Genomic DNA, 115343 nt, shown 5'->3' with positions numbered 1-115343 from the left:
GATCGCGCGCTCCAGCGCGCGATCTGTATAGCGGAAATGGTTCAGCGCACGTCAGGTGACGTCAGTGACCCTCCACCGGCATGGGATAGACGTCAGCGATCGCCTCGTCGACCTGCTCCGGCGACTTGCGGGTCGCCAGTGCCAGGAAGTAGATGGCGAGGCTGAAGACGGCAACCACCAGGATGTCCCAGTAGAGCCCGATGTGGGCGTGGCCACCGACCAGCACGTTGTTGAAGATGCCGATGTTGTCGACGATGCCGCTCGGCTGGCCGCTCTGGTTCCCGAACCCGCCGAGGTAGGAGATGATGCCCATCCCGATCAGGTAGGGAATGATCCAGATCGCCGCGCTCCAGTCCATTTTGTGCAGGTTGCTGTTCAGGTGGAAGACCCCGGAGATCAGCATGATGAGCGCGCCGATGATCATGACCAGCATCAACGTGGAGTAGACCGTCCAGCTGGACCAGTAGACGATCAGGTTGGCGCAGATGAACGACACCGGCGCCAGGATGTTCCCGGCCGGCAGCCGGTAGGGCCGGGGCAGGTCTGGCTTCTGTATCCGCAGCGCGCCCATGGCGAGAGGTGCACCGGCATACATCATCACCGAGGCGCTCGTGACGACGCCGACCAGCTTTCCCCAGCTGGGGAAGGGGAGCAGGAAGATCAGGCCGATGATTGCGGCCACGATGATGCCGACCCACGGGACCTTGGTGCGTTTGGAGTTCAGTGCCATTGCCTCGGGGATGAAGCCGTTCTTGGACAGGCCGAAGCTCAGCCGCGAGGAGGACGTCAGGTAGATCAGCCCGGTGCCGGCGGGTGACACGATGGCGTCGATCCGCAGGATGAAGGCCAGCCACCCGAGCCCGGCCAGGGTGGCGAGCTCGTAGAACGGAGCCGAGTTCAAGGCGGCGACGTCGGCGTGATGCGCTTGCGTGGCTGCCGTGCTCAGGTTGGTCCACGTTCCTGCGTCGGTGAGTACGTGCGGGTCCATGGCGCCGATGAAGGCGACCTGCACCAGGATGTAGATGGCCGCACCGATCAGGATGGACCAAATGACCGCGCGGGGCATGTCCCGGCCCGGGTTCTTCGACTCGCCGCCGAGTTGCACCGCCTGCTCGAAACCGAGCAGCGCGAAGACGATGCCACCGGCGGGCAGAGCCAGCATGATCGACTTCAGCTCGGAGCCGTGGACGAAGAAACCGCCGCCGGCCGAGAAGTTTCCGCTGTGGAAGTGCGTCGCCAGCAGGACCACGATGGCCAAGACCGGAATGATCACCTTCCAGCTGGTGAGCACGCTGTTGACCCGGTTCATCCATTGAACGCCGACCAGGTTGATGCACGTGAAGACGAACATCAGGATGACCGCGACGAGGATGCCCGACCCGCTGAGCTGGCCGCCGTTCTTGGTCGACCAGAAGTCCTTGGCCCAGTGCATCGACGATGCGTACTGCACCGCGGCGAGTACCTCGATGGGTGCCACGGTCGCCGCCTGGATGTAGGAGAACCAGCCGAAGGTCGCCCCGGCGAATCCGCCGAAGGCGTAGTGCGGGTATCGGCTGGTGCCGCCGGAGACTGGGAACATTCCGCCGAGCTCCGCGTGCACCAGCGCGAGGACGGTGACGATGATCGACGCGACGATCCAGCCGATGATGGCCGACGGTCCGGCGATGGTGGCCGCGGTCAGCGCGCCGAACAGCCAGCCGGAGCCGATGAGCGATCCCTCGGACGCCCAGAGCAGACCGAAGAAGCCGACGTCGCGCTTCATGCCGTCAGCGTCGAGCTGCGGATCTTGTGAGGGCGCTGGCGCCTCGTTGGTTAGGGACATGTGGATGCCTCACGATCTATGAGGGGAACTGAAGGGGAGGTGGATCTCACCGAATCCAGATGACTGCGATTCTGCTGACGCTAGCTGCGAAAACGTGTGACGCCGACCACGTTCCTTGTGAATTGCCAGCACTTTCCGAGCACTTCTCCCGTGAATTTGCAGGCGTTCCATCGGCTGAAAATCTTGACAAGTCGTGCTCTGCGGAGGACGCAAGTGGCCGCCCCGTCGGCACGGCGGCCGGCCAGTCCCTTGGTGACCGGATGCGCCTGGCCGGCTTGCCCGTGGACACAAAAAGCCAGCAGCGCGCGCTGCTGGCTTCTTGGTGCCCCCGGCAGGATTCGAACCTGCGCTCCCGCCTCCGGAGGGCGGTGCTCTATCCCCTGAGCTACGGGGGCGTGCGGCGCAACGTTACCAGCCGAAATGCGTGGGGTCCCAATCGGTGCAGCGCCCCGCCGGGCAGTTACATCCGCTGCACGATCAGGGAGCATGGCAACCCGTCGCCGGCCGCCTGCTCACCGGCCGGACGCCGACGTATGGCGGTGCGCCGCCCCCGTATCGTTGTCGCCCGTGACATCCACTAAAGCGACCAGCCGCGTCGCGACCCGCGTGTGGCCGACCGGTCTGCAGGAGACGCCGGCCGGCGAGCTCTCGTTGCGCGGTCATGCACTGGGGGAGCTGGCGGCGGCATACGGCACCCCGGCATACCTGCTGGACATCCCCGATCTGGTGACGCGCGCGCGGTCGTTCCGCGACGAGTTCGCCGCCGCATTCGAGGGGATCGGCACGACATGTGACGTCTTCTATGCCGGCAAGGCGTTCCTCGCGACCCCGCTGGTGCGGCTGCTCGACGCCGAAGGGCTGAGCCTGGACGTGTGCTCCCGCGGCGAGCTCGCCGTCGCCGAGCGCGCTGGCTTCCCGGCGGGGCGCATCGGGGTGCATGGCAACAACAAGTCGGCGGCCGAGATCGACGCCGCCATCGACTACGGGGTGGGCCGGATCGTCGTCGACTCGCTCGAAGAGATCGAGCGCGTTGTCGCTGCCGCCCGTGCGCACGGTGTCCGGGTGCCGGTGATGCTGCGGGTGAAGACCGGGGTGGAGGCGCACACCCACGAGTTCATCGCGACCGCGCACGAGGACCAGAAGTTCGGCTTCAGCCTTGCCGGCGGGCAGGCCGCGGAGGCCGCCGCCGAGGTGCTCGCGCACCCGGACCAGTTGCAGTTGCTTGGTTTTCACTCCCATATCGGTTCACAGATTTTCGACTCCGACGGATTCCGGGTGGCTGCGCAGCGGCTGATCGCCAGCCAGTTGCAGATCGCGCAGGAGCACGGCGTCGTGCTGCCCGAGCTGGACCTCGGCGGCGGCTTCGGCATCGCCTACCTGCCGAGCGACGAACCGCTCACGCCACGCGACATGGCAGCCCAGCTCGCCGCGATCGTGCTGGCCGCCTGCGACGAGGCGGGGACCCCGTTGCCGCACGTGTCGGTCGAGCCGGGTCGCGCGATCATCGGTCCGGCGGGCATCACGCTCTACGAGGTCGGCACGGTGAAACCCGTGCAGGCGACCGACGACCTGGTCCGTCACTACATCTCGGTCGACGGCGGCATGAGCGACAACCCGCGGCCGGCCCTCTATCAGGCCGACTACACCGCCACGCTCGCCAACCGGCCCGGTTCGGCGCAGACCGCGCAGTCGCGCGTCGTCGGCAAGCACTGCGAGTCCGGAGACATCGTGGTGCGCAACCAGCAACTGCCGGACGACGTGCGTCCCGGCGACCTGCTGGCCGTCGCGGCGACGGGCGCCTACTGCCGTTCGCTGGCCAGCCAGTACAACCACGTCCCGCGGCCACCCGTGCTGGCGGTCAGTGAGGACGGCGTGCGCACCTGGTTGCGGCGCGAGACCATTGACGACCTGTTGTCCCTCGAAGGCGAGTAGTGCATCCCGTGACACAGCCACTGAAGGTCGCGCTGCTCGGCTGCGGCGTGGTCGGCAGCGCGGTCGCGCGCCAGCTCACCGATGACGCCGAGGACCTGGCCGCGCGAGTCGGCGCACCCCTGGAACTGATCGGCGTCGCGGTGCGGGACGCCAGCCAGCCGCGGCCCGAATCAGGTGTAACCCCAGACCTTTTCACGACCGATGCCGACTCGCTGGTCACGCGTGCAGACCTGGTCGTCGAGTTGATGGGCGGCGAGGAACCGGCGCGATCGCTGCTGCTGCGCGCGATCGAGCACGGCGCTGGAGTCGTCACCGCGAACAAGGCGCTGCTCGGTACCGACGGCCCGACACTGTATGCCGCGGCTGACGAGCGCGGCGTGGACCTGTCCTTCGAGGCGTCGGTGGCCGGCGCCATACCGCTGCTGCGGCCGCTGCGCGAGTCGCTCGCCGGCGACGACGTGCAGCGCGTGATGGGCATCGTCAACGGCACCACGAACTTCATCCTCGACAAGATGGACCGCACCGGCGCCGCCTTGGCCGACGTGCTCGCCGAGGCACAACAGCTCGGGTATGCCGAGGCCGACCCGACCGCCGACGTCGAGGGGTATGACGCGCAGGCCAAGGCCGCGATCCTGGCGTCGCTCGCCTTCCACACCCGCGTCGCGACCGGCGACGTCCACTGCGAAGGCATCATGGGCGTCACCGCGGAGGACATCAAGGACGCCCGCAAGATCGGCATGGTGATCAAGCTGCTGGCGATCTGCGACCGCACGCCCGACGGCGTCAGCGCCCGCGTCCACCCGACGCTCGTGCCGCGCTCGCACCCGCTGGCGTCGGTGCACGACGCGTTCAACGCCGTCTTCCTCGACACCGCGCTCGCGGGCGAGCTGATGTTCTACGGCCGCGGCGCCGGCGCCCGGCCTACCGCGTCCGCGGTGCTCGGCGACCTCGTGCAGGCGGCCCGCCACCGCATCGACGGCGGGCATGGGCCGCGCGAGTCGGCGTATGCCGAACTGCCGATCCTGCCGATCGCCCGCACGCACACCAGCTACTTCATCCGGCTCGAGGTGCGCGACGAGCCGGGCGTGCTGGCACGGGTCGCGAATTCCTTTGGAGCACAAGGAATTTCGATCGAGAGCATGCGTCAGGGAGTGCGCCGATCGGCTGACGGTCTCGCGACGTTGCAGCTCGTGACGCATCCTGCGGCCGACGCCGCGCTCGCTGCGACGGTGGAAGGGTTGCGTGAAGTGGACGATGTGCACGACGTAAGGTCGGTGCTCCGGGTGGAGGGACTGTGATGGGTCACCAATGGCGAGGCGTCATTCGCGAGTATGCCGACCGGCTGCCGACGCTGCAGGGCGCGCCGGTGGTCACGCTCGGTGAGGGCGGCACCCCGCTCATCCACGCCGAGTGGCTCAGCGACTACGTCGGTGCCGACGTCCACGTGAAGTTCGAGGGACTCAACCCGACCGGTTCGTTCAAGGACCGCGGGATGACGACCGCGATCTCGATGGCCGCGAAAACCGGTGCGAAAGCTGTGATTTGCGCATCGACCGGCAACACGTCGGCATCCGCGGCGGCATACGCCACCAAGGCCGGTATGACGTGCGGGGTGCTCGTCCCGGAAGGCAAGATCGCGATGGGCAAGCTCGCCCAGGCGATCGCGCACGGAGCCCAATTGCTCCAGGTGGACGGCAACTTCGACGATTGCCTGACGCTCGCGCGCAAGCTGGCAGAGGCCTATCCGATCGAGCTGGTCAACTCGGTGAACCCGGCACGCATCGAGGGGCAGAAGACCGCCGCATTCGAGGTGATCGACGTGCTGGGCGACGCTCCCGACATACATTGCCTGCCGGTCGGTAACGCCGGGAACATCACGGCATATTGGAAGGGATATCGCGAATCCGCGGCATTGCCAACCGAATCCGACGGTCGCGCGAGCAAGACACCGCGGATGTGGGGCTTCCAGGCGGCGGGTGCGGCACCCATCGTGCTGGGCCATCCGGTCGACGAGCCGGACACCATCGCCACGGCGATCCGCATCGGCAACCCGGCGTCCTGGACACAGGCGCTCGCCGCGCGCGATGAGTCGTCCGGCCTGATCGACGCGGTCACCGACGAGCAGATCCTGCGGGCGCACCACCTCATCTCCAGCAAGGAGGGCATCTTCGTCGAGCCCGGCTCCGCAGCGAGCATAGCCGGCCTGCTGATGATGCACGAGCGCGGCGAAATCCCTTCGGGCGCAACCGTTGTGTGCACTGTCACCGGGCACGGTCTGAAAGATCCCGACTGGGCGCTGCGGGACAGCAGCGGCCGGCCGGTGCAGCCGACCAAGGTCCCGGTCGACGCGGTCACTGCCGCTCGCGCGTTGGGCCTGGAGGGGTGACCGGCGTCGCGGAGACCGGATTCACGCCGGGCGAGTCGGTCACGATCGAGGTGCCGGCCAGCAGTGCCAACCTCGGGCCAGGCTTCGACTCGATCGGCCTCGCGCTCGACATCACCGACACCGTGCAGGCGACGGTCGGCGGTGACGGCTTGGTGGTGTCGGTCGCCGGTCACGGCGCGGGGACGGTGCCGACGGATGAGGAACATCTGATCTGGCGGTCCGCTCTCGCCATGTGGCGGCGGCTCGGGATCGACCCGCCCAGCGGCCTGAAACTCCACTGCCACAACGAGATTCCGCATTCACGCGGACTCGGCTCGTCAGCTGCGGCAATTGTCGCCGGCCTCGCGACCGCACTCGCGCTGGTGCGCGATCCGATCGACGACGCAGCGTTCCTCGCGCTGATGTCCGACCTCGCCGGCGAGATCGAGGGACACCCCGACAATGCCTCCGCGAGTGTGTATGGCGGGCTGACCGTCTCCTGGGCCGACGATTTCGGCGCCGGCTGGCGCACGGTGCGGCCGCGACTGCACCCCGATGTGCGCGCGGTGGTGCTGCTGCCCGAGGCGACGCTCGCGACGGAGCAGGCCCGGGCGGCGCTGGGCGAGGCCGTCTCGTTGTCGGCTGCAGCGTCAACGGCGGGCCGCGCCGCGCTGCTCGTGCACGCGCTCACCGCGGACCCCGGGTTGCTGCTGGCGGCCACGCGGGACTGGCTGCACCAGGAGCCCCGCAGGGCGTCATACCCGCAGAGTATGGCGGTGGTCGACCGGCTGCGGGCTGCCGGTCTGGCCGCGACGATTTCGGGCGCCGGGCCCGCGGTGCTGGTGCTCGTCACCGGTGACGCAGCGGTCGACGACGGCGACGTGCCGGTCGGCTGGCAGGTGCTGCGGCCGGGGATCGCTCAGACCGGTGTGCGGGTCGTTTCGCATTCCACGCCGTCGACGGTGTAGGTTGGATCTTGCATCGACGGCCACAGCCGACCGCGTGACAGTTTTGTCCCGGATCTCGATGCCTCACCGCAGTGCTCCACACCTCGCCGGATGCGGCAACGTGTTGGGCTCGTGTGATGAGCAGTTACTTCGACTGAAGAAGCAACCATTTTTGATACCCCACACCGGCACACCGGCCGGACTAACGAGGGGGAAGGAACCTTCGTGACCGATACCACCGAACTCACCGCGTCGACCTCGGCGTCCGCTTCGAGTTCCCGGGGCAACCTGAGCACCATGAAGCTCGACGAGCTCAAGCAGCTCGCCGTGACCATGGGCATCAGTGGCACCTCCAAGATGCGCAAGAGCGACGTGCTTGCCGCCATCCGGGAGCGAGGCGGCGAGAAGCCCGTCGCGACCGACTCCGCGCCGCCGCGGCGATCCCGCCGGGCGACCTCGGCCCCGGTGACGCCGGTCGAGAGCGCGCCGGCCGTCGTGGCGCCCGCCGAGCAGGCGAGCGCGCCGTCGACCGAGGCGCAGCAGGCGCAGTCCGCGCCGAAGGAGCAGGCGAGTGCGGCGGCACCGCAGCAGGAGCAGTCCGCGCCCGCTGCCGAGCAGCAGGACGCACCGCGCGAGAAGTCCGCCGAAGGCGACAAGCAGCAGCGTCAGGGCGGCGACGACCGTCGTGGGCGCCAGGGCGGCAATGACCGGGGCAACCGGCAGCAGGACGGCAACCGGGAAGGCGGCCGTCAGCAGGGCGAGCGTCAGCAGGGTGACCGTCAGCAGGGCGGGAACCAGCAGGGCGACCGCCAGCAGGGCGGGAACAACCGCGACGGCAACCGCCAGGGCGGCAACAACAACGACCGGTGGAACGACGACGGCAACGGCCGCAGCCGGCGCCGGCAGCGTGGCCGCGACCGCAAGCGTGGCCGCGGTGGCCGGGAAGACTTCGGCGACGTCGACACCCAGGTGCGCGAGGACGACGTGCTGGTGCCCGTCGCCGGCATCGTGGACGTGCTGGACAGCTACGCGTTCGTGCGGACCAGCGGTTACCTGCCGGGCCCGAACGACGTCTACGTGCCGCTCGGCATGGTCAAGAAGAACGGCATGCGCAAGGGTGACGCCGTGACCGGCGCGATCCGCGCGCTGCGCGAGGGCGAGCAGCTGCCGAGCCGGCAGAAGTTCAACGCGCTGGTCCGGGTCGACACCGTCAACGGGATGACGCCCGAGCAGGCCAAGGAGCGCGTCGAATTCGGCAAGCTCACGCCGCTCTACCCGCAGGAGCGACTGCGTCTCGAGGACGACCCGAAGCACCTCACCAACCGCGTCATCGACCTGGTCGCGCCGATCGGCAAGGGCCAGCGTGGCCTGATCGTCGCACCGTCGAAGTCGGGCAAGACGATGGTGATGCAGGCGATCGCCAACGCGATCACCACCAACAACCCCGAGTGCCACCTGATGGTCGTGCTGGTCGACGAGCGTCCGGAGGAGGTCACCGACTTCGAGCGGTCGGTCAAGGGTGAGGTCATCTCCTCGACCTTCGACCGCCCCGCCTCTGACCACACCGAGGTTGCCGAGCTCGCCATCGAGCGGGCCAAGCGCCTGGTGGAACTCGGCCAGGATGTCGTGGTGCTGCTCGACGGCATCACTCGCCTGGGCCGCGCGTACAACCTGGCCGCACCGGCCAGCGGACGCATCATGTCCGGTGGTGTCGACTCGGCGGCTCTCTACCCGCCGAAGAAGTTCTTCGGTGCCGCCCGCAACATCGAGAACGGTGGCTCGCTGACCATCCTGGCGACCGCGCTGATCGAGTCCGGCTCGCGCATGGACGAGGTCATCTTCGAAGAGTTCAAGGGCACCGGCAACTGGGAGCTGCGCCTGTCGCGTCAGCTCGCCGAGCGCCGCATCTATCCGGCGGTGGACGTCAACCAGTCCAGCACCCGTCGCGAGGAGATCCTGCTCGGCCACGACGAGCTGAAGATTATGTGGCAGCTGCGTCGCGTGCTTGCCGCGCTCGACTCGCAGCAGGGCATCGAGTTGCTGCTCTCCCGGCTGAAGAAGACCGCCTCCAACACCGAGTTCCTGATGCAGGTGCAGCACAGCTCGCTCAAGATGGACGACGACTGAGGTTTCGCTCCAGTCTCGCAATAACAGGCGGGCTCACCGGACCCGTCCGGTGAGCCCGCCTGCTTGGGTATGGCGGCTGCGGCGAAGCGGCGGCGTCATACCGTCGCCTCCACCGCCGAATGACGGCTTCTTCACCGAGCGACGGCGCAATTGCACCGTCGCTCGCCGAGGAAGCCGTCATTCGCGAGGAGTCGAAGCAGAAGCTCAGCTCAGCTGCACGTCGGCAGCCTTGACGTACATGACCCGGTGCCCGAAGTAGACCAGGTAGTACTTCATCGTGCCGATGATGTCGATGTGGTCGTCCGGGGTGCTGATGTCGTAGGTCTTGGCCTTGTAGTAGTCCGTCGGGACGTCCGCGTCGCCCACGACATACTGCTGACCGGCGCCCCACACGTAGGTGAACGGCGCGTTCGCCTGCACGTCGGCGGGGTTGCTGTATGCCGACGGCTCCGGGTACGCGCACCCGTAGACCTGGGTGTCTGCGGTCGCGGTCGCCGTGATCGCGTTCTTGACCAGCCGGGCGGTGGGGGACTTGACCGGGTTGTGGAACCACGCCTTCTGGCCGAGATACCAGATGGCGGTCCAGTCGCCGTACACGCTCGCGACGACGTAGTCCTCGCCCGCGGCGGCGCGCGCGCCGACATCGGATGGGCCGGTGCCGGACGGCGATCCGTCCGGGTGCAGGCCGATGTCCTGGACCAGCGGCGCGCCTTCGTCGGGTTGCACGTGGAGGGTGACGAAATTGGTGGCCGGCTGCGGACCGTCGACGACGCACAGCGGCGGCTTGTTGGAGTCGCACCCGGTGACGATCTGCTCGTTGCCGTCGAATCCGGGCAGGATGCGGACGACATCGCCGACCGCGAGCTTCTTCTTGATCCGGGTGCCCTTGTGCAACGGTGCGCCGAGCAATTCGAAGTAGTGCTCCCAATCCCAGAAGGGGCCCGGATCCCAGTGCATCGACGGGATGCCTGCCGTCGAGGTCGCCGGCACTTGGTCGTGACCGATGATGTGCGCGCGGTCCAGCGGGATCTTGTATTCCTTGGCCAGGTAGGAGACCAGCCGGGCCGATTTGCGGTACATCACCTCCGTGTACCAGGTGGGGCCGGCCACGGCATACCCCTCATGCTCGACGCCGAGGGCGTGCGTGTTGATGTACCAGTTGCCGGCGTGCCAGCCGATGTCGGCGGCCTCCAGATGCTGGGCGATCAGGCCGTCACTGGAGCGGATCGAGTAGTTCCACGCCAGGTAGGTTGCCTCCTGCACCAGCGTGAGCGCCTCGGTGTAGGTGCACTCCATGTCGTGGATGACGATCGTGTTGAGGGTGGGCGACTTCGGCCGGTTGGCGAGGTCGTGGTTGCCGTAGTCGCCCGGGTCCGGCCCGGTCTGCTGGTATGGCGCAGGCACCCAGTCGACGGTGAGGTTCTTCGGGGCGTCGATCGGGTATGGCGCAGGCTTGCGCTGTTTGGCAGCAATGTCGGCCCGCTTGGTCAGGACAGCACGCTGAGCCGTGACACTGCCGACTTTGGTGGCCTTGAGCTGCAGCTGAACCCCGGACGCCGTGCGGGATACCCCGGCGCGCAGGTCGCTGACCACGTCGTCGGCGAAGCTGCGCTGGCTCTCGGCCGAGGTGAAGCCGCTGGTGGTGGCGACCGCGGCATACCAGGTGGCGGGGTCGGTGTGCGCGCCGACCGCGTAACCGAGGCGGCGTTGCGCCGCGGCGAGGACCGCGGCCGCGCCCATGATGTTGGCGGCGGTGTCGGTGCGCAACGTCTTCGTGGACAGGCCGGTCAGCTTCGCGGCTTCGCCCAGGGTGTCGATGACCTGCCCGGCGTCCTTGCCGGCTGCGGCGTCGCGGTGCCGCTGAGCGGCGGCGCCGTCGATCAGGTGCATCGGCCCGTAGCCGAGGCTGGTGCTCGGACGTCCTTCGTGGTCCTCCCAGCGGGTCTGTCCGTAGGACACGGCGGCGAGCACCGAGGAGGGCACGCCATACTTCGTCGAGGCGGCGGTGAACTGGTCGTGCTCGTCGACGGCCAGCGCCGGGGCAGCAGTGGCAGTGGCCGCTACCGGCACTGCAAGAGCCGCAACGAGGAAGTTGCGGCGCGAAAGCGGATGACTCATCGTTACTCCGTCACTTGTCGGGGTGTGTCGGCCCCAGGGGAGAGCCGACTGTTTCACCTTGCCACGGTCGAAGATGTAAATGGTTTTCCGGGAGTGGTCAATTTGCCCCGGCTGGCGGGGCGGAGCTTGGCTGGCCGAGTGGCTCGCCCGACTCGGCCTCCCAGGCGGGACTCGCCGCGGAATAACTCGGGAACCGTTCTCGTTTGGACGGAAGCTCTGCCACCTGGCAGAATCATCGGTTGGTCCACCGGTTCACGCGTCGCATTCGGCAACGCGACCCGGAGGGCGTGAAATCGCGAGGAGAACCCCATGAAGAAGGACATTCACCCGTCCTACGGTGAGACCCAGGTGACCTGCACCTGCGGCGCCACCTTCACGACCCGCAGCACTGCACCGTCCGGCTCGATCAGCGCCGACGTGTGCTCGCAGTGCCACCCCTTCTACACCGGCAAGCAGAAGATCCTGGACACCGGCGGTCGCGTTGCCCGCTTCCAGGAGCGCTACGGCAAGAAGGCTGCGGCCAAGTAGCTCACCGGCGCCGGTCCCGACCCTCGTGGTCAGGGCCGGCGTTTGCGTTGTCCCCGCACTTCTCCCGAAAGGTCCCCGATGATCGAGTCAGCGTCAGCCGTCGCCGACGAATATGCCGACCTGGAAAGGCAATTGGCCGATCCGGCGGTGCATTCGGACCCGAAGACCCTGCGCCGGCTCAATAAGAGGTATGCCGCGCTCGCGCCCACTGTCGCGGCATACCGCGCCTGGACCGCAGCCCGCGACGACCTGGCCGCCGCGCAGGAGCTCGCCGCCGAGGACGCCTCCTTTGCCGACGAGATCCCGAGCCTGGAGAATGCCGTCAGTGAGACGGAGGGCGCGCTGCGCAAGCTGTTGCTGCCGCGCGACGAGGACGACGACCGGGACGTCATACTCGAGGTCAAGGCGGGCGCCGGTGGTGCCGAATCCGCTTTGTTCGCAGCGGATCTGGTGCGCATGTACCTCCGCTACGCCGAGCACTCCGGCTGGCGCGCGGAGATCACCGACGGCACCGAGTCCGACCTCGGCGGCTATACCGACGTCCGCCTCGCGGTTCGTGCCAAGGGTCAGCCAGAGCCGGGGCAGGCGCCGTGGGCGAAGCTGAAATACGAGGGCGGGGTGCACCGCGTGCAGCGGGTCCCAGTCACCGAGAGCCAGGGCCGCATCCATACCTCCGCGGTCGGCGTGCTCGTCATGCCCGACCTGGACGACGGCGACGACGAGGAGATCGAGTTCGGGCCGAACGACCTGAAGATCGACGTATATCGCTCGTCCGGGCCCGGTGGCCAGTCGGTCAACACGACGGACTCGGCGGTCCGAATCACGCATCTGCCAACGGGATTGGTCGTCTCGTGCCAGAACGAGAAGTCCCAGCTGCAGAACAAGGAGGCCGCGCTCCGGGTGCTCAAGGCCCGGTTGCGCCAGCTCGCGCAGGAGGAACGCGACGCCGAGGCATCTGCCGCGCGGCGCTCGCAGGTGCGGTCGATGGACCGCAGCGAACGCATCCGCACCTACAACTTCCCGGAGAACCGCATCGCCGACCACCGCACGGGATACAAGGCATACAACCTCGGCGCGGTCCTCGACGGTGAACTTGACCCGGTCGTGCAGTCGGCGATCGAGATGGACGAGGCGGCACGTATGGCGGCCGTGGCCGAAGGCCCCGCCGGCGTATGACGGCAGTTCGCACACTGCTCGCGGTTGCCGCCGAAAGCCTTGCCGCATCAGGCATTTCGAGCGCTTCGGTCGATGCTCGGCTGTTGCTCGCACACGCATGGGGCGTGAATGTCGCCGAACTGCAACGGCTTCAACTGCTCGGCCGCGAACCTGCCGCGGAAGTGCAAGTGCGTTTCGATGCGCTCGTGGAGGAGCGCATGACGCGGGTGCCGCTGCAGCACCTGACGGGCGTCGCACCGTTCCGTGGCCTCGAATTGCGTGTTGGGCCAGGAGTTTTCGTCCCCCGACCGGAGACGGAGATGATCGTCGACGCCGTGCTGGCGGAGGTTGCGGGCACGGCCGCGCAGGTCGTGGATCTGTGCACCGGGTCCGGCGCGATCGCGCTCGCGATCAAGCAGGAAGCGCCGGCCGCGTGCGTCGCTGCGGTCGAGCTCGATCCGCTCGCGCACGCGTGGGCGGTCCGGAACGCCGAGGTGCTCGGGCTCGACGTCGCGATCGAGCTTGGTCCTGCGCAGGCCGCGCTGCCCGGCTCGGAGGGGACGCTCGACGTTGTGGTGAGCAATCCGCCATACATCCCGGTGGGCATGGTGCCGATCGACCCGGAGGTCCGCGACCACGACCCGGAGGTCTCCTTGTATGGCGGCAGCGCCGACGGGTTGCGCATTCCGCTGGAGGTTGCGGCGCGCGCGGCTGAGTTGCTGCGACCCGGTGGCCTGCTCGTGATGGAACATGCTGACAGTCAAGGAGATTCGCTCCCGCGCGCGCTGGCTCGAGCCGGCTGGTCCGACGTCGCCGACCACCGCGACCTGGCCGGTCGTCCGCGAGCGGTGACCGCTCGCGCCGACTGACGCAATGCGCACCGAGTGATGCAGTTGCACCTGCGTCACTCGGTGCGAAATGAGTCACCCGGTGGAATTGTCGATCACGGTGACGCCGGACAGCTCGATGACGATGTCGCGTGCCTGCAGCGTCGTGATGATGGCGCCCTTCATCGCCCGGAGCCGGTCCAGGTCGCACGGCCCGAGCGCGGCACCGCGCAGGTCGGCCCCGTCGAGCTTGGCGGCGTAGAGATCGGCGCCCAGCAGTTCGCAACCGTCGAAGACCGACGAGCGCAGGTCGGCCCCGCGCAGCACCGCCTCGGTGAATCGGCATCCGGTCAGGTCGGTGTTGGCCAGCACTGCGCCAACGAGGTTGGCAGCGAACAGGTTTGAGCGCTGCATGGTGAATCCGAGGCCACGAGTGTGCGGCATCGAGGCGCCCATCAGCCGGCAGCCGACGAACGATGCACCGCCCACCGACGCCCCGTCCAGCCGGATCCCGTCGAGCACGCAATCGGTGAACGTCACCTCGGTCAGATCCGCGTCGCGCAGATCGGCACCGCGCAGGTCACACCGCACGAGCGACACCGCGTCGGTCGCTGCAGCCAGCACCTCGCGAAAGGCCGGCCCGTCATACATCTCCTCGATCAGCTCCACGGGCGAGAGTCTGGCAGGGCCTGCCGCGAACTCGATTGCCGCACGCCCGCGGTTCGGTTTGTATGGCGGCATGACCAACATCCGCATGGTCGCGCCCGCTGAGCCGGCTTTCCGTGACTGGCACGACAGCATTCGCGTTGCTCACCTCGCCGGTCGCGAGCCGTCATGGTGGCCGGCCGTGGAGAGCGCCCGTGCATATCATGCGCGGGAGCCGATTCGCTTGCGCTACTTCGCAATCGGCGCATTCGAGGGCGACACGTGCGTGGGTGGCGCGCAGGTCGGACTGCCGATGCAGCGCGACACCGAGACGATGGCCGTGGAACTGGGCGTCCTGCCGACATTTCGCGGTCGTGGTGTTGGCACGACGCTCGCGGCATACGTGAAAGACCTTGCGCGACAGCATGATCGGACGATCATCCAGACCGAGATCACCGTCCCGGCGGGGCGGCAGCTGGCGGAGACAAACGGCGGGAGGTTCGCACGTGCCGCCGGGATGCGGTCGGTGAGTGCCGAGGATCGCTTCGTGCTCGACCTTCCGTGGGACGAGCGGAGGCCGGCCGGTATGGCGCAGGCCGACGGCTACCGGATCGTGTTGTTCGTCGACCGCGTCCCGGACGACTACGTCGCGCAGTGGGCCCGGCTGCGTACGCACATGGACCAGGACGTGCCGACCGGCGAGCTCACCCGCACGCCCGAGTCGATCGGGATCGACCGGATCCGGGAGGCCGAGCGCAATTTCGCCGAGCAGGGCTGGACGCGGCTACGCACCATGGCATTCACCGCAGCGAGCGTCGGCGCCGGGTATACCGAGCTGTATGTGTCGCGGTATGACGACGACTTCGTCGTCCAGGACGACACGTTCGTGGACCGAGCGCACCGCGGACACCGGCTCGGGGCGCGGATGAAGCGGGCCAACCTGCGGCAGCTGGCCTGCCTCGACGGCCCATGGAAGTGGGTGCAGACCCACACCGAGCTGAACAACGTCGCGATGCAGCGTACGAATGAGGCACTCGGCTTCCGCAGGGTCGACGTGCTTCATGAGGTGGAGGGGCGCCTGCGCTGAGCTCGTCCCGCGTCGCCGAGCGTGCGCGTGGCCGGGTCCGAGCCTGTGTCAAGTGTCCCGAGTGGGCAGTTACTGACGGGTAACCCCGGGCGTGCTCGCTAGGAAGTGCCCACTCGGGCGTGAAACTCGCGAGCGCGCCGATTCGCGGGCAAACCACGTGCGGACGGTGTCCCGGAGGCGCGACGGTCGAGGGTTTGGGACGGGGGACCGGGCTGGGGGTGTCCCGAAGTCGCGACGGTCGAGCTTTCGGGACGGGGGACCGGGCTGGGGGTGTCCCGGAGGCGCGACGGTCGAGGGTTGGGGACGGGGGACCGGGCTGGGGGTGTCCCGGAGGCGCGACGGTCGAGGGTTGGGGACGGGAAACCGGGCTGGGGGTGTCCCAAAGTCGCGACGGTCGAGCTTTCGGGACGGGAAACCGGGCTGGGGGTGTCCCGGAGGCGCGACGGTCGAGCCTTCGGGACGCGGAATTGCGCTGGGGGTGTCCCGGAGGCGCGACGGTCGAGGGTTCGGGACGGGGATCCGGGGTGGGGGTGTCCCAAAGTCGCGACGGTCGAGCTTTCGGGACAGGATCTGCCGCATTCCGCGGACTCGACCGCCCGCCCACGTGACCGTCCGCTGATCCGCGCGGCCTGCCGCCGATCCATCTGACAGACTTGCCCCTCGTGAGTCCCGTCTTCGATTGCAATGTCCCGGAGTCTCGCGACGAAGGCGTCCGCGCGGCAGCGGACGCGATCTTCCGCGGCGAGTGCGTGGTCATCCCGACCGACACCGTCTACGGCATCGCGGCCGACGCGTTCAGCCCGACCGCGGTCGCGCAGTTGCTGGAGGCCAAGGGCCGGGGACGCGAGATGCCCCCTCCCGTGCTGATCCCGGCGCGGCAGACGGTCGACGGACTGGCGATGGACGTGCCGTCATACGCGACCCGCCTGATGGACGCGTTCTGGCCGGGCGGCCTGACGTTGGTCTTCCGCGCGCAGCACTCGCTCGCCTGGGACCTCGGCGACACCAACGGGACGGTCGGCCTGCGCATCCCGGACGACGAGATCGCGGTCGAAGTGCTCCAGAGCACTGGCCCGCTCGCGGTCAGCTCGGCCAACCGCACCGGCAAGCCGTCCGCGACCACGGTCACCGAGGCGGGGTTCATGCTCGGCCATTACGTCGACACCTACCTCGACGGTGGTGAGCGGGCCGGCGGCGTCTCCTCGACCATCCTCGACTGCACCAAGGCCGACCCGGTCGTGCTGCGCGAGGGGGCCGTCAGCAACGAGGACCTGCAGCGGGTGCTCGGCGACGTCCAGCTCGTCACCGGCCGCGCGATCAACTCCGTCGCTGACGAGCCGTCGTATGAGGAGCCAACACCCGACGAACCTTCGCCCGACGAGCCGACGTATGACGCAGCGGCTCCCGGCGATTCACCCGTCGACCTCGACAAGCACGACACCGCCGCAGATCACGCTGGCGACACTCCCGACCACTCCGACGACGAATAGGCTGACCGTCATGACCACTCCCTTCTACGGCCCGGACTTCGACGCGCTGGAGCAATTCGACCCCGAGATCGCCGGCGTGCTGGTCTCCGAACTCGCCCGCATCCGCAGCGGCCTGCAGCTGATCGCCAGCGAGAACATGTCCAGCCCCGCGGTCATCGCCGCGCTCGGGTCCACGCTGACCAACAAGTATGCCGAGGGCTATCCGGGTCGCCGCTACTACGGTGGCTGCAGTGAGGTCGACAAGGCCGAGACGCTCGCGATCGAACGTTGCAAGGCGCTCTTCGACGCCGACCACGCCAACGTCCAGCCGCATTCCGGTGCGAGCGCGAACCAGGCGGTCTACGGCGCGTTCATGCAGCCCGGCGACACCATCTTGTCGATGGCGCTGCCGATGGGCGGCCACCTCACGCACGGCACCAAGGTGAGTTTCTCGGGCAAGTGGTTCAACGCGGTCAGTTACGGCGTCGAGCGCGAGTCGGAGAACATCGACTACGCCGAGGTCGAGCGCCTGGCCAAGGAGCACCGGCCGAAGGTCATCCTCGCCGGCGGCTCGGCGATCCCGCGGCTGATCGACTTCGAGTTCTTCCGCAACCTCGCCGACGAGGTCGGGGCGATCTTCTGGGTGGACGCCGCACACTTCATCGGCCTGGTCGCCGGCAAGGCCATCCCGAGCCCGGTGCCGTATGCCGACGTGGTCAGCTTCACGACCCACAAGGTGCTGCGCGGTCCGCGCGCCGGTGCGATCGTCTGCAAGGAGGAGCACGCCAAGACGATCGACAAGGCGGTCTTCCCGATGATGCAGGGTGGCCCGCAGATGCACTCGATCGCCGCCAAGGCGGTCAACTTCAAGGAGTGCGCGACCCCGGAGTATGCCGACTACGCGAAGCAGGTCATCGCGAACGCCCGGCAACTGGCGACCTCGCTCGGTGAGCACGGCATCCGCCCGACCACCGGCGGCACCGACACGCACCTGTCACTGCACGACCTGCAGGGCATCGGCGTCACCGGCGCCGAGGCCGAGCAGCGCGCCGACGCGGCCGGGATCGTGCTGAACAAGAACGCCATCCCGTTCGACCCGGCCAAGCCCAACATCGCCTCGGGCATCCGCGTGGGTTCGCCGAGCGTCACGACCCAGGGGATGGGCACCGACGAGATGAAGGTCATCGCCGACCTCATCCACACCGCGATCACCCAGGGCGACGGCGACCCGGAGCACCCGGTCGCCAAGCAGGTGCGTGCCGGAGTTTCGGAGCTCGTCGAGCGGTTCCCGGCGTACCCTCGCTGAGTGGGCCGTGTTCCGCGGCGGGCTGTGCGTCGCGCAGGTGGGTCTCGATACGGGCTCGCCTAGCGGCTCGCCCTACTCGACCAGCGAGTGTGGGAGGGTCTCGACCCGCGGCTGCGGGAGGCTCGCCCTACTCGACCTGCCGTTGCGGGAGCCCGCCGACCCGCAGCTGTGAGCCAGCTAGTTGCCGATCACGAACCGAAGGACCTCGCCCCGCCGTGAAGGTTATGCAGTTGATTCAGCACAGGGACGATGTCCTGTCGTTGATTCAGCACAGGCACGGGTCGTGTGGGGTCCGGCGGCGTGGCGACGAGCTTGCGAGTCGTCGCGTTAGGCGGAGCCTGAGCGTCCGTGCGTGAATATCTGCTGATCGCCATCGTCGCGGCGGCGATCACCTTCGTCACCACCCCGGCGATCCGGTGGGCGGCGATCCGGTGGAACGCCGTCACGCCGGTGCGGGGCCGCGACGTGCACACGGTGCCGATCCCGCGGCTGGGTGGCGTGGCGCTGCTGGTGGGGTTTGCTGCCGCCATACTCGTCGCTCGGCAACTGCCCTATCTGGGTCACCGGATCGACTATCACAGCCTGCTCTGGGTGCTGGTGGCCGCCGCCATCGTCACGGCGCTCGGCGCGATCGACGACCTGCGCGAACTCGATCCGATCACCAAGATCGCCGGCACGATCATCGCTGCGCTGGTGATGTCGGTGCTCGGCAGAGTGCAGCTGCTCTTCCTGCCGATCCTCGGGACGGCGACCTACTTCCCGCAGTCGGTGCTGTTCGCGCTGACGGTGCTGGTCGTCATCGCGACGACCCAGGCCGTCAACTTCGCCGACGGCCTGGACGGCCTGGCCGCGGGCACGACGGCGATCGCCGGGACGGCGTTCTTCATCTGGAGTTATTCGACCCGGCAGGACTTCGGGGAGGACGTCTTCAACCTGGCGACCTTCATCTCCGCGGCAGTGGTCGGCTGCTGTCTGGGCTTCCTGCCGCACAACTTCCACCCGGCGAAGCTCTTCATGGGCGATGCCGGGTCGCTGCTGCTCGGGCTGTTGCTGTCGGCGGCGCTCATCTCGTTCACCGGGAACTTCGACCCGTCCGCAGATTCCGCGCAGACCTCCAAGGTCGCGATCCTGTTGCCGATCGCGCTGCCGGTGCTGGTGCTCGCGCTGCCGGTGCTCGATGTGCTGCTCGCGTTCGTCAGACGCGGGGGCAAGTTCTGGCACCCCGACAAGAAGCATCTGCACCACCGGCTGATGCGGATGGGACACCCGCACCGCCGCGCGGTGCTGCTGCTCTACCTGTGGTCGGCCTCCGTCTCCGGTGGCGTGCTGAGCTTCAACTTCCTGTCCACCAAGCTCGCCTCGATGCTGCTGGTGGCGCTCATCCTGGTCTGTCTGGGGCTGACGCTCGGCCTGCCGCGGGTGACCCGCAACCGCACCTGACGGGCCGGCTGCCGGAGCTGCTGGAAACCCCGATTTCCTTCCAATCAGGCGCTTGTGATAGCTTTCACAAGGAAGTTGAGGGACTGCTCGAAGAGTATCTGAGCAGCGTCGAGAAACCCGCCCAGCCGTCACTGCGGCGCGGAAGACGATGTCCCCGCCTTTGCCCCGCTCCACAGTTCGATGGGACAGATGATCATGGCCGACACGCCTGCGACCACCCCTGGTCGGTCCGTCGTGTGCCCGGGGCGTGCTCCCGCGCGGACACGATCTGCAGTGAGCTGCGATGAATCCGGCGACAAGGGCCCAGGTGCCGCCTATTTGGCGGCTCTCGGGACTGCCTCGGCCGCTAGTATCTTCCTCGGCACGCTGGCCGGTCTCTGGCTCGACAGTCAGGTCGGCACGCGGCCGATTCTCACGCTGTGCGGACTCGTGCTCGGCATCCTGTGCGGCGGCTTGCTCTTCTGGTCGCGGATCCGTCCGTTCCTGGGTGAACCGGACACCCCAGCACATTGGGGGCCTGACACGTATGACGACGACAACTAGGCTGACCAGGCCGCATGCGAGGCAACACGGCGACCTTGCACCGGCGGCACAGATCGAAAGGGCGAGCGCGGCATGAAGGACAACCACGTGCTCCAGGTGGTGCGCAGTCAGCGCAAGACCATTCTGGTTGCCCTGGCCCTTGCCGTGGCCGCGATCTGGATTCTCGGCGTCTACGGACAACTGCGCGTCGGCGTCTGCGCCGCCATCGGCGTCGGACTCGGCCTGGGCAATCACCTGGCGACCGAATACTGGCTGCTGCGCGTGATCAGCTCCGGCGAGGAGCCCACGCGGTCGCGGATGACCGGCTCCACCCTCGTTCGCCTGGTGATCCTGTCTGTCATCGCCATCGGTCTTGCCATATGGTTCTGGCCGGATGGGATCGGCGTTCTTTTCGGTTTGGCGATCTTCCGCCTGATCGCTTTGGTCATGACAACCTTGCCACTCCTGAAGGAGCTGAAGAACCAATGAGTGCCGTCGCCTACGGGGTCACGCAGCTGGCCTCCGATGACATCAAGATCGGTGAGCACGTTCAGCGCAGCTTCCTCGGTATGACGTTCAACCTCGACACGATCTGGACGACCCTGGTCGCCGCGCTGATCGTCATCATCCTCGGCCTCTGGGCACGTCGCCAGCTCACCAAGCGCACCGAGGACCGCGTACCGACCAAGCTGCAGCTGATCTGGGAAGGCGTCCTGAAGGAGACGCAGGCGCAGGTCGACGACAACCTCGGCAGAGTCAACCCAGGAGTTGTCGCACTCGCAGCCGCGCTCTTCTTCTTCATCCTCATTGCCAACTGGCTGGAGATGATCCCGAGCGAGCCCAACTCACACCTGCACCTGTTGCCTGCTCCCACCGCAGACACCAACCTCACCTACGCCATGGCGGTCCTGGTGATGATCGGCGCCTGGGTTTACGGCATTCGCGAGCGCGGGGTGAAGAAATACTTCAGTCACTTCCTGCAGCCGTTTCCATTCCTGTTGCCGCTGAACATCCTGGAGGAGATCACCAAGCCGATCTCCCTCGCGCTGCGACTCTTCGGCAACATCTTCGCCGGCGGCATCCTGCTCTCGCTGATCGCGTCGATGACCGGCTGGTTCGCCGGCGCATTTCCGATCGGTGGCATCCTGTCGGTGATCTTCGCGGTGCTGTGGAAGATCTTCGACATGGCGATCGGCGGAATCCAGGCGTTCATCTTCGCGCTGCTGACCGTCCTGTACTTCGGTATGGCGGCCGGGCACGACGATGACGAGGAACACACGGTCGTCGACGGCAACGCCGGCACCACAGACCTGGCGACGTCTCGGGTCGCCGCCCAAGTAGCCGAACCCGGTTCAGCTGCCTGAGCGACGCTCGGACAGCGCAAAGTAAATCCCACAAGCGTCGCCATCGGCGCTAAATCAAGGAGAAACAGTGGCAGACAACAGCTCCATCGACTCGGCCATCAAGACCGCGGGCGCGTTTGTCGGCGGTGGCCTTGCCCTCGCAGGCGGTGCGATCGGCGCGGGCATCGGTGATGGTCTCGCCGGCTCGTCATACATCCAGGGTGTGGCACGGCAGCCCGAAGCCCAGGGCCGTCTTCAGACGATCTTCTTCCTGACGGTCGCGCTCGTCGAAGGTATGTACTTCATCAACCTCGCATTCATGGCGCTGTTCGTCTTCGTGCTCGGTAAGTGACGCGTAAGCGTCGGAGAAGACAACGCCAAGACAGGATTGACTGATGGAAACAATTGCCAGCGGTGCGCTCGCGGCCGTGCCGGCCGGGGGCGGGAGCAACTTCCTGGTCCCCAACGGGACGTTCTTCGTGGAGTTGCTCGCGTTCGTGATCCTGCTCTTCATCTTCGCCCGGTATCTCATCCCGCCGATCAATAAGGCGATGACCGAGCGGCAGCAGCAGATTCGCGACCAGTTCGAGGACCTCGACAAGTCGAAGGCTGCGGCGGACGACGAGCGTGACAAGTACCGCGCTGCGCTCACCGATGCTCAGGCGGAGGCAGGTCGGATCCGGCAGCAGGCGCAGGAGGACGGCGCGCAGATCGTGGCCGAGAGCCGCGGCACCGCGCAGGCCGAGGCGCAGCGGATCGTGGACAGTGCCAGCGCGCGGACCGAGCAGTCCAAGCAGCAGGCAGAGGTTCAGCTGCGGCAGCACCTCGGTGCGCTGTCGACGGATCTCGCGAGCAAGATCGTCGGGGAGTCCTTGCACGACGATGCGCGCCAGCACGCGATCATCGAGCGGTTCCTCGCCGACCTCGACTCCGGTGCGATCGCGCCGGAGAAGCTTGCGACGACGTCGTCCGAGGACGCCTGATGCAGGGTGCATCTCGTCGTGCGCTGGCCACAGCCAGGCAGGCGCTGGGCGCGCAGATCGGCTCGGGTTCCGACGCCGACGCGCTCGGCGACGAGTTGCTCGCGATCGCCAAGGTGCTGGGTTCGAGTGCATCCTTGCGCCGGGCGCTGACCGACCCGTCGACCGAGGCAGCGGGCCGGATCAACCTGGCCGGCCGGGTCTTCGGCGGCAAGGTCAGCGACGCGGCCGAGCACGTGTTGCGCGCTTGCGTCGGGCACCGGTGGAGCGATGAGCGCGATCTCGGACTCGGACTCGAGCGACTCGGCGTCGAAGCGATCCTGACCGGTGCCGAGCGCGCCGGACGCATCGACGACGTCGAGGACGAGCTCTTCCGGTTCGAGCGCATCATCGCCGGCGACCGCGATCTCGAGGACGCGCTGACCGACCGTCGCCGGGACAGCGCGGACAAGGCCGACTTGGTCGGGAAACTGCTCAAGGGCAAGGCTGCGCCGGAGACCATCCGGCTCGCCCGGCTGGCAGCCGGCGGCACCCGGGAGCGTTCGGTGGAGCGCGAACTGCAGTCGTACGTCGCGATCGCGGCCGCACTGCGGGACCGGCTCGTGGCGACCGTCACCTCCGCGGTGGAGCTGACCGAGTCCGAGCGAAACCGGCTCGGCGAGTCGCTGTCGCGGATCTACGAGCGGCCGGTGCACCTCAACACCGTCGTCGACCGGAGCATCGTCGGTGGCCTGCGGGTGCAGGTCGGCGACGAAGTCATCGACGGCACCATCGCAACCCGACTGGAGGATGCCCGCCGCGTCATGGCGGGCTGAGCCCGACAGACCTTCCGGCATACCCACGCCGGGCACGACCTAACGGGCCGACAGCGGTCCGCCACAAGAGGAGACAACAATGACGGAGCTTTCGATCCGTCCGGACGAGATCCGGGAAGCACTGGACGGTTACGTTCGGTCGTACGAGCCGGGTGCCGCCAGCCGTGAAGAGGTCGGCACCGTCGTGGATGCCGCCGACGGCATCGCCCACGTCGAGGGTCTGCCCTCGGCGATGACAAACGAGTTGCTGCAGTTCGAGGACGGCACGCTCGGCATCGCCCTCAATCTGGACGTGCACGACATCGGTGTCGTCGTCCTGGGCGAGTTCGGTGGCATCGAAGAAGGCCAGCAGGTCAAGCGCACCGGCGAAGTGCTCTCCGTGCCGGTCGGCGACGCCTTCCTCGGCCGTGTGGTGGACCCGCTGGGTCACCCGGTCGACGGCCTCGGCGACATCGAGGCCGAGACCCGCCGCGAGCTGGAGCTGCAGGCCCCGAACGTCGTCTCCCGTAAGTCGGTGCACGAGCCGCTGATGACCGGCATCAAGGCCATCGACTCGATGACCCCGATCGGCCGTGGCCAGCGTCAGCTGATCATCGGTGACCGCAAGACCGGCAAGACCACGATCGCCACCGACACGATCATCAACCAGAAGGCCAACTGGGAGTCCGGCGACCCGCAGAAGCAGGTCCGCTGCATCTACGTCGCGATCGGCCAGAAGAACTCCACCGTCGCCGAGGTCCGCGGGACGCTCGAGGCAGCGGGCGCGATGGAGTACACCACCATCGTCAACGCCCCGGCGGGCGACGCAGCGGGCTTCAAGTACCTCGCACCGTTCACCGGCTCGGCCATCGGCCAGCACTGGATGTACCAGAGCAAGCACGTCCTGATCGTCTTCGACGACCTGTCCAAGCAGGCCGAGGCCTACCGCGCCATGTCGCTGCTGCTGCGCCGTCCGCCGGGTCGCGAGGCCTACCCGGGCGACGTCTTCTACCTGCACAGCCGGCTGCTGGAGCGTTGCGCGAAGCTGTCCGACGAGCTGGGTGCCGGCTCGATGACCGGTCTGCCGATCATTGAGACCAAAGCCGGCGACGTGTCGGCATACATCCCGACCAACGTCATCTCGATCACCGACGGCCAGATCTACCTGCAGGCCGACCTGTTCAACGCCAACCAGCGCCCTGCCGTCGACGTCGGTGTGTCGGTGTCGCGTGTCGGTGGTGCCGCCATGACCAAGGCCATGAAGGGCGTCACCGGTTCGATCAAGGTCGACCTGGCCCAGTACCGCGAGATGCAGGCGTTCGCGATGTTCGCCTCCGACCTGGACGCTGCCTCCCGTCACCAGCTCGCGCGTGGCGACCGGCTGATGGCGCTGTTCAAGCAGCCGCAGAACAGCCCCTACGCACTGTCGGCGCAGGTCGCGTCGATCTGGGCGGGAACCACGGGCCAGCTCGACGACGTCGCCATCGAGGACGTCCCGCGCTTCGAGGCCGAGTTTCTGGACATCCTGCGTCGCGAGCACAAGGAAGCGCTCGACGCGATCGAGGAGAGCACCAAGCTCGAGGACGGCGGCGTCGAGGTCTTCGAGGCCGCGATCAACAAGCTGAAGGCGCAGTTCCAGGCCGGATCGTCGCACGGTGGCGAGGGCGCAGTGTCGCACGACGAGATTGCCCAAGACCAGATCGACCAGGCCAAGATCGTCAAGCAGCAGAAGAGCTGACCTCGCTCGCCGAGCAACGACACTCCGACTAGGAAGGGGACACCATGGGCGCGCAGATGCGGATCTACCGCCAGCGCATCCGGTCTGTCCAGGCCACCAAGAAGATCACGCGCGCGATGGAGCTCATCGCGGCGTCGCGGGTGGTCAAGGCGCGCCGGCGGGTCGAGGAGTCGACGCCATACGCGTTGGCCCTGACCCGGGCGTGCTCGGCCGTTGCGACGCACAGCAACACCGACCACCCGCTGACGACGGAGCGGGAGAACCCCAAGCGCGCCGCGGTGCTCATCTGCACCAGCGACCGCGGACTGGCGGGTGCCTACTCCGTCAACGCGATCAAGAAGTCGGCGGAGCTGATCGAGCGGCTGACCAACGAGGGCAAGGACGTCGTGCCCTACCTGGTCGGGCGCAAGGCGGTGAGTTACTACAAGTTCCGGCGGCGCGAATACGAGCAGGAGTGGACCGGCTTCACCGACAGCCCCGAGTTCGACGTCGCGGCGCAGATCGGGGAGGAGCTGGGTCACCAGTTCATCCTCGGCAGCGACGAGGGCGGCGTCGACGAGGTCCACATCGTCTACACCCGCTTCGTGACCATGGTCGCGCAGGAGCCGCAGGTCGTGCGGCTGCTGCCGCTGGAGGTCGTCGAGGGCGACATCGACACCGACGGTGACGGCGTGGCCGACAAGGGCCCGCTGCCGCTGTACGAGTTCGAGCCCGAGGCCGACAAGGTGCTGGACGCGTTGCTGCCCAAGTACGTCACCTCACGCATCTACAACTCCCTGCTGCAGTCCGCGGCGTCCGAACTCGCCGCACGGCAGCGTGCGATGAAGTCGGCGACGGACAACGCGGAGGAACTCATCAAGACCTACACCCGCCTCGCCAACCAGGCGCGGCAGGCCGAGATCACCCAAGAGATCAGCGAGATCGTTGGCGGCGCCAGCGCTCTGGCCGATGCCTCCTGACGCATTTCGATACGAGAAAGAGACAACCAATGAGTGAGACCAACGTTCTCGACGAGAAGGCGGAAGGGACCAAGCCGGGTGCCGTGGGGCGCGTGGCGCGGGTCATCGGTCCGGTCATCGACGTCGAGTTTCCCACCGACGGGATGCCCGGCCTCTTCAACCTGCTGACGCTCGACGTCGACCTGTCGGGCGAGGGCGGCGAGACCGAGGGCAAGAAGCTGATCAACCTCGAGGTCGAGCAGCACATCGGCGACAACATGGTGCGCGCGATCTCGCTGCAGCCCACCGACGGTGTCGTCCGTGGCCAGGCGGTGCAGGACACCGGCGGCCCGATCATGGTGCCGGTCGGTGACGGCACGCTCGGCAAGGTCTTCAACGCGACCGGTGAATGCCTGAACCTCGAAGAGGGGCAGCGCCTGGAGGTCAACGAGCGCTGGGGCATCCACCGCCGCCCGCCGGCCTTCGACCAGCTGGAGTCCAAGACCCAGATGTTCGAGACGGGCATCAAGGTCATCGACCTGCTGACGCCCTACGTGCAGGGTGGCAAGATCGGCCTGTTCGGTGGTGCCGGTGTCGGCAAGACCGTGCTCATCCAGGAAATGATCGCCCGTGTGGCACGCGACCACGGTGGTGTGTCGGTGTTCGCCGGTGTCGGCGAGCGCACCCGTGAGGGCAACGACCTGATGGTCGAGATGGACGAGGCGGGCGTGCTCGGTCAGACCGCGCTGGTCTTCGGCCAGATGGACGAGCCGCCGGGCACGCGGCTGCGCGTCGCCCTGTCGGCGCTGACCATGGCGGAGTACTTCCGCGATGTGCAGAACCAGGACGTGCTGCTGTTCATCGACAACATCTTCCGGTTCACCCAGGCAGGTTCGGAGGTGTCCACCCTCCTGGGCCGGATGCCGAGCGCGGTGGGTTACCAGCCGACGCTGGCCGACGAGATGGGCGAGTTGCAGGAGCGGATCACCTCGACGCGTGGTCACTCGATCACCTCGATGCAGGCGATCTACGTGCCGGCCGACGACTACACCGACCCGGCACCGGCGACCACCTTCGCGCACCTGGACGCCACCACCGAGCTCTCGCGTGACATCGCGTCGATGGGCATCTACCCGGCGGTGGACCCGCTGACCTCGACGTCGCGCATCCTGGACCCGCGCTACATCACCCAGGACCACTATGACACCGCGGTCCGTGTGAAGCAGATCCTGCAGCGCAACAAGGAACTGCAGGACATCATCGCGATCCTCGGCATCGACGAGCTCTCCGAAGAGGACAAGATCCTCGTCAACCGGGCTCGCCGCATCCAGCGCTTCCTGTCGCAGAACACCTACGTGGCCAAGCAGTTCACCGGCATCGACGGCTCGACCGTGCCACTGTCGGAGACCATCGAGGCGTTCAACAAGATCGCCGACGGTGACTACGACTCCACGCCGGAGCAGGCGTTCTTCCTCTGTGGTGGCCTCGACGACGTCGAGAAGAAGGCTGCCCAGCTGGCCAAGGAGGACTGAGACCCCGGTTTCGCCGTCCTCGCGAATCCCCCTGGAATGCTTCGGCGTTCCGGGGGGATTTTCGTGTCGGCGCTCTGAGGTCGGCGCCTCAGTGTCGGCAGCTCAGCACCGCAGACCCGTGAGGAATCCTTTCGCATATGCGTCGAGCAGCGAGGGCGCCAAGAGGTTGCTGCGCATATCCCGCGTGAGGAGTGCTCGAAGGGTCGTGTCGTGGAGGACGTCGACCACCGCCATGCCGTCATGCACGGTAAAAGGCTCGGCGGCGATTCGCGCGTAGTGGAACGCAGCCGCGGTGATGATGTCGGCATCGGTTGCATCGAGCGCCACGTCATCCCCCCAAACCTCGTTGACGAATGGGTCCGCTGACAACGAAAGCAGGATGACCCGCAGGTCGATGCCGTCCTTCGTATTCGCCTCGTGCCGGTCGCGCCACGCGAGGATCTTGAGCGCGGTCTGGGCTGGTGCGCCGGCCGCGCGTATCTCGGTACCGTTCGGCATACGCACGCTGACGGCAGTGGCGTGGGCTTCCTGGAGCCCGTTGACGTCAAGACGGTGATCGTCCGGAAAGAGAATTGTTCGAGCCTGTTCTATGTCTCCGAATGGGACGACATCGACCTCCACGTCGTGCACCGTGATCTTGTTCTGGTGACCCCTCACGAGAGGGAAACGTCGGATGAGGTCTGAGAACTGGCCCTCGGCACGGACAGCGACCGCGATATCCACGTCGTCTGTCTCTCGCTCGGGGTTGCTCTGCTGACGCGCGTGGATGATGAGATCTCGTGCCGCCGCACCTACGACGAGGAACTCAAGCCCAAGCTCGCGGCACGCGCTCGACAGCTCGGAGAGGACCTCCTCCGGCACGAGGACATCTGTGCGTCCGGTCAAGTCGATCATCGGCGCTCGTCAAAGAATTTCCGACGGATCTCGTCGATGCGCGGGTCGTCTTCGAGCAGTAGATCGGCACGGAGCAGGAGCCGCGGGACCGTCTGCTTTTCTGGAGGCGACGGGGTGAGGCGCCAGAACGCGGGGCGGATGCTAATCGTGCCCTCCTCATCTCGGCGGAGGCGCCCTTGCGTGATCAGATCCCGCCGCCCCGTTCCCCCGTCATCGACGTAGAACAGGGCGGTCGTGGGTCGGATCGGTGCTCCCAGCCGTGCAGCAGCAGCCTCCGAGCTGAGCAGCGCCCCCGGAGGGAGTGCAGTTGCCCGGACGACGTCCAGGGCGGTCCGCCAGGTGCTGCTGCTGTATCGCTCGTCTGGCCAGGTGGTCGGCTGGAGGGCCGTGTATGCCGAGAGCCATTCGGCCTCAAGGCGATGGGTATCTAGCAGCTCGTAGCCATCGGGTGCCAGCAACGGTGGCGTTCGCTCTCGCAGGGCTCGCACGACCCTGTTGACGGTGCCGATCGACGCACCGCTGAGACGCACCAGCTTCCGCTGGTTTGCGCTGGCGCCGACGTCGTTGCAGAGGATAAGGGCGAAAGTAACTGGCAGGCCGGCCCGGGTGAACGCGGCTGACAGCGTGGGTCGGGCAACAGGGGCTCGACGGCCCTGAATGTCGATGACCAGACCCTCTGCGCGCAGAAAGGCGTTCCCGGCCGTGTCGACGTAGCCGCCCCAACCGCGTTCGTGGACCTGCGCCGCGTGTGCGGGTGAGACGGTGGTTGTCAGCAGGACCGTGCGGTCGTCGTGAGGCAGCAACGTCAGATCCGCAGTGGCGGCGCGAGGTGCCGCCACTGCGGGGATCGCACGCTGTAGCGCGCCGTCGGCGAGGTGGAGAGTCCCCGTTGTCACGTTCGCGAGGACGCGGTCACCCGGCTCCCACTGTGCAGCGAGACCCAGGTGTTCAAGTTGGCGGAGCACCGTGGTGACGAGCGGTGACTCGTCCCCTCGCGCGCGTTCAATTGTTGCCATGTGTTCAACATACGTGAAAATCGAGAAAACTTGAACGGGCGGGCCACTGCACTGTATTCGGCGCTCTGCAGATCGCGCGCTGGAGCGCGCGTTCTGTATGGCGGGGGCGCCGCGGAGCGCCGGTGGACCCTGGCAGGCTGGTGGGTATGCCGAAGGTCCCCGGCCGTCTCGGCGGCTCGCCGGAGCGTCCCGCGCGGTTCTTCGCCGACGCGGCGGAGTTCGGCGCCTGGCTGGCTGCGCACCACGACCGGGAGACCGAGCTGTGGATGGGACTGGCCAAGAAGCACGTGCCCGACCGGGGTCTGACCTGGGCGCAGGCCGTGCGGGAGGCGCTGTGCTGGGGCTGGATCGACTCGGTGGTGCAGCGCATCGACGACGACTTCGTCCGGCAGCGCTGGACGCCGCGCAAGCGCACCGGTCACTGGAGCAAGGTCAACCTCGAGCTGGTCGAGCAGTTGCGGGCGGAGGGACGGATGCAGCCGGCCGGCCTCGCCGTGTGGGAGGCGCGGCGGCGCGAGCCTGCGCCATACGCGCACGAGCGGGCGGGTGTGTTGGAGCTGCCCGACGACTATGCCGCGCAACTCGCGGATTCGCCTGCGGCTACAGCCTTTTGGGTAACCGCGACCGCGACCTACCGCCGTGTGTGCGTCAACTGGGTGACCAGCGCCAAACAGCAGGCGACGCGTGACCGGCGGATGGCGCAACTGGTCGAGGACAGCGCGGCCGGACGGCTGATCCCCTCCCAGCGGTATGGCGACGCGCCCGCCTGGCTCGCCCGGGCGGCGGACGCCGCACAGTCCGCACGGCGCTAGCCGCCGGCTCTGACGCGCCCCGGGCATTGAGCCTGACGGCAGGCTTTTCCCAGCGTCCACTCATCAACCCCCTCTTAACTAAGCAAAGCCTCGCCTAATAAAGCGAAGGCTTACCTAAATTTTGCTGAGGAGTAGTCGTGGTCATGAGTGTCGTGCGGACCTCGGGACGCCGGGTCGGACTCGCTGCTGCGGTGATGGCACTGGCCGTGACTGCCGCCGGATGCAGCAGTTCGGGATCGAAGACGTCCACGCCCCAGGGGCTGACCGGGCATCAAGCCAAGGCATTCGCGGACAAACAGATCTCCGCACTCGACGCGAGCGCCGCCACGGTGCTGCGGCCGAAGCCGGGCTCCTACCTCGCCGGCAAGAAGACGGTGACGGTGCTCGGTTCGACGACCCCGGCCAACGGCGACGAGAACCCGTACGCGATCTTGCCCGTGACCCGCACGATCGGCTCGGAGCGGGCCGGCGACGTCCTGGTCGACAACTTCAACAACCGCTCGAACTTCCAGGGCACCGGCACGACGATCGTCGACATGCATCCGAAGGGCAGCGTCAGTGTGTTTGCCAATCTCGCGGGCGCCAAGCGCAGCTGCCCGGGCGGCGTCGGCCTCACCACAGCCATGGTCCAGCTCAAGACCGGCTGGATCATCGTGGGCAGCCTGCCCAGCACCGACGGCGTGACGACCACCGCAGGCCGGGGGTGCCTGCTCGTGGTTTCTCCGAAGGGCAAGCTCGTCAAGACCATCAGTGCGCCATATCTGAACGGTCCGTGGGACGCCACGGTCAAGGACGACGGTGACACCGCCACCCTGTTCGTCGACAACACCCTGGTGGGCCTGAAGCATTCGCCGACGGCGACAGCTCACGGCGGCAATGTCGTACGCCTCACGCTGAAGCAGACCGCCAGCAGCCCACCGACGGTGACCGCACACACCGTGATCGCCAGCGGGTATGGCGAGGCCGGCGACCCGACCGTCTTCGTCAAGGGTCCGACCGGTCTGCTGCTCGGCTCGAATGGCACCCTGTACGTTGCGGACAACGTCGGCAATCGTGTCCAGAAGGTGCCGAACGCTCTCACCCGCACTACCTCGGCAGGGGTCGGTACGACGCTGACGAGCGGCGGTCAGCTGAGCGATCCGCTCGGTATGACGTTCGCGCCCGGTGGCGATCTGCTGGTCGCGAACGCGCGGAACGGCAAGATCGTCGAAGTCACCCCGTCCGGGGAGCAGGTCGGCGAGGACTACGCGATCGAGAACACCGGCCAGGACCCGGCCGGCAGCGGGGACCTGTTCGACCTCGCGATCGATCCGTACCGGCACGGCGTCCTGTTCGTCAAGGACGACGAAAACACCCTGGCGTTGCTGCACTGATGGCGGACATGCGACCTGGGGACGCACCGGACCAGGACACTGTGGAGAACGGACCGAGCCGGCGCTCGCTGCTGCGCGGCGGTGCACTCGTGGGTGCCGGTGTCGTCGGAGGCGGGGTGATCGGGAGTTTCGTAGGTCGTGCCGTCGCGGCGCCGCCTTCGGCAAAGGGAAGCCGGGAGCCGTTCTACGGCCTGCATCAGACGGGCATCACCACCGACACCCAGCGCAACACCGTGCTCGCCGCGTTCGACCTCAAGAGCGATCGCGTCGCAGACCTCGCAGCGTTGCTGCGCGACTGGACCAAACTGGCCGCCGAGCTGACGACCGGCTCATCGAACACCGTGCCGATGTACTCCAGCAACGATGCCGCCGACCGCAACGCCTACGCAGATGCCACCCAGCCGTCGACGACCGACGATTCGCTGGAGGCGTACTTACTCGGCCCGCAGCGGCTGACGCTGACGGTCGGTTTCGGCCGGTCGCTGTTCGTCGACCCGGACGGGCAGGACCGGATGGGGCTGAAGGCCAAGCTGCCGCCGGCGCTGGCTGTCCTGCCGCACTTCCCCGGCGACCAGCTGACTGCTGCCGACAGTGAGGGCGATCTCTACCTGCAGGCGTGCGCGGACGATCCGCAGGTCGCCTTCCACGCCATCCGCAGCATCGCGCGCATCGCTCCGGACGTCGCCGCGCTGCGCTGGACCCAGCTGGGCTTCACGCCGACCAACGATGCTGGCACACCCCGCAACCTGATGGGTTTCAAGGACGGCACCGTCAACTCCAACGTCCATCCGCCGGCCGACCTGGACGCCACGGTCTGGGCCGGTTCGGAAGGCCCGGCCTGGATGCGCGGCGGCAGCTACCTGGTCTATCGCCGCATCCGGATGGCGCTGGAGCACTGGGATCGGCTGGCGCCCTCGTCTCAGGAACAGGTCATCGGCCGGCATAAGCTGAGCGGCGCGCCCCTCGGCGGTCACGGCGAGTTCTCCGCACTGGACCTGTCGGCGAAAACCAGTGCTGGGGACCCCGTCATACCGCAGACCGCGCACGTGCGGCTGGCGTCCCCGCAGGCGAACAACGGCGCCGTGATCATGCGGCGGGCGTTCGCCTACAACAACGGCACGACCCCGTTCACCGAACGCTGGCCCCCGTGGCGGCAATCGCTGGAGTATGACGCGGGCCTGCTCTTCCTTGCCTACCAGAAGGATCCGCGCACGGCGTTCGTGCCGATCAACGCCAGGCTTGCGGAGAACGACGCCATGAACGAGTTCATCACCCATACCGCGAGTGCGGTCTTCGCCGTGCCGCCGGGCGCGACGCAGTCGGGGGACTGGATCGGTCGCACCCTGCTGACCTGACGCACCTGACCTGACGGACCCCACGACCCGACCCGACCGATCACCGCCACCGATCACCCCGCCGCTGCGCGCGGCACGACCTACGAGGAACACGCAGTCATGACACGTCGCACCGCAGTCACTCACCGCCGGGTCACCACCCTCGGCATGTCCGTGCTCGCCGCCGTCCTGGTCGGCTCGCTGGCGGCGTGCGGCGGCTCCGCGAAGGGTTCGACGGCCACCGGCAGCGGGAGCTCGCTGCGCGGCCAGACGATCGTGCTCTACAGCGCGCAGCACCCGCAGACCACGGACGCGATGGTCGCGGCCTTCGAACAGCAGACCGGCATCCACGTCCGGATCGACGCCAACGACGAGGACGTGCTGACCGCGCAGCTGGAGAAGGAGGGCTCGCGGTCCCCGGCCGACGTCTTCTACACGGAGAACTCCAACTGGTTGCAGCAGCTCGCCGACCGCGGGATGCTCGCGAAGGTCGACTCCGGCACGCTCGCCCAGGTGCCGAAGGCCGACAGCGCCGCGGACGGCGACTGGGTGGGAGTGTCGGCCCGCATCAGCGCGATGATCTACAACCCCAAGAAGATCAGCGAGGCGCAGCTGCCGAAGTCGATCATGGACATGGCCGACCCCCGCTACAAGGGCAAGATCGAGATCGCGCCGGCCGAGACCGACTTCTGGCCGATCGTGGCTTCGGTGGACCGCGCCAAGGGCAGCGCCGCAACGCTCGCCTGGCTCAAGGGTCTGCGGGCCAACGCGGGCTCCAACGACAACGTGCCCGACAACGAGACGCTGACCAGTGACGTCTCGCAGGGCATCACCGACTTCGCGGTGATCAACCACTATTACTACTACCGCCTCAAGGCGGTCGTGTCCGGCGGCACGGGTAACGCCAAGCTTGCCTACTTCGCGCCGCACGACCCCGGGTTCGTCAAGGCGATCTCCGGTGCTGCCGTGCTCAAGTCGAGTAAGCACCAGGCTGCTGCGCAGGAGCTGCTGAACTTCATGACCAGCAAGTCCGGCCAGGAGGTGCTGGAGGCCGGCGAGAGCTTCGAATACCCGGTGAAGCCGGGCATTCCCGCGAACCCCGCACTGCCGCCGATATCGAGCTACGAACCGAATGCGTTCAGCCCGGCTGACCTCGGCACCGGACTGCAAGCCAAGGACCTGCTGCAGCGCGCCGGCCTGATCTGAACGGCGGGTCGATGCGTTTCCTGCGGCGGCACGCCGCCGTCTACGTCGGCGCGGTGATCGCGCTGGTCACGCTGTCGCCGCTGATCCTGCTGGCGACCGACGCCCAAGCGGCCGGGTGGGGCGAGATCCACCGGGTGCTGTTCCGGTCCAGGTCGGCGATGCTGCTGCGCCATACCGTCGTGCTCGCCGTTCTCGTGGCCGTGCTGTCGGCTGCCGTGGGCGTCGCCGCCGCGTGGGCGACCGAGCGGACCCGGCTGCCGCTGCGGTGGCTCTGGACGGTGCTGCTCGTGCTGCCGCTGGCGATGCCGGACTTCGTGGTCGGTTGGGCGTGGCACCTGATCGACCCGCGGATCAACCCGCTCGGCGGTGCGACGCTGGTGATGGTGCTGGGCACCTACCCGCTGGTGTACCTCCCGGTCGCCGCAGCGCTACGGCGATCCGACCCGGTGCTGGAGGACACCGCCCACGGACTGGGTGTGGGCCGGCTGGCGACGTTCTGGCGGGTCAGCCTGCCGCAGCTCACCCCGGCGCTGTTCGGCGGAACGGTGCTCGTCGTGCTAACCGTGATCTCGGAGTACGGCGCCTTCGAAATCCTGCGCTATCCCACGTTCACCACCGAGGTGTTCACCGAGTTCCAATTCGAGCCCGAGGCGGCCGGTGCGCTGTCGATGCCACTGGTGCTGCTCGGCCTGCTCGTCCTCGGCGCCGACGGACTCCTCTCCCGCCGCGACGGAGGTATGGCGACAGGGGTGCGGCGGCCACCGGAGCCGCCCCGGTGGCGACCGGCGGCCGTTCCGGCGATGCTGGCGCTGCTCGGTCTCGCCGGCCTGGGCGTCGGGGTCCCGGTCGGCACTCTCGTCTACTGGATCCGGCAGAGCCGGGCGACGACCTTGCCGCCGGTCGCGACGCTGGGACAGGCGACCTGGTCCACGCTTGAATACAGCGCGGGCGGAGCACTGCTCGCCGTCGTGCTCGCGACGCCCGTGGCACTGATGACGCTGCGGCGTCATACCCGGACCCGGGACGTGCTGGAGCGGTCCACGTTCGTCACCCAGGCGGTTCCCGGGGTGGTGATCGCGCTGAGCCTGGTCTACTTCGCGACCCGATTCGCCTACAGCGTCTACCAGACGAGCACGCTGCTGGTCGTCGCCTACGCGCTGCTGTTCTTTCCCCTCGCGCTGGTCTGTGTGCGGGCCTCCTGCGCGCAGGCGCCGCCCGAACTCGCCGACGTCGGAGTGTCGCTCGGTCGTCATCCGGTCACCGTCTTCTTCCGGGTGACGGTGCCGCTCATCGCGCCCGGGCTGGTGGCGGGCTTCTGCCTGGTCTTCCTCACCGCCATCACCGAGCTCACCGCCACTCTGGTGCTCGCGCCGATCGGGGTGGAGACGCTGGCCACCCAGTTCTGGGCCTATCAGAGCGAGGTCGCCAATGGGGCTGCCGCGCCCTACGCGCTGGTGATCGTGGCCATGGCCGTGCTGCCGGGGACCCTGCTCGGGCTGTGGTTCGATCGCGAGTCGCGCACGCCGCGCCGGCCGAAGCCGGTGAGTGCGTGATGACCGGGCGCGAGACTGCGGCCATCGCGATCCGCGACGTCGCCAAATCGTATGGCGCCACCGGCGTGCTGCGGCACATCGACCTGGACGTGGGCGCCGGGGACGTCACGGCGATCCTCGGTGCCTCCGGCAGCGGGAAGACCACGTTGCTGCGGCTGATCGCCGGCTTCGACACCGTCGACCGCGGACGCATCACCATCGGCGGGCGCGTCGTCGACGACGCCGGCCGCGCGATCGGCCCCCAGCACCGGGGCATCGGCTACGTCCCGCAGGACGCCGCGCTCTTCCCGCATCTGAACGTCGCGGCCAATGTCGGCTTCGGGGTGCCCCGCGCGCAACGCCGTGCCCGGGTCGGCGAACTGCTGGAACTGGTCGGGCTCGCCGGACTCGGGCGGCGGATGCCCCATCAGCTGTCCGGAGGCCAGCAGCAGCGCGTGGCGCTCGCTCGCGCGCTCGCGATCCGGCCGCAGGTGGTGCTGCTCGACGAGCCGTTCAGTTCCCTGGACGCTGCACTGCGCGAGGTGGTCCGCGGCGAGGTGATCTCGATCCTGCAGCGCACGGACACGACGACCGTGCTCGTCACGCACGACCAGGACGAGGCACTGTCGCTCGCCGACCGGGTAGTCCTGTTGCGGGACGGGGGCATCGACGCGGACGGCAGCCCGCAGGACGTCTACCAGCACCCGGCCTCGCCGCAGATCGCCGCCGCCATCGGCACGGCCAACGTGCTCCCCGGGCGGCGGGCGGGTCAGCGGGTGCACACGGCCTTCGGCGTCCTGGTGTGTGCGGACGCGGGCGGCGACCCACAGGTCGGTCCATGCCGGGTCCTGGTGCGGCCCGAGCAACTCCGGCTCTCGGTGCCGCCGGGCTCCGGCGACACCGTCGCGCTCGTGCACGCCGTCCGCTACCACGGGCACGACACGATCGTGGAACTCGAAGGCGTGAGCGGTATGCCGGAACTGATCGCCCGCAGCGCCGGTCCGACGCCGCCCTGGGCGGGTGCGCAGGTCGGCGTCGCCGTCATCGGCGAGGTGCACACCTGGCCGGATCCGGGTGGCGCCCGGCCGTCACTCGATCTCGGCGCGGCCGGCGAGCGCCAGGCATCCCGCGAGCGTGACCACGAATCCGAGCGGCGCGACGAGCAGGAAGCCGTGGCGGATGTCGTCGCCGAGGAACATCAGCCCGACCGCAGCGGGCACGATGGTCTCCACCGCGAACGTGATGGCGGCGACGCTCGTCGTCCGGCCACGGTCGAGCGCGAAGCCGTAGGCGACCAGCGCGATCGCGCCACCGACCAGCAGCGCCCATAGCTCGGGCTGAAACAGTGTGTGCCACAAGGGATCTGACACCTGCAGTACACGTGCGACGATGCCGCTGAGGCCGAACCCGAGACCGCTGGCCACGGCGAGGATGACCGACGAACGCGTCGCGTTGCGGTCCGCCATACCGGCGCCGAAGATCAGAGCCACCACCGCGCTGCCACCGAGCAGCACCCACCCGCCGGCGCCGTGCAGCGCCTTCCCGGCGCCTTCGTGTGCGCTGATTGCCAGCAATATCAGCCCGATTCCGGTCACGACGAGTGCGGCGACCTCCAGCCGGGAGAGCCGCACGTGCAACATCACGACCGCCAGGACGGCCGTGACACCGACCGACGACGCGAGCATGGACTCCACCAGGAAGAGCGGCAGCGACCGTAGTGCGGCGAAGCTGAGCACGAAGCCGAGGCCGTCGAGGGCGAGGCCCACGGCATACAGCCAGCCGGCCGCGGCCCGGGCGACGAGCCCGGCGCCCTCCGGCGCGGCCGCCATCCGCTGCACGCCGATGGCCTGCAGAATGGTCGCCGCGCCATACGCGATCGCGGCGAGGACGGCACCGATGATCGCGAGCATGTGCCGATCGTGTCACGTCCGGGTGGCGGGCGACGCTCGGGTGAGGGTGGCGAAGTCGATCTTCTGGGCGAGCACCGGCTGTAGCCGCTCGGCGTAGGTCGTGGTGAGGTGGTGGTCGTCGCGGTAGACGATCGTGCCGTCCACGACGATCGGACACACGTTGTCGTCGCACTCCCACGGCATCATGTCGAGGTAGCCGGCTCCGGTTTCGGCGGCGCTCTTCTGCCACGCGGCGTCGCGAGCGGTGGTGACCTTGTCGGGCGCCTTGGCGCAGGTGCTGAGCGTCGCGGTGCGCGAGCCGAGGCAGGTCCCCGCGGGCTCCGTCAGCCGGGACTGGTCGGAGATGACGTCGACGTGGCCGGTGAGCTTGTTCAGTTCCTTCAGGGTCCGCGCGGATCCCTCGGCGAACAGCTTGGTCCCCGCGCTGTCGGAGACCTTCGTGCCGGTGCTCGGGTCGAGGATCGGGGTGCTCAGCAAGCCGCTGATGATCACCATGCTCGGCTTCAGCTGCTTGATCTGCTGTAGGGCCCAGTCGCGGTAGGTGTTGCACTGCTGGTAGGCGCCCCCGCCCTGGTAGGTCTGCACGACGTCGGCAGGCATGCAGTTGGCCTTGACCAGCGGGATCAGCTTGAGGTGGTTCTTCGTGGCCAGTGCGCTGAGCGGCTTCAGCCACTGCGCCGCGTGCGAATCTCCCCAGACCACGACGGTTTTCGTGGCGGCGGTGTCACCCTCAGGGCAGATCTTGTGCGATGTCTTCGCCTTCGTGTCGGCCCAGCAGCCGTCGGGCGGCTCGGTCCGGTCGTCCGCCAGATGCACCAGACTGGGGACCAGCGTCGTCGGCAGGGAGGCTCCGCTCTGGGACTTCTCGGCTGCGCTCGCGACCTCGTCACGGAGCGACGACACGGCCGACTTCGCGGCGGCCTTCTTGGCAGCGAGCTGCTGGGCCGCTGCCGCGGTCATCGTGGACCGGGTCGTGAACTGGTAGACGACCATCGTCGGCACCAGCACCAGGGTGAGGGCGACCGGCCAGAGTGCGAGCGCGCGCAGCGTGGCGTGGCGGGCCCGGCGCTTGCTACGGAACGGCTTCTCGACGAAGCGGTAGCTCAGCCACGACAACCCGATGGTCACAGCGATCAGCGCCAGCTTCTCGCGGATCCGCAGATGGCCGCCGGCATACGCCGTCGTGAGGACGAGAACCGGCCAGTGGATCAGGTAGATCGAGTAGGAGATGTCGCCGAGGAAACGCATCGGACGCAGCCCGAGCAGTACGGTGGCGCCGTACCGAGGGCCCTCGATGCCGCCGGCCAGGATGAGCACCGCGCCGAGCACCGGCAGCAGCGCCGCCGAGCCGGGGAAGGGCGTCGACGATGTATAGACGACCGCCGCGAGCAGGACCGCTGCCAGGCCTAGCCAGGACATTGCGGCCTTGACCGGGTCGGACAGCCGGGAGACGCGCTGCGCGGTGAGCGCGAGCAGCGAGCCGAGGCCGAGTTCCCAGCCACGGGTGAAGGTCGAGAAGTATGCCGAGTGCGGCGACGCGATCGTGTCGTGGATCGACCAGATCAGTGAAGCCACGCTGAGCAGCCCGATCAGCACGCCCGCCCGCCGCAGTGCCTGCACCCGCCCCAGCATGATGCGGCTGCGCGTGGCTCGTGGGCCATGTGCCCTGTGCCGTTCGCGGCGACGCCAGGGGATGAGCAGCATGAGTGCGATGAGCACGGGCCAGACCAGATAGAACTGCTCCTCGACGGCCAGCGACCAGAAGTGCTGCACCGGCGTCTGGAGGCTGGTGATGGCGAAGTAGTCGTTGCCGGCCTGTGCGAAGTGCAGGTTGGCCGCGAAGAACGCCGCCCACGTGACGTCGGTGCTGACCTGGCTGAGATCTCCGTCGGTGTAGACGATCGTCGAGATCAGCAACGTCATGACCAGGGTGACCGATGCGGCCGGCAGGATCCGGCGCGCACGCCGGGCGTAGAAGTCCGCGAACGACACCCGCCCGGAGGAGCGCACCTCGCGGGCCAGCAGACCGGTGATCAGGAAGCCGGAGATGACGAAGAAGACGTCGACGCCGATGTATCCGCCGTCCAGCAGGCCGGCCAGCTGCGCATGACTGACGACGACCAGCAGGACCGCGACGGCGCGCATTCCCTGGATGTCGGGTCGTTGTACGTGCACCCCCTTGGTCTGCGCGGATCGGACTGCGCGCCGGGAGCCGCGCGACGGTGGTCCGTCGTCGCCCTCCGGTGAGCTCGGACGGGTTGGGAGCTTCATGGCCACCCAGGAGTCACCCTTTGCATCACGTCGACGACATGGTCTGTTCCTCTGGTCAGCAGACGATCCATAACGATTCCATGAAGAACCTGTGGAAGGCTAGCAAGCGGCATGTGTCCCGTGCGTCCGGTCAGCCGTCCGGAACTGCGGACCTGCTCCTCTCGGCCAGGGTCGGGCTGATCCGTTTCGCATCGCACTGTGCGCGCCAAATAGGCTGGCCCCCATGTGTGGAATCGTCGGGTACCTCGGCCCCAGCGGCAATGCAGCCGTGCTGCAGCGGATGAACGACTGCCAGGCGCACCGCGGGCCGGACGGGCAGGGCTCCTTCACCGACGGCGCGGCCGGCCTGGGCCACCGGCGCCTGTCGATCATCGACGTGGCGCACGGCCAGCAGCCGATGACCACCGCCGACGGCCGCTACACGCTGGTCTACAACGGAGAGGTCTACAACTACCTGCCGCTGCGCGAGCAGCTGCAGGAGCTCGGGCACACCTTCACCACCGAGTCCGACACCGAAGTCGTGCTGGAGGCGTTCGCGGAGTGGGGCACCGACGCGTTCGACCGCTTCAACGGCATGTGGGGCCTGGCGATCTGGGACTCGGCCGACCAGCGGCTGACGCTCAGCCGCGACCACTTCGGCATCAAGCCCGTGTATGTCGCCCAGGTGGGCGACACCTTCCTGTTCGCCTCGGAGATCAAGTCGATCCTGGCGTCCGGCCTGTATGACGCCAAGCCCAACGACCGCACGATCTACCGCTACCTGCGCTTCCGCATCCACGAGGACGGCCGCGAGACGTTCTTCGACGGCATCGAGCGCCTCGAGCCCGGTGAGGCCCTCACCGTCGACGCGAGCGGGACGGCGCGGGCGCCATACACCCGCCTGCGTGAGGAGCTTGCCGAACTGGCCACGGAGCAGCGGCCGTATGACGAGGCGGCTGCCGCCGACTACAAGGCCCGGCTGATCGAGGCCGTTCGCCTGCGGCTGCAGTCCGAGGTGCCGGTCGGCACGTCGCTCTCCGGCGGTCTCGACTCCAGCGCGGTCGCCGTCATCATCAACCAGCTGCTGAACTCCGGCGACGAGACGACCACCGAATCCGTTGGCACCAAACAGAATACGTTCTCCGCGGTCTTCCCCGGGTCGGCGAACGACGAGGAGAAGTATGTCGATGCCGTCCTCGACAGCTGCCGGGGCCACGTCGCGGCGCACAAGATCAAGCCGACCGCGGACGAGTTCAAGGCCGACCTGCGTGACTTCATTCGCACGCAGGAAGAGCCGCTGATCTCCTCCGGCCCCTACGCGCAGTTCCAGGTGATGCGCGAGGCAACGCAGCACGTCACCGTGCTGCTCGACGGCCAGGGAGCCGACGAGATGATGGCCGGCTACATCCCCTACTACTTCGTCTACCTGCGCCAGCTGCGTGCGCAGGGCGCCAAGCAGGCGGCGGCGGAGCTGTCCAAGAGCCTCGACGTGCTCTACCGCTTGGGCCGCTTCAAGCTCAAGGACAAGCTGACCGGCAAGAAGAGCATCCCCGCGACGGCCTTCCTGGCGCCGGACTTCCGGCAGAAGTATGCCGGGGAGACCTACCGGGTCGAGGGCAGCAACCTGAAGTTGCGGCTGATCGAGGACCTGTTCGTCGGGTCGCTGCCGTCGCTGCTGCGCTACGAGGACAAAAACACTATGCGCTTCTCCCTGGAGGGCCGCGTGCCGTTCCTGGACAAGGAAGTCGTGAAGTTCATCTTCTCCCTGTCCGACGAGGCGATCATCAAGGGCGGCTGGAACAAGCGCATCCTGCGCGACGCGACCCGCGGGCTGCTGCCCGACCTGATCAACCGGCGGCGTAACAAGATCGGCTTCACCACGCCGCAGGGCGAGTGGTTCATGCGGCTGAAGAATTACTTCTACAACATCTTCTTGTCCGAATCCTTCGCGAACAGACCGTATTTCGACCAGAACGAAGTGCTGCACGCGTTCGAGGGGTGGATCAAGGGCAGCAACGGCGTGGACTCCATGCAGTTTTGGCGGCTGCTCAACGTCGAGCTGTGGCTGCAGGAGTTCTTCGACGACAAGGACTCTGAGGCCGACCAGCCGGTCCGCGTCAAGACCGACTTGGAGCCCAATGCGGACAAGGAGCTCGACCTGGTCACTGCGTCCGGCGTGACGGTGCGCCGCTACCCGCTGCGCACCGAGCTGTTCAGCCGCGACGACGATCTCGACGCTCGCGTGCTGGCACAGATCGACCGCTTCTTCGAGACGCTGCAGGGCGACCCGGAGCAGGCCGCCGAGATGGCCGGAAAGCGTTGGTATTACTTCATTTCCGAGAAGATCGTGGCGATCACGCAGGGCCGGTCCTACTTCATCTGGGACATCAACGTCGGCCGCCCGGCGCGGGTGCTGTCGAAGTACGTCACGCGCACGCCCGCCGGCATAGGGCTCGGCTCCCCGTTCACCATGCAGCTGGCGATCCAGGAGGCCGGTCTGCCGCGCGTTCTCTACGCGAGCGCCGGGGGAGCGGTCGGCAAGCTGATCGGCAAGCGCGGGATGTTCTACGAACTCGTCGGCGGCGACATCCGCGCGATCGACGGCCCGACCGAGTATTCGGCATACCCCTCGAACGTCTCGGCGAAGCTGGCGCCCAAGGACCCGGACGATGTCGCCGCCCGGCTTACTGCCGCGATCCGTGAGCGGGTGCCGGCGCCATACCGCGACACGTTCGGGGGGACGATCGTGATGGATGCCAACGACATCGGGCGCAACGTCCTCGGCACCGACGTGCCGGGTGACACGACGCGCTTCGAGGAGATGTTCGCGGACAACCCGCTCGGCCAGGGTGGCGAGCAGACCCCGATGGCGATCGTCGTCGAGCGCTGAGTCAGTCGCCCTGCTGAGTCGTGGCTCGCGCCGCCTGCCGCTTGCGGTAGGTCAGGTTCAGCGCCTCCACGGCCATCGCGAATGCGATCGGCCCGTAGATCACCGGCTTGTCGATGTGTATGTCGAAACCCTCGGCGATCAGGGTCGACCCGATGAGCACCAGGAAACTGAGCGCGAGCATCTTCACCGTCGGATGCCGGTTGACGAAGGAGCTGATCCGGCCGGCGAAGATCATCATCAGGCCGATCGACAGGGTGACCGCGGCGATCATGATCGACAGCTGGTCGACCATCCCGACGGCGGTGATCACCGAGTCGAGCGAGAAGACGGCGTCGAGCAGGAGGATCTGCACGATCACGCCGGCGAACGTCGCGCTCGTGCTCGCGCGGCCGGTGGACTCGGCGTCCTCGCCCTCCAGCTTGTCGTGGATCTCGGTGACCGCCTTGTAGACCAGGAAGAGGCCGCCCAGCAGCAGGATCAGGTCACGACCGGAGAACTGCAATGCGGCGGCATCGCCGATCGAGAAGATCGTGGCGGTGAGTCCGATGATCCACGAGGCGATGGCCAGCAGCAGGATCCGCATCAGCAGCGCGAGTCCGAGCCCGATGGTCCTGGCCCGGGCGCGCTGGCGTTCCGGCAGGCGAGTTGTCAGGATCGAGATGAAGACGACATTGTCGATGCCGAGCACCAGCTCGAGGGCGAACAACGTCAGGAAGGCGACCCCCAGGTCGGGACTGGTCAGTATGGCCATTTCGCTGCTCAACGCCGGCGTCCGTGCACAGGTTCCGGGACTTGTCTGCGCAATCCCTGGGAACCTGGACAGAGCACCCCTCGCCGCCCGGTAAGCTTGAGGTGGTCCCCCGTCCGTTCGGCAGCATATCGCCGTACATCCCAAGGAGCTGACTCTTCGTGAGCCTGCAGGTCGAAATCGTTGCCCCGGACCGCGTCGTCTGGTCCGGCGAGGCCCGCCAGCTGTCCGCGCGCACCATCGAGGGTGAGATCGGAATCCTGCCGCAGCACGAGCCGCTGCTGGCGGTGCTCGGCGACGGGGACGTGCTGATCGACCCGGTCGGTGGGGAGCGCCAGACAGTCACCATCAACGGCGGCTTCATCTCGGTCGACAACGACAAGGTCACGCTGGTTGCCGAGCGCGTCGACGCGGCGAGCCTCGGCGCCTGAGAGCTACACCGTGATTGCGACCATCGACTGGGCTGCAGTCGGGGTCGTGTGCGTCGTCCTGGTCATCGTGCTCGGGCTGGCGTCGCTCGTGGCGCGCCGCCGGATCATCGCGCGCGGCGAGCCCCTCGCCATGGTCGCGGTGCAACGCGGCGACGACGGCTGGAAGCTCGGGATGACACGACTGTCGACGGACTGCGTCCAGTGGTTCTCGGTGATCGGGGTGGGCGTCCGTCCACAACTCGTCTGGTCGCGTGGCGAGCTCGACCTCGGCGCACCCATGCCGGTGCAGCGCGCCAAGCCGATCGGCATGCTCGATCCCGTGCAGGTCGAGTGCACCGTCGGTGACGATCGGTTCACCATCGCCATTGCGCCCGGTGATTACACCGCGCTGCGGTCCTGGTCGGAGTCGGCGCCCCCTGGCCTCAACGCCAACGTCGCCTAGCGTCACTGACGCATTGCGCACCCGAGTGACGCAGTCGCAATTGCGTCAGTGAGTGTTTGCGGCGTCAGTCGGCGGCGCGGCGGGGTGCTCCTCCCGCCCACCGCCGGGCTGCCAGAGCACGTCGCCGCCCGCGGGCAGATTCGCAACGCGGGCAGCGAGAAAGAGCAGGTCGGACAGGCGGTTGAGGTATTGCGCAGTCAGCGGGTTGACGCCGCCGGTGCCCTTGGGACTTCCGGCGGGAGCGGGCTGATCGCCATACGTCTCCAGGGCCAGCCAGGCGGCACGTTCCGCCCGTCGCGCGACCGTGCGGGCGAGGTGCAGGTGGGCGGCGCCGACGGATCCGCCGGGCAGGATGAACGACCGCAGCGTCTCGACCTGCTCGCCGAGCCGGTCGCAATCGGCCTCCAGATCGTCGATCCAGGGTTGTTTCACGCGTAGTGGTGGGTATGCCGGGTCCTCGACCAATGGGTTGCACAGATCGGCGCCGACGTCGAAGAGCTCGTTCTGCACCCGATGCAGCACCGCATCGAGTTCGCCGCCCAGGCCGCCTGCCGCGACGGCGACTCCGATCACCGAGTTGGTCTCGTCGGTGTCGGCATACGCGATCAGGCGGGGATCGTTCTTGCCGGTGCGGCTGAAGTCTCCGAGGGCGGTGGTGCCGGCGTCGCCGGTGCGCGTGTAGATGCGGCTCAGGATGACCATGGGGACATCGTCGCAGACACGTAAATCGTGCGAGGCAGCCGATCGTTACGCCGATTTACCAAAACGTGACCCTGACCTGCCCAACAATCCCACGTTGCCGTGCGTCAATGACTACAGAAGGCGCGGCTGCGCGCCCTCCGGACGTTCGACACCCAGCCGGGGAAGGTGGCGGAACGATGGCTCGAGTCAACGACCACGACGTGGTGCGGATCGATGTGGTGCGCTGCGGAAGCGAACTCGCAGTGCGGGGCGAACTCAACGTGCACACGGTTGCCGATGTGCGGATCGCGCTGAGCGCCGCGGTCGACGACGGTGTGGGCGATCTGGTGCTCCACCTGGGCGACGCGGAGATCGGCGACGCCACCGGTCTGGGTGTCATCGTTGGAGCGCATCACCGGGCCGTGCGCGCCGGCCGCCGGCTGGTCCTGGCCGACGCGTCGTTGCGCCTCGAGCGGCTGATGCGGGCGACCGGGCTGCATCGCGTCATACCGCTGTCGCGGCAGCTGATCCCGCAACCGGCGATCCTCGCACCCGGACTCAGCTGACAGCCGTCGCGGCAGCCCGTCGTGGGTCGGCCGCAGCGACGAGTTCACCGCCCTCCGTGGCGTATGCCGCGCCCACCCCTCCGAAATACATGTCCAACGCCTCGTGCGGCACGTCCGTCACCCCGGCGGCGAGTGCTGCTGCGGTGGCCGCTTCGTCCGGCTCGTGGTGCAGTCGCACGCCATCGGGCGCGAGTTCGACGTGCATGCGGGGCGCGTCGATCGCGGCTTGCAGTTCTTCCCCTCCCACGCAGTGCCGGGCGATCACCTGGGCCAGCGCCGTGGTGATGCGGTCCGCACCGGGAGTGCCGACGGCGAGCGTGACACCCTCGGCCGCGGACCGCGCCGTCGTCGGCGCCATGTTGGACGCCAGTCGCGTGCCGGGCGGCAGCGCGTGCAGGCCGAGCCGGTTGAGCTCCGGTTCGCCGAGGCAGTTGTTGAGCACCAGCCCGGTCCCGGGCACTGTCACCCCCGACGAGTAGCCCGCGGATGTCGTGATGGCGCAGGCATTTCCGGCGCTGTCCACCACCGAGACGTGTGCGGTGTCCTGACTGGTGGGCAGCGACTCCAGGCCGGTGGTCTCGAGGGCGAGCAGCAGCTCCGCACCCGCTTCGCGCAGGTCGGAGGCCCGGTCCAGGTGCGTCGCGCGGTAGCCGAGCACGGTGGCCTGGATCTGCAGCAGGGCCTCCGGGCTCATGCCGCGTTCGGCGATCAGCCGCAGCATCGCGGTGAGGACCGGCCCGCCGATGGACGGTGGCGGGTTCAGCGCGACGTCCCAGTCGCCGAGCCGGGCGCGAGATGCCGGCCGGCACACGGGCCGGTATGCCGCCAAGTCCGCGCGACCGAGCAGGCCGCCGGTCGACGTCACGTGGTCGGCGACGGAGTGACCGAGCGATCCGGTGTAGATCTCCGAAATGCCCTGATGTGCAATGGTTTCGAAGGAATTCGCCAGGTCAGTGTTGACCATCCGGGTGCCCGGCCCGGCCGGGTCGTCGCCGGCGAAGTGCTGCGCTTTGGTCTGCTCGTCGAACGACCACAGCAGGCGGCCGGTCAGCTGCAGGTAGTGCCCGGCCGCCTGGCCCAGGACGAACCCCTCGCGCGCCACCGAGATCGCCGGACCCAGGATGTCGGACCACGGTGCTCGGCCGAATCGCTCGTGCGCCATCCCGTATGCCGCGAAAGACCCTGGCGTTGCGACGGATCCGGCCCCTGCGTTGATCGTGATGCCACCCCCGTATTCGAGATGTATGGCGCGCAGCCCGCCTCCGAGACGGTCCGGCGCCGCGCTGCGGCCCGGCATCTCGCAGTTGCCGTCGATCACCTGCGGGTCCGCGCCCGCCGGCCAGACGTTGACGAACGCTCCGCCGAGCGCGCTGACGATGCCTGGCTCGGTCACGTAGGTGACTGCCTGCGCCGCGATCGCGGCGTCGACCACAGTCCCGCCGAGGGCAATGACGTCCATGCCTGCCTGCGCCGCAAGCGCATTCGGCGCGGCGATGGCGGCGCGCGTCATACCTGGTCCATCGCTCTCGATCACGGTGGCCTCCTACCCTTCAGAACAGTCGAGCTTCGGTGTCATCCATGCCTTTGAGCGCTTCGTAATCCAGCGTCACGCAACGGATCCCGCGGTCCTCGGCGAGCACACGCGCTTGCGGCTTGATCAGCTGGGCCGCAAACACGCCGCTGACCGGCGCGAGGTGAGGATCACGGTTGAGCAGCTCCAGATAGCGGGTCAGCTGTTCGACGCCGTCGATGTCGCCACGGCGCTTGAGCTCGACGGCCACGGTGGCGCCGTCGGCGTCGCGGCACATGATGTCCACCGGTCCGATCGCGGTCATGTATTCGCGCCGGATCAGCGTGTAACCCTCGCCGAGGGTCGTGATGTGCTCGGCGAGCAGTTGCTGCAATTGCGCCTCGACCCCGTCCTTGATCAGCCCGGGGTCGATTCCGAGGTCGTGACTGGAGTCGTGCAGCACCTCGTGGATCCGCACATGCAGGCGGTCCTCGGACTTGGCGTGCTGCACCGACCAGACGCTCTGCACGCCTTCCTCGGCTTCGTCCGCGGTGGGTTCGAGTTGCGCCATCGAGCACGGCGGCGACATCCAGTTGAGCGGCTTGTAGGACCCGCCGTCGCTGTGGATCAGCACCGACCCGTCGGCCTTGACCATCAGCAACCGGGTGGCCAGGGGCAGGTGGGCGGTCAGGCGGCCGACGTAGTCGACGCTGCACCGGGCAATCACAACGCGCACGCCAGCAGAGCCTAGTGGGCTGAGCCGGTCACCCGGAAGTTGCGGCTGCCGGTGAGACGGCAGCCTGAGACACTGCCCTCATGGTTTCCCACATCAACAAGGTCGCGGTGATCGGGCTCGGCACGATGGGTGCCGGCATCGTGGAAGTGTTCGCGAAAGCGGGCCACGAGGTCTACGCCGTCGACGGCAGCACGGAACTCGCCGAGCGAGGCAAGGGTTTCGTCACCAAGTCGCTGGATCGGGCGGTCGCCAAGGGCAAGCTCGCCGAAGCCGACCGCGACGCGACCCTGGCGCGGATCACCTTCACCGCCGAGCTGGCCGACCTGGCGGACGCCGACCTCGTGGTCGAGGCGGTTCCGGAGCGGATGGAGATCAAGCACCTGATCTTCACCGCGCTGGACGACATCGTCCGCCCGGACGCGGTGCTCGCGTCCAACACCTCCAGCCTGTTGCTGACCGAGATCGCTGCAGGCACAGCGCATCCCGAGCGGGTAGTCGGAATGCACTTCTTCAACCCGGCGCCGGTGCTGGCGCTCGTCGAGGTCATCGAGACGGTGCTGGCCGACCCGCAGGTCGTGACTGCGGTCCGTGAGCTGGCGCTGAACCTCGGCAAGCGCCCTGTCGTGGTCGGAGACCGAGCGGGTTTCGTCGCGAACGCGCTGCTGATCCCCTACCTGGCACGCGCGATCGCGCTCTACCAGACCGGCAAAGTCTCGCGGGAAGACCTGGACAATGCCGCCCGGGTCGGCATCGGACTGCCCATGGGGCCCCTGACACTGAGCGACCTCGTCGGCCTCGACGTCGTCCGGGAGGTCTGCGAGGTCATGTATGACGCAACCAAGCGCCCTTCCGACGCGTCACCGGCGCTGCTGAAGCAACTCGTGCTCGCCGGCCGGCTCGGGCGCAAGACCGGGCGGGGCTTCTACGACTACGCGGCCGACGCCGGAGCCGGAGCGGCCGACGGCACGGGCGAGATGACCGCTGCGGCGGCCGTCGTCGGGCAGGGCGAGCTGGCCGGGCAACTGGCTGACCTGCTGGCGAAGGCCGGCGTGTCGGTCACCTCGATCGACGACCCCGCAGCCGACGTCACGGCCCTCGCGGGCAGCCCACTGGTAATCCTGGCCGGTGGCCCGGATGCCGGCTGCGACGCGTGTGGTGGTGGAGAGTGTGCGACGGCGGACGACGACGCGGACGCCACCGATTGTGCCTGCTGCGGGGATGACGCGGCGAGCACCTGGTTCGCGCAGGTCGCTGCGGTGCTCGACGAACGCAGTGTGGTGCTCACGACCGACGAGGAGAGCGAATTCGCGCTGACTGGAACGCTTTCGGCGCAGGTGACGGTGCTGCCGTTGCGGGTGCACCTGCCCACCAAGGGCGGCCAGGTCGCCGAGTTCGGCATACCGCTCGGAGCGGCCTCGCAGCAGCTCGCCATGGTGCGCGCCACACTCGCCGGCGCGGGCTTCGTGCCCGTCGCGGGCCCGGCCCGCCCAGGTGTCGTGGTCGACGCGCTGCTCTTCCAGCACCTGAACGACGCGGTCGCGATGGTCGACTCCGGCTATGCAACACCGCAGGACATCGACACCGCCATGACCGCCGGATGCGGTTATCCGGCAGGGCTTTTCGCCATACTCGACGAGCTGGGCGCAAGCGCGGTGGCCGACGGGCTCCTCGAACAGGCGGCGATCGACCCGTCGATCGTGCCGAGCCCGCTGCTGCTGGAACACGCCGCGACCGGCGAGCCGTTCCTGGCCTGACCGGTGGCCCGTCGCGGACGTCGAACGAGCCGCCGCCCGGGTGATCCCGGCCGGCGGCCGGACATCTCCCGGCTGCTCGAGACCGGCATCCGCCGGGAGGCGTATGCCGGCAGCACGTATGTCGTGCGGCCGGTCCGCGGCAACTCCACCGGTCGCGAATACACCTGTCCCGGCTGCCAGCAGCAGCTGGCTGCCGCGGTCGCGCACGTCGTGGTGTGGCCCGACGACGGGCTCGGCGACGTGTCCGACCGGCGGCACTGGCACACCACCTGCTGGGACGCGCGCAACCGGCGACCGCCGCGCGGGTCGTGGCGGTAGGCAACGCCCGGCACCGCCGGTTCCGGCGAATCGGCCCGCCGTACAGTGAGAAGCACACTGAGGAACCAACTGGATCGGGATCGAGGGTTCTACGCCATGCCCACTACTGACAACACTGCCGTCATCGTCGCCGGTGCCCGGACGCCGATGGGGCGCTTCCAGGGCTCGCTGTCCGGTTTCTCCGGCACCGACCTGGGCGGCTTCGCCATCAAGGGCGCGCTGGAGAAGGCCGGAGTGTCGGGCGACCAGGTCGACTACGTGATCATGGGCCAGGTGCTCACCGCCGGCGCCGGCCAGATGCCGGCGCGGCAGGCCGCCGTCAAGGGCGGCATCCCGATGGATGTCCCGTCGCTGACCATCAACAAGGTCTGCCTGTCCGGCCTGGACGCCATCGCGCTTGCCGCGCAACTGATCCGCGCGGGCGAGTTCGAGGTCGTCGTCGCCGGCGGCCAGGAGTCGATGAGCCAGGCACCGCACCTGCTGCCGGGCAGCCGCACCGGGTTCAAGTACGGCGACGTGACGATGCGCGACCACATGGCGTATGACGGCCTGTGGGACGCCTTCACGGACCAGGCGATGGGGCTACTCACCGAGCAGGAGAACACCGGCGACCGTGCGGTCAGCCGGGAGGAGCAGGACGCGTTCGGTGCGCGCAGTCACCAGCTCGCCGCGCGCGCCTGGAAGGGCGGCATCTTCGACGACGAGGTCATCAGCGTGCAGGTCCCGCAGCGCAAGGGTGACCCGCTGGAGTTCGCGGCCGACGAGGGCATCCGGCCCGACACGACCGCGGAGAGCCTGGCGAGACTGCGCCCGGCGTTCGCCACAGACGGCACGGTCACCGCAGGCAGCAGCTCGCCGATCTCCGACGGTGCCGCCGCGGTCGTGGTGATGAGCAAGGCCAAGGCGACCGAACTCGGTCTGGAATGGCTCGCCGAGATCGGTGCGCACGGCGTCGTCGCCGGGCCGGACTCCAGTCTGCAGTCGCAGCCGTCCCGCGCGATCGTCGCGGCCTGCGAGAAGGAAGGCATCACCCCCGCCGACCTGGCCGTGGTGGAGATCAACGAGGCATTCGCCGCGGTCGGCATCGTCTCGACACGCGAGCTCGGCATCGACCCGGAGATCGTCAACGTCAACGGCGGCGCGATCGCGATGGGCCACCCGATCGGTATGTCGGGAGCCCGTCTCGTGCTGCACCTCGCGCTGGAGTTGCGGCGCCGCGGCGGCGGGCTCGGCGCGGCCGGCCTGTGTGGCGGCGGCGGCCAGGGTGACGCCCTGATCCTGCGTGTGCCGCAACACGTGGAACTCGACTCGCAGGCCGGGGTCTGAGCGCCGCGCGCCATACGATGACCGGGTGACACTGCCGCAGCCCTCCTCGTCGGGGACGCGAACGCCGACCAGATGCAGCGCGAGTTCGGGCGATACGCGCATGACTACCGCGTGGAGTTCGCGCACGGTCTCGGCCCGGCGATGGGGCTGGTCCAGTCGCTGCAGGCGCAGCACGTGGACGTCGCGCTGCTGGTTGTGGAGCTGCACCAGCCCGACGCCCCAGGGCTGGTCACCATCGACTGTCTGCACGCCGTCAGCCCGCAGTCGAAGCGGGTGCTGCTCTTCGGCTACGGCGAGTTCCGGGGCTGCCGGGAGACGATGCGGGAGGCGCAGGTCGACGGCCGCATCGAGGCAGGCCTGCTGGTGCCGCGCGGCGAACGGGACGAGGAGTTCCACACGGCTATCACCGAGCTGCTGTCCGACTGGGGCTGGAACTCGCGGCGCCCGGTCGTCGAGGCGGCCCGGATCATCGCACCGGCCGGCAACAGCGCCGCGGCGCGGCTGCGCGACTTCTTCGAGCGCCTCGGGGTGCCGGTGCTCACGGTGCCGCCCGAGTCACCCGCCGCGGAGGACGGTCTGGCCGGCATCGACTGGCCGGACGGTGTGCCGGCATACCCGGTCGTCTACTCGCCGCTCACCGGCGGCTTGGTGCAGCCGACGATCGAGGACCTCGGGCGGGTCTTCTACGCGATGGAGGAGTTCGACCGGGACGAGGTCTTCGACCTGGCGATCGTCGGAGCCGGTCCCGGTGGCCTGGCCGCGGCCGTGTATGGCGCCTCCGAGGGCCTCTCGACGGTCGTGTTCGACGCGGACGCGATCGGCGGGCAGGCGGGGACCAGCTCGATGATCCGCAACTACCTCGGTTTTCCGCGGGGCATTTCCGGCATGCGGCTGGCGCAGCGGGCGCGGGCGCAGGCGGCGCGGTTCGGTGCGAAGCTGTATTCGGCTCGCGCAATACGAGGTCTGCGCCTGCCGGACGCGCCCGGCGGCACCTTCGTGCTGCAGCTGAACGATGGTGCGGTGCAAGCCCGTTCGGTCGTCATCGCCGCCGGGGTGCAATACCGGAGGCTGGGTGTGGAGAGCATCGAGCAGCTCGTCGGACTGGGCGTGCACTACGGCGCGGCAACGAGCGCGGCTCGCGAATGCGAGGGCAAGGACGTCATCGTGGTCGGCGGCGGCAACTCCGCCGGGCAGGCCGCGGTGCACCTGTCGCGCTTCGCGCGATCGGTGAAGCTGGTCGTACGCAGGCCGGACCTGACCGAGACCATGTCGGAATATCTGATCCGCGAGATCGAGGCCAACCCGCGGATCAGTGTGAGGGGGTGCGCGGAGGTCATCGACGCAGGCGGCACCACCAAGCTGGAGTGGATCACGTTGCGCGACAACGAGACCGGCGCGCAATTCCAGAAGCCGTGCGCCGGGCTCTTCCTGCTGCTCGGCGCAAAGCCCGGATGTGATTGGCTGCCCGCCGAAATCGCCCGCGACGACAGGGGATTCGTGCTCACCGGGCGTGAGGTGCCGATGGACACCTGGGTCGGCAACTGCCCGCCGGAGCCGCTCGGCACCACGGTGCCCGGTGTCTTCGCGGTCGGTGACGTGCGCTCCGGGTCGATGAAACGTGTCGCGGCGGCAAGCGGCGAGGGGGCGGCCGCCATTCCGTCGGTGCACTCCTACCTCGCGTCGATCACGCCCGGCCTCGAACCGGCCGGGCAGGCACCCGCGTAGGCTGCGAGACATGCTCTTCGCGTTCTCCATCGCACCTGGCACCACCGATGACCCGAACGGCTCGGTCAGCGCCGCCGTCGCAGAGGCGGTGCGCGTCGTGCGCGCTTCCGGCCTGCCCCATGAGACGACCTCGATGTTCACCACCATCGAGGGGGACTGGGACGAGTGCATGGCGGTCGTGAAAGCCGCGTGCGAAGCCGTCGCCGCCAGGAGTCCGCGGGTCTCGCTGGTGCTCAAGGCCGACATGCGCGCCGGCTTCACCGGCCAGCTCACCGAGAAGGTCGAGCGGGTCGAGGAGCGCCTGCGCGAGTCGTGAGCGACTTCTCGATCGAGCCGTATGCACTCGAGGACGCCGCCGAGCTGGCCGCGCTGCACATGCAGGTATGGCGCGACGCGTATGCCGGGATGTTGTCTCAGGCGTATCTGGACGGCATGCAGCTGGAGCCGAGAATCGAGCACTGGCGCAAGCGGATTCAGTTCGTGCTCGACCGCGAGAGCCAGCCGGACGCCGAAGGGGCCGTATGGTGCGGCCGGCTCGCGCGGCACCTGCCCTCCGGCCGGATCGCGGGGTTCATCTCGGTGGGCGGGGCGCGCGACGACGACGCGCCGGTGCCGCAGGAGTTGAGTTCGCTCAACGTTCTCGCGCAGTTTCACGGCTCCGGCGTCGCGCGACAGCTGGTCGAGGCGACGCTGGGGGAGCGGGCGGCATACCTCTGGGTCGTGGAGCAGAATGCGCGCGCCATCGCGTTCTACCGCAAGGTCGGCTTCGCGCCCGACGGCGATACCAAGCATGACGACGACCTGGAGTGCGACGAGCTCCGGATGGTGCGCGGCGCCCGGCCTCTCACCCATTGACGGTCGAAACCGCCGGTGACGGCGCAGCTGCGCCGTCACCGGCTGTTTCGGGCGTCAATGGCGGAATGAACCGTCACCGGGCGACTCCGGCGCCGGGGCAGAGGCGGACGGCCGGGCGAAGAGGCGACGGGTGACAATGGTCGTATGACTGACCACCCCATCACTCCTGCCTCGCTGCGCGGTGCCGTCGACCTGTCCGCTCTGGCCCGCCCGGCGGCGACCAGCGCGCCGGCCGGCGCCGCTCCGGGCGGAGGATCCGCCGACAACCTCGTGATCGCCGTCGACGACGCCACCTTCGCCGACGCGATGCAGACCTCGACGCGCGTCCCGGTGATCGTCGCGTTGTGGTCGGCCAGCCGTCCAGCGAGCAAGGATCACGTGAACTCCCTTGCCACTGAGGTGCGTTCGTATGGCGGGCGCCTCCAACTGGCCACCGTCGACATCGACACCGCGCTGCAGATCCGGCAGGCGTTGCAGGTGCAGCAGGTGCCGATGGTGCTGGCGATCCTCGCCGGCCAGCCCGTGCCGCTGTATGTCGGGGACCAGCCCGCGCAGGCCATCCACCAGGTGCTCGACCAGGTGCTCGAGGCCGCCGTTGCCAACGGGGTCACCGGCCGGCTGGAGACTTCTGCCGACGATGACGCCGCGGAGCAGCCGGAGACGGAGCCGGAGCTGCCCGAGACCCACCAGCGGGCGTACGACGCCATCGAGAGCGGTGACTTGGACGCGGCCGTGGCGGCATACGAGCAGGCGCTCAAGGAGAACCCGGGGGACGACGAAGCACGGCTCGGCCTCGGTCAGGTGCGCTTGCTCAAGCGAACCGCGGGAGTGGACCTGGACACCGCACGTGCGGAGGCCGCTGCTGCCCCGACCGATGTCGACAAGCAGATCCTCGTCGCCGACCTCGACGTGCTCGGCGGGCACATCGAGGATGCGTTTGCGCGGCTGATCGACCTGGTGCGGGCGACCACCGGCGACGAGCGCAACGCGGCCCGCGAGCACCTGGTGCAGCTCTTCGACGTCGTCGGCCCGACCGATGAGCGGGTGAAGAAGGCACGCACCGCGCTCATGTCCGCGCTCTACTGAATGGTCTCGCGCGTCAGCTTCGTGCTGCCCGACGCTGAAAAACATTGGGACAGCGTCACTCTCGATAGTCCACACCTCGGCGGTCCGTGCGTATGGCGGGCGGGATCCTGGCGCCGGCAGGTGGCGGTGCGGCAGTGGCGAGTGGAATACCAGTTCGTAGCCCGGCGGGGCAGGCGTCGCGTGCCGCTGCTCGACCCGGCCTGCTCGCGCACCGTGTCCACCGACTTCGGCGATCGCAGCGAGTGGCGTGCGCCTGACTACACGCCGCCGCGGTGGCTGGACGCCCCGGCTGTCCCGGGGCGGCTGAACCGGATTGAGGTGCCCAGTGCGCTGACCCATCCGCTGCCTGCTCAGGTGTGGGCTCCGCGCGGGCTGCGAGCGCGCGACGCCGCGCCGTTGCTGGTGGTGTTCGACGGGTCGTCATACGCCGGTCCGGGGCAGTTGCTGCAGTGGGCGGGTGCCGCGATCGAATCCGGTATGCCGCCACTGCGACTGCTGCTCGTCGACGCGGTGCAACGGATGCAGTGGTTCTCCGGGTCCGAACGCTTCCTGCGCACAGTCGATTTCGCGATCGAGGACGTCAACCGCCGGTATGCCGTGCGCGGTCCCGTCGGTCTGCTCGGCGCCAGCCTCGGCGGCCTGACCGCACTGCTGGTCTCCGCGCGCCGGGACGACGTCGGGGTCGTGGTCAGCCAGTCGGGTTCGTTCTTCACCGAGCTGTCGGACGAGGGTGACTGGCCGTGGCTGTCCCGCGTTCGCCGGCTGGTCGCGTCGTTGCGCGCGGGTGAGCCGGTCTGGGGACGCCGCAGGGCGAGCTTCGACGACCTGCGGGTCGGGCTGACGTGCGGCCGGGGCGAGGACAACTTCGGCAACAACCGGGACATGGCCACGGCGCTGCGCCGGCGGGGTGCGCAGGTCACCTTCGCGCCGGGTCGCGACCTGCACAACGTGATCGCCTGGCGGGACCAGTGGGATCCGTTGCTGGCGGACCTCCTGACGCAGGTATGGCGGGGCTGATTTCACTTATCCCGGGTATACCGATCGCGCGGTATGGCGCGCGATGTGTCTACTGCTGACGGCTTGACCGCTCAGTCGGCCGCGGTGATCTCGTCCAGCTCCGCCAGGTCCGCAGCCGAGGGTTCCCAGCGCACGGCAGCAGCGTTGGCGCGCACCTGATCGGCCGAGGTCGCCCCGGAGATCACCGACGCCACGGCGGGCTGGGCGGCGAGTCCGGCGATCGCGACGTCGAGCATCGTGAGGTCGCGTGCGGCGGCATAGCTCTCCAGCGCTTCGATGCGATCCCAGTCGGCGTTCTCCAGCCATGGCGACGGGGCCGAGGTCGCGCGGGATCCGGCCGGCGCCGGCGCCCCGCGACGGTATTTGCCTGTCAGCAGGCCGTATTCGAGCGGGAAGAACGGCAGCACGCCGAGCCCGAAGGTCTCCGCAGCCGGCACCACCTCGGCCTCGATCGACCGGTCGAGCAGCGAGTAGCGGTTCTGCACGGACACGAAACGTTCGAGTCCCGCCGTGCGCGCCGTCCAGTCCGCGTCGGCGATCTGCCATCCGGCGAAGTTGGAGCAGCCCAGGTAGCCGATCTTCCCTTCGCGCACCAGGTCGGTGAGCGTGCTGAGCGTCTCCTCGATCGGGGTGATGTCGTCCGGCCGGTGCAATTGGTAGAGGTCGAGGTGATCGGTCTGCAGCCGCCGCAGCGAGCCCTCGACCGTACGCCGGATGTAGCGCCGCGCACCGCGGACGCCGAAATCGGCGCCGTTGAGACCTCCGGTGTCCATGCCGAACTTCGTGGCGAGCACGAACTCGTCGCGACGGCCGGCAAGTGCGCGTCCGAGCAGTTCTTCGCTGGCGCCGCCACCGCCATACGTGTCCGAAGTGTCCAGCAGCGTCACCCCGGTCTCCTGCGCCGCGTCGAGGATGGCGCGCACGCCGTCCGCATCGACACGCCGTCCGAACGCATTGCAGCCGATGCCGACTGCGCTGACCATCAGGCCCGAGTCGCCCAGTGGGCGGTAAGTCATCGTCACGGTCCCGACCCTACGACGCGCGTTCGTGCGCGTGCTGGGCGGCCGGATCGACCACAGGTCGAACTCGATTGGCCGAAACCCCTTGCGCACCGCCGTGTCTGCGAAAGGATGAGCGGGTGAGCGAACGCGTCGAGTTGCAGGTGCCCGGGACGGACGTCTCGCTGGGCGTGATCCGGCACGGGCACTGGGGCCGTCCGGTCCTGGTCTTCCCCAGTGAAGCGGGCCGGGCGGACGATTTCGCCAATAACGGCATGGTCAGTGCCGTCCAGGACCTGGTGGACTCCGGGCGCGTGTCGTTTTTCTGCGTCGACTCCGCCGACCGCTGGACCTGGTCGGACAACGCCGCCACGACCGAGGAGCGCGCGATCCGGCAGCGCGCGTACACGGGCTGGCTCGAGCAGGCGGTGCTGCCGTGGATCGCCGGCCAGCTCGGCGGTGAGCGCCCGCTGATCACTCTCGGCGTGTCGATGGGCGCCTACCACGCGGTGCACTTCACCCTGACGCATGCGCACCAGGCGCCACTGGCCATCGGCATGTCCGGCAGCTACGACGTCACGTCCTGGCACGGGCACGGCGAACAGGGCGACGCCACTTACTTCGCCAACCCGATGAGCTATGTCGGAGGACTGCACGGCGAGCACCTCGACTGGCTGCGCCGCGCCGCCAGCGTGCTGCTGATCGTCGGGGAGGGACCCTTCGAGGTGTCGCCGACCCGGGCACTGCCGTCCACGATCGCCTTCGCGGAGTTGTTGTCCGAAAAGGGAATTCCGCACGAGCTCGATGTGTGGGGCCACGACAGTGCACACGACTGGCCGTGGTGGCGCAAGCAATTGGCACACCATCTGCCGCGGTTCTGCTGATGGATCGGCGTAAACCAGCTCACGAAGGGAGCGCACGGTGACTGAACACTTGATCGGCCTGCTGCTGGGAGCGGAGGAGGACTGGCCCCGCGCGTTCGAGGAGCTGGCTCGCCGGGTCGGCCCGATCACAGCGCCGGACGGGACACGTCACGACATACGCACCGAGCGGCTGACCATCGAGCCGTTCAACCTGCGGGACCGGCCGCGCACCGACCTGGTGATCGACCGGCTGGCGCACTGGTATTACCACCCGCGGGAGTGGCTGAAGAAGGCCGCGCTGATCGACGACGTCTACCTGCTCAACAGCCCGTTCACCTTCCAGTCGATGGAGAAGCACTCGGCATACTGCGCGTTGATGCGGATGGGCATGAACGTTCCGGAGACGGTGCTGGTGCCGTACAAGCACCCGGTCGACAACTCGCGCTGGGCCTACACGTCCTCGAAGTACAACCGGTCGTTCGACCTGCCCGCGGTCGCGGCCGAGCTGGGCTACCCGATGTTCATGAAGCCCTTCGACGGCGGTGCCTGGCGCGGGGTCTCGATGATCCGCAACGAAGCCGAACTCCAGCGCAGTTACGACGAATCCGGCGAAATGCTGATGCATCTGCAGCGCGCGGTCGACGGCTACGAAGTGTTCGCGCGCGCCCTGACCATCGGCCCGGAGACGATGGTGATGAAGTTCCGTCCGGATGAGCCGATGCACGACCGCTACGAGGTCGCCTACGACTTCCTCACTCCTGGCATCGGCGCCGAGACGCGCACCATCGCCCAGACGGTCAATGCCTTCTTCCGCTGGGAGTTCAACAGCTGCGAGATGCTGGTCAAGGACGGCGTCGTCTATCCGATCGACTATGCCAACGCCTGCCCCGACGTCGCGATCACGTCACTGCACTACTACTTCCCGTGGGCGATCAAGTCGCTGCTGAAGTGGTCGATCTACTGCGTCGTCACCCAGCGTGAATGCCACACCCAGGTGGACACCAAGCCGTGGTTCGAGATTGCCGACCGTAGTGACGATTACCAGGCGAAACTCGATGCCTACCAGCGACTTTCGGATGACTACTTCGAGGTCGACCGCTACCGGGAGTTCGTCGAGACCTCACTTCCGGACGTCGACGAGATGGTGCTCGACTGGGTGCTGTCCGACGACTTCGACCGGTTGCTGGTCGAGACGGTGCGCTCGACCTACCCTGCCCATGAGCAGGAGCGCTTCCTCGGGCACTTTCGCGGCCTGACCGGCCTGTGGGCCAAGGACGAGGAGAAGCTGCTCGGTTGACCGCTTTCGCGGCTCTGAGGTGTACGCAACCTTCGACGGTCGAGGGTTAGGGACGCGAAACCGCCGCCCGGGCGTCCGCAACCCTCAACGGTCGAGGTCTGCGGCAATCCGGGCCAGAGTCTGTGCCGCGGGCAGGCTTGCGTCGAGCACGACTTCCTCCGGTATGCCGAGGCGGTCGTCCCCGCTCCACCAGCCGCGCATGGCGTCGGCTGTCCATTCGGCCGCTTGCGAGCTGGCCGTATGCCGGGCAACCGTCTCGTCGAAGTCGACCTGCAGGTAGTAGACGAGGTTGCGCCCGCGATGGTCCGCCACCAGCCGGCGGACCATCTCGCCATACTTCTGCGACCACAGGATCCCTTCCAGCACAACGTCTTTGCCGTGATCGAGACAAAAGCGGACAGTCATGTCGATGAGCTCGACCGCGGCGGTGAGTTCGAGCTTGTCGCGCTCCTTCAGGATGATCCGGCGCAGGTGATCCTGGCCGACGACCGACATCGGCCGGTCCCGCAGGGCCATCGCGAGGCTCGACTTGCCGGCGCGCGACGGACCGCGCAGCACGACCAGTGTGGTGTCCGTCGCGCCGACTGACGCAGTTGCCGCCGGCTGACGCGGTTGCACCTGCGTCACTCGGCGTCACCTGCGTCAGCCGGTGGGTTCGCGAACTCGCGGGTGTCGACCAGTGCGTCGTCGGTATGACGCAGGATCTGCGCCACGGTCTGCCCGGCCGTCAGCACCGTGTTGTCGATCCACAGCCCGACTCGCAGGGTGTCGTGTTCGATCGAGGACACCAGTCCCTCGACGGTGAAGCCGTCCCGGTAGGCGTTTCCGCCGCGGGCGATCTCGCGAGCCCGGATGATGTCGGCCGACGCATTCAGCATCACGAAGTGCACCGGCTCGGGCGCGGCGATCATCAGGTAGTCGTTCAGGAACGAGCCGAAGATGTTGTCCGCGATCACCGCGTCGAATCCGGCGGAGCGGTAGACGTCGGCGACGGTGAGTGCCCCGGCATACCGCAGGAAGAGCTGCTCGATCGCCGGGGTTCGCGGCGGCTCGGTCATCAGCTCCTTGCCGGACAGCACGAAGTTGCCGATCGTGTCGCCGTCGACGAAGACCGACCGCGGCAGCGCCTCGGCCAGCGCGCGGCCGACGGTCGACTTGCCGGCGGCCTGGGCGCCGGAGATCACGAAGAGCCGGCCGGTGCCGGACTGCGTCATCGGTCAGCCACCGAGGGCCGCCGACACGATCTCCTTCGCCTCCGCCTGCACCTGCGCGAGATGCGTTGCGCCCTGGAAGGATTCGGCGTAGATCTTGTAGACGTCCTCGGTTCCCGACGGGCGGGCAGCGAACCACGCGTCGGCCGTGGTGACCTTCAGGCCGCCGATCGCCGCGTCATTGCCGGGCGCACGGGTCAGCTTCGCCGTGATCGGCTGCCCGGCCAGTGTCGTCGAGGCGACGTCGTCGGGGGAGAGCGCCGCGAGCTTGGCCTTCTGCTCGCGGTTGGCCGGCGCATCGATGCGTGCGTATGCCGGATCGCCATGCTCGGCAACGAGTTTCGCGTAGTGCTGACTCGGCGTCTCGCCGGTGCGGGCCAGAATCTCGGAGGCGAGCAGCGCCAGTGCGATGCCGTCCTTGTCGGTGGTCCAGGCCGTTCCGTCCGTGCGCAGGAACGACGCTCCCGCCGACTCCTCACCGCCGAAACCCACACTGCCATCGAGCAATCCGGGCACGAACCACTTGAAGCCGACCGGCACCTCCCACAGGTCAGCGCCGATTGAGGCGACCACCCGGTCGATCATCGAGGAGGAGACCAGCGTCTTGCCGACACGACGCGACGACCAGCCCGGGCGAGCGCCGGCGTAGAGATACTGGATCGCCACTGCCAGATAGTGATTGGGGTTCATCAGGCCAGCATCCGGGGTCACGATGCCGTGCCGGTCGGAGTCGGCGTCGTTGCCGGTGGCCAGGTCGTAGGAGTCGCGCTTGCCGATCAGCGACGCCATGGCGTACGGCGACGAGCAGTCCATCCGGATCTTCTCGTCCCAGTCGAGGGTCATGAAGCGCCACGTCGGGTCCACGAGCGGGTTGACGACGGTCAGATCGATGCCGAAACGCTCGGCGATCGCGCCCCAGTAAGCGACCGATGCGCCACCCAGCGGGTCCGCACCGATGTGTATGCCGGCTGCCCGGATCGCTTCGAGATCAACCAGATTCGGCAGATCATCGACATACGTGCCCTGGAAGTCGTAGGAGCCGGCAGCGGCACGGGCTCGCGCGAACGGCACTCGCTGCACACCGCGCAGCCCGGCCCGCAGATAGTCGTTCGCGGTCTGCGCGATGACCTTGGTCGCGTCACTGTCGGCAGGTCCGCCGTGCGGCGGGTTGTACTTGAAGCCGCCGTCCGTGGGCGGGTTGTGCGACGGGGTGACGACGATGCCGTCGGCGAGACCGGCGCCGGTGGTCCGTCCGCCATTGGCGCGCAGGATCGCGTGCGAGACGGCCGGCGTCGGCGTGTACCCGTCGGCGCTGTCGACCAGCACCTGCACGCCGTTCGCCGCCAGCACCTCCAGAGCGGAGGCCCAGGCCGGCTCGGACAGCCCGTGGGTGTCCCGGCCGATGAAGAGCGGCCCGTCATACCCCTGCGACCGGCGGTAGTCGACGATCGCCTGGGTGGTCGCGAGGATGTGTGCCTGGTTGAAGGCGCCTTTCAGGGACGAGCCGCGATGTCCCGACGTGCCGAAAACGACCTGCTGGTCGAGGTTTTCGGCATCGGGCTCGATTTCGTAATAGCTGGTGACCAGGTGCGGTATGTCGACCAGGTCGCTCGCGGCGGCAAGTTGCCCGGCTCGGCTCGTGGTGCTCGTCATGTGCACAGCCTGCCACTAACCGGCGCCGCACGAGCGGGTGTCCGCACACCTGTCCCAGGTGCCGGGCTCTTAGCACAACTATCTGGTGAACTCACGACAACTTCCTGATATTCGGCGGTCCAGTTAGCCCCATCGGCCGATCAGCGCGGATAGCTTGTGGTGGTCCCCGTCATACCCAGGAAGGCTTGTTATGCGCACACACCTGGCCCTGCTCGGCGCCGTCACGCTCGCCGCAGGGGCAATCGGCAGCCCCGCGCTCGCCGCAGGCAACAGCAACTCCGACCGGAAGGTCGTCGCTCACGCGGCCCAATCCCCGGGGCATTCCCTCGGTGTCGCCTCGGGCGCCAAGCAGACCAGCTTCATCGTCACGTTCAGGCTGCGCGATGCCGCCGGCGCGGAGGCGTTCGTCAAGTCCGTGTCCGACCCGAAGAGCGCACAGCATGGCAAGTACCTCACGCCCGCGCAGTTCACCAAGCGGTATGCCGCCTCGCAGGCCGACGTCGACACGGCACTGAAGTGGCTGCGCGCACAAGGACTCAAGCCCGGCAAGGTCGCTTCCAGCCGCAGCTATGTCCGGGTGACCGGCACGGTCGCCGCGGTGAACAAGGCGTTCGGCACGACGATCAGCTCCTACAGTTCGGGCGGGCGCACCTTCACCGCACCGGCGAAGGCGGCGACCGTCCCTGCCAGCATGGGGGTCATCGCGGGAGTGGTCGGTCTGGACCAGTCGCACGAGCTGCACACGACCAACGTGCGGAGCGACGAGCAGACGGTCACCGCGCACAAGGACGCTAAGTCTCTGACCGCGCTGGGCGCGCAGCCGAACGCGCGATCAGGGACGAGCACGGCGTGCTCGTCCTATTACGGGCAGTACAAGCTGCCCTACATCGGCAAGGCCGCTGCGCCGCTCAAGGGCATCCAGGCTGGGTCGATGTGCGGTTACTCCCCGCAGCAGATGCGTGCCGCCCGCGGCATCGACAAGGTCGCGAACACCGGCAAAGGAATGAAGGTCGGCATCACCCTCTGGTGCAACGACCCGCGCATCACCGCCGACACCAACACCTGGGCAAAGGATCTCGGCTTCAAGAAGCTGAAGGCCGGGCAGTTGCAGATCCTGCTGCCGTCGGGTGGTTTCGACTCCCACTACTGCGACGACGAGGCATCCGGCGGTGTCAACGGCGAGCAGGCACTGGACGTGCAGTCCATTCACGGTGCCGCGCCCGACGCGGGCATCGTCTACTCGGCTGCCAGCCGCCCCTTCGACGACGCGCTGCTGGCCTCGTTGCACGCGCTCGTCGACGACAACCGCGTCGACGCCATCACGAACTCCTGGGGCGGCAGCGAGGAGAACGACCCGGCGACCAACGACGCCTACAGCGCCGTGTTCATGCAGGCCGCGGCTCAGGGCATCTCGGTCCTCTACTCCTCCGGGGACGCCGGTGACAACACCGGCGGCAACCAGAAGAAGACGCCGCCGTCGGCGGACTATCCGGCCGCCAACCCGTGGATCACGGCGGTCGGCGGCACGTCGCTGGCGACCGGCAACGCCAAGGGCTCGTCGGTCCTGTGGGAGCAGGCGTGGAACACCTCGCGCAGCGTGATGGGGAACGACACGTGGGGCGCGTGGGCCTACCGGTATGGCGGGGGCGGCGGCGTCAGCAGCTATCACGCCGAGCCCTACTACCAGAAGGGCGTCGTGCCCACTCGATTCACCGGCGTCGACCCGCACCGTGCCTACCCCGACCTGGCCGGCGCGGGTGACCCCTACACGGGTTACCTGATCGGCTACCACGACGAGACGTCCGGCAACTTCGGCCTCGGCAAGATCGGTGGCACGAGCTGGTCGTCGCCGTGGACAGCGGGCACGGTCGTGCTCGCCGGAAAGCGGGTCGGCTTCCTCAACCCGGCGATCTACTCCAAGGGCCACGCAGGGCTCACCGATGTGAAGGGCAACGGGTTCACGCACGGCTTCGAGGTCTACGCCACGGTGGGCGGTGCGAGTGTGCTCACCACCGTCGGCATCAACTCGCAGAACGTGCAGGACCAGACCCTGACCTCGGACAAGGGTTACGACAACCTCACCGGGTTCGGTGTGCCGAGCTCGACCAAGGCGTTCCTCGCCGGCATCACGCAGTAGGCATCGCCAGCACGCACGAGGGCGCCGCCCGGGTTCTCCCCGGGCGGCGCCCTTCGTCGCGCGTGGCCGCCCGCAGCACTACTCGGACGGCATGCCCTCCGACTCTTCCGGCACGAACCACACCGCCGACAGCGGCGGTACGGTCATCACTGCCGAGAACTCCTGCCCGTGCGCCGGTATGGCGTCAGCGGTCACACCGCCCAGGTTGCCGCGATTGGCACCGCCATACCGCTCGGCGTCGGTGTTGAGCGCCTCCAGCCAGCGTCCGGCGCGCGGCAGGCCGATGCGCACGTCGCGCGCCTCGGACCCGCTGAAGTTCACAATCGCGGCGACCACGTCGCCGGAGTGCTCGGAGTCCTCGAAACGCAAGTAGGAGAAGAGGTTTGCGTCCTTGTTGTTCGCGTCGATCCACTGGAAGCCGGCCGGCTGGTGGTCGAGCTTCCACAGTGCCGGGTGCTCGGTGTAGACCCGGTTGAGGTCGACGACCAGCTCGGCGACGCCGCGGTGGGCCGGCTGGTCGAGCAGCCACCAGTCCAGGCTGCGCCCGTCGGCCCACTCCGACTCCTGCGCGAACTCACACCCCATGAAGATCAATTGCTTGCCCGGGTGGCCCCACATGTTGGCCAGGAAGGCACGCACCCCGGCCAGTTGCGTCCAGCGGTCGCCCGGCATCTTGCGCAGCAGCGAACCCTTGCCGTGCACGACCTCGTCGTGGCTGACCGGGAGGACGAACTGCTCACTCCACGCATAGACGAGCGAGAAAGTCAGCTTGTCGTGGTGGTAGCGCCGGTAAATCGGTTGCTGCGCAACATAATCCAGCGTGTCGTGCATCCAGCCCATGTTCCACTTGAAGCCGAAGCCGAGCCCGTTCTGGTCGGTCGGCTTGGTGACGCCCGGCCATGAGGTCGACTCCTCCGCAACCATGAAGGTCCCGGGCAGCCGCCGGTATGCCGTGGCGTTCGTTTCCTGCAGCAACTGCACGGCCTCGAGGTTCTCCCGGCCACCGTGCTTGTTGGGCAGCCACTCCCCGTCGGCCCGCGAATAGTCGAGGTAGAGCATTGACGCGACCCCGTCGACGCGTAGCCCGTCCGCGTGGAACTCCTGCATCCAGTAGATGGCGTTCGCGACGAGGAAGTTGCGCACCTGGGGGCGGCCGAAATTGAAGATGTACGAACCCCATTCGGGGTGCCAGCCGCGCCGGGGGTCCGGGTGCTCATAGAGCGCCGTGCCGTCGAATCGGGCCAGTGCCCACTCGTCGGTCGCGAAGTGTCCGGGCACCCAGTCGAGGATCACGCCGATGCCGGCCTGATGCAGCGCATCGACCAGGAAGCGGAAGTCGTCGGGGTCGCCGAGCCGCGAGTTGGGCGCGTAGTAGCCGGTGACGTGGTATCCCCACGACGGCGGATAGGGGTGCTCCATCACCGGCATGAACTCAACGTGGCTGAAGCCGAGTTCCGTGACGTAGGAGACGAGTTCGGACGCGAGATCGCGCCACGACTTACCCTGCCGCCAGGACATCGGGTGCACCTCGTAGATGCTCATCGGCCGCTCGTGCGCCTGGGTCTGCGACCGCTGCAGCAGCCAGTCGTCGTCGCCCCAGTCGTATGACGAGTCCGTCACGACCGACGCGGTGGCAGGCGCCACCTCCGCCTGACGGGCGAGCGGGTCGGCCTTCTCACGCCATACGCCGTCGGGGCCCAGGACGTCGAACTTGTAACGCGTTCCCGCGCCGACCCCCGGCACGAACAGCTCCCATACGCCACCGGACAGCCGCCGCATCGGATGGCCCTGCGCGCTCCACGTGTTGAAGTCGCCGACCAGCCGCACACCGCGTGCGTTCGGCGCCCACACCGCGAAAGACGTCCCGTCGACGGAGCCCTGCGGGCCGTCGTAGTGCCGCACATGGGCACCGAGCACCGTCCACAGCTGCTCGTGGCGCCCCTCGGCGATCAGGTGTAGATCCACCTCGCCCAGGGTGGGCAGGAAGCGGTAGGGGTCGTCGGCCACATGCTCGACGCCGTCGTCGTAGGTGGTCACGACGCGGTAGTCCGGCACTTCGGCGCTCGGCAGCCGGCCGCTCCAGATGCCCTCGTAGTCGTGCTGCAGCGGTGCGTGCGAACCGTCCGGCAGCTGGATCTCGACAGTCTCTGCGAGCGGCCGGAAAACCCGCACCAATGCTGAAGATTCGTCGACGTGCGGGCCGAGCAGGCGATGCGGGTCGCCATACCGGCCGGCGAGCAGCTCGTCGGCGGTCTCCCGGCTCAAGCTGGTGGGAGCGGCTCCGCTCGTGTGCTCGTCTCGGTCGTCACCATCGTCACTCATGCTTCTACTCCTCGTCGCCGGCAACAGCCTGTCGATCGCGCTGCGGGGGATGTCCAGCCAGTCCGGCCGGTTGCGTGCTTCGTAGACCACCTCATAGGCAGCCTTGTCGATCTCGAACAGCGCCAGCAGATCCCGGTATGCCGACAGGTCCGTCCCGCTCTGCGCGGCATACCCGGCGAGGAACGCCTCCCGCGCGTGACCTGCCCAATCGCGCCGGGATGCGGCGGGGTCACCCTGCTCGACCGACCCGGCCGCATAGTCGAAGGATCGCAGCATGCCGGCGAGGTCGCGCAACGGCACGTCGAGCTCGTTGCGCTCGGCGAGGGTGCGCAGCGGCTCACCTTCGAAGTCGACCAGCACCCAGCCCCGGCCGGCGATGTCGAGCGCCTGGCCGAGGTGATAGTCACCGTGGATCCGTTGCAGCGCAGGCCAGTCCGCGCTATGCGCCTCCGACACCAGGGTCTCGAACGCCGCTTGGTGCTCCGCCAGCTCGGGGGCCTCCTGCACCGCCGAGGCAAAGCGCCGGCGCATCCCGTCCAGGTGGGCCGCGATCGATGTCGTCGTGCTCGTGGCGGTCGGCATCGCCGCGGCGAGTTGCGCGTGGACCTCGGCGGTCGCGGCGCCCAAGGCGTGCGCAGGAGCTACGAAGGAGCGGTCCTCGATGGCCGCTTGCAACGCCTCCCGCCAGGCGTCGCGCACCCCGGGGAAGAACTCCTGCGCGAACGCCAGGTCGCCCGATCCGGTGCTCCCGCCGGCCACCGGCCAGCTGCCGCGCAGTGACGCGACCATGCGGGGAACCCGTTCGCTGCCTGCTGCGCTGAGCGCGGTCTGCAGCGTGACGTCCGGGTTGTCTCCGGCGTGCACCACGCGAAAGACCTTGATGATCAACGGATTGTCATCGTCGGTGTCGACGATGACCGAGGTGTTGGACTGCTCGCCGGACAGCACACGACTTGCGGTGACCACGGGAACGGCGGCGTGCCGGTAGCCGCTGCCGTGCACGGTCACGGGCGAGTCACGCCGGCCGATCGTGCCCGACGCGTCGTGGGTCTCCAACTCGGCCTGCCGCCCGCCGGTCACCATGGCGCGCAGCAGAGCGCGCACGAAGACCGGGTCATGGCAGGCGTCGTAGACGAACCGCCGGCCCAGCACCGAGTGCTGCAGCTCGCCGACCAGTGCGCTCTCGGCGCCCGCGAGCGGAGCTGCCCGGTAGGTCAGCGGCACCTGGTAGGTCACCGGCGCGGCACCGGACCCGTCGACCAGGAAGAGGACCTCGAGACCGACCTCGCCGTCGGGGTCGTCGAAGCGGTAGCTGCCGAGTGGCCGCAGCTTGGGTGCGCTGCCTTTGCCGGCATACCAACGCTGTTCGGCGATCCAGGCCTCGACGAGCTCCGGCTTGGAGGGCGTCAGGCTGGCGCCGGAGTGGATGATCGCCATGACTCAGACCGCCATTCCGGGCAGCACCGACAGCCAGAAGAAGTCGCGCGACCCCAACGTCAACGTTGCGGTCCCGTCGTCGCCGACGGGCGGGAAGTGCGCGCCGCCGAAGAGGTCGCGAAGCCTCGCGCCCGCCAGCGCTGCGGGCAGCGTGACGGTGACCGACTGCGGGCGGCTGGACAGATTGTTCAGGCACAACACGGTGCGCACCTCGATCTCGTCGTCCGGGTCGTCGGCGGGGTCGACCGTGCGGGTGAACGCGAGCACGGTGTCGTTGTCAGCAGCCACCGCCGCATAGTCGCCCAGGCCGAAGACGGGATAGCGCTTGCGGATCGCGAGCATCTCGCGCACCCAGTGCAGCAGCGATGCGCTCGAGTCCATCTGCGCTTCCACGTTCACGCTGTTGTAGTGGTAGACGAGGCTGGAAACGACTGGTAGATAAAGCTTTCCGGGGTCTGCGGTGGAGAATCCCGCGTTGCGGTCCGGCGTCCACTGCATCGGGGTGCGCACTGCGTCGCGGTCGGCCAGCCAGATGTTGTCGCCCATGCCGATCTCGTCGCCGTAGTAGAGACACGGCGACCCGGGCAACGAGAGCAGCAGCGCGTGAATGAGCTCGGTCTCCGCGCGGGAGTTGTCCAGCAGCGACGCGAGGCGCCGCCGGATGCCGACGTTGGCGCGCATGCGCGGGTCTGGGGCATACCAGCCGTACATCGCGGCGCGCTCGTCGGGCGTCACCATTTCGAGGGTCAGCTCGTCGTGGTTGCGCAGGAAGGTGCCCCACTGGCCGCCGCGCGGGATCTGCGGCGTCTCGGCCATCACCTCGGTGATGCGGGTGGCCTTCTCGTCGCGCAGCGCGTAGTAGAGCCGCGGCATGATCGGGAAGTGGAAGCACATGTGGCACTCCGGCGCGTCCTGCGTGCCGAAGTAGTCGACAACCTCGTCGGGCATCTGGTTCGCCTCGGCGAGCAGCATCCGCCCGGGATATTCCGCGTCCACCATCGCACGTAGCTTGGCGATGAATTCGTGTGTCTTCGGGTGGTTTTCGCCGTTGTGCCCCTCCTCGATGTAGAGGTAGGGGATCGCGTCCAGCCGGAACCCGTCGATGCCGAGGTCCATCCAGAAGCGCACGATGTCGAAGATCTCCTCGTGGACCTGCTCGCTCTCGAAGTTGAGATCGGGCTGGTGGGAGAAGAAGCGGTGCCAGAAGAACTGCCGCCGCACCGGGTCGAAGGTCCAGTTGGACACCTCGGTGTCGACGAAGATGATGCGGGCGTCGGCATACAGCTCGTCGGTGTCGGACCACATGTAGTAGTCGCCGTACGGCCCCTCCGGATCGGAGCGCGATGCCTGGAACCACGGGTGCTGGTCGCTGGTGTGGTTGATCACCAGGTCGGTGATGATGCGTATGCCGCGGGCGTGCGCCTGCGACACCAGCTCGGTGAACTCCGGCAGCGTCCCGAACTCGGGCAGCACCGCCTTGTAGTCGGCGATGTCGTAGCCGCCGTCGCGCAGCGGCGAGGCGTAGAACGGCGGGATCCACAGCGCGTCGACGCCCAGCCATTGCAGGTAGTCGAGGCGGTTGATCAGCCCGGTGAAGTCGCCGGACCCGTTTCCGGTCGAGTCCCCGAACGCACGCACCAGCACCTCGTAGAAGACCGCCTTGCGGAACCACTGGGGGTCGTGGCGCAGGCCGGGCTGCGGAAGAGTGAAACCTACTGTCGACACGGCGACTCAGAACCTCCGGAGATGGACGATGTGCAGCGGCTCGGTGTCCGGACCGAGCCGGACGTAGTTGTCGGCACCCCAGTGCCAGGTCGCGTCGGTGAGCAAGTCGTGGGCGACGAACCCGTCGTGCTGGGACAGCCCGAGCGCGCCCATGTTCAGCCGCAGCGTGGACTCGCGGGTGGAGTGCGGGTCGGTGTTCGCGACCACGATGATCACGTCGTCGCCGGCTCGTTTGGAGAAGGCGAGCAACTGCTCGTCGTCGACGTGGTGGAAGGTGATGTTGCGCAGCCAGTGCAGTGCGGGGTGCTGCCCCCGAATCTCGTTGAGCCGCGTGAGGAACGGAGCCAGGGACTGGCCGTCGCGATCACCGCCCGGCTCGTAGCGCGACCACTGCCGGTCCTTGTATTCGTACTTCTCGTTGTCGATCTGCTCCTCGGCGCCCGGCCGCGCGACGTGCTCGACCAGTTCGTATCCCGCGTAGATGCCGTAGGTCGGCGACAGTGTCGCGGCCAGCGCCGCGCGCAGCTTCCAGGCGATCGGCCCGCCATACTGCATGTATGGCGTGAGGATGTCGTGTGTCGTCGGCCAGAAGCTCGGGCGCATGTATGACGCCGACTCGTGCGCCAATTCCTCGACGTATTCGCGCAATTCGTGCGCTTCGTTGCGCCACGCGTAATAGGTGTAGCTCTGCTGGAAGCCCACCTTCGCCAGCGCCGCCATCATCGCCGGCCGGGTGAACGCCTCCGCCAGCCAGATGATGTCCGGGTGATCGCGCGCCACATCGCTGATCAGCCACTGCCAGAACTCGACCGGCTTCGTGTGCGGATTGTCGACCCGGAAGATCGTCACGCCGTGGTCGATCCACACCTGCACGACGCGGCGCACCTCGGCGTAGATCCCCTGCGGGTCGTTGTCGAAGTTGAGCGGGTAGATGTCCTGGTATTTCTTCGGGGGGTTCTCGGCATACGCGATGGAGCCGTCGGCGCGGGTGGTGAACCACTCGGGGTGCTCGGTGACCCAGGGGTGGTCGGGGGAGCACTGCAGGGCCAGGTCGAGCGCGACCTCGAGCCCCTGGCCGCGAGCGGCGGTCACGAACGCGTCGAAATCGGCGAACGTCCCGAGGTCCGGATGGATTGCGTCGTGCCCGCCGTCCGCACTGCCGATCGCGTATGGCGAGCCGGGATCTTCCGGCCCGGCGGTCAGCGTGTTGTTGGGGCCCTTGCGATTGGTCAGCCCGATCGGGTGCACCGGCGTCAGGTAGACGACATCGAAGCCCATTCCAGCGATCGCCGGGAGCCGCTGCGCCGCCGTCCGCAGCGTGCCGGTCGTCCACCGACCGGACGCTTCGTCGAAGTGTGCGCCCTCGCTGCGCGGGAAGATCTCGTACCACGCACCGTAGAGGGCGCGTTCGCGCTCCACCCACCAGTCGTATGACGTGCCGGGGGACACCCAGTCCCGCAGCGGCGCAGTGGTCATCGCCTGCTGCACCTCGGCAGACGTCCCGGCGGAGATCCGGGTGCCCGGCTCCTTGCCCGTGTCGCGCAGGCCGGCGATCGCGGCTCGCAGCGTCTTCCGGGCCGGGCCGTCGTGGTGCACCTCCCGGACGGCTCGCTCCAGCAGCCGCGCACCTTCTTCGAGCATGACCTCGGTGTCGACGTCCGCTGCGACCTTGATCACGGCGTCGTGCAGCCAGGTGGCGTAGGGGTCCGACCATCCTTCGACCCGATAGGACCACATACCGGGACGGTCGGCGCTGATCGTGCCCACCCATGTGTCGAGTCCGGGGTTGGTGCAGGTCATCGGGCGATAGCTCACCGCGCCGTCGGGGTCGGTGATCGCGATCGATGCGTTGACGGCGTCGTGGCCTTCCCGGAAGACGGTGGCAGTGATCGTCAACGCCTCTCCGGTAACGGATTTGGTCGGGAAATCGCCATCGCCGACGGCGGGCCGGACGTCGAGTGCGGGGATCCGGCCGACTGGCCGGGACGGCACCGCAGAGCCGACAGCCGCAGCCTGGGAGGTCGGGCGCGCCACGGCGGCCGACAGCTTTTCAGTCACCTGGGCGACGCTACAAGATGAGGGGCTCCGGGGGACACCCGTCGCGTGAGCAACCGGCCGGCGGGCGACGCGGGATGGACGCCGAATTCGTGTCAGGGCCGCGCGCGCCTACGATCTCCTCCCGTGAGAGCCATACGTCGTTTCAATGTTCGCACCGCCCTGCCGGAGCAGCTCGCTCCGTTGTCGGACCTCGCGACCAACCTGCGCTGGTCCTGGCACCGCCGCACCCGTGAGGTGTTCCGAGACATGGACCCGTCGGTGTGGGATGCCGTGCATGGGGACCCGGTCGCGCTGCTGGCCGGGTTGTCGCCGCAGCGGCTGACCGCCCTCGCCTCGGACGAGGCATTCGTCGCGCGGGTGCGCTCCGCTGCGGAGGGCCTGTCGACATACCTCACGGCGCCGGCCTGGTATGACGAGTTCGGCGAGCACGAACCCGCACCCAAGGCGATCGCCTACTTCAGCGCCGAGTTCGGCATCACCCACGTGCTGCCGCAATACTCCGGCGGCCTGGGCATCCTCGCCGGTGATCACCTGAAGTCGGCCAGCGACCTCGGCGTGCCCATCGTCGGCGTCGGCCTCTTCTACAAGGAGGGGTACTTCACCCAGCAGCTGTCCGCGGACGGCTGGCAGCTGGAGAGCTACCCGTTGCTGGACCCCGACGGCCTGCCGCTCACGCTGTTGCGTGAGGCCGACGGCACCCCGGTCGACATCGCGCTCGCGCTGCCCGAGGGGCGCACCCTGCACGCGCGGGTATGGCGCGCCCAGGTCGGGCGGGTCCCGTTGCTGCTGCTCGATTCTGACGTCGAGGCCAATGACGGCATCCGCGACCTGACCTCCCGGCTCTACGGCGGCGGCGGGGATCAGCGCCTGCAGCAGGAGATGCTGCTCGGCATCGGGGGCGTGCGCGCATTGCGCGCGTGGAGCCGGCTGACCGGTGCCGCCGAGCCGGAGGTTTATCACTGCAACGAGGGACACGCGGGATTCCTGTCCCTGGAGCGCATCAGCGAGCTGGTCACCGGGCAGGGGCTGGACTTCGAGCAGGCCCGCCGTGTCGTGCGGGCGAGCAATGTCTTCACCACGCACACACCCGTCCCGGCCGGCATCGACCGCTTCGAGGCGGACGCGGTGCGCGCGCACTTCAGCGGCACCGCCGAACTCGCCGGGGTGCCGGTCGAGAAGGTGCTGCCGATCGGTGCCGAGGATTACGAGGGTGGCCAGCCGGGCATCTTCAACATGGCCGTCATGGGTCTGCGGATGGCGCAGCGCAGCAACGGCGTGTCCCAGCTGCACGGCGCGGTCAGCCGCTCGATGTTCGGTGGGCTGTGGCCCGGGTTCACCGCCGACGAAGTCCCGATCACCAGCATTACCAACGGTGTTCACGCTCCGACCTGGATGGATTGGCGGGTCATCGAGCTGGGCCGGAAGTACCTCGGCCAGACCGATGTGCGCGAGGCGATCGGCTGGGACCGGGTCGGCCGCGTGCCGCGGCAGGAGTTGTGGGCCCTCAAGCGCGAGCTACGGGCCCAACTCGTCGCCGACGTACGCGACCGCGTGCGCGCCTCGGCGAAGACACGCGGCGCCAGCGAGGCCGAGCTCGGCTGGGTCGGCGACCTGCTCGACCCCGACGTGCTCACCATCGGCTTCGCCCGCCGGGTGCCCACCTACAAGCGGCTGACCCTGATGCTGCGTGATCCAGAACGCCTGGCGAAGCTGCTGCTCGACCCGCAGCGTCCGGTGCAGCTGGTGATCGCCGGCAAGTCGCACCCGGCGGACGAGACCGGCAAGAAGCTCATCCAGGAGATGGTGCAGTTCACCGACGACCCGCGGCTGCGAGCCCGGATCGTCTTCCTGCCGAACTACGACATGCAGATGGCACAGACGCTGATGCCCGGCGTCGACGTCTGGCTGAACAACCCGCTGCGCCCCTACGAGGCGTCCGGGACCTCCGGGATGAAGGCGGCGCTCAACGGTGCGCTGAACCTCTCGATCCTCGACGGCTGGTGGGACGAGTGGTTCGATGGCAGCAACGGATGGGCCATCCCGTCGGCGGACCCGTCACGGGACACCGAGTCGCAGACGATGGACCCGGACCGGCGTGACGAGCTGGAGGCGGCGGCGCTCTACGACCTGATCGAGTCGCAGGTGGCGGCGCGCTTCTACGACGTGGACGCCGACGGCGTGCCCCAGCGCTGGGTGGAGATGGTCGAGCACACGCTCGGCGTGCTCGGCCCGAAGGTGCTGGCAACCCGCATGGTTCGCGACTACACGACCAGGCTCTACACGCCGGCCGCGGTCGCCGGGCATGCTGCCGCCGCCGACGACTTCGCGGTCGCCAAGGACCTCGCGGCATACGTCGGCGCGGCGGAGGCGGCGTTCCCGCAGCTGCGAATCGAGCACGTCGAGGCCGACGGGGTCAGCGACGCCCCGTCGATCGGCGAACGGCTGATGGTGCGCGCGTATGTCGCCCTCGGCGGCCTGCGTGCCGAACAGGTGCTCGTGCAGGTCGTGCACGGCCGGGCCAGCGAGTCCGACGAGCTGCTCGACGTCGAGACCGCCGAGCTCTACCCGGTCGAGGACCTGGGCGACGGCCGCACGAAGTTCGAAGGAGCACTGACCCTCGGGCGGTCAGGGGCCTTCGGGTTCAGCGTGCGCGTGCTGCCGCGCCATCCGGGTCTGGCCGGACCTGCCGAGCTCGGTCTGGTCGTCAACGCCTGAAGGGCGGATGGGTGGAACACCCCATCGGCCGCTCAGGCGCTTTCGAGGGTCTCCTTGGTCTTCGCGATGGCGAAGCCCCACGCCTGATGCACGCTTGCCTTCGGCGGCAACGCGATCTCGTCGGGGTTGGTCACGACGTCGAGCAGGAATGGCTCCTCCGACGCGAGCGCTGTCCGCACCGCCTCGTCAAGCGCGTCTGTAGAGGTCACCCGGAGCGACTGCAGGCCCATCGCGGCCGCGACGGCAGCCAAGTCCGGGTTGTCCAGCGTCGTGCCGAACTCCGGCAGGCCGCCCTGCTCCTGTTCGAGTTTGACCATGCCCAGCCGGCCGTTGTCGTAAACCACGAAGGTCACCGGCAGCCGGTAGCTCACGGCCGTGCGCAGATCGCCCAGCAGCATCATCAGACCTCCGTCGCCGCAGTTGGCGATCACCTGACGATCGCGGTCGAGCGCCTGCGCGCCGAGCGCCTGCGGCATCGCGTTGGCCATCGAGCCCAGGTTGTATGAGCCGAGCAGCCTTCTGGTGCCCCGGAATTCGACGAAACGCGAGATCCAGACCGTCGACATACCGGTGTCGGAGGTGAAGATCGCGTCGTCGGCAGCGTGGCGGTCCAGGGCGGCCGCCACCGCTTCGGGTCGGATGCGGTCGTCCGGGTTGTCGGCCTTGCCTCGCAACCGGCCGAGGAAGGTCGCGTCGTGGCCGGGATTCGTGAGTTTTTGCTGACGTTCGTGCCAGTCGCGGTAGGCCTTGGTCGCTTCGCGCACGTGCTCGTCGTCGGTGCGGGCGGTCAGGTGCGGCAGTAGCGCCTGCAGCGTTGGCCTGGCGTGGCCGACGACGGCATGGTTCACCTGGGTGCGCCGGCCGATGTGCTCGGCGCGGAAGTCCAGCTGGATGACCGTTTTCCCCTCCGGATACCAGTCGCGGTAGGGGAAGTCGGTGCCGATCAGGAACAGCACCTCGCAGTCGTCGAAGGCCTTCTTCGTCGACGGATTGCCAATGAGTCCGGACTGGCCGATCTGGAACGGGTTGTCCTGTTCGAGAGCCTCCTTGCCCTTCAGCGTCAGCACCATCGGTGCCTGCAGCGTCTGCGCCAGCTGCAGGATCTCAGCTCGCGCTTCACGCGCACCCTGGCCGACGAGTAGCGTCACCGCAGAAGCGTCATTCAGAACTGTTGCGGCAGTGGCTAATTGGTCGGCAGGAGCGGCAGCTTCCGCTGATGGAGGTGCAAACTTCGGGTTGAGCGCATTCTTGGCAATCTCCTCGTCGCCGATGTCACCGGGCATCGTCAACACGGCGACACCCTGTCCCGAATACGCAGCGTTCACAGCCCGTTCAAGCAGTTGCGGCATCTGGCTGGCCGCCGTGACGGTCTGGGCGAACTGCGCGACGTCGGCGAACAACACGTCGTTGTTGACCTCCTGGAAGAAGTCCGTCCCCATCTCCGGACTCGGGACCTGGCCGCAGATCGCGAGAACTGGCGCGTGCGACTTCTTGGCGTCATATAGCCCATTGAGCAGGTGGATCGAGCCCGGGCCGACGGTGCCCATACACACACCGATGCGCCCGGTGAGCTGTGCCTGGGCGCCGGCAGCGAAGGCCGCGGCCTCCTCGTGGCGGACGCCGATCCATTGGACCCGGTCGTCGCGCCGAATCGCGTCGGTGATCGGGTTGAGGGCGTCGCCGACGACACCCCAGACCTGGGTGACTCCGTGTTCGGCGAGGGCGTCGACGAGCATTTCTGCGACGGTGGTCATGCGGCTCCTCCGGGGCTGGCGGTGCGGTGACGGCTCAGTTGTGGTGTGAAGGCGTCGGGACTGGCTGCTGCCCAGTCCGCGGCCCAGTCGTGGGGCCCGCCGCCGAGCAGTTCGCCGGGCTTCAGCCAGGTGAAAAGCTCAGCGTATGAACGGCTTTGGTTGTCAGCGACGTTGTAGCGGAGCATGTGCGGGCTGAGCTCGTGCGGCTCGCGCGCACCCAGGCTGGCCATCAGCTGGGCGGCCTGCTTGACCGTCGCTTCCTGGTAGCTGCGCACGCGCTCGCTCTTGTCGCCGATGTCGATCGCGCGGGCGCGGGCGTGGCTCTGGGTGGCCACGCCGACCGGGCACTTGTCGGTGTGGCACTGCTGTGCCTGGATGCATCCGACGGCCATCATCATCGCGCGGGCGGCGTTGGTGTAGTCGGCGCCCTGAATGAGCCGCTTGACGAGGTCTGCGCCGCCGGCGACCTTGCCGCTGGCGCCGATCTTGATCGTGTCGCGCAACCCGGCACCGACCAGCGCGTTGTGCACGGTGAGCAGGCCGGACGTCAGCGGCATACCGACGTGGTCCTCGAACTCCAGTGGTGCCGCGCCGGTGCCACCCTCGGCGCCGTCGACGATGATGAAGTCTGGTGTCGTCCCGACCTCGATCATCGCTTTGCAGATCGCGAGCACATCCAGGCGCGACCCTACGCAGAGCTTGAAACCGGCCGGTTTGCCTCCGCTCAACTCACGCATGCGAGCAATGAACTCGATGAGCTCGGTGGGGGTGTGGAAGACTTTGTGCGAGGCGGGGCTGACGCACTTCTGCCCCTGGGGAACCCCGCGGATCTCGGCGATCTCCTGGGTGACCTTTGCGGCCGGCAGGACGCCCCCGATGCCCGGTTTGGCACCCTGGCTCAGCTTCAGCGAGACGCACTTGACCTGGTCGTGAGCCGACTTGTCACGGAAGATCTCCGGATCGAACTGTCCGTCCTTGGTGCGCGTGCTGAAGTATCCAGAGCCGATCTCCCAGACCAGGTCGCCGCCGTTCTCCAAGTGGTACGACGATAGCCCGCCCTCGCCGGTGTCGTGGGCGAAGCCGCCGAGCGCCGCTCCCTTGTTGAGCGCCCGAATCGCGTTGGCCGACAAGGCTCCGAAGCTCATCGCAGAGACGTTCAGCAGGGCCATGCTGTACGGCTTGCTGCAGTCGGGGCCGCCGACCATCACCCGCGGCGGTTCGTCCGGTTCCTCCAGCGGCGCGGTCGAGTGCACGAGGTTCTCGTAGCCCGCCGCATGCACATCCCGCTCGGTGCCGAAGGGCTGCTCGCCGTGGATCCCCTTGGCGCGCTCATAGATCACCGAGCGGGTGTCGCGGTCATACGGCCGGCCGTCCCAGTTGCGTTCGATGAAGTACTGCTGCAGTTCCGGGCGGATCCCCTCGAGCAGGTACCGCAGGTGCCCGATGACGGGATAGTTGCGAAGGAGTGAGTGCTTACGCTGAAGCAGATCCCGGGCGGCGAGCCCTGCGACGGCGCTTCCTGCGACGCCCGCGGTCAGTTGCCATTTCCCCATGAACGTGTTCTCTCCTCGGTGGCGTCGGTCCGGTCAACATTGCAGCGGCGGCTGTGAAGCAACTGGCAGGAGCGGCTTCGTAGAATGTCCGCGTGCTCCTGCCCCTCACAGTCGTGCTGATCATTGTGCTGAGTCTGCTGGCGTTGTATGCCGGATACCTCACCCTTACGGGTAAGTCCATCGACAACCCGGCTTTCTATCTCACCTGCGCGGCGGAGCTGGCTGAGATCGCGCAGCTTGTCGTCGGGATAGCCCGGATCGACGACGGCGACGCCCACATGTCCAAGGCGTTGTTCATCGCATACTTGGCTGGGCTGGTCTGCGTGTTACCGATTGCCGCATTCTGGGGCTTTGCCGAGCGCGGATCACGGTGGGGGACAGGAGTGTTGCTCGTGGCGACGCTCGGCCTCCTGGTGATGGTGGCCCGTCTCGTCCAGCTCTGGAACGGCCAGTGACCCGGGTGCCGGGCCCCTCGTCCGGCCAGCAGACATCGACCAGCACGACGACACGGAGATCCGCAATGACCAACACCTCGCCGTCCGTCCGGGTCAACACCGGGCCGGGGCGCATGCTCGTCGCCGTCTACGGGCTCTTCGCGCTGGCCGCGACCGGGCGGTCGATCATGCAGATCGTGCAGACCTGGCCGCACCAGCACTTGCCCTACTGGCTCTCGGCCGTGGCAGCGGTCGTCTACTGCGTGGCGACGTTCGCGCTCGCCCGCGGCAACCGGACCAGTGCGCGCGTCGCGCTGGCGACCATCAGCTTCGAGTTGTTCGGCGTCGTCGCAGTCGGCATCTGGTCGTATGCGGACCAATCGGCCTTCGTCGCGGCCGGCAGCGCGGGAGACACCACCGTCTGGTCGAAGTTCGGGCAAGGCTACGGCTACGTGCCACTGATCCTGCCGGTCCTCGGTCTCCTGTGGTTGCGGCATGTGCGGCGGACAGATTCGGGCACAGCCAGCTGACGGGGGTAAGTTGAGCGTTGTCCAGAAGGCGCCGTGGGAGCCTCCTGAGCCTCGTCAGACTCACTTCCAGCCAGGGGAGGGACCCGATGGCCGCGAAGGCGACAATGGCCGACATCGCTCGGCAGCTCGGAATTTCGCGCGCGGCCGTCTCGTATGCGCTCAACGGGCAGCCCGGGGTCGCCGCCGACACCCGCGAGCGAGTGCTGAAATTGGCCGTCGATCTCGGCTGGCACCCAAGTGCCAGCGCCCGCGCGCTGATGGGTTCGGACATCAAAGTCATCGGTCTCGCGTTGTCCCGGCCGACCGACGCCTTCGCCGTCGATTCATTCTTCTTCGAATTTCTCGCAGGCGTGGAAAGTATTCTGGGAGAACGAGGTTGGAGCCTACTGCTGCGCGTCATCGGTGATGCGCCCGACATCGAGGTCGAGACCTACCAGCGGTGGTGGGGCGAAGGCCGTATTGACGGGGTCATCCTGGTGGACGAGCGCCATCACGACGAGCGCATTGCCGCTGTGGAACGTATCGGCCTGCCGGCCGTGCTGTGCGGCGGCCCGCGCAAGGGCGTCACGCTCCCGTGCGTCTGGACCGATCAATCGGGAGACGCGGCGCTGATCGTCGAGCATCTTGCGGGGCTCGGGCACCAGCGGATCGCGCACATCAGCGGCCCGCGAGAATTCGTGCACGAGCGCGGGCGGCAGCGGGGCGTCCGCACGGCTGCGGCTCGGCTCGGATTGGCGGTCACGACGATCGAGGGGACGTATGGCGCGGCCGACGCGCGTGCCGCTGTCGACAGGCTGCTCGCCATCCCGGATCCGCCGACCGCGCTGATCTTCGGTAATGACCACATGTCGGTTGCCGGGCTCAAGCGGCTGCACGAGCTCGGCAAATCAGTGCCGGAGCAGGTTTCCGTTGTCAGCTGGGATGATTCACCGCTGTCACGCGCGGTCGACCCCGAGTTGACGGCACTCTTCCGAGACAACCAGCGCTACGGCCGGCAGGCTGCCGAGACCTTGCTGGCGCTGATCTCCGGCAAGCAGCCGAACTTGGTGCGCGTGCCGCGTTCGGTGCTGCGCGAGCGCGGGAGCTCCGGCCCGGCCGCCTGACACCCGCACGAAATTCTTGATAACGATCCGATAACGCATTCGTTTGCTTACGCGAGTAAGTGGTGTGATGTGATCCGCGCGACAGGGCGTCGCGCGTGGTGGCCCGAAGGGTGCAATCGTGAAAAGACGTCTCATACCAGCGCTGGCGATCGTGGCGATGCTCGCCGGCACGGCGGCGTGCAGCGGCAGCTCGGGATCCAGTGGCTCCGGTGGCTCCGGCGGCACCGGCAAGGGCTCGGGAGTCACGCTGACCTACTGGGCGAGCAACCAGGCCTCGTCGATCGACGGCGACAAGAAGGTGCTCGGACCGGAGTTGAAGAAGTTCGAGCAGCAGACCGGCATCAAGGTCAACCTGCAGGTCATCGGCTGGCCCGACCTGCTGAACAAGATCCTCGCCGCGACGTCGAGCGGCAAAGGTCCGGACGTGCTGAACATCGGCAACACCTGGGCGCCGTCGCTGCAGGCGACCGGAGCGTTCCTCCCGTTCGACTCCAGTGCCCTGACCGCGATCGGCGGCAAGTCGAAGTTCGTGCCCGCGTCCTTCGCGACCGGGGGAGTTGCCGGCAAGGATCCGACCTCCGTGCCGCTCTACTCGCTGGTCTACGGCCTCTACTACAACAAGAAGATGTTCGCCGATGCCGGGCTGAAGCCGCCGACCACCTGGGAGGAGTTGCAGACCGACGCCAAGAAGTTGACCGATCCCAGCAAGGGGACCTACGGCATGGCGATGGAGGGAGGTAGCTACACCGAGAGCGTCCACTTCGCCTTCATCTTCGGCCAGCAGCAGGGCGCCGACCCGTTCGACTCCAGCGGCAAGCCGGACTTCACCTCGCCGGGCATGGTGGCGGGTGTGAAGCAGTACGTCGACCTGATGAGCGACAAGGTCGTCAATCCGAGCAGCGTGCAGTACAAGAACGGCCCGGAAGCGCCGGGTGACTTCGCCAAGGGCAAGGCAGCGATGCTGATGAGCCAGAACAACGCCGACAACACCCTGGTCGCAGACGGCATGAAGACCAGCGCGTATGGCGTCGTGGCGATCCCCGCCCCCACGGGGAAGAAGGACATCGCCAGCTTCGTCGCCGGGATCAACATGTCGATCTTCAAGAACACGAAGAACAAGGACGCGGCGCTGAAGTTCGTGAAGTTCATGACCAGCGAGGCGGAGCAGAAGATTCTCGACGTGCCGTTCGCGGCGCTGCCCGTGGTGGCCGGTATGACGCCCAACTTCACCACCAATGCCGACGAGGCAAAGGCGTTCCAGGGCATCCTCGCCACGCGTGCGGTTCCGCTGCCGCTGGTGGCCAACGAGTCGCAGTTCGAGACGAACGTCGGCAATGCGGTCAACCAGCTGATCGCGCAGGCTGCCACGGGCACGCCTCCGACCGACAGTGACATCAAGGCCGCGCTGCAGCAGGCCCAGGACAAGATGACCCCTGCCGGCTGATGTCGTCCGGCCCACACGTGAAGCGGGCCGGCGGGCGCTCCACCCGCCGGCTCACTCCCTATCTGCTGATCGCTCCGGCGATCGTCCTGGAGCTGTTGATCCACATCGTGCCGATGCTCGTCGGCGTGTGGATGTCGTTCGTCGGACTGACGCAGTCCTACATCGCGAACTGGTCGACCGCGCCCTGGGAGGGCCTCTCGTCATACCGCCTCGCGCTGGACTTCTCGTCGCCGATCGGCAACAGCTTCCTGCACTCCTTCGAAGTCACGTGCCTGTACACCGTTCTCGTCGTTGGCATCTCGTGGACCTTCGGGATGTCGGCCGCACTCGTGCTGCACCGCAACTTCACGGGTCGCGGTTTCTTCCGGACCCTCTTCCTGGTGCCCTACGCCATGCCCATCTACGCCGGGATCATGACGTGGAGCTTCATGCTGCAGCGCGACAACGGCCTGGTGAACCACGTGCTGAAGTCGCTCGGGGTGACCAACGGCGAGAGCTTCTGGCTGATCGGCAGCAACGCATTCTGGTCGATGGTCGTGGTCGCGATCTGGCGCTCGTGGCCCTTCGCGTTTCTGATGCTGCTCGCCGGTCTGCAGAACATCCCCGACGACGTGTATGACGCTGCCGCCGTCGACGGCGCCGGCGTCTGGAAGCAGATCCGCTACATCACCCTGCCCGCGCTGCGGCCGGTCAACCTGGTGATGATCCTGATGCTCTTCCTGTGGACGTTCAACGACTTCAACACGCCCTTCGTGCTCTTCGGCGCGCAGCCCCCGAAGTCCGCTGACATCATCTCGGTGCACATCTACGGCGCCTCGTTCGTCAACTGGGACTTCGGCTTCGGTTCGGCGATGTCGGTGATCCTGCTCGTCTTCCTGCTCGTGGTGACCGGGCTCTACCTGCTCATCTTCAACCGGAGGTCCACCCGTGCGTGAACCGTTGTCGTTCAAGGTGTTCCGCGTCGTCGTCATTACGGTGCTGAGCGTTTTCGTGCTCGTCCCGATGTGGGTCCTGATCACCAGTTCGGTCAAGCCGCTCGGTGATGTCCAGGGCAAGTTCGAGTGGTGGCCGAGTCACATGACGCTGCAGCCGTTCAAGGACATCTGGAGCACGGTGCCGCTGGCGAAGTACTTCCTCAACAGCCTGATCGTGTGCTCGATCTCGATGGTGCTGAGCGTGATCGTCGCGGTCTTCGCCGGATACGCCGTGTCCCGGTGGACCTTCCGTGGGCGACAGGTCTTCACCACCACGATCCTGTCGACGCAGATGTTCCCCGGGATTCTCTTCCTGCTCCCGCTGTTCCTCATCTTCGTCAACATCGACAAGGCACTGGGTTTCACCCTGCTCTACCAGACACGCTTCGGGCTGGTCATCACCTACCTGACGTTCTCACTCCCGTTCGCGATCTGGATGCTGGCGGGCTACTTCGACGGCATACCGAGGGAATTGGACGAAGCGGCACGAGTCGACGGTGCGTCGACCATCGGGACGCTCCTGCGGGTCGTCCTCCCAGCCGCACGTCCGGGCGTCATCGCCGTTGCGGTCTATTCGTTCATGACGTCGTGGGGCGAGATCCTCTTCGCGTCGCAGATGACCGGACCGAACACCCAGACGCTCTCGATCGGGCTGCAGAGCTACTCCACCCAGATCAACGTCTACTGGAACCAGGTGATGGCGGCCTCGCTCGTGGTGAGCCTGCCCATCGTCCTCGTCTTCCTGCTCCTGCAACGCTTCCTCGTCGCCGGACTGACGGCGGGAGCCGTCAAGTGAGCGGCGGCATCGAGCGACCGATGCGGTTTGTCCGGTTCGCCGGCGCGGATCAGGTCTGGTTCGGGAGCAACTTCTGGTCGCGTGGCGGCGGCCCCTTCATGTGGCATTCGTACGACGAGGGACTGGTCCGCTCCGAGCTGGCGGCCATGGCCGCGGCCGGTCTGGACGTGACGCGGTCGTTCCTCTTCTGGCCGCATGCCATGCCGGAGCCGGGACGGCTGGACGAAGCAGTCATCGGGCGCTACGGGCGCTTTCTCGACCTCCATGTGGAGCTCGGAATGCGCACGATCCCCACCTTTCTCGTCGGTCACATGTCGGGGGAGAACTGGGATCCGGCCTGGCGTGGTGACCGCGATCTCTACACGGACACCTGGCTGGTCGCGCAGCAGTCGAGCTACCTGTCGCAGGTGGCGCGCCGGTTCGTGGGGCACCCGGCGATCGTCGGCTGGCTGGTCTCCAACGAGATGCCCATCTACGGTGGGCCGGCTCGCCGGACGGACGTCACGGCGTGGGCACAGCTGATGGTCACCGCGATCCGTTCGGGTGACTCGCTCGCTCCGGTGTCGATCGGCGACGGCGCGTGGGGTCAGGAGGTGACCGGCCGGAACAACGGCTTCAGCGTCCGGGACTTGGCCGAGATCACCGATTTCGTCGGGCCGCATGTCTACCCGATGGGCAACGACGTCGTGCGTCAGCACCTGCGAGCGGCGTTCGTGTGTGAGCTCGCCTCGGTGGCGGAGTTGCCCGTCGTGCTCGAAGAGTTCGGGGTGACGTCCGACTTCGCCTCGGACGAGCACGCTGCCGACTACTACCGGCAGATCCTGCACACCACGCTGCTCGCGGGCGCGACCGGCTGGCTGGCCTGGAACAACACCGATTTCGACAATTTGCCGAACCAGGATCCCTATCGGCACCACCCGTTCGAACTGCACTTCGGCCTGACCCGCGTCGACGGATCGGCCAAACCGCAACTGCACGAGATCACCGCCTTCCGGGCATTGGTCGACCGCCTCGAACTCACCGAGTGCTCCAGGTGGCGGTCCGAGGTGGCGTTGCTTGTCCCGGCATACGTCGACGGGCCGGAGTACTGGACCTTCGAGGAGACCGAGCGCACCGACCTGCTGGCGGCGTTGGAGCAGGCGTATGTCGCGTGCCGCGAGGCGGATCTCGGTCCGGCCTTCGTGCGCGAGCCGGATCCGGTCCCTGACGGTGCCCGGCTGGTGATCGTCCCCTCGGTGAAGGCACTCACCGCACCCATCTGGCTGCACCTGGCCGACCGTGCGGCTGCCGGCCACACCGTCTATGTCTCCTACGGTTTGGGCGACTCGCCCGTTCAGCGCGGCCCGTGGTGGACCGGGCTGGAGCCGACGTTCGGCGTGCGGCATCTGCTGCGCTACGGGATGGTCGAACCCGTGCTCGACGACATCGTCGAGGTGCGGCTGCTGGCCGACTTCGGCAATGCCCGGGCTGGGGACAGGCTGCGTTTCGCCGCCACCGGCTCGGCCGGCGGACGCAGCATCCTGCCGGTCGCGCCCGTGGACGCCGAGGTGATCGCCGTCGACCAGCACGACCGGCCGGTGCTCACCCGCAAGCGCCACGGAGCCGGGCAAGCGGTGCTGTGCACCCTGCCGCTCGAGTACTTCGCTGCGCAGACCGCGCGGGTGAACCCGGAGGAGACCTGGCGGCTGTACGACCTGCTCGCCGACGAGGCGGGCGTCGCACGGCCGGTCCGGACCGGTGACCCGAGGGTCTTCGTCGATGGTCTCATCCACCGCGACGGTCGCGAATTCGCTTGGTTCGTCAACGCTTCCGCAGAGTCCGTCGCGGTCGGCGCGCACGGCGTGGACCGGCTGTCGCCATACGACGTCGCCGTCGTGGAGCTGCCGGCGAGCCTCATCCACCATCCCGCGGCCGCACGCTCCGACGCACCGCCGCCCACCAGCATCCGTTCAGAAGGAGAAACCCCGTGACCGTCCAGTTTCCTGCCGACTTCGTCTTCGGAGCAGCCACGGCGTCATATCAGATCGAGGGGGCAGTCGCCGAGGACGGCCGTCGGCCGTCCATCTGGGACACGTTCAGTCATACTCAGGGCAAGGTGGCCGATGGCGACACCGGGGACGTGGCATGCGACCACTACCACCGGTTCGGCGAAGACGTCGCGCTGATGAAACAGCTCGGGCTCGACAGTTATCGCTTCTCGCTCGCCTGGCCGCGGATCAAACCCGACGACGGATCGGTCAACGCGGCGGGTCTGGCGTTCTACGACAAGCTCGTCGACGAGTTGCTCGCCGCGGGGATCGACCCGGTCGTGACGCTCTACCACTGGGATCTTCCGCAGGCGCTGGAGGACCGTGGCGGCTGGCGGTCACGCGCGACGGCTGAGCGATTCGCGGAGTATGCCGCCGTCGCTGCCGGGCACCTGGGCGACCGGGTGGCCAAGTGGATCACGCTGAACGAGCCCTACTGTTCCTCGATCCTCGGTTATGCCGAGGGGGTGCATGCTCCCGGCGCACAGGAGGGCGAGGGAGCATTGCAAGCCGCGCATCACCTGCTGCTGGGACACGGGCTCGCGACCCAGGCGGTGCGTGCGGCTGCGCCATCAGTCGAGGTAGGGGTGACGTTGAATCTTGTTTCGGTGCAGCAAGTTTCGCAGTCACCGGCGGATGCGGAGGCAGCCGCGCGGTGCCTGTTGATCGGCAATTTGCTGTTCACCGACCCGGTGCTGGCAGGACGCTATCCGGAGTCGGCGCGTGAGGTGTGGAAGCCGGTCACCGACTTCTCGTTCCTCCGGGACGGTGATCTGGAGACGGTGCATCAGCCGCTCGACTTCCTGGGCGTCAACTACTACTCGCCGAGCCGGCCGGAGGCTGTCGAGCCGGACGAGCCGGACCCCTCGCGGCGCGCCGCGTCCGACCTGGGTTTCCGGCAGCAGCAGCGGCCGGGCGAGTACCTCACCGAGATGGGCTGGCCGGTCGAGGCCGGTTCGTTCACCGATCTGCTCGTGTGGCTGCGCGACACGTATGGCGCGACCCTTCCGCCGGTCTACATCACCGAGAACGGCATAGCCTGCCCGGATGACGTACGGTCCGCTGGCCGGGTCGACGATCAAGACCGGATCCGGTACGTACGAGACCATTTGGGGGCCGTCCGGGGTGCGATGGCCAAGGGGGTCGATGTGCGCGGCTACTACGTGTGGTCGCTGCTGGACAACTTCGAGTGGGCGCGCGGCTACCAGCCGCGCTTCGGGCTCGTGCACGTCGACTACGACACCCTGGAACGCACCCCGAAGGCCAGCTTCGACTGGTACCGCGAGGTCATCGCGAGCCGCGAGGTGCGGTGAGTCGGACCGCGCCGTGCGCTCCTCGGATCGACCGGCACACAAACCGATCGAGCGGCCCAGAAAACCACCCTGATCTGCTGTGTCGCTCAATGCATATGTGTGCCGCTCGATCAGGTGCGGCGGGTCGCGCCTATGCGCCCAAAAATATCGCGAAAGACCCTGCATGCATGGGCAGTTCGTCACCGACTGCGACGCTCTGGCTCGGCAGGTCGGCCGGGCGCTCGTAGGAGCTGTCCCAGGTCAGCTCCCAGCGGGTGACGCCCGTCTGCTCGGGTAGTCGGACCGGGCGATCATGGGCGCCGCCGTGCAGCACCAGCAGGATGCGATCGTCGCCGACATCGGAGCCGTCGAACACGACCTGCAGGGTTCGCGTGCCGCCGTCGTTCCATTCGTCCGCGGTCATGATCGAGCCGTCGGCGCCGTGCCAGTGCAAGGCCGCGAGCGCGTCACCGTCGATCGGATCGCCGGGGAAGAACGTGCGCTGGCGCAGCACCGGATGCGCTGCGCGCAACTCGGCGAGGAAGGCCGTCGTGTCGGCGAGATCGAGTTGCCACTTCGCCAGACTCCAGTCGTACCAGCTGATTTCGTTGTTCTGGCAGTAGGCGTTGTTGTTCCCGCGCTGCGTGCGCCCGAACTCGTCGCCGCCCGTCAGCATCGGCACGCCGGCAGACAGCAGCGTCGTGGCGAGCAGGTTGCGCACCGCGCGGCGGCGCACCGTCTCGATCGCGTCCCCGGCGCCGTCGTGGCCTTCGACGCCGAAGTTCCACGAGCGGTTGTCGTTGCTCCCGTCGCGGCCGTCCTCACCGTTCGCGTCGTTGTGTTTGACGTTGTATGCCGTGAGGTCCGCCGCGGTGAAGCCGTCGTGCGCGGTGACCAGGTTGATCGACGCGAGGGGCGAACGCGACCCGAAGAGGTCGCGGGAGCCGGCGATGCGCGTGCCCAGATCGCTCACCCCGTGCCCGGGGCGTCCGTCCTGATCCGCGGCCAGGTCGGTCAGCCAGAAGCTGCGCACGGTGTCGCGGAACCGGTCGTTCCAGTCGGCGAACGGTGCCGGGAACTGGCCGGTGCGCCAGCCGTGGGATCCGACGTCCCACGGCTCGGCGATCAGCTTGACCCGGGACAGCACCGGGTCGGTGCGCAGCGCCAGCAGGAACGGGTGATCGGGGTGGAATGCGTCGTCGGTCCCGCGGGCCAGCGCAGGCGCGAGGTCGAAGCGGAAGCCGTCGACGTGCATCTCGCTCACCCAGTGACGCAGCGAATCCAACACCATACGAACGGTTTCCGGGTGCCGCATGTCGAGCGTGTTGCCGCATCCGGTGACGTCCACGTCGTTGCCACGTTCATCGAGGCGGTAGTAGGACGCGGACGACAGCCCGCGCCAGGACAGCGTCGCTCCGGTGCCGCTGCCCTGCTCGCAGGTGTGGTTGTAGACGACGTCGAGGATCACCTCCAGCCCGGCCTCGTGCAGCAGTTTGACCATGCCCTTGAACTCGTGGATGGCTTCTTGCGGCGTGTGCGCTGAGGCGTAGGCAGGGTGCGGCGCGAAGAAGCCCAACGTGTTGTATCCCCAGTAGTTCTCGAGTCCGCGTTGGACAAGCTGGGGTTCGGAGGTGAAGGCGTGCACCGGCAGCAGCTCCACCGCTGTGACGCCGAGACGCTGGAGGTGGGCGATGGTCGCCGGATGCGCGACCCCGGCATACGTGCCGCGCAATTGCTCCGGCACGTCCGGCAGGTCGTGGGTGAGCCCGCGCACGTGGGTCTCGTAGATGAGCGTGCGGTCCCATGGGACGTGCGGCGGCTTGTCCTCGCCCCAGTCGAAACCGTTGCCGACGACCACGCTCCGCGGGACGTAAGGCGCGCTGTCGCGGTCGTCTCGCACATCCGGGTCGCCCTTGAGGTCGGCGCCGACGCGGTGCCCGAAAACCTCTGGCCGCCAGCTGATTTCGCCGACGATGCCACGCGCGTAGGGGTCGAGCAGCAGCTTGGCGGCGTTATAGCGCAGACCCTGTGTCGGCTCCCAGGCGCCTGCCGCGCGGAAGCCGTAGAGCTGGCCGGCCCCGATCCCGGCAACATGCCCAGCCCAGACGCCGTGCGCGTGCTCGTGCAGCGGCACGCGCCGCTCCGTCCCGTCCGCGCTGAAGAGACATACGTCGACCGAGGTCGCCGCCTCGGCATACACCGCGAACTCCACGCCCGTCTCGTCCGCGTTCGCTCCCAGCGGTGGCGGTGCGTCGGGGGAAGTTCGGGCGGTGGAGATCGCTGAGTCGGACACCCGTGGAAGGTTAGCCGCACTGCAGCTCCGCGTACGCAACCTTCGACGGTCGAGGTCTAGGTATGCGGAACCTGGCCGGCGGCATACGCAACCTTCGACGGTCGAGGTTTAGGGACGGGGTATGGCGCCCCGGCCGCGCCCCACCTCGCCCCGGGAAGTGTCGGGGGAGCCGCCGGTGAAGTAGCGTTGTTCGCATGACAGATCCCACATCGTTGCCCAACTTCGCGCCGCCCGCCGCACCCTCCGTTCCGGCAGGGGGCAACCAGCTGCAGCAGCGCGTGCTGGAGGCGCTGCAGTCGGAGGGTTTCCGGCCCGAGGTGGACGCCGACGGCGACGTGAGTTACAAGGTCGAGGGGCAGCAGCTCTTCGTGCGGTGCGTCGACGGCGAGCCGGCGATGATGCGCGTCTTCGGCCAGTGGCAGATCACCGATGACCTGCCCCAGGACATCACCAAGCAACTGCTCGCCGCCAATGACGTCTCGCTGAGCCTGAACATCGTCAAGACCGGCCTGGCCAACGGCAACCTCATCGTCACCGGTGAGCACCTCGTGTCGGGCGCCGACGATGTCAAGGCGCTCGTGCAGTCGACGACCCAGATGGTGTTGACCGCAGTGCAGCTCTGGCACCAGGCGGTCACCAGTGACGGTCCGCACGCGGCCACGTCGGCCGAGCCGCCCGCCGTCGCACAGGCGATGGCCGAGGCTGTCCAGGAGGGCAACGCTTCCGCCCAGTAGTGAAGGCCCCCAGCCTGATTGGTCACACGAGACCGGTGACGCCGCAACCTCAGCGGTCGTCACCGGTCTCTTCGTTGTGGGGCGAAAAGTGCCGGTGAGAGTGAGACTGCCGCAGGATTCGGCCTACCCGCAGGTAGCATGCTGTCCAATCCGAGTCGGATTGCTACGTCATACAATATATTCGAGCCGTGGGCACCCAGACCCGCCGGTGAACACTGACCCAGGTCAGACACTCGCACCTGATGGAAGAGGACGATAGACGGATGAACATCGTGGTCTGTGTCAAGTACGTGCCGGATGCGCAAGGCGACCGCACGTTCAGTGAGGACAACACGACGGATCGGGCCAATGTGGACGGTCTCCTGTCGGAGTTGGACGAGTATGCCGTCGAGGCGGCGCTGAAGCTCGCCGAGTCCGGAGAGGGCGAGGTCACGGTCGTGACCGTCGGCCCGGACCGGGCTGCCGACGCGATCAAGAAGGCGCTGCAGATGGGCGCGGACAAGGGTGTGCACGTCGTGGACGACGCGATCCATGGATCGGACGCAGCCGCGACCTCGCTGGTGCTTGCCGAAGCGGTCAGGAAGGCCACCGACGGCAGCCCGGAGCTGGTGCTGATGGGACTCGCCTCGACCGACGGCACGATGAGCGTGGTGCCGGCAATGCTGGCCGAGCGACTCGGGCTGCCGCAGGTGACGCAGCTCTCCTCGATGGAGATCGCGGGATCCGCCATCACCGGCCGCCGCGACAGCGACACCGCCTCGGACTCGTTCGAAGCCGCGCTGCCGGCCGTCGTGTCGGTGACCGACCAGATGGGCGAGCCGCGCTACCCCTCCTTCAAGGGCATCATGGCCGCCAAGAAGAAGCCGGTCGAGACCTGGTCGCTGGCCGACCTCGGCGTCGACGCCGGTCAGGTCGGGCAGGAGGGCTCGGGCACCAAGGTTGTCTCGTTCACCGCCCGCCCGCCGCGGCAGCAGGGGGAGATCGTGACCGATGAGGGCGACGGCGGCACCAAGCTCGCGGAGTTCCTCGGCAAGGCCAAGTTGCTGTGATGACACCGGCAGCTACCTGCGCCTTCGACTGGAAAAACAAGGAGATTTGAACATGGCTGAAGTTCTCGTGCTGGTCGATCACATCGACGGCCAGGTCAAGAAGAACACCGCCGAACTGCTGACACTGGCACGCCGGATCGGTGAGCCCGCAGCGGTTTTCGTCGGCTCGCAGGTCGAGGCGGCCCGCCCGCGGCTGGCCCAATTCGGCGCCGGCAAGGTGTATGTCGTCGACAACCCCGACGTGACCGGGACGCTCGCCGCACCCCTCGCGGAAGCACTCGCGGCAGTTGTCGAGCAGGCTTCACCGGCTGCGATCCTGCTGCCGACGGGCGCGATCACCAAGGAGGCCGCGGGTCGGCTGGCGGTCAAGACCGGCGGCGGCCTGGTCACCGATGCGACCAACGTCGACGCAGGGGATGGCGGTGTTGCCACCACCCAGTCGGCATTCGCCGCCAACTACACGGTCGAGTCCGTGGTCACCCGTGAGCCGGCCATCGTGACGGTGAAGGCCAACACGACGCCGCCGCAGGCGTCCCAGGCAGGTGCGACCGTGGTGCCGGTCGACGTCACGGTGTCCGATGTCGCCAAGGCGGCCAAGATCACCGCGACCGAGCCGAAGGCGAAGTCTGCGCGGCCGGAGCTGACCGAGGCGCAGTACGTCGTGTCCGGCGGCCGCGGCACCGGTGGCGACTTCGGCCCGGTCGAGGCGTTCGCCGACGTGCTCGGTGCGGCCGTGGGTGCCTCGCGTGCGGCGGTCGACGCCGGCTGGTACCCGCACTCCAATCAGGTCGGGCAGACCGGCAAGCAGGTCTCACCGCAGCTGTATGTCGCCTGCGGCATCTCCGGTGCCATCCAGCACCGGGCCGGGATGCAGACGTCCAAGACCATCGTCGCGATCAACAAGGACGAGGAAGCACCGATCTTCGAACTGGTCGACTTCGGTGTCGTCGGCGACCTGTTCAACGTGCTGCCGCAGGCCACCGAGGCAGTCAAGGCCGCGAAGGGCTGAGCCGCTCGGAGCTGCGCCCGCTCATCCGGCGATCGGGCGCAGCTTCAGCGCAGCGTCATACCAGTCCGACTGCACGACCGTGCCGCCGGGCTTGGTCAGTTGCAGCAGCCGCAATCCGGTGATGGTGCCGCCCTTCGGCGCCCAGAACACCAGGGTGTAGTCGGCGGACCGGCCGGCCTTGACCAGAGCGCTGGTCAGCGTCTCGCCCTCGCTGCTCAGCGCCGCCCGCCGGCACAGCCGACCGGATCCGTCGACCAGCACGAAGGAGCGCCGGTCGACGAAGGCGTCGGCTCCGCTCGCGCTGACGTGCAGCTTCACGTCGATCGCGTCGACGTCGTTGGGCTGGCTCGGGCCGGGACTGAACGCCCGCCGGGTCGGCGTGGCAGCGCTCACGGTCGACGACACGACGCTGTCGCCGTGCTTGACCTGCGTGCCGAATGCGACGCCGCGCACGCCGGTCGTGGTGTATGACGACTTCCCGCCGTCGCAACCATTCACCGGCTCGACAGGTTTGGGCGCGGTCGCGCCGGCCAACCAGGCCAGACTCGCCGAACGCGCACCGACGGCGGGCAGGTAGCGCACGCTGAGCCGGGTCGTGCTGATCGACGCCGGGACGAGGAATGCCACGCTGCCCGCGCCGGAGCGGGACTCATCGACGGTGATCGCGATGAAACCGTGGGACAGCGGATTGATCGACGGCCGGCTGCACGAACGGTTGTCCGGCCCGACGAGCACGAACTGCGACTGGTCGATCGCGAAGGTGCCGTTGGTGCGGACGCTCGCGGTGACCGGCACCTCGACCAGCCGGTAGCCGTCACGGCCCGACGGCAGGCTTGACACCACCGGCTGGCCGGCGCTGACTTGCAGCGCGGACGACGGCCCGGTCGGCGCAGCGGTGCCGAACGGCAAGCCGGCGCCCGACAGACCTGGGGCCGTGACCGTGGAGCAGGTGGCCGGCGCGCTGGAACTCGAGGTCGGGGTGCTGGGCGCCGCCTGGTGACTGGAGGTGCAGCCCGAGAGCGCCAGCGCGGCCACAGCGAGCGCTGTGCCAGCGGGAGCGAGTGAGCGGCGAGCAGGTACGGTCACGTGCCATAGTGTCGCAAATCCCGGCCCTCGTCCCTGTCACCGGACGGGCGGTGCCGCAGCCGCGCGTACCCTTGACGGGTGAAGTCCACGGCATATCTCGACCACGCCGCCACGACGCCGACCCGTCCCGAGGTCATTGCGGCCATCGCCGAAGAACTCGCCGTCGGCGGCAACGCGTCCTCCCTGCACACCTCCGGCCGGGCGGCTCGCAGGGTCGTCGAGGAGTCGCGCGAGGCGATCGCTACAGCCCTCGGCTGTGGTCCGTCCGAGGTCATCTTCACCTCCGGCGGCACCGAGTCGGACAATCTCGCGCTCAAGGGCACGTGGTGGCACCGCCATACACACGACGCGCGGCGCCGCCGGCTGATCGTCGGTGTCACCGAGCACCACGCGGTGCTGGACGCTGTCGAACACCTCGTCACGCAGGAGGATGCCGAGGTCGACTGGATCGACGTCGACGCGCTGGGCCGCAGCGACCCGGACCAGGTGCGTGCGCTGATCGAGCGTGATCCCGGATCGGTGGCGCTCGTGTCGCTCATGTGGGCCAACAACGAGGTGGGCACGATTCAGCCGATCGCCGAAGTCGCAACAGTGGCACACGAATTCGGCATACCGATGCACACGGACGCGGTGCAGGCGATCGGTCAGGTGCCGGTCGATTTCGCGGCGTCCGGGGTCGACCTGCTCACTGCCAGCGCGCACAAGTTCGGCGGCCCGCAGGGCGCCGGGCTGCTGCTCGCCCGCCGCGACGTGGCGCTCACTCCACTCACCCACGGCGGTGGGCAGGAACGCCAACTGCGCAGCGGCACCCTCGACACCGCCGGCATCCGGGGTATGGCGCTCGCGGCGACTCTCGCGACCGGATCGCTCGGTGCCGAGCAGGAGAAGCTCGCCGCCCTGCGCGACAAGCTGATCCGCGGCGCGCTCGACCTCGGTCTCGACATCGAGGTGACGGGCGCTCACGAGGTCGGTGACGTGACCACCCGGCTCGCGGGCAACGCGCACCTTCGGGTGCCGGGCTGTGACGGCGATTCGCTGCTCTACCTGCTCGACGCCGCCGGCATCGAGTGCTCGACCGGGTCTGCCTGCCAGGCAGGGGTGCCGCAACCCAGCCATGTCCTGCTGGCGATGGGGATCAGTGAGGACGACGCTCGCGGTGCGTTGCGGCTCACGCTGGGCCACACCTCCACCGACGCCGACGTGGCCGCCGCGCTGGAGGCGCTGCCGGCCGCGATCGACCGGGCGCGCCGGGCGCGCTCGGCGAGCAGGAACGGCCGCTGATGCGCGTCGTCGCTGCCATGAGCGGAGGAGTCGACTCCGCGGTCGCCGCGGCCCGCATGGTCGATGCCGGCCACGAGGTCGTCGGCGTCCATCTGGCGCTTTCCCAGTCCGCGGCGACGTTGCGTGAGTCGGCGCGGGGGTGCTGCACGATCGAGGACGCGGGGGACGCCCGTCGGGTCGCGGACAAGGTCGGCATACCGTTCTACGTCTGGGACATGGCGCAGCGCTTCAAGGAGGACGTGGTCGAGGACTTCGTCGCCGAATACACCGCGGGTCGCACACCCAACCCGTGCCTGCGCTGCAACGAGCGCATCAAGTTCGCGGCGCTGCTCGACAAGGCGCTCGCCCTCGGTTTCGACGCGGTCGCGACGGGCCACTACGCGCAGATCGTCGACGGCCCCGGTGGTCGCGAACTGCACCGTGCCGTCGACCCGGCCAAGGACCAGTCGTACGTGCTCGGCGTGCTGGACGCCGATCAGCTCGCGCACTCGTTCTTTCCGCTCGGGGACACCACGAAGCCGCAGATCCGGCAGGAGGCCGCCGAGCGCGGATTTTCGGTGGCCAAGAAGCCGGACAGTCACGACATCTGCTTCATCGCCGATGGTGACACCAAGGGCTGGCTGACCCGCCGGCTCGGGGAGCAGCCGGGTGACATCGTCGACACCGAGGGTGAGGTGGTCGGCCAGCACCAGGGTGCGTTCGCCTACACCGTGGGGCAGCGGCGCGGCCTCGGGCTGAAGGTGCCGCGCGCGGACGGCGCGAAGCGGTATGTCGTCGATGTGCAGCCGCGCACCAACACGGTCGTCGTGGGCACGCAGGACCTGCTGGGGATCGACATACTCGCCGCCGACCACGCGCGGTGGTGCGGTCCGGTGCCGGTCGGTGAGTTGCGGGTCGGTGCCCAATTGCGCGCGCACGGTGAGGAATTCGCGGCTGTCGCGGTCGCCGAGGACGACCGGGTCTCGGTCCGGCTGGATCGCCGGGCGCGGGGGGTCGCGCCGGGCCAGTCCGTCGTGCTGTATGACGGGACGCGTGTCGTCGGATCCGCAACGATCACGTCGACGGAACGTAGCCGGACCGCGCAGGGGTGAAACCGATGCGCTCGTTCGCGCGTCAGGGTTGGACGTCAGCAGCGACCTGGACGTCGGTCCTGAATCGATTTCCGGCTCTGCGGTCCGTTCTGAATACACTTCTGGCGTTGCGGCCGATCGATCAACAAGAGGAAACCGTCATGCATGTCACCGACCACCGCACGTTCCGGCCGACGCTGGCCCTTGCGACCCTCGCCATCGTCAGTCTCGGGCTGACCGCGTGCGGAGGCGGTGGTTCGCCCAAGGTGTCCGCGCCCACGACGAACGCCAGCACCTCCACGACCCCGTCCAGTTCGTCGTCGGTCGCGGCGCCGACGACGGGCGCGACCTCCTCCGGTGACAGCACCACTACTGACTTCAGGCCGGGTCAGTGTTTCGACGACACGATCAACTGGTCGCTGACGTCGTGCACCGCGAAGCACAAGCTTGAGATCACCGCGGTGGTCAAGACCAGCCAGTACGCGAACGACCCGGTCAAGCGCGGCATTCTGCGCACCTGGACCTGCAATAACGTCGTCGCGGGATACGTCGGAAGTCCCACCGCGGCGTTCTCGCGCGTGCTCGGCCAGCCGATGCCATCGCTGGTGGATCCCAAGTCCTCGTCGGAGATCGTGTGTGTCGCGGCGGTGGCCACCGAGAGCGACTCGGGGTATTCCGAGATCGACTACTCACTGAAGAACATCATCAAGGACAAGGGCTACCTCCCCTACCGGGTCTGCACCAGCGACCTGCCCAGCGCGGTCGACTCGCCGAAGATCGTGCCGTGCTCCCAGCCGCACAAGGCGGAGACGGTCGGCGGCTATATCATCGGCAAGCCGGACGGAAAGTATCCCGGCACCAAGGCCGCCGACGATCTGGCTATCGCCAAGTGCGCGCCACTCGCCGACACCTACCTGGGTGCGCGGCGCAGCGACGTCATTGCCGCCAGCAATCACACCGGCGCGCCAGGCTGGCAGCAAGGGATCACGATCACGGCCTGCTTCGTCGAGGCGACGAAGGGCACCTTCCTCAAGCCGTTGAAGGGCATGGGGAAGCAGCCGTTGTCGAAGTTCCAGTGAGCTCGCATCTGGCTGGCCGCCGGTGAGCGGGCCGATCTCGGCCAGCGGCATCGGCTCGCTGCCGGGCACCGACGTCGAGGGCGCCGCACGAGCGGTGCGCGAGCTGTATGACGACGGCGGCATCCCTTACCTGCCGGAATTGCCGGCGCGGGGTCCGGGCGCCGACCTGGTCGGGCGCACGGCAGCGCAGCTCGAAGGCCTGGCGATCGATCTGCAGCCTTCCGGGTGGCGGCTGACCGACCGGCAGGGCCGGGACGCCGCTCGTGCCCGAGCGCTTCTCCGGCAGGATCTCGACGTGCTGTCGGAGGTCTACGACGGGTATGCCGGGCCGCTCAAGGTCCAGTTGTGCGGCCCGTGGACACTGGCAGCGACTCTCGAACTCCCGCGGGGCGGCCGGGTGGCCGGGGATGCCGGCGCGACGCGCGACGTCGTGCAATCCCTGGCGGATAGCGCGCTCGACCTGCTTGATCGGGTGCGCCGCCTGGTGCCGGCGGCGACACTGGTGCAGCAGTGGGATGAGCCGGCTCTGCCGGCAGTCCTCGCCGGGCGGCTGCCGACGGCGTCGGGCTTCGGCCGGGTGCCGGCGATCGATCGGTCGGTCGTGCGTGACGGCTTGCTGCAGCTGACCGAAAAGGTTACGGCTAAAGCCGATTCGCAGGTCTTGCATTCGTGTGCGGCGGATGTCCCGATCGCGTTGGTCCGGCAGGTGCCGGGGCTGCAGCTGTCGCTCGACCTGGCGCTGGCCGGCGCCGCGCAGTGGGATGAACTCGCGGAACTGGTCGAGTCCGGCCGGCGCCTCTGGGCGGGCATCATTCCCACCGGTTCGGCGGCGCGGCATCCACGAGAGCATGTCGAGCCGTTCGTGGACCAGTGGCGCCGCGTCGGGTTGCCGACCGCATCGCTGTCGGCTGTTGTCGTCACTCCCGCGTGCGGGCTGGCGGGTGCGACGCCGCCGGACGCCATACGTCTCGGGCGCCTGGCGGTCGACGGGGCGCGGATGCTGCGCGACCTGGTTGGCTGAGCGCCCCCAGGGGACGGCGCTTCCCGCGTCCGGAAACCTCGACCGTCGCGCCTTGGGGACGCGAAACCTCGGGAAGCCCGTCCCGGAGTCGCGACCGTCGCGCTTTGGGGACGCGAAACCTCGGGAAGCCCGTCCCGGAGTCGCGACCGTCGCGCTTTCGGGACGCGAAACCTCGGGAAGCCCGTCCCGGAGTCGCGACCGTCGCGCTTTGGGGACACCGAAACCTTGGGAAGCCCGTCCCGGAGTCGCGACCGTCGCGCCTTGGGGACACCGAAGACGCCGGTTGGGCGGGTTGTCGTCGCCATACGGCAGGATTGCCAAAGTGAGCGAGAGCAACGACATACCAGCAGCTGCGCGGCACGAGTGGGCCGAACTCGCCGATGAGGTGCGGGGGCACCAGTTCGCCTACCATGTGCGGGACGCGCCGACGATCAGCGACGGGGAGTATGACGCGCTCGTCCGCCGGCTGAACGAGCTGGAGGACCAGCACCCCGCCCTGCGCACCCCGGACAGCCCGACCCAGCAGGTCGGTGGCGCGATCTTCAGCACCGGCTTCACTCCGGTGCAGCATGCCGAACGCATGCTCAGCCTGGACAACGTCTTCTCCGCCGACGAACTCGCGGCCTGGATCGCCCGAGTGCAGCGGGAAGCGGGCGACCAGCCGCTGCACTTCCTCACCGAGCTGAAGATCGACGGTCTGGCGATCAACCTGACGTATGAAAACGGCCGGCTGGTGCGAGGCGTGACGCGCGGCGACGGGACGACGGGGGAGGATGTGACCTCCAATGTCCGCACGGTGCACGGGATTCCGCACAAACTGTCCGGAGACGACGTACCCGAGTTGCTGGAGGTGCGCGGCGAGATCTTCATGAGCATGCCGGACTTCGAGCAGCTCAACGCCTCGCTCGTCGAGGCCGGGAAGGCGCCCTTTGCCAACCCGCGCAACACGGCCGCCGGTTCGCTGCGGCAGAAGGATCCGCGGGTGACCGCGAGCCGGGCGCTGCGCATGCTGGTGCACGGCATCGGCGCGCGGCGCGGCTTTGACATCGAACGACAGTCGCAGGCCTACGACCTGCTGCGTGGGTGGGGCCTGCCGGTCTCCACTCACTACAAGGTGGTCAGCACCGGCGAGCAGGTGCAGGCGTATGTCGAGTGGGCCGGCGCCAACCGGCACGCGGTCGAGCACGAGCTGGACGGTGTCGTGGTCAAGGTCGACGAGGTGCCGCTGCAGCGGGCACTCGGCTCGACCTCGCGGGCGCCGCGCTGGGCGATCGCCTACAAGTACCCGCCGGAGGAGGTCAACACCAAGCTGCTCGACATCGAGGTCAATGTCGGGCGCACCGGCCGGGTGACGCCGTTCGGGGTGATGGAGCCGGTCGTCGTGGCGGGTTCGACGGTCGCGAACGCCACGCTGCACAACGCATCCGAGGTCAAGCGCAAGGGGGTGCTGATCGGCGACACGGTGGTGTTGCGCAAGGCCGGGGACGTCATACCCGAGATCGTCGGGCCAGTCGTCGACCTGCGCGATGGCACCGAGCGCGAGTTCGAGATGCCGACGCACTGTCCGTCGTGCGGTGTGCAGCTCGCCTACGAGAAGGAGGGCGACAAGGACATCCGCTGCCCCAACGCGCGCAGCTGCCCGTCGCAGTTGCGCGAGCGGCTCTTCGGGCTGGCCGGACGCGGCGCGTTCGACATCGAGGCGCTCGGCTGGGAGGGCGCGGTCGCGCTGCTCGAATCCGGTGTGCTCACCGATGAGTCCACGCTCTTCGGGCTGACCCGTGAGCAGCTGGTGCGAGTGCCGCTTTACACCCGCGCGGCGAAGAAGACCGACCGGGAAGATGCGGTCGTCGACGGGAAAGTGTTGTCCGCCAACGGGATCCGCCTTCTCGACAACCTGGAGCATGCGAAGTCGCAACCCCTCTGGCGGGTGATCGTCGGTCTGTCGATCCGGCACGTCGGCCCGACCGCCGCACGCGCGCTCGCGACACGGTTCGGCTCGATGGACGCGATCCGGGCGGCATCGGTCGAGGAGTTGGCCGCGGCCGACGGCGTCGGTGGCGTGATCGCGCAGGCGGTGATCGACTGGTTCGAGATCGACTGGCATCGCGAGATCGTCCAGCAGTGGGCCGCCGACGGCGTACGTATGGCGGACGAGCGCGACGAGTCGATCCCACAGACCCTCGCCGGGCTCACCGTCGTGGTGACCGGCTCACTCGAGGGGTACACCCGCGACTCGGCCAAGGAGGCGATCATCGCCCGCGGCGGCAAGGCAGCCGGCTCGGTCTCCAAGAAGACCTCGTATGTCGTCCTCGGCGCGAACGCCGGCTCCAAGGCCGACAAGGCCGAGCAACTCGGCGTGCCCACGCTCGACGAGGCGGGGTTCGTCGACCTGCTGCAGAACGGACCGCCCGAGGCGGATGGCGATGATCTGGGCGGTTGAGCAGCGAAGGAGCGCATCGAATCGGAAGTGCAAGCCCCTCGATGAGGGGTTCCTTGGGGTTTCGGTCACGCGAAGCGTGCCGGGTCGGTGAATGACGGCGCCGCTGCACGGTCCGGATCCAGCGCCAGAGACGCGGCGATGGCGCCGAACCCGCTGGCCATTTTGAAGCCGGCGCCACTGAATCCGGTGGCAAGCACAATCCGGCGCGATCCCGGCGCGAAGCCGAGCAGCGGAATGCCATCGGTGGTGTAGAGATCGGGGTAGGTATCCGCGCGCACGACATACGGGATCAGATCCGGAAAGTAGCTCGCGGCAGTCTGACGCACCTCGGTCATCTCCGCTTCTGTCGGCACTCGAAGCAGGTCGTCAGGGTCGTGGGCGCGACCTGCCCGACCGTCAAGGCTGGCTTTGACTGTCGTCCCATCAAGAGAGGGCGCACCGTACATCGAAGTGCCCTGTGCAATGTGAATGAAGATCGGGAACACCTCGGGCGCGAACAGCTCAGGGTCACGGGCTTCGAACCAGGTCAACAGGATTCGCGTGGGGTACACATTCTCCCGAAGTCGTTCGGGTAGCAATCGAGTTGCCCACGCGCCGCCGGTGACGATGACTCGGTCGACGGTCCAGGACCGGTCAGCAGATTCGACCCGGACTCCGTCGTCCGTCTCGGTCACGGCGGTGACAGGGGAGTCCGTGAGGACAGTCGCGCCGTGCTTTTCGGCACATTCGACGGCGGAGAGTACGGCAGTGTCAGTCTTGAGGTAGCCCGCGTGTGGGTCCCATACTCCGACCTCGTCCGGATCGAGATTGTGCTGGGGGTACCGCTGCCTCATCTGGTCGTGATCCAAGACGTCATGGTCGGCGCCGCATGCCCGAATCGACTCGAGGAGTGCGGGGATGTAGCGACCGTCGCGATGCCCGATGGACAGGCCACCGCACCGGCCGAGGATGGCTCGGCCGGACTCCTCCTCCAGCTGACCCCAGAGCTGCAACGACTGCTGCAGGATCGGGTAGTAGGGATCGGTGCCGCGGTAGGTCATCCGGAAGAGGCGTGTGTCGCCACCGACGGCTGTGCGTGGGTGAGCGGGCGTGCGCGCTTCGAAACCCAGCACGGAAGAGCAGATCGTGCTGGCTTGCCAGAGTGCCATGCTGCCGATGCTTCCGACACCGATGACAGCAATGCGTGCGTCGGTCACGTTTCTCAGAGCACCTTCTTGAGGAATTGTTGCGTGCGTGGCTCTTGAGGGTTGGCAAGAACCTCACGGGGGTCGCCGCGCTCGACGATGTAGCCGTCGGCCATGAACAGCAGGCTGTTGGCGACTTCGCGAGCGAAGCCCATCTCATGGGTGGTGACCAGCATCGTCATACCTTCATCGGCGAGCTGGCGCATGACGTCGAGGACGTCGCCCACCAACTCGGGGTCGAGAGCGGAGGTGGGCTCGTCGAAGAGCATGACCTGTGGGTCCATGGCCAGGGACCTCGCGATCGCGACCCGCTGTTGCTGACCCCCGGACAGTTGCGCTGGGTAGTGGTTTCCGTGGCCTTCCAAGCCGACTCGTGTCAGGAGCTCCCGTGCGCGCTGTTTAGCCTGTGCTCTTGTCGTGCGTTTGACCAACGTTTGCCCAACGGTGATGTTCTCCAGCGCGGTCATGTTGGGGAAGAGGTTGAACTGCTGAAACACCATCCCGATCTGGGTTCGCTGTCGCCGCCGATCGGTGCGGGAGAGTGGCCGATAGTGAGTCGCGTCCTCGATGTAGCCGAGGTCTTCGCCGTTGACTCTCAAGACCCCGGAATCGATCTGCTCGAGCCCATCGATGCAGCGCAACAGGGTGGACTTTCCGGAGCCGCTGGGGCCGATGAGCACACAGACCTCGCCGGCTGCGATGTCCACGTTGATGTCCTTCAGCACGGTGTTGGCGCCGAATGACTTGACCAGTTTGCGGATTTGTACGGTGCCGGGTCCGTCCGTATCACCGAGTCCGGCAGGTCGGAACGGCTCCATGGACGGTGTGGGCGCGGACTGCTCAGGCATGTGGCACCTCCACGGTAGGCAGTGGCTTGCCGAGGATCGCTCGGCTGGACTTGTCGTAGTGGGCCTCGATCTTGGACTGGGGGTAGCTCAGCAGGATCGACACCACGAGATACCAGATGCAGGCCACAATCAGCATCGGGATCGTCTCGTAGGTGCGGGCGTAGATGAGTTGCACGCTGGCCAATAGGTCGGCGACGCCCAGCACACTGACCAGCGACGTCTCCTTGAGCATGCTGATCAACTGGTTGCCGGTCGCTGGTATCACGGTCGGCATGGCTTGCGGGATGATGATTTTCCGCATTTTCATCGCTTCGCTCATCCCGAGCGAGTCGCCTGCCTCAAGTTGCCCCTTCGGAACCGAGTTGAACCCACCGCGGACGATTTCGGCCATGTACGCCGCCTCGTTCAGTGACAGACCGATGATGGCCGCAGTAGTCGCACTGATCAAGGCGTTCGTGTTGAGATTACCGCCCACTGGTGTAAAGGGTATTCCCAGTCGGATGTGCGGATAGAGCGCGGCAATGTTAAACCACAGGATCAACTGCACCAGCACCGGGGTGCCACGGAAGACATTGATGTAACAGATTGCCAGGATGCGTACCGGAAGTATTTTGGAGGCACGCATGACCGCGACCAGCAGACCCAGGATGGTGGCGATGAGCATCACCAGAACTGTCATCCAGATGGTGAGCCACAGGCCCTTCAGGACGGTCGCGGCCGTCAGGTAGTGCCGGATCGTGCTCCAGTGGTAGCGCGGATTGGTGATCAGCGTGTAGGCGATCCCCGCAGTGATGATCAGGCAGACCACCCACATGAGGTACTCGTACGCACCTCGCCGGTGGATCCGCGGCTTCTCGGTGGCATCCACGGTCGGTCAGCCCGCCGCAGCAGTCGCGATCGACGCAGTCTTGATCGCTCCCGAGCCCAGGCCCCAGTTGTTGAGGGCCTTCAGGTAGAGCGGGCTGTCGATGATCGACTGCATCGCAGCCTGGATGGCCTTGGTCAGTGGCGAGTTCTTGGGCAGGCCAATGGCCACGAGGTCGGTGCCCAGCGAAGGGGGCTTGTTGTATTGCTTGGCCCCGACACTGAACGTTGATCCGTGTTGTTGGACGGCGTATGCGAGTGATGGTGTGTCGTAGAAGATCCCGTCGATTCTCCCCGACGCCAGCTGGGTGAGTGCTCCATTGACGTTGGGCAATACCACTGCCTGAGCTGCCGGCTTCCCGGCTGCAGAGCACTTCTTGGACAAGGCCGGAAGATAGGTCTGCTGCTGTGTGGTACCGGTCATGACGGCGATCTTCTTACCGCATATGGAGGTGGTGTTGATGTCGAGGTTTTCAGGGTTTCCCGACTTGGTCGCGAGGGATGAACCATCCTTCCAGTAGTTGATCATGTCGAGCGCTTTGAGCCGGTCGGGCGTCGCGGACATGTTCGTCGTGGTGAAGTCGTAGCGGCCACCCTGTAGGCCGGTGATGATCGTGTCGAACGAGACGTTCTCGATGTGCAGCTTGAGTCCCAGCTTGGCTGCGATAAGCCGAGCGATGTCTACGTTGTAGCCCTCAGGCTGATTGTTCGTGGACAGGAAGGACGTGGGCGGGTACTGCAGGTCCATCGCTACCGATATCGAGCCTTTGGACTTCACCGAAGCGGGCAGCAGTTTGACTGCTGCCGGGTCGGTGGCGACGCCCTGGGCAATGTTGCCGACGGTTCCCTTGGCACTGGCACTGGCGCTGCTGCCGCCCGTGCTCGCTCCGGCCGTGCCGGAACCGGACTTCGAACCGCCGCCGGAACTGGAACAGGCGGCCGTGCCGAGCGCGAGACACGCAACGGCGAGGAGTGAGATTGCGCGGGTTTTCATGGTGGATCTCCTGATCAGCGTTGCGGCACGACGGCCGATTGGCGGGAGGCGCGTTCAGCCGGAGTGCTGGCGGCCAAATTTGATTCAGCGAGCGAGAGATGTGCGCTGATGACACTGGTGATCTGGTCCGGGTCATGTGTCTGCAGCGCATCGACGAAATCGCGGTGGTCCTGCATCAGTTCGTCCCCCGAGGGTTTGACGTTCTCCAGCCAGGCCATGCAGGTGACGGTCTCCGCGGATAGCAATTCGTAGGCGGCGACCAGTCTGGAGTTGCCACCGCACTCGACCAACGCCTGGTGGAACGCCAGGTCGGCTCGGGCAACGGCGAGCCGGTCTCCCTCGTCCAGTTGGGTGCGTAGCTCAGTCAGCGCAGACTCCAGGCGCTCGGTCGTCCGCGTCACCGCTGCAGCGCCGGCGTCGATGATTCTTCTGGCGGCGTGAGTCTCGATGGCGATCCGTGCGTCGTAGATCTCCTGGATGTCGGCGTCGGTGAACTCCTTGACCGTCACGCTCTTGTTGCGCTCGGCGAGCAGTAGTCGTTCGGTGACGAGTCGCTGGAAAGCTTCGCGCACGGGGGAGCGCGAAACACCGAGCTGCTGTGCAACGGATTTCTCATTGAGCGCCTGGCCGGGCGCGAGCGTTCCCGTCACGATCAGGCGCCGCAACTCGGTGCAGACACGGTCGGTGGTTGAGGTGAACTCGAGTGGCGAGAGTCGCAGTTCGGCGTCCACGGCAGGTGCTCCTCATCGGTGGATTCCGAGCAATGTAGTGAGGTTGACTACACGGTGTCAACGGTATGCAACATGATTGTCGACAACATGTAACATTCGCGCTAGTGTTTTGACGGGCCGCCGGGACTGTCGTCCCACATCCGCCGCCAACCGAACCGATCGGAGCGCTCACCGTGACCAACTACCGCCCGAAGTACGTGTCCTTCGACTGCTACGGCACACTCATCAACTACGAAATTGACTCCGCGACAAGGAAAGTCGTCCGTGGCCAGATCAGCGACGAGGACTGGCCGGCCTTCCGCAACTCGTTCAGCAAGTACCGGTATGACCAGGTCATGGGCGACTACTACCCGTACCGTCAGGTCCTTCAGGATGCGTACGACAGGGTGTGCCGCGCCTGGCAGATCGAGTCGGACCCGACGGCTGGAGAGCAGTTCGGGGAGGCGGTGCTGTCGTGGGGTCCGCACGTCGACGTGCCGGCGCCGCTCGCCAAGATGGCCGAGAGGTATCAGCTGGTGATCATCTCCAATGCGGACACAGCGTTTCTCGACGTCTCGGTGCCGCGGCTCGGCGCACCGTTCCACGCGGTGTACACGGCCGAGCAGGCAGGCTTCTACAAGCCCCGATACCAGGCGTTCGAATACATGGTCGAGCAGTTGAACGCCTCCCCAGACGACTTCTTGCACGTTTCGTCGCACACCCGCTACGACCTGATGCCGGCTCACGACCTGGGGTTCCGCAATCTGGTCATGCTGAACCGCAACTACGACCCGCCTGCGCACTCCTACGGGTACGTCGATGTCGCGTCCCTGGACGAACTGAACCAGATGCTCGGGATCGACTGAGCTGCAATGAAGCTGGTTTCCTACTGGCAGGACACCGCGACTCCGGCGGGTGACTTCCGGCATACACAGGTCCCGGACGAGGTGGACGTCGCGATCGTCGGGGCCGGACTCACCGGACTCTCCGCTGGGTTGGAACTCGCGCAGGGGGGCGCTCGGGTCGTAGTGCTGGAGTCCCACGGGGTCGGCTGGGGTGCTTCGGGACGCAATGCAGGAATGGCCACCACCGGCCTGGCGATCGGCTTCGGACAGGCGATCGCCAGATACGGCCGAGCTACGGCAGCCAAGTACTACCTGGAATATGACAAAGCGATCAGCGCCGTCGAAGCGCTTGTGCGAGAGCACTCGATCGAGTGCGACTTCGCGCGGCACGGCAAGTTGTCACTTGCCGTCACCCCGCGGAGTCTGGCTGCGATGCGCGACACCCAACGTGAGGTCGCCGAGGTCGGGGGCTTGCCGGATCTGCAGGTGCTGGGACCGGAGGACATTCGCAAGGAGATCGGTTCGGACTACTACCACGGCGGGATGGTCGACCCCCTCGGCGCCGGCCTGCATGTGGGGAAATTCGTCAATGGCCTCGCGACGGCCGCGGTTGCCGCTGGGGCCGTCGTGTGCGAGGCCGCACCGGTTGTATCACTTGACCGGGACGGTGCCCGCCACCTGGTGCAGAGTTCACGAGGTCCGGTCCAGGCCAAGCACGTCTTGGTCGCGACCAGCGGCTACACCTCCTCACTGACGCCATGGCTGCAGCGGCGCGTCATTCCGGTCGGCAGCTTCATCGTCTGCACCGAGCCACTGGACGCTGACCTCGCCAACGAGCTGCTGCCACACGGCCGGATGGCCTCTGACGCCAAGATGCTGACCTACTATTTCCGGCTGACGCCCGACAACCGGCTGCTTTTCGGTGGACGCGCACGCTTCGCGCTGTCCAGCCCGGACTCGGATCGGCGCAGCGCCGAGATCCTGCGCCGGGCGATGCTCGAGATCTTTCCGCAGTTGTCGACTACCCGGATCGACTACACCTGGGGCGGGTTGGTCGACCTCAGCATGGACCGGATGGTCCACATCGGTCAGCGAAATGGCATCCACTACAGCCTCGGTTACAGCGGTCACGGTGTGCAGATGGCGACGTATGCAGGTCAACAGGTGGCACGCAGGCTGCTCGGCACTCAACCGGAGCTGCCGTTCGGCGGCATCGGATTTCACGCCGTGCCCGGGCACGTGGGGCCGCCCTGGTTCTTGCCGTTCATCGGTGCCGGCGCGCACGTCATCGACAGGTGGAATCTGCTGCGAGGAGGAAAGGCGTGAGCGTAGTCAGCGGGATGCTCAGCACAGCAGACACTGCATTGTCGCAGCCACCGGGGGGAGCACTGGTGGCAGGAACTTGGCGCACCAGCCCACGTGACTTGCCGGTGCATGACCCGGAGAACGGCCGCGTGATCGGGCACGTCACGCACTGCTCGGGGACGGACGTCGACGATGCCGTTCGCGCTGCGGTCAAGTCCGTGGGAGATCACTGGCCGTTGCACGCGCGGATCGAGGCGCTCGGCCGTGTCGCAGATCTCGTGGCTGAACGTGCCGAACTGTTCGCCCAAGTGATTGCCACCGAAGGTGTCAAGACGATCGGAGACGCACGCAACGAAGTTGCCCGGTGCGTGGAGACCTTTCGGCTGGCATCTCGGTCCGGCGATGTGCTGACTGGTGAGGTCCTACAGACCGGAGCCAGTCCTCGGGGAGACGGCCGCCTGGGGTGGTTCGTTCGAGAGCCGATCGGTGTCGTGGGGGCGATCAGCAGCTTCAACGATCCGCTCAATCTGGTGGCGCACAAGTTCGCCCCGGCGATCCTCGCCGACGCGCCGATCGTGCTGAAACCGTCGGATCAGACGCCGCTGACCGCCTTGCATCTGGCCCAGGCGTTGCTGGATTCAGGCGTGCCGGCCGGGAGGATCTCGGTCCTGTGCGGTGGCGCCGAGGTCGGTGCGGCACTCGTGTCGCATCCGGACATCGCAGTGGTGTCTTTCACCGGGGGCACTCGCACCGGCGAGGCCATCACGCGCATTGCGGGTGTAAAGAAGCTGCTCATGGAGTTGGGCGGGAACAACGCCACCATCGTCTGTGCTGACGCCGACGTCGACGTGGCCATTGGCAAGATCGTGGCCGGCGCCTTCGGAGTGGCCGGTCAGAACTGCCTGTCCGTGCAACGCGTTCTTGCCGAGCAAGAGGTTTTCGAGCAGGTCCAGGACGGCGTCGTGGCGGGGGCCGCAGCGCTGCGGGTCGGTTCCAAGCAGGATCCGGCCACCGATGTCGGCCCGCTGATCAACGCCGATGCCGTACGCCGCGTCGCGCAACTCGTCGACGATGCCGTCGGTCGCGGCGCAACGGTGCTGACTGGCGGTCGCGAGGACGGCTGCTTCTACCCGCCGACGGTGCTCACCAATGTCCCGCCGGATGCACCGATCTTGCGCGAGGAGATCTTCGGCCCGGTCGTGCTCATCGAGTCGGTGACTACAATCGACGAGGCGGTTGCTCGTGCCAACGAGTGCCAATTCGCCTTGCAGGCAGGGATCTTCACGAAGTCCCTGGAGACTGCGACACGGGTATCGCAGTCTCTCAACGTCGGCACCGTGCTGATCAACGACACGAGCGACTTCCGGCTCGACAACATGCCGTTCGGCGGGTTCGGGCAGTCCGGCATCGGCCGGGAAGGCGTCCGCTACGCGGCGCTCGAACTCACCGCGCCGAAATCCGTATTGCTGCCGGCACTGGGCACGACGCCGACGAACTGATCGCAGCGCGCGTCAGGGGACGAGATCTGAAGGGTTGCAACGGCATGACAGACGGACACAGGTACACGGTCGACCTGATCGCTGGTGACGGCATCGGCGCAGAGGTGGTGCCGGCGGCGACCCGAGTGGTGGACGCGCTGGCGCAGCGGCATGATTTCCAGGTCGTATGGCGGGAGCGTGACTGGGGCTCGGCATACTTCTTCGAGCACGGGCGGATGATGCCGGTGGACGGGACCGAGCAGCTCGCCGACGCGGACGCGATCCTGTTGGGGGCCGTGGGGCACCCGGACTTGCCGGATCACGAGACGCTGTGGGGTCTGCTGATTCCGATTCGCCGGGAGTTCTTGCAGTACGTCAATCTGCGCCCGGTTCGGGTTCTCCCCGGTGTTGTGTCGCCACTGCGGGAGGTGTCTGATCTGGACATCGTGGTGGTGCGGGAGAACGTGGAGGGGGAGTATTCGGCCATCGGTGGCCGGGCGTACCGGGGTAGCGCGGAGGAGTTCGCCGTCCAGGAGGCAGTGTTCACCCGTACCGGGATCAGCCGGGTGGCGCGGTATGCGGCACAGCTTGCCGCGTCGCGTGGTGGATCGCTGACGTCGGCGACGAAGTCCAACGGGATCATTCATTCGATGCCGTTCTGGGACGAGGTGGTGTCCTCGGTGGTGGCGGAGTTCGAGGGTGTCCGGTTGAGGAGCGTGTTGATCGATGCGTTGGCGGCGGCCCTGGTGCTGCGGCCGGCTGACTTCGATGTCATCGTCGCCTCGAACCTGTTCGGTGACGTCCTCTCGGACCTGACAGCGGCCCTGGCCGGGTCGATCGGGATCGCGCCGAGCGCGAACATCAACCCGCCCCGGGACTATCCGTCGATGTTCGAGCCGATCCATGGCTCGGCTCCGGACATCGCCGGCAAGGGCATCGCAAACCCGGTCGGCCAGTTGTGGTCGGCCTCCCTGATGCTCGACCACCTCAGCGAGGGCGCGGCTGCGGCCGACCTGATGAGCGCGGTCGAGGACGTCATGGCCGCCGGCACCCGTACCGCCGACCTCGGCGGATCGGCCCGCACCGAGGAATTCACCGACGCAGTGCTCCGGTCGATCTCCACGCAGTCCTGACCACGCGCGGCACGACATACCCATTGACCACACAATCCCGAAGAACCGAAGGAAACCCATGGCATCGCTGAGCCCGCTGCTGAAACAAGCCACCCCGGTCGTGGTCGACTACGCGTCCGGTAGCTGGATCCACGGCACCGACGGGCGCGATTACCTGGACTTCACGACGGGCATCGGGGTGACCAGCACCGGTCACTGTCACCCGCGGGTGGTCGAGGCGGCGCGGGAACAGACCGGCAAGGTAATCCATGCCCAGTACACGACGGTGATGCACAAGCCGCTGTTGGAGCTGACCGACAAGTTGGGCGAGGTGCTGCCGGCCGGGCTGGACTCGGTGTTCTACGCCAACTCCGGTTCCGAAGCCGTCGAGGCCGCGATCCGGCTGGCCCGGATGGCGACCGGGCGGCCGAACATCGTGGTGTTCCAGGGTGGGTTCCATGGCCGCACGGTGGCTGCGGCGTCGCTCACGACGGCCGGCACGAAGTTCTCGGCCGGGTTCGCGCCGTTGATGGCTGGGGTGCACATGGCGCCGTTCCCGTACGCGTTCCGTTATGGCTGGGACGAGAAGACAGCGGTGGACTTCGCCCTCCGCGAGCTGGACTACCTGTTGGTGAGTCGTACGGCACCGAACGACACGGCCGCGTTCCTGATCGAGCCCGTGCTCGGCGACGGTGGCTATCTGCCGGCCCCGCCGGCGTTCCTGGAGGGTTTGCGGGAGCGGGCGGACCGGCACGGGATCGTGCTGATCCTTGATGAGGTCCAGGCCGGCTGCGGGCGGACCGGGAAGTTCTGGGGCCACGAGTACTCCAGCATCAGCCCCGACATTCTGATCACCGCCAAGGGCATTGCCTCCGGTTTCCCGATCAGCGCGATCGCAGCGTCGGCCGCGTTGATGGCCAAGGGGTGGCCGGGTTCGCAAGGTGGCACGTATGGCGGCAATGCGGTCGCGGCTGCGGCCGGTTGCGCAACCCTGGACGTGATCCGCGACGAGGGACTGGTGGAGAACGCGCGCGTGCGTGGTGAGCAGTTGCGGGACGGGCTTCGGCTGCTGCAGGACAAGTACGCCGCGTTCGCGGACGTTCGCGGACTCGGGCTGATGCAAGGCATCGAGTTCGCCGATGCTGCAGGGGAACCGGACCCGGAGACGGCCTCGGCCGTGCAGCAGGCGACGACGCCACGCGGTTTGCTCACGCTCACCTGCGGACCGGCCGGCAACGTCGTACGGCTGATTCCGGCGCTGATCGTGACCGAGGCCGAGATCGATCTGGGCTTGGAATGCTTCGGCCATGCGCTGTCCGACGTGCTGGCCGCCTGAAACACGATCACGAGACAAGGAGCGGTATATGACTGCAGCAACCGACACCAGAGACCTGATCGCATCCGTGCCGACGGATCTGTTCATCGATGGCGAATGGGTGCCCGCCGCCTCTGGGAGACGGTGCGATGTCATCAACCCGGCCACCGAGGCGGTCATTGCGTCCATCGCGGACGGCGGGCCACAGGATGCTGTGCGGGCGATCGATGTCGCCGCTGTGACGCAGCACTCGTGGGCACAGACAGCGCCACGGGCGCGCAGCGAGATTCTGCGACGAGCCTACGAGCTGATGATGGACCGGCAGGAACAGTTGGCCACGATCATCACTGCCGAGATGGGCAAGCCGCTCGCCGAGGCCCGTGGCGAGGTGACGTATGCCGCGGAGTTCTTCCGCTGGTTTTCCGAGGAGGCCGTCCGCATCGGTGGCGACGCAACGCTCAGCGGCGACGGCAACACGCGGATCATCGTCACCAAGGCACCCGTCGGTCCCTGCGTACTCGTGACGCCATGGAATTTCCCCTTGGCGATGGGGACCCGCAAGATCGGCCCAGCCATCGCTGCCGGATGCACCATGGTCTTCAAACCCGCGCACCTCACGCCGCTGAGTTCGTTCGCGCTGGCCGACATCCTGACCGAAGCCGGTCTGCCGGCCGGGGTGCTCAATGTGGTGTGCTCCTCCGATCCGGGGTCCGTCGTGGAACCGTGGATGCGCAGCGGCAAAGCGCGCAAGGTCTCCTTCACCGGATCGACCGCGGTCGGCGTGCGGTTGCTGGAACAGGCCAGCGAGCACGTGATGCGGTCCTCGATGGAATTGGGCGGAAATGCGCCGTTCATCGTCTTCGACGACGCCGATCTGGACGTAGCGGTCGAGGGTGCGATGGTGGCGAAACTGCGGAACATGGGCGAGGCGTGCACGGCGGCCAACCGGATGTTCGTGCAGCGCGGGGTAGCCGAGGAGTTCGCGCGTCGGCTGGCGGCCCGGATGAGCGAGCTGGTCGTCGGTGACGGCATGACGGACGGCACGCAGGTCGGGCCGATGATCGAACCGAAAGCGGTCGACAAGGTCACGTCCCTGGTGGCCGATGCAACCGGCCGCGGAGCACGCGTGGTGTGTGGCGGCGAACCACTGGAGAGTGCCGGATACTTTTACGCCCCCACCGTGCTCACCGACGTCGATCCGGCGTCGGACCTGATGTCCCAGGAGATCTTCGGACCGGTGGCACCGATCATCCCGTTCGATGACGAAGAACAGGTGGTCCGGCTGGCGAACGACACACCGTGGGGGCTGGTCGGATACGCCTTCACCCAGGACGTCGAGCGTGCGTTCCGGCTGCAGGAGTCCATCGAGGTCGGAATGCTCGGCATCAACACTGGGCTGGTCTCCAACCCGGCAGCACCGTTCGGCGGGATCAAGGAGTCCGGGCTCGGACGAGAAGGCGGCCGCACCGGCATCGAGGAGTTCCTCGAGCTCCGCTACCTCGCTATGCCCCGAACGCGCAGATGAGGCGCGGAGGGGGTAGCGATGACGACAGCTGCCGTCGGTGGCGGTCCGGCAGGAGCCGTGATGAACGTGCTGATAACCGGCGCATCCAGCGGGATTGCTCGACGCCAATGTGCTCAGTGTCTTCTGTCTGATGAAGCACGTCGTCCCATGGCTCCGCGATGCCGGTGGACAGATCGTGCTCGTCAGTTCACGTCTCGGATTGGTCGGCGTACCGAACGAGGTGATGTACACGGCGGCCAAGGGCGGGCTCATCATGCGTGGAAAGGGGGCTGCGGTGGAACTCGCCGCTCGGAATATCCGCGTCAATGTGGCCGCGCCCGGCCTGACCGAGGCCGCGACCCTCGAGGCCGGCATACGACGACGAAGCGATCCGGACGGATGGCTATGTCAAGCCAAATTGGCCCCACCATGACGGCCTGATCTGGCCCCGCTTCGACGGGGCCAAGGTCGGCCACGTCATGACCCGATTCGACTGGATCGCAGACATTCCCGGTGAGCGGCTGGCGTGCGTCCTGCTCGGCATCAAGGCCGTCCGGGTCTTATGAGACGAGCAACGTGTTGGGCGCCGCAGTCGAGAAAGCACCGACCGAGCCGCGATCCTCGCTCTTCCTGGGGTGAGCGCCGCGCTCGAGGCATCGGCTGGCCGCCACAGCTGGCGCAACGTCGACAGCACCACCGCCGACTACTTCACCGCGCTGACCGGATGGGGATGCGAGTTCTCTCGAGTGAACGCTGGGCGAGCGACCTCATCCGCTATCTTGTCGCTGGTAGATCTGCGCTAGATCTTCAACGTCGATTCGTGCCTCGGGGGTTTACTTGTCCCGTCTCCACAAGCTCGCCGGTGCCAGCTGTGTAGGTGTCGCTATCGCCGCGGTGACCGTTGTTGGTGCCACAGCATCTGCGGCGTCTCCAGCAGCTAACAGTCGCCAAGCCCAGTATCAGGCGGGGGTAGCGCTGCCATGGCGCCTGCACACCCCAGGCGCGGGACAACCACTTCAAGCGGTCCGATAGTCGGTTCCACCGACCCGGCCGTCAGTACTTCCACTATGGCACCGTCCGTGACCGCTTCTTCGCCGTCACCAACTACGTCCTACGACGGCGGGGAACCTGAACCGGTGAACATCAGTGCCGCCCCGGCACCGTGTACTCAGGACGACATCGCGGCGAACCGCTGGTCCACCCGAGTCGCCGTGACAAACCCGCGCGATGCCGGACCGCTGGACTATGTCGCTTTTGCGCTCAATCTGAACGACAACAGCCAGGACATTAACGAGCATCCGCACACCGAGCCCTTGCGTTTAGCAGCCGGGGCGACCGGCACCCTCGTATTGAGCGGACCAAGCACCTACTTCCCCGATTACATCATTGTCGGCGGTGGGATCAGCCCAGACGGCCAGAGCGCAAAGACGGTTGGCGAAGTCGACGTCCCCGACCTAGCGGCATTCCTCGAAATCGCGACCGTGTGCGGGACCAAGACCCCGACGCCCGACCCAATAGATCCGACGAACGCCAGTACCGCCTACTCAGGCGGCGCAACCTCATCCCCTGCCACGCCGCAGCCGACCGTTGACGAACCACCAACGCCAACCCCGGCCACGACCCGGATGCCAGTCACCGGCTAGGTCAGCAGCCGCTGGAACTGCAAGCTGCGGCGCTCACGCACGAACGAATGTGGCCAGGGCACTCAGTGCCCTGGCCACAATTCGTTTAAAACTGGTGTGTTATGAGTGGCGGCACCGCTCGATGCGACTTGACCGCGCGCACGCACCAAGTGGTGGCGATCAGTGCGCCCACCACGGGAACGATGACCGTGATCAACCCGAGCAGCAACGCCACCCGCCCGCTCACAGCATGTCGTGACGCGGAGACGAACACGATAGCCAGGGCTACGACCGGCAGGATCACGACAATGACTTCAATAGCGCTTACACCAAACATGTGGACACTCCCGACTCACGGCCCAGTCTTGCTAATGATTCCACTGCCGCCGACGACCAGCTTCTGAACACCGCTCGTCTGTACGTTCAACCCGCGCACGGTCTTAGTGATCGTGGAGTAACAGTATCCCCGATGTGACGATGCCCAGTGCTGGATCGAGTACGAGAAGGTCCGGGACGGCACGTAGTTTTTGATCTGATCGGTGCAGGAGTGATCGCTTGTCACACCGTTGGGTGGCGTGACCCGGTAGTAGTAGTCCAGCCGGCTGCTGGTCAAGGTCATACCGAAGAAGCTCGCCTTCTTCGTCCACCAGGTGTGCACCTCGTAGTACCGATACTTGCCATCAGTGGTGACGACCCCGTCCGTTGAGGTCGCATCCGTGCCGGCCGTCAAGGGGATCGGGCCAACGGGCCCGGTGGATATTGGCGGGCCGGGTGCAATGCCACGTAGCGTAAGTGCGTTTCCCCTGGTCAGAGCATGTTTCGAGCCCCGGTTCGGCCGTCTCTCGGGACCACCTCGCACCCGAATCCGTGCCCTTCCAGCCCTCTACAACCTTACTTGTCGGCTCCTCGGGCCGCCTGAGGCTGTTCACGACGCTGCTGCGGACCGATCTCGGCCCTGCCGCGAGACCTGAAAACAGCTGCTGACCTGCGAGGATGCGTTAGTCTACGTGGCATTGGGGCCGGGTGTGGTGTCGTCACCGGTGTCATCGGTGATCTGGTAGTCCGGGTACTGCGCCTGCAAGCTGTCGTCGAACACGTCCGTGGAATTAGCGCTGTCAGCCATCAGATGCCCAAATTCCAGCTGCTGAGCCGTAGTGAGCGTGTCGAATATCGCCTGATTGTCCGGTGTGAGATCAGCCCGAGCGGCAGTAACGAGTGCCTGATCGCTCGACACTGTGGCTTTGGCCGGGCCGGCATTGACCACACTGACAGCTGCGCCAGCAGTCAACGCAAGCGCGACCCATTTCGTACTTTTCATGAACCCCTCCTCTTCGAGGCTTATTCTGGGGCCGCTTGAGTGATCTGTAAATGACTCGCTGGGTGCGGCATGTCGTGGGGACGTTCGACGGCCTTTTCGAGAGAATTGATGTACCACAATCGATTCCAGAAGAGGCCGTCGAACATGTACTACTCTACAGGACTGACCGCTGATGAGAGAGCCGAACTGTTCTTTCTGGTGGAAGCTGAGTATGAACAATCGGCCGAGACGGTCCGGTTCCCGCCGGTCCTGGGTTTGTACACCTCGATGATGGTGACGTTGATCTACGTGCGGACGAATCAGACACAGGCCGAGATCGGTGAGGCTCGCGGGTGGTCGCAGTCAACGATCAGCCGGGCGATCACCGCGCTGACCCCGCTGCTAGCGAGGGCCCTGGCGATGGTCATCCCGACTGCCGAAGAAGTGGACTTGTCGCAGACGGTGATCATCGATGGATCCCTGCTGCCGTGCTGGTCGTGGCGTGACCATCCGGAGTTGTACTCCGGCAAGCACAAGACCACCGGGTACAACGTGCAGGTCGCCTGCGACCTGCACGGCCGGGTGCTGTGGGTCTCCGACCCCATCGACCAATGCCACGTAGCGTAAGTGCGTTTCCCCTGGTCAGAGCATGTTTCGAGCCCCGGTTCGGCCGTCTCTCGGGACCACCTCGCACCCGAATCCGTGCCCTTCCAGCCCTCTACAACCTTACTTGTCGGCTCCTCGGGCCGCCTGAGGCTGTTCACGACGCTGCTGCGGACCGATCTCGGCCCTGCCGCGAGACCTGAAAACAGCTGCTGACCTGCGAGGATGCGTTAGTCTACGTGGCATTGCC

The 115343-nt window shown here is 67.5% G+C and carries 97 protein-coding genes and 1 tRNA gene; 68 read left to right on the top strand and 30 right to left on the bottom strand.

From position 1 onward, the window contains the following. Positions 1 to 61: 61 nt before the first annotated feature. Together EFY87_RS13520 and EFY87_RS13515 are read right to left on the bottom strand one after the other, a co-directional pair. Positions 62 to 1762 (bottom strand): APC family permease, encoded by a 1701-nt coding sequence (locus tag EFY87_RS13520; protein WP_220093627.1) that lies wholly within the window; start codon positions 1760 to 1762, stop codon positions 62 to 64. Positions 1763 to 2142: 380 nt separating this feature from the next. Continuing rightward, positions 2143 to 2217: transfer RNA gene (locus tag EFY87_RS13515), tRNA-Arg, on the bottom strand. A 172-nt stretch (positions 2218 to 2389) separates the two neighbouring features. On the opposite strand from EFY87_RS13515, the gene lysA reads away from it, so the two are divergent. From lysA to rho, 5 genes are all read left to right on the top strand, one after another. Then, on the top strand, positions 2390 to 3754 hold the full coding sequence (gene lysA, locus EFY87_RS13510; protein ID WP_245988639.1) for a diaminopimelate decarboxylase: 1365 nt from the start codon (positions 2390 to 2392) through the stop codon (positions 3752 to 3754). A gap of 8 nt (positions 3755 to 3762) precedes the next feature. Then, positions 3763 to 5052, top strand: coding sequence for a homoserine dehydrogenase (locus tag EFY87_RS13505; protein WP_245988638.1), 1290 nt, complete (start codon positions 3763 to 3765; stop codon positions 5050 to 5052). Further along, positions 5052 to 6140, top strand: a complete 1089-nt coding sequence (gene thrC, locus EFY87_RS13500) for a threonine synthase (RefSeq protein ID WP_123272006.1) — start codon at positions 5052 to 5054, stop codon at positions 6138 to 6140. Before EFY87_RS13505 ends, thrC begins: the two co-directional genes overlap by 1 nt. Continuing rightward, positions 6137 to 7087 carry a homoserine kinase gene (thrB, locus tag EFY87_RS13495; RefSeq protein ID WP_123272005.1) on the top strand — a complete coding sequence of 317 codons (951 nt, stop codon included), beginning with the start codon at positions 6137 to 6139 and terminating at the stop codon, positions 7085 to 7087. Before thrC ends, thrB begins: the two co-directional genes overlap by 4 nt. A 204-nt stretch (positions 7088 to 7291) precedes the next feature. Beyond that, entirely contained in the window at positions 7292 to 9193 is a 1902-nt protein-coding gene (gene rho / locus EFY87_RS13490; protein WP_245988637.1) for a transcription termination factor Rho, read from the top strand. A gap of 204 nt (positions 9194 to 9397) precedes the next feature. Here rho and EFY87_RS13485 read toward each other — a convergent pair whose 3' ends face one another. Beyond that, positions 9398 to 11311, bottom strand: coding sequence for an N-acetylmuramoyl-L-alanine amidase (locus tag EFY87_RS13485; RefSeq protein WP_123272004.1), 1914 nt, complete (start codon positions 11309 to 11311; stop codon positions 9398 to 9400). A 309-nt stretch (positions 11312 to 11620) separates the two neighbouring features. Between EFY87_RS13485 and rpmE the strand changes: the two genes are divergently transcribed. From rpmE to prmC, 3 genes are all read left to right on the top strand, one after another. Beyond that, positions 11621 to 11839, top strand: coding sequence for a 50S ribosomal protein L31 (rpmE, locus tag EFY87_RS13480; RefSeq protein ID WP_123272003.1), 219 nt, complete (start codon positions 11621 to 11623; stop codon positions 11837 to 11839). Positions 11840 to 11917: 78 nt separating this feature from the next. After that, complete coding sequence (gene prfA, locus EFY87_RS13475) at positions 11918 to 13015, top strand: peptide chain release factor 1 (protein WP_123272002.1); 1098 nt, start codon at positions 11918 to 11920, stop codon at positions 13013 to 13015. Next, entirely contained in the window at positions 13012 to 13863 is an 852-nt protein-coding gene (gene prmC / locus EFY87_RS13470; protein WP_123272001.1) for a peptide chain release factor N(5)-glutamine methyltransferase, read from the top strand. The genes prfA and prmC overlap by 4 nt, the downstream gene beginning before the upstream one ends. Before the next feature lie 54 nt (positions 13864 to 13917). Here prmC and EFY87_RS20035 read toward each other — a convergent pair whose 3' ends face one another. Continuing rightward, positions 13918 to 14490, bottom strand: a complete 573-nt coding sequence (locus tag EFY87_RS20035) for a pentapeptide repeat-containing protein (protein WP_158607634.1) — start codon at positions 14488 to 14490, stop codon at positions 13918 to 13920. Between the two features lie 70 nt (positions 14491 to 14560). Here EFY87_RS20035 and EFY87_RS13460 point away from each other — a divergent pair, with 70 nt between their 5' ends. The 13 genes from EFY87_RS13460 to atpD all read left to right on the top strand — a co-directional run bounded on the left by EFY87_RS13460 (position 14561) and on the right by atpD (position 27615). Then, complete coding sequence (locus EFY87_RS13460) at positions 14561 to 15553, top strand: GNAT family N-acetyltransferase (protein ID WP_148043334.1); 993 nt, start codon at positions 14561 to 14563, stop codon at positions 15551 to 15553. Positions 15554 to 16215: 662 nt separating this feature from the next. After that, positions 16216 to 17043, top strand: coding sequence for an L-threonylcarbamoyladenylate synthase (locus EFY87_RS13455; protein ID WP_123271999.1), 828 nt, complete (start codon positions 16216 to 16218; stop codon positions 17041 to 17043). A gap of 10 nt (positions 17044 to 17053) precedes the next feature. Continuing rightward, the gene (locus tag EFY87_RS13450) at positions 17054 to 18328 is read left to right on the top strand and encodes a serine hydroxymethyltransferase (protein ID WP_123271998.1); all 1275 of its coding nucleotides are present in this window, start codon (positions 17054 to 17056) and stop codon (positions 18326 to 18328) included. Between the two features lie 348 nt (positions 18329 to 18676). Next, positions 18677 to 19768, top strand: a complete 1092-nt coding sequence (locus tag EFY87_RS13445) for a glycosyltransferase family 4 protein (RefSeq protein WP_123271997.1) — start codon at positions 18677 to 18679, stop codon at positions 19766 to 19768. A 273-nt stretch (positions 19769 to 20041) separates the two neighbouring features. Next, positions 20042 to 20311 (top strand): AtpZ/AtpI family protein, encoded by a 270-nt coding sequence (locus tag EFY87_RS13440; RefSeq protein WP_220093626.1) that lies wholly within the window; start codon positions 20042 to 20044, stop codon positions 20309 to 20311. Between the two features lie 72 nt (positions 20312 to 20383). Beyond that, positions 20384 to 20779 (top strand): hypothetical protein, encoded by a 396-nt coding sequence (locus tag EFY87_RS13435; protein WP_123271996.1) that lies wholly within the window; start codon positions 20384 to 20386, stop codon positions 20777 to 20779. Beyond that, entirely contained in the window at positions 20776 to 21654 is an 879-nt protein-coding gene (atpB, locus tag EFY87_RS13430) for a F0F1 ATP synthase subunit A (RefSeq protein WP_123271995.1), read from the top strand. Before EFY87_RS13435 ends, atpB begins: the two co-directional genes overlap by 4 nt. A 67-nt stretch (positions 21655 to 21721) precedes the next feature. Next, positions 21722 to 21985 (top strand): F0F1 ATP synthase subunit C, encoded by a 264-nt coding sequence (locus tag EFY87_RS13425; protein WP_425459365.1) that lies wholly within the window; start codon positions 21722 to 21724, stop codon positions 21983 to 21985. A 43-nt stretch (positions 21986 to 22028) separates the two neighbouring features. Continuing rightward, positions 22029 to 22616, top strand: coding sequence for a F0F1 ATP synthase subunit B (locus tag EFY87_RS13420; protein ID WP_123271994.1), 588 nt, complete (start codon positions 22029 to 22031; stop codon positions 22614 to 22616). Continuing rightward, positions 22616 to 23428 carry a F0F1 ATP synthase subunit delta gene (locus EFY87_RS13415; protein WP_123271993.1) on the top strand — a complete coding sequence of 271 codons (813 nt, stop codon included), beginning with the start codon at positions 22616 to 22618 and terminating at the stop codon, positions 23426 to 23428. Before EFY87_RS13420 ends, EFY87_RS13415 begins: the two co-directional genes overlap by 1 nt. Positions 23429 to 23507: 79 nt before the next feature. Continuing rightward, complete coding sequence (gene atpA, locus EFY87_RS13410) at positions 23508 to 25145, top strand: F0F1 ATP synthase subunit alpha (RefSeq protein ID WP_123271992.1); 1638 nt, start codon at positions 23508 to 23510, stop codon at positions 25143 to 25145. Positions 25146 to 25189: 44 nt separating this feature from the next. Continuing rightward, the gene (locus EFY87_RS13405) at positions 25190 to 26104 is read left to right on the top strand and encodes a F0F1 ATP synthase subunit gamma (RefSeq protein WP_123271991.1); all 915 of its coding nucleotides are present in this window, start codon (positions 25190 to 25192) and stop codon (positions 26102 to 26104) included. A gap of 29 nt (positions 26105 to 26133) precedes the next feature. Continuing rightward, positions 26134 to 27615, top strand: coding sequence for a F0F1 ATP synthase subunit beta (gene atpD / locus EFY87_RS13400; protein WP_123271990.1), 1482 nt, complete (start codon positions 26134 to 26136; stop codon positions 27613 to 27615). Between the two features lie 102 nt (positions 27616 to 27717). Here atpD and EFY87_RS13395 read toward each other — a convergent pair whose 3' ends face one another. After that, the gene (locus EFY87_RS13395) at positions 27718 to 28509 is read right to left on the bottom strand and encodes a hypothetical protein (RefSeq protein WP_123271989.1); all 792 of its coding nucleotides are present in this window, start codon (positions 28507 to 28509) and stop codon (positions 27718 to 27720) included. Beyond that, positions 28506 to 29525 (bottom strand): type IV toxin-antitoxin system AbiEi family antitoxin, encoded by a 1020-nt coding sequence (locus EFY87_RS13390; RefSeq protein WP_123271988.1) that lies wholly within the window; start codon positions 29523 to 29525, stop codon positions 28506 to 28508. The genes EFY87_RS13395 and EFY87_RS13390 overlap by 4 nt, the downstream gene beginning before the upstream one ends. Before the next feature lie 146 nt (positions 29526 to 29671). Here EFY87_RS13390 and EFY87_RS13385 point away from each other — a divergent pair, with 146 nt between their 5' ends. The 6 genes from EFY87_RS13385 to EFY87_RS13360 all read left to right on the top strand — a co-directional run bounded on the left by EFY87_RS13385 (position 29672) and on the right by EFY87_RS13360 (position 37113). Beyond that, positions 29672 to 30337, top strand: a complete 666-nt coding sequence (locus tag EFY87_RS13385) for a YdeI/OmpD-associated family protein (protein WP_123271987.1) — start codon at positions 29672 to 29674, stop codon at positions 30335 to 30337. A gap of 143 nt (positions 30338 to 30480) precedes the next feature. Next, the gene (locus tag EFY87_RS13380; protein WP_148043333.1) at positions 30481 to 31710 is read left to right on the top strand and encodes an NHL repeat-containing protein; all 1230 of its coding nucleotides are present in this window, start codon (positions 30481 to 30483) and stop codon (positions 31708 to 31710) included. Next, positions 31710 to 33065 (top strand): Dyp-type peroxidase, encoded by a 1356-nt coding sequence (locus EFY87_RS13375; protein WP_220093625.1) that lies wholly within the window; start codon positions 31710 to 31712, stop codon positions 33063 to 33065. The genes EFY87_RS13380 and EFY87_RS13375 overlap by 1 nt, the downstream gene beginning before the upstream one ends. 99 nt (positions 33066 to 33164) lie before the next feature. Further along, a complete protein-coding gene (locus EFY87_RS13370) occupies positions 33165 to 34250 on the top strand; it encodes an extracellular solute-binding protein (RefSeq protein WP_123271985.1) in 1086 nt (361 codons plus the stop codon). Positions 34251 to 34261: 11 nt separating this feature from the next. Continuing rightward, entirely contained in the window at positions 34262 to 35803 is a 1542-nt protein-coding gene (locus tag EFY87_RS13365; protein WP_123271984.1) for an ABC transporter permease, read from the top strand. After that, positions 35803 to 37113 (top strand): ABC transporter ATP-binding protein, encoded by a 1311-nt coding sequence (locus EFY87_RS13360; protein WP_123271983.1) that lies wholly within the window; start codon positions 35803 to 35805, stop codon positions 37111 to 37113. Before EFY87_RS13365 ends, EFY87_RS13360 begins: the two co-directional genes overlap by 1 nt. 591 nt (positions 37114 to 37704) lie before the next feature. On the opposite strand, the gene EFY87_RS13355 is transcribed toward EFY87_RS13360, so the two are convergent. Continuing rightward, a complete protein-coding gene (locus EFY87_RS13355; RefSeq protein ID WP_123271982.1) occupies positions 37705 to 39963 on the bottom strand; it encodes an acyltransferase family protein in 2259 nt (752 codons plus the stop codon). A gap of 223 nt (positions 39964 to 40186) precedes the next feature. On the opposite strand from EFY87_RS13355, the gene asnB reads away from it, so the two are divergent. Beyond that, the gene (gene asnB, locus EFY87_RS13350) at positions 40187 to 42832 is read left to right on the top strand and encodes an asparagine synthase (glutamine-hydrolyzing) (RefSeq protein ID WP_123271981.1); all 2646 of its coding nucleotides are present in this window, start codon (positions 40187 to 40189) and stop codon (positions 42830 to 42832) included. A 1-nt stretch (position 42833) separates the two neighbouring features. Here the strand turns inward: asnB and EFY87_RS13345 are convergent, their stop codons facing one another. Continuing rightward, positions 42834 to 43595 carry a TerC family protein gene (locus EFY87_RS13345; RefSeq protein WP_245988636.1) on the bottom strand — a complete coding sequence of 254 codons (762 nt, stop codon included), beginning with the start codon at positions 43593 to 43595 and terminating at the stop codon, positions 42834 to 42836. Between the two features lie 146 nt (positions 43596 to 43741). Here EFY87_RS13345 and EFY87_RS13340 point away from each other — a divergent pair, with 146 nt between their 5' ends. Together EFY87_RS13340 and EFY87_RS13335 are read left to right on the top strand one after the other, a co-directional pair. After that, entirely contained in the window at positions 43742 to 44011 is a 270-nt protein-coding gene (locus EFY87_RS13340; protein WP_245988635.1) for a F0F1 ATP synthase subunit epsilon, read from the top strand. A 10-nt stretch (positions 44012 to 44021) separates the two neighbouring features. Next, entirely contained in the window at positions 44022 to 44453 is a 432-nt protein-coding gene (locus EFY87_RS13335) for a DUF2550 family protein (protein WP_158607633.1), read from the top strand. A 45-nt stretch (positions 44454 to 44498) separates the two neighbouring features. Here the strand turns inward: EFY87_RS13335 and EFY87_RS13330 are convergent, their stop codons facing one another. Continuing rightward, positions 44499 to 45155 (bottom strand): cob(I)yrinic acid a,c-diamide adenosyltransferase, encoded by a 657-nt coding sequence (locus tag EFY87_RS13330; protein WP_123271978.1) that lies wholly within the window; start codon positions 45153 to 45155, stop codon positions 44499 to 44501. Positions 45156 to 45331: 176 nt separating this feature from the next. Here EFY87_RS13330 and EFY87_RS13325 point away from each other — a divergent pair, with 176 nt between their 5' ends. Next, positions 45332 to 45700, top strand: a complete 369-nt coding sequence (locus EFY87_RS13325; RefSeq protein WP_123271977.1) for an STAS domain-containing protein — start codon at positions 45332 to 45334, stop codon at positions 45698 to 45700. Here the strand turns inward: EFY87_RS13325 and EFY87_RS13320 are convergent. Together EFY87_RS13320 and nucS are read right to left on the bottom strand one after the other, a co-directional pair. After that, complete coding sequence (locus EFY87_RS13320; RefSeq protein ID WP_342769125.1) at positions 45693 to 47234, bottom strand: gamma-glutamyltransferase; 1542 nt, start codon at positions 47232 to 47234, stop codon at positions 45693 to 45695. The genes EFY87_RS13325 and EFY87_RS13320 overlap by 8 nt on opposite strands. A 16-nt stretch (positions 47235 to 47250) precedes the next feature. Further along, positions 47251 to 47946 carry an endonuclease NucS gene (gene nucS / locus EFY87_RS13315; protein ID WP_123271975.1) on the bottom strand — a complete coding sequence of 232 codons (696 nt, stop codon included), beginning with the start codon at positions 47944 to 47946 and terminating at the stop codon, positions 47251 to 47253. 80 nt (positions 47947 to 48026) lie between these two features. Between nucS and EFY87_RS13310 the strand changes: the two genes are divergently transcribed. From EFY87_RS13310 to EFY87_RS13275, 8 genes are all read left to right on the top strand, one after another. Beyond that, positions 48027 to 49700: a 3-hydroxyacyl-CoA dehydrogenase gene (locus EFY87_RS13310; RefSeq protein WP_123271974.1), complete on the top strand. Its 1674-nt coding sequence runs from the start codon at positions 48027 to 48029 to the stop codon at positions 49698 to 49700. Between the two features lie 3 nt (positions 49701 to 49703). Continuing rightward, positions 49704 to 50018, top strand: coding sequence for a hypothetical protein (locus tag EFY87_RS13305; RefSeq protein WP_123271973.1), 315 nt, complete (start codon positions 49704 to 49706; stop codon positions 50016 to 50018). 96 nt (positions 50019 to 50114) lie between these two features. Further along, positions 50115 to 51344, top strand: coding sequence for an acetyl-CoA C-acetyltransferase (locus EFY87_RS13300; RefSeq protein WP_123271972.1), 1230 nt, complete (start codon positions 50115 to 50117; stop codon positions 51342 to 51344). A 72-nt stretch (positions 51345 to 51416) separates the two neighbouring features. Then, the gene (locus EFY87_RS13295; RefSeq protein ID WP_123271971.1) at positions 51417 to 53069 is read left to right on the top strand and encodes an NAD(P)/FAD-dependent oxidoreductase; all 1653 of its coding nucleotides are present in this window, start codon (positions 51417 to 51419) and stop codon (positions 53067 to 53069) included. Positions 53070 to 53079: 10 nt separating this feature from the next. Then, positions 53080 to 53385, top strand: a complete 306-nt coding sequence (locus tag EFY87_RS13290) for an MTH1187 family thiamine-binding protein (protein WP_123271970.1) — start codon at positions 53080 to 53082, stop codon at positions 53383 to 53385. After that, a complete protein-coding gene (locus EFY87_RS13285) occupies positions 53382 to 53924 on the top strand; it encodes a GNAT family N-acetyltransferase (RefSeq protein ID WP_123271969.1) in 543 nt (180 codons plus the stop codon). Before EFY87_RS13290 ends, EFY87_RS13285 begins: the two co-directional genes overlap by 4 nt. Before the next feature lie 144 nt (positions 53925 to 54068). Next, positions 54069 to 55010 (top strand): tetratricopeptide repeat protein, encoded by a 942-nt coding sequence (locus EFY87_RS13280; protein WP_123271968.1) that lies wholly within the window; start codon positions 54069 to 54071, stop codon positions 55008 to 55010. Further along, positions 55011 to 56027 carry an alpha/beta hydrolase gene (locus tag EFY87_RS13275; protein ID WP_148043332.1) on the top strand — a complete coding sequence of 339 codons (1017 nt, stop codon included), beginning with the start codon at positions 55011 to 55013 and terminating at the stop codon, positions 56025 to 56027. Between the two features lie 71 nt (positions 56028 to 56098). Here EFY87_RS13275 and EFY87_RS13270 read toward each other — a convergent pair whose 3' ends face one another. Then, the gene (locus EFY87_RS13270; protein WP_123272032.1) at positions 56099 to 57043 is read right to left on the bottom strand and encodes an aldo/keto reductase; all 945 of its coding nucleotides are present in this window, start codon (positions 57041 to 57043) and stop codon (positions 56099 to 56101) included. A 122-nt stretch (positions 57044 to 57165) separates the two neighbouring features. Between EFY87_RS13270 and EFY87_RS13265 the strand changes: the two genes are divergently transcribed. After that, positions 57166 to 57909, top strand: coding sequence for an esterase family protein (locus EFY87_RS13265; protein ID WP_123271966.1), 744 nt, complete (start codon positions 57166 to 57168; stop codon positions 57907 to 57909). A gap of 37 nt (positions 57910 to 57946) precedes the next feature. Continuing rightward, the gene (locus EFY87_RS13260) at positions 57947 to 59185 is read left to right on the top strand and encodes an ATP-grasp domain-containing protein (RefSeq protein WP_123271965.1); all 1239 of its coding nucleotides are present in this window, start codon (positions 57947 to 57949) and stop codon (positions 59183 to 59185) included. An 84-nt stretch (positions 59186 to 59269) separates the two neighbouring features. Here the strand turns inward: EFY87_RS13260 and EFY87_RS13255 are convergent, their stop codons facing one another. The 3 genes from EFY87_RS13255 to pgm are packed head-to-tail and all read right to left on the bottom strand — an operon-like array spanning position 59270 to position 62049. Then, positions 59270 to 59812 (bottom strand): AAA family ATPase, encoded by a 543-nt coding sequence (locus tag EFY87_RS13255; protein ID WP_123271964.1) that lies wholly within the window; start codon positions 59810 to 59812, stop codon positions 59270 to 59272. After that, the gene (locus EFY87_RS13250; RefSeq protein ID WP_123271963.1) at positions 59809 to 60399 is read right to left on the bottom strand and encodes a nucleoside/nucleotide kinase family protein; all 591 of its coding nucleotides are present in this window, start codon (positions 60397 to 60399) and stop codon (positions 59809 to 59811) included. The genes EFY87_RS13255 and EFY87_RS13250 overlap by 4 nt, the downstream gene beginning before the upstream one ends. A 3-nt stretch (positions 60400 to 60402) precedes the next feature. Continuing rightward, a complete protein-coding gene (gene pgm, locus EFY87_RS13245; RefSeq protein ID WP_123271962.1) occupies positions 60403 to 62049 on the bottom strand; it encodes a phosphoglucomutase (alpha-D-glucose-1,6-bisphosphate-dependent) in 1647 nt (548 codons plus the stop codon). Positions 62050 to 62239: 190 nt separating this feature from the next. On the opposite strand from pgm, the gene EFY87_RS13240 reads away from it, so the two are divergent. Continuing rightward, on the top strand, positions 62240 to 64186 hold the full coding sequence (locus tag EFY87_RS13240) for a S53 family peptidase (protein ID WP_123271961.1): 1947 nt from the start codon (positions 62240 to 62242) through the stop codon (positions 64184 to 64186). A gap of 78 nt (positions 64187 to 64264) precedes the next feature. Here the strand turns inward: EFY87_RS13240 and glgB are convergent, their stop codons facing one another. Genes glgB through EFY87_RS13225 form a run of 3 tightly spaced genes read right to left on the bottom strand, consistent with a single transcriptional unit; the run spans position 64265 to position 71728 of the window. Next, a complete protein-coding gene (glgB, locus tag EFY87_RS13235) occupies positions 64265 to 67945 on the bottom strand; it encodes a 1,4-alpha-glucan branching protein GlgB (protein ID WP_123271960.1) in 3681 nt (1226 codons plus the stop codon). Positions 67946 to 67948: 3 nt separating this feature from the next. Continuing rightward, complete coding sequence (gene treS / locus EFY87_RS13230; RefSeq protein WP_123271959.1) at positions 67949 to 69670, bottom strand: maltose alpha-D-glucosyltransferase; 1722 nt, start codon at positions 69668 to 69670, stop codon at positions 67949 to 67951. A gap of 6 nt (positions 69671 to 69676) precedes the next feature. Continuing rightward, positions 69677 to 71728, bottom strand: a complete 2052-nt coding sequence (locus EFY87_RS13225) for an alpha-1,4-glucan--maltose-1-phosphate maltosyltransferase (protein ID WP_425459364.1) — start codon at positions 71726 to 71728, stop codon at positions 69677 to 69679. Between the two features lie 123 nt (positions 71729 to 71851). Here EFY87_RS13225 and glgP point away from each other — a divergent pair, with 123 nt between their 5' ends. Further along, on the top strand, positions 71852 to 74443 hold the full coding sequence (gene glgP / locus EFY87_RS13220; RefSeq protein ID WP_123271958.1) for an alpha-glucan family phosphorylase: 2592 nt from the start codon (positions 71852 to 71854) through the stop codon (positions 74441 to 74443). Between the two features lie 32 nt (positions 74444 to 74475). On the opposite strand, the gene EFY87_RS13215 is transcribed toward glgP, so the two are convergent. Together EFY87_RS13215 and EFY87_RS13210 are read right to left on the bottom strand one after the other, a co-directional pair. Continuing rightward, complete coding sequence (locus tag EFY87_RS13215) at positions 74476 to 76197, bottom strand: thiamine pyrophosphate-dependent enzyme (protein ID WP_123271957.1); 1722 nt, start codon at positions 76195 to 76197, stop codon at positions 74476 to 74478. Then, entirely contained in the window at positions 76194 to 77750 is a 1557-nt protein-coding gene (locus tag EFY87_RS13210; RefSeq protein ID WP_123271956.1) for an FMN-binding glutamate synthase family protein, read from the bottom strand. Before EFY87_RS13210 ends, EFY87_RS13215 begins: the two co-directional genes overlap by 4 nt. A 92-nt stretch (positions 77751 to 77842) precedes the next feature. Here EFY87_RS13210 and EFY87_RS13205 point away from each other — a divergent pair, with 92 nt between their 5' ends. The 8 genes from EFY87_RS13205 (at position 77843) to EFY87_RS13170 (ending at position 86371) form a co-directional block, all read left to right on the top strand. Then, positions 77843 to 78205 carry a hypothetical protein gene (locus EFY87_RS13205; RefSeq protein WP_123271955.1) on the top strand — a complete coding sequence of 121 codons (363 nt, stop codon included), beginning with the start codon at positions 77843 to 77845 and terminating at the stop codon, positions 78203 to 78205. Between the two features lie 65 nt (positions 78206 to 78270). Then, a complete protein-coding gene (locus EFY87_RS13200) occupies positions 78271 to 78714 on the top strand; it encodes a hypothetical protein (protein ID WP_123271954.1) in 444 nt (147 codons plus the stop codon). Positions 78715 to 78800: 86 nt separating this feature from the next. Next, a complete protein-coding gene (locus EFY87_RS13195; RefSeq protein WP_123271953.1) occupies positions 78801 to 79817 on the top strand; it encodes a LacI family DNA-binding transcriptional regulator in 1017 nt (338 codons plus the stop codon). A 118-nt stretch (positions 79818 to 79935) separates the two neighbouring features. Continuing rightward, on the top strand, positions 79936 to 81261 hold the full coding sequence (locus tag EFY87_RS13190; RefSeq protein WP_123271952.1) for an ABC transporter substrate-binding protein: 1326 nt from the start codon (positions 79936 to 79938) through the stop codon (positions 81259 to 81261). Continuing rightward, positions 81261 to 82196, top strand: a complete 936-nt coding sequence (locus EFY87_RS13185) for a carbohydrate ABC transporter permease (RefSeq protein ID WP_123271951.1) — start codon at positions 81261 to 81263, stop codon at positions 82194 to 82196. The genes EFY87_RS13190 and EFY87_RS13185 overlap by 1 nt, the downstream gene beginning before the upstream one ends. Then, on the top strand, positions 82189 to 83031 hold the full coding sequence (locus tag EFY87_RS13180) for a carbohydrate ABC transporter permease (RefSeq protein ID WP_123271950.1): 843 nt from the start codon (positions 82189 to 82191) through the stop codon (positions 83029 to 83031). Before EFY87_RS13185 ends, EFY87_RS13180 begins: the two co-directional genes overlap by 8 nt. Then, the gene (locus tag EFY87_RS13175) at positions 83028 to 85001 is read left to right on the top strand and encodes a glycoside hydrolase 5 family protein (RefSeq protein WP_220093624.1); all 1974 of its coding nucleotides are present in this window, start codon (positions 83028 to 83030) and stop codon (positions 84999 to 85001) included. Before EFY87_RS13180 ends, EFY87_RS13175 begins: the two co-directional genes overlap by 4 nt. Then, entirely contained in the window at positions 84998 to 86371 is a 1374-nt protein-coding gene (locus EFY87_RS13170; protein ID WP_123271949.1) for a GH1 family beta-glucosidase, read from the top strand. Before EFY87_RS13175 ends, EFY87_RS13170 begins: the two co-directional genes overlap by 4 nt. Positions 86372 to 86501: 130 nt before the next feature. Here EFY87_RS13170 and glgX read toward each other — a convergent pair whose 3' ends face one another. Then, positions 86502 to 88643 carry a glycogen debranching protein GlgX gene (gene glgX, locus EFY87_RS13165; protein WP_245988634.1) on the bottom strand — a complete coding sequence of 714 codons (2142 nt, stop codon included), beginning with the start codon at positions 88641 to 88643 and terminating at the stop codon, positions 86502 to 86504. A gap of 194 nt (positions 88644 to 88837) precedes the next feature. Between glgX and EFY87_RS13160 the strand changes: the two genes are divergently transcribed. The 3 genes from EFY87_RS13160 (at position 88838) to EFY87_RS13150 (ending at position 91435) form a co-directional block, all read left to right on the top strand. After that, entirely contained in the window at positions 88838 to 89377 is a 540-nt protein-coding gene (locus EFY87_RS13160; RefSeq protein WP_181445488.1) for a hypothetical protein, read from the top strand. A gap of 263 nt (positions 89378 to 89640) precedes the next feature. Beyond that, positions 89641 to 90426: an electron transfer flavoprotein subunit beta/FixA family protein gene (locus tag EFY87_RS13155; protein ID WP_123271948.1), complete on the top strand. Its 786-nt coding sequence runs from the start codon at positions 89641 to 89643 to the stop codon at positions 90424 to 90426. 52 nt (positions 90427 to 90478) lie between these two features. After that, positions 90479 to 91435: an electron transfer flavoprotein subunit alpha/FixB family protein gene (locus EFY87_RS13150; RefSeq protein ID WP_123271947.1), complete on the top strand. Its 957-nt coding sequence runs from the start codon at positions 90479 to 90481 to the stop codon at positions 91433 to 91435. 21 nt (positions 91436 to 91456) lie between these two features. Here the strand turns inward: EFY87_RS13150 and EFY87_RS13145 are convergent, their stop codons facing one another. Then, complete coding sequence (locus EFY87_RS13145; protein ID WP_148043331.1) at positions 91457 to 92521, bottom strand: hypothetical protein; 1065 nt, start codon at positions 92519 to 92521, stop codon at positions 91457 to 91459. Positions 92522 to 92599: 78 nt separating this feature from the next. On the opposite strand from EFY87_RS13145, the gene EFY87_RS13140 reads away from it, so the two are divergent. The 5 genes from EFY87_RS13140 to ligA all read left to right on the top strand — a co-directional run bounded on the left by EFY87_RS13140 (position 92600) and on the right by ligA (position 99412). Then, complete coding sequence (locus EFY87_RS13140) at positions 92600 to 93802, top strand: cysteine desulfurase family protein (protein ID WP_123271945.1); 1203 nt, start codon at positions 92600 to 92602, stop codon at positions 93800 to 93802. Further along, a complete protein-coding gene (gene mnmA / locus EFY87_RS13135) occupies positions 93802 to 94893 on the top strand; it encodes a tRNA 2-thiouridine(34) synthase MnmA (RefSeq protein ID WP_123271944.1) in 1092 nt (363 codons plus the stop codon). Before EFY87_RS13140 ends, mnmA begins: the two co-directional genes overlap by 1 nt. 140 nt (positions 94894 to 95033) lie before the next feature. Then, the gene (locus EFY87_RS13130) at positions 95034 to 95951 is read left to right on the top strand and encodes a septum formation family protein (protein WP_148043330.1); all 918 of its coding nucleotides are present in this window, start codon (positions 95034 to 95036) and stop codon (positions 95949 to 95951) included. Between the two features lie 22 nt (positions 95952 to 95973). Next, on the top strand, positions 95974 to 96972 hold the full coding sequence (locus EFY87_RS13125) for a uroporphyrinogen decarboxylase/cobalamine-independent methonine synthase family protein (RefSeq protein WP_245988633.1): 999 nt from the start codon (positions 95974 to 95976) through the stop codon (positions 96970 to 96972). A 322-nt stretch (positions 96973 to 97294) separates the two neighbouring features. Beyond that, on the top strand, positions 97295 to 99412 hold the full coding sequence (gene ligA / locus EFY87_RS13120) for an NAD-dependent DNA ligase LigA (RefSeq protein WP_425459363.1): 2118 nt from the start codon (positions 97295 to 97297) through the stop codon (positions 99410 to 99412). A 65-nt stretch (positions 99413 to 99477) separates the two neighbouring features. On the opposite strand, the gene solA is transcribed toward ligA, so the two are convergent. From solA to EFY87_RS13095, 5 genes are read right to left on the bottom strand one after another with little or no spacing between them, the layout of a single operon-like run. Further along, positions 99478 to 100608, bottom strand: a complete 1131-nt coding sequence (gene solA, locus EFY87_RS13115; RefSeq protein ID WP_245988632.1) for an N-methyl-L-tryptophan oxidase — start codon at positions 100606 to 100608, stop codon at positions 99478 to 99480. A 5-nt stretch (positions 100609 to 100613) separates the two neighbouring features. Beyond that, positions 100614 to 101414, bottom strand: a complete 801-nt coding sequence (locus EFY87_RS13110) for an amino acid ABC transporter ATP-binding protein (RefSeq protein WP_123272025.1) — start codon at positions 101412 to 101414, stop codon at positions 100614 to 100616. A 22-nt stretch (positions 101415 to 101436) separates the two neighbouring features. Beyond that, complete coding sequence (locus EFY87_RS13105; RefSeq protein WP_245988631.1) at positions 101437 to 102312, bottom strand: amino acid ABC transporter permease; 876 nt, start codon at positions 102310 to 102312, stop codon at positions 101437 to 101439. 6 nt (positions 102313 to 102318) lie between these two features. Beyond that, positions 102319 to 103302 (bottom strand): ABC transporter substrate-binding protein, encoded by a 984-nt coding sequence (locus tag EFY87_RS13100; RefSeq protein WP_123271942.1) that lies wholly within the window; start codon positions 103300 to 103302, stop codon positions 102319 to 102321. 14 nt (positions 103303 to 103316) lie between these two features. Beyond that, positions 103317 to 104033: a GntR family transcriptional regulator gene (locus EFY87_RS13095; protein ID WP_123271941.1), complete on the bottom strand. Its 717-nt coding sequence runs from the start codon at positions 104031 to 104033 to the stop codon at positions 103317 to 103319. A 173-nt stretch (positions 104034 to 104206) separates the two neighbouring features. Here EFY87_RS13095 and EFY87_RS13090 point away from each other — a divergent pair, with 173 nt between their 5' ends. The 8 genes from EFY87_RS13090 (at position 104207) to EFY87_RS13055 (ending at position 113214) form a co-directional block, all read left to right on the top strand. Then, positions 104207 to 104878, top strand: a complete 672-nt coding sequence (locus EFY87_RS13090; protein WP_245988630.1) for a haloacid dehalogenase type II — start codon at positions 104207 to 104209, stop codon at positions 104876 to 104878. Positions 104879 to 104884: 6 nt separating this feature from the next. Then, a complete protein-coding gene (locus EFY87_RS13085; RefSeq protein WP_123271939.1) occupies positions 104885 to 106183 on the top strand; it encodes an NAD(P)/FAD-dependent oxidoreductase in 1299 nt (432 codons plus the stop codon). Continuing rightward, the gene (locus EFY87_RS13080) at positions 106180 to 107661 is read left to right on the top strand and encodes an aldehyde dehydrogenase family protein (RefSeq protein ID WP_220093623.1); all 1482 of its coding nucleotides are present in this window, start codon (positions 106180 to 106182) and stop codon (positions 107659 to 107661) included. Before EFY87_RS13085 ends, EFY87_RS13080 begins: the two co-directional genes overlap by 4 nt. A 44-nt stretch (positions 107662 to 107705) precedes the next feature. Further along, positions 107706 to 108773, top strand: a complete 1068-nt coding sequence (locus tag EFY87_RS13075; RefSeq protein WP_123271938.1) for a tartrate dehydrogenase — start codon at positions 107706 to 107708, stop codon at positions 108771 to 108773. A gap of 58 nt (positions 108774 to 108831) precedes the next feature. Next, entirely contained in the window at positions 108832 to 110088 is a 1257-nt protein-coding gene (locus EFY87_RS13070; RefSeq protein WP_123271937.1) for an aspartate aminotransferase family protein, read from the top strand. Between the two features lie 28 nt (positions 110089 to 110116). Then, positions 110117 to 111592, top strand: coding sequence for an NAD-dependent succinate-semialdehyde dehydrogenase (locus EFY87_RS13065; RefSeq protein ID WP_123271936.1), 1476 nt, complete (start codon positions 110117 to 110119; stop codon positions 111590 to 111592). 109 nt (positions 111593 to 111701) lie between these two features. Continuing rightward, positions 111702 to 112004, top strand: coding sequence for an SDR family NAD(P)-dependent oxidoreductase (locus EFY87_RS13060; protein WP_281276206.1), 303 nt, complete (start codon positions 111702 to 111704; stop codon positions 112002 to 112004). A gap of 703 nt (positions 112005 to 112707) precedes the next feature. Then, on the top strand, positions 112708 to 113214 hold the full coding sequence (locus EFY87_RS13055; protein ID WP_123271935.1) for a hypothetical protein: 507 nt from the start codon (positions 112708 to 112710) through the stop codon (positions 113212 to 113214). Between the two features lie 85 nt (positions 113215 to 113299). Here EFY87_RS13055 and EFY87_RS13050 read toward each other — a convergent pair whose 3' ends face one another. The 3 genes from EFY87_RS13050 to EFY87_RS13040 form a co-directional block, all read right to left on the bottom strand. Then, positions 113300 to 113530: a hypothetical protein gene (locus EFY87_RS13050; protein WP_148043329.1), complete on the bottom strand. Its 231-nt coding sequence runs from the start codon at positions 113528 to 113530 to the stop codon at positions 113300 to 113302. A gap of 15 nt (positions 113531 to 113545) precedes the next feature. Continuing rightward, the gene (locus tag EFY87_RS13045) at positions 113546 to 113923 is read right to left on the bottom strand and encodes a hypothetical protein (RefSeq protein ID WP_123271933.1); all 378 of its coding nucleotides are present in this window, start codon (positions 113921 to 113923) and stop codon (positions 113546 to 113548) included. A 273-nt stretch (positions 113924 to 114196) separates the two neighbouring features. Beyond that, positions 114197 to 114511 (bottom strand): hypothetical protein, encoded by a 315-nt coding sequence (locus EFY87_RS13040; protein ID WP_123271932.1) that lies wholly within the window; start codon positions 114509 to 114511, stop codon positions 114197 to 114199. 198 nt (positions 114512 to 114709) lie between these two features. On the opposite strand from EFY87_RS13040, the gene EFY87_RS13035 reads away from it, so the two are divergent. Then, positions 114710 to 115117, top strand: coding sequence for a hypothetical protein (locus EFY87_RS13035; RefSeq protein WP_148043328.1), 408 nt, complete (start codon positions 114710 to 114712; stop codon positions 115115 to 115117). Positions 115118 to 115343: the final 226 nt, after the last annotated feature.

It is taken from the genome of Flexivirga caeni (assembly GCF_003724155.1).
In the GTDB taxonomy this organism is placed as follows: domain Bacteria; phylum Actinomycetota; class Actinomycetes; order Actinomycetales; family Dermatophilaceae; genus Flexivirga; species Flexivirga caeni.
The sequence above is the reverse complement of the archived record's forward strand: the minus strand, read 5'-3'. Positions and strand labels throughout refer to the sequence as shown.

Bases quoted from the DNA above. Each gene is read 5' to 3' on its own strand.
- prmC (WP_123272001.1), top strand. From the start codon at position 13,012: ATGACGGCAGTTCGCACACTGCTCGCGGTTGCCGCCGAAAGCCTTGCC.
- EFY87_RS13375 (WP_220093625.1), top strand. From the start codon at position 31,710: ATGGCGGACATGCGACCTGGGGACGCACCGGACCAGGACACTGTGGAG.
- EFY87_RS13210 (WP_123271956.1), bottom strand. From the start codon at position 77,750: ATGGGGAAATGGCAACTGACCGCGGGCGTCGCAGGAAGCGCCGTCGCA.
- EFY87_RS13415 (WP_123271993.1), top strand. From the start codon at position 22,616: ATGCAGGGTGCATCTCGTCGTGCGCTGGCCACAGCCAGGCAGGCGCTG.
- EFY87_RS13075 (WP_123271938.1), top strand. From the start codon at position 107,706: ATGACAGACGGACACAGGTACACGGTCGACCTGATCGCTGGTGACGGC.
- asnB (WP_123271981.1), top strand. From the start codon at position 40,187: ATGTGTGGAATCGTCGGGTACCTCGGCCCCAGCGGCAATGCAGCCGTG.
- EFY87_RS13360 (WP_123271983.1), top strand. From the start codon at position 35,803: ATGACCGGGCGCGAGACTGCGGCCATCGCGATCCGCGACGTCGCCAAA.
- EFY87_RS13280 (WP_123271968.1), top strand. From the start codon at position 54,069: ATGACTGACCACCCCATCACTCCTGCCTCGCTGCGCGGTGCCGTCGAC.
- EFY87_RS13290 (WP_123271970.1), top strand. From the start codon at position 53,080: ATGCTCTTCGCGTTCTCCATCGCACCTGGCACCACCGATGACCCGAAC.
- atpD (WP_123271990.1), top strand. From the start codon at position 26,134: ATGAGTGAGACCAACGTTCTCGACGAGAAGGCGGAAGGGACCAAGCCG.
- EFY87_RS13370 (WP_123271985.1), top strand. From the start codon at position 33,165: ATGACACGTCGCACCGCAGTCACTCACCGCCGGGTCACCACCCTCGGC.
- EFY87_RS13485 (WP_123272004.1), bottom strand. From the start codon at position 11,311: ATGAGTCATCCGCTTTCGCGCCGCAACTTCCTCGTTGCGGCTCTTGCA.
- EFY87_RS13450 (WP_123271998.1), top strand. From the start codon at position 17,054: ATGACCACTCCCTTCTACGGCCCGGACTTCGACGCGCTGGAGCAATTC.
- EFY87_RS13420 (WP_123271994.1), top strand. From the start codon at position 22,029: ATGGAAACAATTGCCAGCGGTGCGCTCGCGGCCGTGCCGGCCGGGGGC.
- EFY87_RS13050 (WP_148043329.1), bottom strand. From the start codon at position 113,530: ATGTTTGGTGTAAGCGCTATTGAAGTCATTGTCGTGATCCTGCCGGTC.
- EFY87_RS13130 (WP_148043330.1), top strand. From the start codon at position 95,034: ATGCATGTCACCGACCACCGCACGTTCCGGCCGACGCTGGCCCTTGCG.
- glgB (WP_123271960.1), bottom strand. From the start codon at position 67,945: ATGGCGATCATCCACTCCGGCGCCAGCCTGACGCCCTCCAAGCCGGAG.
- EFY87_RS13215 (WP_123271957.1), bottom strand. From the start codon at position 76,197: ATGACCACCGTCGCAGAAATGCTCGTCGACGCCCTCGCCGAACACGGA.
- EFY87_RS13460 (WP_148043334.1), top strand. From the start codon at position 14,561: ATGACCAACATCCGCATGGTCGCGCCCGCTGAGCCGGCTTTCCGTGAC.
- EFY87_RS13250 (WP_123271963.1), bottom strand. From the start codon at position 60,399: ATGACGCAGTCCGGCACCGGCCGGCTCTTCGTGATCTCCGGCGCCCAG.
- EFY87_RS13150 (WP_123271947.1), top strand. From the start codon at position 90,479: ATGGCTGAAGTTCTCGTGCTGGTCGATCACATCGACGGCCAGGTCAAG.
- EFY87_RS13380 (WP_148043333.1), top strand. From the start codon at position 30,481: ATGAGTGTCGTGCGGACCTCGGGACGCCGGGTCGGACTCGCTGCTGCG.
- EFY87_RS13240 (WP_123271961.1), top strand. From the start codon at position 62,240: ATGCGCACACACCTGGCCCTGCTCGGCGCCGTCACGCTCGCCGCAGGG.
- EFY87_RS13390 (WP_123271988.1), bottom strand. From the start codon at position 29,525: ATGGCAACAATTGAACGCGCGCGAGGGGACGAGTCACCGCTCGTCACC.
- EFY87_RS13270 (WP_123272032.1), bottom strand. From the start codon at position 57,043: ATGACTTACCGCCCACTGGGCGACTCGGGCCTGATGGTCAGCGCAGTC.
- EFY87_RS13435 (WP_123271996.1), top strand. From the start codon at position 20,384: ATGAAGGACAACCACGTGCTCCAGGTGGTGCGCAGTCAGCGCAAGACC.
- EFY87_RS13070 (WP_123271937.1), top strand. From the start codon at position 108,832: ATGGCATCGCTGAGCCCGCTGCTGAAACAAGCCACCCCGGTCGTGGTC.
- prfA (WP_123272002.1), top strand. From the start codon at position 11,918: ATGATCGAGTCAGCGTCAGCCGTCGCCGACGAATATGCCGACCTGGAA.
- EFY87_RS13520 (WP_220093627.1), bottom strand. From the start codon at position 1,762: ATGAAGCGCGACGTCGGCTTCTTCGGTCTGCTCTGGGCGTCCGAGGGA.
- atpA (WP_123271992.1), top strand. From the start codon at position 23,508: ATGACGGAGCTTTCGATCCGTCCGGACGAGATCCGGGAAGCACTGGAC.
- rpmE (WP_123272003.1), top strand. From the start codon at position 11,621: ATGAAGAAGGACATTCACCCGTCCTACGGTGAGACCCAGGTGACCTGC.
- EFY87_RS13155 (WP_123271948.1), top strand. From the start codon at position 89,641: ATGAACATCGTGGTCTGTGTCAAGTACGTGCCGGATGCGCAAGGCGAC.
- EFY87_RS13395 (WP_123271989.1), bottom strand. From the start codon at position 28,509: ATGATCGACTTGACCGGACGCACAGATGTCCTCGTGCCGGAGGAGGTC.
- EFY87_RS13295 (WP_123271971.1), top strand. From the start codon at position 51,417: ATGCAGCGCGAGTTCGGGCGATACGCGCATGACTACCGCGTGGAGTTC.
- atpB (WP_123271995.1), top strand. From the start codon at position 20,776: ATGAGTGCCGTCGCCTACGGGGTCACGCAGCTGGCCTCCGATGACATC.
- EFY87_RS13275 (WP_148043332.1), top strand. From the start codon at position 55,011: ATGGTCTCGCGCGTCAGCTTCGTGCTGCCCGACGCTGAAAAACATTGG.
- EFY87_RS13065 (WP_123271936.1), top strand. From the start codon at position 110,117: ATGACTGCAGCAACCGACACCAGAGACCTGATCGCATCCGTGCCGACG.
- EFY87_RS13195 (WP_123271953.1), top strand. From the start codon at position 78,801: ATGGCCGCGAAGGCGACAATGGCCGACATCGCTCGGCAGCTCGGAATT.
- EFY87_RS13185 (WP_123271951.1), top strand. From the start codon at position 81,261: ATGTCGTCCGGCCCACACGTGAAGCGGGCCGGCGGGCGCTCCACCCGC.
- EFY87_RS13330 (WP_123271978.1), bottom strand. From the start codon at position 45,155: ATGGTCATCCTGAGCCGCATCTACACGCGCACCGGCGACGCCGGCACC.
- EFY87_RS13085 (WP_123271939.1), top strand. From the start codon at position 104,885: ATGAAGCTGGTTTCCTACTGGCAGGACACCGCGACTCCGGCGGGTGAC.
- EFY87_RS13405 (WP_123271991.1), top strand. From the start codon at position 25,190: ATGGGCGCGCAGATGCGGATCTACCGCCAGCGCATCCGGTCTGTCCAG.
- mnmA (WP_123271944.1), top strand. From the start codon at position 93,802: ATGCGCGTCGTCGCTGCCATGAGCGGAGGAGTCGACTCCGCGGTCGCC.
- EFY87_RS13100 (WP_123271942.1), bottom strand. From the start codon at position 103,302: ATGAAAACCCGCGCAATCTCACTCCTCGCCGTTGCGTGTCTCGCGCTC.
- thrC (WP_123272006.1), top strand. From the start codon at position 5,052: ATGGGTCACCAATGGCGAGGCGTCATTCGCGAGTATGCCGACCGGCTG.
- EFY87_RS13200 (WP_123271954.1), top strand. From the start codon at position 78,271: ATGACCAACACCTCGCCGTCCGTCCGGGTCAACACCGGGCCGGGGCGC.
- EFY87_RS13365 (WP_123271984.1), top strand. From the start codon at position 34,262: ATGCGTTTCCTGCGGCGGCACGCCGCCGTCTACGTCGGCGCGGTGATC.
- EFY87_RS13110 (WP_123272025.1), bottom strand. From the start codon at position 101,414: ATGGAGCCGTTCCGACCTGCCGGACTCGGTGATACGGACGGACCCGGC.
- EFY87_RS13160 (WP_181445488.1), top strand. From the start codon at position 88,838: ATGACAGATCCCACATCGTTGCCCAACTTCGCGCCGCCCGCCGCACCC.
- EFY87_RS13310 (WP_123271974.1), top strand. From the start codon at position 48,027: ATGGTTTCCCACATCAACAAGGTCGCGGTGATCGGGCTCGGCACGATG.
- EFY87_RS13040 (WP_123271932.1), bottom strand. From the start codon at position 114,511: ATGAAAAGTACGAAATGGGTCGCGCTTGCGTTGACTGCTGGCGCAGCT.
- EFY87_RS13355 (WP_123271982.1), bottom strand. From the start codon at position 39,963: ATGAAGCTCCCAACCCGTCCGAGCTCACCGGAGGGCGACGACGGACCA.
- EFY87_RS13325 (WP_123271977.1), top strand. From the start codon at position 45,332: ATGGCTCGAGTCAACGACCACGACGTGGTGCGGATCGATGTGGTGCGC.
- pgm (WP_123271962.1), bottom strand. From the start codon at position 62,049: ATGACGAGCACCACGAGCCGAGCCGGGCAACTTGCCGCCGCGAGCGAC.
- EFY87_RS13300 (WP_123271972.1), top strand. From the start codon at position 50,115: ATGCCCACTACTGACAACACTGCCGTCATCGTCGCCGGTGCCCGGACG.
- EFY87_RS13385 (WP_123271987.1), top strand. From the start codon at position 29,672: ATGCCGAAGGTCCCCGGCCGTCTCGGCGGCTCGCCGGAGCGTCCCGCG.